Consider the following 115,343-nt stretch of genomic DNA (forward strand, 5'->3'; position numbering starts at 1 on the left):
CCATAAAGGTAAAGGGGTTTTTCGATGATTTCAACGAAAATGTCCACTTTTCGTTGAAATATGATATCGGCTCTTCGTTATTTTAAGTAATATTAAGTAGATTGTCAAGTCTGTAAATACTATTGAATATTGCGATAAACTCCAACAACTTTTCCAAGAATGCTAACGGAGTTTACGATGATTGGTTCCATGGAGGAATTTTCAGGTTGTAAACGGAAATAGGATTTTTCCTTAAAGAACCGCTTCACTGTCGCTTCATCCTCGTCGGTCATTGCTACAACAATATCACCATTATTTGCTGATTGCTGTTGTTTTACAACAACATAGTCACCATTTAAAATTCCTGCTTCAATCATACTGTTACCCATAATCTCTAACATAAATAAATTATCATCAGATGTACCAAAAGTTTCTGGCAGCGGGAAAAATTCTTCAATATTTTCAATTGCCGTAATTGGCAATCCAGCAGTAACTTTACCAACTAGTGGCACATGAACTACGTTTTGTTTTTCAGCCATGCTTCCTAAACTGTCAAGGATTTCAATGGCACGTGGTTTAGTTGGATCTCTTCTGATTAAACCTTTACTTTCTAATCGAGCTAAGTGTCCATGGACAGTAGAACTTGATGCTAAGCCCACAGCTTCTCCTATTTCTCGAACGGATGGTGGATACCCTTTTTTGCGTACTTCTTCTTTTATAAAAGCTAGAATGTCTTCTTGCCTTTTAGATGCTTTCTTCATTTGTTCACCTCTTTAAGAGTAATTACTATCCTTTTCTATCTTATTAATAGTATAACAGGCTACGAACATTAATGCAAACATAGGTTCTAATTAGTGTTGACAAAAACAAACGTTCGCATTATTATTAAATTATACATTACGAACACATATTCTATTAGGGGGTATTTTTAATGACCTGGATAAAAGAAAACTATTTTCTATCATTTTTTGTTGCTGGAAGTATTGCTTTTATAATGTTTATAATAATCTCGAAATCTTTTTCTACAGATGAGAGTCAACATATTAATATAGAGCAAGGCGATTCTTTATGGGAGTTAGCACATGAGTACGGAGTTAATGAAGATAAAAAAGTATGGATTAATAAGGTAATGGCGATGAATAACTTGAAAGATGAACATATAAAAGCAGGAGAAATACTTAAAATTCCAGCCAATGAAAAAAGTTACCACTTCGATAATGAAACGGAGTTAGCAGGCGATACAAAATGAAATCAGTTATCTATTGTCGTGTGAGCACTGAAAAAGAGTCTCAAGAGACCTCTTTAAAGAGACAGGAAGAGGAACTGTTAGAATTTGCAAAACAAAAAAGCTATGAAGTGGCAAAAGTATTTATTGATCAACATAGTGGTTATGATGTTGAGCGTGAAGGCTTATTAGAATTACTTGACTATATAAAAGAAAATGAAATTAACGCTGTATTTGTTCAAGATGAAACTCGAATAGGTAGAGGAAATGGAAGAATGGCAGTTCTACATCTACTCCAAAAAACAAATACCTCTGTGTACACTTTACAAGATAAAGGGGTCATTAATTTAAATGAAATGGATTCTATGCTCCTCGAAATATTAGCGCTTGTGGAGGAATATCAAAGGAAATTACATAATGCTAAAATAAGACGAGGGATGAAAAAGGCGGTTTCCAAAGGATACCGACCAGAAAAAAATTTAAAGACAAAAGGAAATCCTGAAGGAAGGGAAAGAATAGATGTTCCTGTAGAAGAAGTTGTTAGACTACGGAATGCAGGTCTTACCTATGAGGAGATTTCGAGCACTTTAAAAGGATTGGGTTTTAACATTAGTAAAGCAACCGTCCATCGACGTTATATTGAGTACATAGAAACACATGGAGTGAAATGACTTGCACTCTGTGTGTTTTTTCCTTACCTTTATATAAAGAGAAAGTGAAAGGATGCGTTAAAATGTTAAGTAAAGAAAAACTAGCAAGAATTAGCGAGCTGTCTAAAAAATCTAAAACAACAGGACTTTCAATTGAAGAAGCAAAAGAACAGAGTTCTTTACGTAAAGAATATTTGGAAACTTTTCGCTCCACAATGAGAGATACTATAGAAAGTGTAAAAATAATTGACCCTGCTGGAAATGATGTAACCCCTGTAAAGGTTCAAGAAGCCAAGAAAGGAAAGTTTCTGAATTAATTAATCATTTCAGAAACCATTGATAATACAGACATTCTTGTCTAAACTAGAAATATAGAAAAAATTTGTTTGAGAGGATGTCATTCATGTCATTACAATCCGATTTATTAGCAATTAATACGGTTCGAACTTTGTCTATTGATGCAATCGATAAAGCTAATTCTGGTCACCCTGGTTTACCAATGGGGGCTGCACCAATGGCTTACACTTTATGGACAAAACATTTACGTCATAATCCAAATAACCCAACATGGTTCAACCGCGACCGTTTTGTATTATCTGCAGGTCATGGTTCTATGCTTTTATATAGTCTACTTCACCTTGGTGGCTATGATTTACCTATGGAAGAGATTAAGAACTTTAGACAATGGGATTCTAAAACACCTGGACATCCTGAATTCGGTCACACTGCAGGAGTAGAAGCAACAACTGGTCCACTTGGTCAAGGAATCGGGATGGCAGTAGGTATGGCGATGGCTGAGGCACACTTAGCAGCTACGTACAATAAAGAAAACCACTCTATTATTGATCATTATACTTATGCATTATGCGGTGATGGTGATTTAATGGAAGGTGTAGCTGCAGAAGCAATTTCTCTTGCTGGCCATCTTCAATTGGATAAATTGATTGTATTATATGATAGTAATGATATTTCTTTAGATGGTGATTTAGGTAAATCATTCTCAGAAAATGTAGAAAAACGATTTGATTCATATGGTTGGAACTATATTCTCGTAAAAGACGGAAACGATATCGAAGAAATTTCAAATGCTATTGATAAAGCGAAGTCTCAAAATGATAAACCAACTCTTATTGAAGTGAAAACTGTTATCGGCTTTGGTTCTCCTAACCGTTCTGGTAAGTCAGATGCTCATGGTATGCCTTTAGGAAAAGACGAAACTCTTTTAGCTAAAGCGGAATATAAATGGTTATACGAAGAGGACTTCTACGTTCCTGAAGAGGTTTATGACACATTCAAACAAGCATCTGAACGTTTAGGTGTTCAAGAAGAGGCTTCTTGGAATGAGAAACTAAATGCGTATGAGTCTGAATTCCCTGAGTTAGCTTCAACACTAAAAACAGCTATTTCTGGAGAATTACCTGAAAACTTTGCAGATGCATTGAAAACGTACGAAACTGGTACTTCTCATGCTACTCGTTCTGCATCTGGGGAAGCAATTAATGCAATTGCTCAAAACTTACCTTCATTCTTTGGTGGTAGTGCCGATTTAGCAGGGTCCAATAAAACTACCATGAAGAATGTTGGAGATTTTTCAGCAGAAAATTATGCTGGAAAAAACATTTGGTTCGGTGTACGTGAGTTTGCAATGGGGACTGCTTTAAATGGAATGGCTTTACACGGAGGACTAAATGTATTTGGTGGTACATTCTTCGTATTTAGTGACTATGTACGCCCAGCAATTCGTTTATCTGCATTAATGGGACTTCCTGTAACGTATGTATTTACACATGACAGTATCGCTGTTGGGGAAGATGGTCCAACCCATGAGCCAGTGGAACATTTAGCTTCTTTACGAGCAATGCCAGGTCTATCTGTAATCCGTCCAGCTGATGCAAATGAAACTGCAGAAGCTTGGAAACTAGCTGTTTCATCTAAAAATATTCCGACGGTTCTAGTGCTATCTAGACAAAACCTTCCTACGCTTGAAAACTCAGTGGAGCTAGCTAAAGAAGGAGTTTCAAAAGGAGCTTATGTTGTAGCGCCTAATGAAAAAGCGGAAGCGATCCTGCTTGCAACTGGTTCAGAAGTGAGTCTTGCAGTTGAAGCGCAACAAGCACTTTCTAAAGAAGGTATTGAAGTTTCCGTTGTTTCTATGCCGTCATGGGATTTATTTGAGAAACAAGATGCTGCATATAAAAATACGGTTTTACCATCTCATTTAACAAAGCGTCTAGCAATCGAAATGGGTTCATCATTAGGCTGGCACCGTTATGTTGGATTTGAAGGCGACGTAATTGCTATTGATAAATTCGGTGCAAGTGCTCCTGGTGAAATTGTTATGAAAGAATATGGTTTCTCTGTAGAGAATGTTGTTTCTAAAATGAAAGACCTACTTCAAAAATAAGAATATTAATAAAAGCAATTCAAATACTTTTAAACATTTAGTATTTGAATTGCTTTTTTATTCGAATTTATATAGAATGCAAAAAGAATCTATAGTATAATTTTTAATGGTGTCTTGTACACGTAGATAAGAACATGAAGGAGGAGAAAATATGCAAACATGGATTTGGATTGTTATTATAATCGTTGCGTTAATCGCTGGTGCGGCAATTGGTTTCTTTGCAGCACGTCAATATATGATGAAGTACTTAAAAGAAAACCCGCCTATTAATGAACAAATGCTACGTATGATGATGGCACAAATGGGTCGTAAGCCTTCTGAAAAACAAGTTAAACAAATGATGAATCAAATGAATAAAATGCAAAAATAAAAAGCACTCAGCAGAGTGCTTTTTTATTTATTTAACAAACCATTTTCTTGTAGAAAATCTGCCACAACTTGCTCATATTCTTTACTATTTTCATTGAACGATTTAGCATGTTCACCTATATCAAATAATTTTAATGTTTTTGGACCTAGCTTTTTTTCATATAAATCTTCAGTCATTTTAGGAAGTATAAAATCATCTTGCAAACTATGGATAAATAAGACTGGTTTTTCAATTTTGTCAATCACATCAATTGGGGAAACGAGATTTAGCGTATATCCATCACGCAGTTTTAAAAACAAATTCGCAAATCGTATCGCGAGACTCGATCGGAGAGGAGTTGTCTGTGTCATTATATGATAAACTTGCTGCTCAAAATCTGAAAATGCACAATCCGAAATATAAAAATTAGCATCATCAATTATAGAGCCAGCATATAGCAGTGTGGTGGCTGCCCCCATAGATTCTCCATGAATACCTAAAACTGCATCATTTCCCGCTCTTTCTCTTACTGCTTCAACAACAGATTGTAAATCTATTTTTTCATAAAACCCAAAGCTAGTTGTCTTGCCACCGGAATCACCATGTCTACGATGATCGTAGACAACACTATTAAATCCAAGACGTTCAAACATACGAACAAAACGTAGCGAGTTAATTTTGTTTTCGGTGACCCCATGGCAAATAACGACATAATTATTTGTTTCTAGTGGCTCGACAAAAATGGCTTTTAAAGAATAGCCATTTTTAGATTCGATCCATTGTTCCGTTTTATTTACTGCGTTAAACCAGGCTTCATCTAATCTTTTTGAGGTAATTTCGCGGTTTAATATAAAATCATTTTCTTTTTTCTTCATATACATCAACCTATTAGTTACAAAAAAACCAAAGAACGTAGTGATAGCTGTCAAAATACTAGTAAAAATACTCGTCCAAATAATTACTCGTTTCTTCATTTGATCAACCCCTACTTACTTTTAAATAGACTATACATACCCGTGTCTATTGGTCTAGACACAAAAGGTTCAATCACTTCTACTGCTTTAAGCAGTGAATCAAGGTTAATATTCGTCCGTATACCCATTTGATGTAGCATATTCACAACATCTTCAGTTGCTACATTTCCTGTTGCACCAGGTGCAAAAGGACATCCGCCTAGTCCACCAGTAGAAGTATCGAACCGATCAATTCCCGCTTGAAGGCTTGCTAGTATATTGGCTATACCCATTTTTCGAGTGTCATGAAAATGAGCGGTAATAAGAGTAGCTGGAAATTCATTCTTCAACATTTTGAACAATTCATAGCTTTCCTGGGGATTAGCCATTCCAATTGTATCTGCTACGCTTAGTTCGTTTACACCCCATGAAACGAACTCTTTGCACAGGGCTAATGTGTCTGATGGATCTATTTTACCCTCATATGGACAATAAAAAGCAGTGGAAATACAGGCGCGAACAAAATGACCTTCTTGTAATAGTTTTTCCACAATTGGCATGAGTTCATCCATGCTTTCTTTCGTTGTTTTATTAATATTTTTTTTATTAAAACTGTTAGAAACGCCTACAAATACTGCGAAATTCTGAGCACCAGATTGTGTGGCTAATTCGACACCTTTTTTATTTGGTGTTAGTACAATTTGTCTACCCATTTTTTTCACTTGGGTAACTATTACATTTGCATCTTTCATTTGCGGTACCCATTTTGGTGAAACGAAGGAGGTTAACTCCATTTCCTCTATTCCTGCTTGCTGCAGTTTTTCGATATAGGCTAGTTTCACTTCAGTTGATACTTCATTTTTTTCATTTTGTAAGCCATCTCTTGGACCTACCTCGATAATTGTCACTTTATTTGGTAAACTAAACATAATCATCCCTCCCTCTTTATTGTAAAGAAAGGATGGTTAAACAAGCAAATTTAAGTTTGCTTCTTTTAAATTAGTTTAATACAGGGGAAACAAGGAGGAAATCAAGTGACTAATGAAGTTGTGATCGTAAGTGCAGTAAGAACAGCAATAGGTTCTTTTCAAGGTGCCTTAAAAGATGTTCCAGCTACCAAACTAGGTGCTATTGTAATTGAAAAGGCTTTAGAAAAAGCAGGGGTTTCTAAAGATGCTGTGGACGAAGTAATAATGGGGAATGTACTTCAAGCAGGTTTAGGCCAAAATCCAGCAAGACAAGCGTCTATCCAAGCTGGGTTGCCACAATCAGTATCAGCGTTAACGATTAATAAAGTCTGTGGTTCTGGCTTAAAAGCAATTCATCTTGCAACGCAAGCTATTATTGCAGGGGATGCAGATATTATTGTTGCAGGTGGAATGGAAAACATGAGCCAATCACCTTATTTGTTGAAAAATGCTAGAGATGGTTTCCGTATGGGCGATCAAAAAGTAGTAGATAGTATGATTTCAGACGGACTATGGTGTGCTTTTAATGATTATCATATGGGTGTAACTGCTGAAAATCTATGTGATCAATATAATATTAATAGAGAAGAGCAAGATAAATTTTCCGCGCGTTCGCAGAGTAGAGCTGCTCAAGCGATAGAAGAAGGTAAGTTTGTTGACGAAATCGTACCAGTAGAAATTCCACAAAGAAAAGGGGAATCTATTGTCTTTTCGCAAGACGAATATCCAAAGAAAGGTTCTACAGAAGAAAAGTTAGCGGGGCTACGTCCTGCATTTAAAAAAGACGGCTCAGTAACTGCTGGTAACGCTTCAGGGATTAATGATGGAGCAGCAGCTGTAGTGGTTATGTCTAAAGCAAAAGCGGATGAGCTTGGACTTAAACCGCTTGCAACAGTTGTAGCAAATGCTTCTGCAGGAGTGGATCCAAGCATCATGGGAATTGGACCTGTGGAAGCAGTGAAAAAAGTATTAAACAAATCTCAACTCACGTTATCTGATATCGAGTTGATCGAAGCAAATGAAGCTTTTGCAGCACAGTCGATTGCTGTAGATAGAGAGCTGAGCTTTAATCATGATATACTAAACGTAAATGGTGGAGCGATTGCATTAGGTCATCCAATAGGGGCTAGTGGTGCCCGTATTTTCGTAACTTTACTTCATGAAATGGAGAAGAGGGATGCTAAAACAGGTCTTGCTACACTTTGTATAGGTGGAGGTCAAGGAGTCGCGACTATAGTTAAACGTTAATAAAGAAGGTGAATACATGGCTAAGAAAAAACAAAGGCAACAACAGGTAAAACCTGCTAAGCAAGTGGAAGAAGGAAATTCCTTATCCGATCAGCTTTCTTCTGACATCCTAGCGAAACTAAAAGAAACAAAGCAACAATTAGTAACCGCTGAACAGCAAAAGGAAGAAGAAAGACAAGCACAACTTGCTTTCGAAAAGAAAGAAAAAGAAAAAAACAAATCGTTTGAAGAACTATTAGATGAGTATGGCTTTGGCGGTTCGAAGTTTTAAAAAAGAAAACCTATTCGCTTTATGTGAATAGGTTTTTTAGTAGGAAAAATACCCTATTCAAACTAACAAGTCATTTTTTCAAACTAAACTCTCCCAAGTTCCAACTAACCAAGATAGAGTTTCCAAACGTCTTTTTATAAAAGCGTAGCAAAATGAAAAAAGCCAGTCGTGAAGTACATCACGACTAGCTATTCAAGTTAAAGCCATTTTAAATTCGATGTTCCATATAAATCTCTCTTTTTGTTATTTCGCTTGCTTTTTGTAAAATACTTTCTGGCACTTGTATTTTGTATGCCTTGATAGATTCCATCAACTGCTCCTCACTACTTGCACCGAGAATCATCGAACCAGTTACATTTTGCTGTAATACATAATGTTGAGCAATTGAACTTAAAGGAGCATCTAACGCATCCAACTCTTTAATAACTTCAAGTAATTCCTGCTGAGTATAATTTAAATAATCATCTATTTTAAATGCACGAGTTAATCCTTCAGCAGTTAATAACCCTTTTGCTAACGTACCTCTACTAAGTAGAGAAGTCGAATTATTTTCTAATAAGGAAAGCCATTCTTCCGGTCTTCTGTCAAGTAAACTATATTGCATCATTACAGAAACGGCATTGCTTTTGCGTAAAAATCGATCAATGACGTTTGGGCGAATAGAGGAGATGCAGTACGTACGTATAAGTCCTTCTTTTTTCAACGATTCCATTGTATCGATAACTTCGTCTACATTATCCTCCATCGTGCCACCGTGGAGCTGATATACATCTATATAATCAGTTTGGAGACGCTTTAATGATGCGTGTACGGCCTCTGTAATCCATTCCTTTGACGGATCCCAGGACCAACCATTCCCAGATTTGTTTAATCGATTTCCAACTTTTGTTGCTAATATAATATTTTGTCGATTGCTCTTAAGTGCATTACCAACAATCTTCTCATTTTCGCCATTCTCATATAAATCTGCTGTATCAAAATAGGTAATGCCGTTTTCTAATGCCACTTGAATAATATTATCAGCAGCTTTTTGATCAGTTGGAAGTGACATGCAGCCTAATCCAATTTCTGAAACGTATATTTCACTTTTACCTAATTGTCTTTTCTTCAAGTTTCCTCACGTCCTTTTCTACATGGTACAATGTCAAATAGATAGATTCAACTAAAGAGCACAGATACTAACGAGAGGATGATTCGTCATGAAAAAGTTCGAGGAAAAAACAATTCAAACAGAGGTTAAATTTCAAGGAAGAATAATAACACTACAGGTAGATGAAGTAGAACTACCAAATGGTAAAACTAGCAATAGAGAAATTGTAAAACATCCAGGTGCAGTCGCGGTTATTGCAGTAACTAATGACAAAAAAATAATATTAGTAGAACAATATAGAAAACCATTAGAAAGGTCTATTATTGAAATTCCTGCAGGAAAAATAGAAGTTGGAGAAGCTCCAGAAATAACTGCTCTACGTGAATTAGAGGAAGAGACAGGCTATACAACGGAAAAACTAGAGTACATTCAGTCATTTGCCACATCTCCCGGATTTGCTGATGAGATTATCCATCTCTATTTTGCAGAGAATATTAAAAAGATGGACTCACCAGTGGGATTAGATGAAGATGAGTTTGTCGAGTTATTGCATGTGAGCCTTTCCGAAATGGAAGATATGGTGAAGAGACAACAAATCTATGATGCTAAAACTGCGTTTGCATATATTTGGTTAAAAGATTATTGGAAAGAAGCATGATTTAAGTTAGTACAAGCATATGATGAAAGTAGATAGGGGGTGTTCCAATTTGAACCAGACTTATACTATTTTCATCTCATTATGTGTACTTGTAGTAAGCTTTGTTGGAGGTTTAATATTATTTGAACAAAGTACGGTAGAACAGCAGCAATGGATTATAAATCTCTTGGATGCACGCGTTCTATTAGTAGAAAAACCTACTTTATTAGAAACGATTTTTCCTCATCTCATGTTTGCCATTGTGTTTTTCTTGTTTTATCAGCATCGGTTTTTACGTAAACTAATTTTAGTTATTTGTGCATTTAAAATTACATTCTATGGATATTGTTCGAGTTATTTGTTGCAAACGCAGGAATCTACTTTTCCTTATGTATTCTGGTGGTTTCCATTTCAGCTAATTTATTGTATCTTGTTGTTAGCATTAGCCAATCGGATTAATATTTTTTCGCTATCCTTCTATATAATTGTTATAATTATAGAGTTCATCATAATACCATTTATATTATTTAATAATTAGTTCTTCTTAATAATTATTATTATGTGAATCTCTTGTAATGAGAATTCAATTATTGGTATAATGGATTCAAGTAAGGAGGCGTCGTATGGAAAGCCGTATTGATCGTATAAAAAAACAATTATCTGGTGCGAGCTATAAACTGACGCCACAGCGAGAAGCGACAGTCCGAGTTTTGCTTGAAAATGAGGAAGATCATTTAAGTGCAGAAGATGTATTTTTACTAGTTAGAGAAAAATCACCTGATATAGGACTTGCAACTGTTTATAGAACGCTAGAGTTATTAAACGAATTGAATGTAGTAGATAAAATTCAATTTGGTGATGGCGTATCTCGCTATGATTTAAGACAAGAAGGCGCAGCGCATTTTCACCACCACTTAGTTTGCATCGAATGTGGAGCTGTAGATGAAATTCAAGAAGATTTGTTAGAAGATGTGGAAGCTATTGTTGAGAAAAAGTGGAACTTTAGAATTAAAGACCATCGTCTAACATTTCATGGTATTTGTTACCGTTGCCAAGAGGATAAGTAAACAAAAGGATAGCTTACTAGCTATCCTTTTTTTAATCATTGTTTGATAAAAGGAGTGAAGTGTTTGAAGAATGTATTGCTACATTTAGAGGATTATATGCACTTTTTACAGATAGAGCGACAATTAGCAAGTAATACGTTGACGTCCTATAAAAAAGATTTAACAGATTATTTTCACCATATATTTGAAGTACAGCAACTACATAATCTAAATGAGGTAGAACGCGCGCATATTGTTCTTTACCTTCGAAATTTAAAAGAGAAAGGGAAATCGGCACGAACGATTTCTCGGCATATATCCTCTGTTCGTTCCTTTCATCAGTTCCTGTTAAGAGAAAAGGTGGCGGACGCAGATCCATCTGTCCATTTGGATTTACCTCAATTAGAACAAAAACTACCGACGTATCTATCTGTAGAGGAATTGAATAATCTATTAAATAGTATTGATGTATCCAAACCCCAGGGTCAAAGAGACTTAGCTATGTTTGAGCTTATGTATGCTAGCGGCATGAGAATTAGTGAATGTTTAAACTTAAATTTAGAGGATATTCATTTATCCATGGGATTTGTTAGGGTGTTTGGTAAGGGTGGCAAGGAACGAATCGTGCCATTAGGTGGTTCTGCCATTAGAGCTTGCACAGATTATATAGAAAATGCTAGACCAATATTGCTGAAGTCTGAAAAAACCGATGCAATTTTTATTAACCAACGTGGTAAGCGTCTGACAAGACAGGGAATATGGAAGTTGCTAAATAAGCATGCTACAATAGCGGGAATCTCTAAAGATATAACTCCTCATGTTCTAAGACATTCTTTTGCTACACATTTAATTGAAAATGGAGCCGATTTACGTGCTGTCCAAGAGATGCTTGGACATTCGGATATTTCTACGACTCAGATTTATACCCATGTTAGTAAAAGTCGATTAAAGGATGTTTATAAACAATTTCATCCTAGAGCGTAAATTGTCAGAGGTCTGACCTGTACTTTTATATTATTTTTGGTAAACTAGAAGAAAATAGTAGGAGGGTTATAATATGAATGAATTTAAGCGCATACATGTAATTGTGATGGATTCTGTTGGAATAGGGGAAGCGCCAGATGCTGCTGCTTTCGGGGATGTAGGGTCACATACTATTGGGCATATTGCAGAAAAAATGAATGGACTACATATGCCTCAAATGGAACAACTTGGTCTTGGTAATATCGATGCCATCCAAGGTATCAATAAAGTTGCAGCACCTACCGCTTACTTTGGCAAAATGCAGGAAGCCTCTGTGGGTAAGGATACGATGACAGGGCACTGGGAAATAATGGGTTTGAATATTGATAAACCATTTAAAGTATATCCAAATGGATTCCCGGATGAGCTAATCTCTCAATTAGAAGAAAAAACTGGACGCAAAGTAATTGGTAACAAACCAGCTAGTGGAACTGAAATATTAGATGAGCTTGGCGAAGAACATATGAAAACTGGTGCAATTATCGTTTATACATCAGCGGACCCTGTTTTGCAGATTGCTGCGCATGAAGAAGTTATTCCATTGGAAGAATTGTATCGTATTTGTGAAATTGCTCGTGAGTTAACTTTGTCGGAGGAATTTTTAGTAGGTCGTATAATTGCTCGTCCATTTATCGGTGAACCAGGTAAATTTGTACGCACTTCAAATCGCCATGACTATGCATTAAAGCCTTTTGGTCGCACAGCGATGAACGAACTAAGTGATGCTGGATTAGATGTAATAGCGATTGGTAAAATACACGATATTTTTAATGGTGAAGGTATTACTTCTACAGAAAGAACTAAAGATAATATGGATGGAATGGATAAATTCATCGCAACATTAGACAGAGATTTCAAAGGCATCAGCTTCTTAAATTTAGTTGATTTTGATGCGTTATTTGGTCACCGTCGCGATCCGTTGGGCTATGGTAAAGCTTTAGAAGAATTCGATGTACGTTTAAAAGAGGTGCTTCCAAAGTTAACAGAGGAAGATTTGCTGATTATCACGGCTGACCATGGAAATGATCCGACGATGCCTGGGACAGATCATACGCGTGAATATGTTCCGTTAATCATATACTCACCAAAATTTAAGGAAATAAAAGAATTACCACTACGCAATACTTTTGCAGACATTGGGGCAACAATTAGTGAAAACTTTGGTGTTGCAACAACTGAATTCGGCGAGAGTTTCTTATCTTTATTAAAATAAAAACAAATCCTACAGTAAGGAAGTGTAAGTACGATGAGAATGATTGATATTATTGAAAAGAAAAGAGAAGGTAATGCTCTTACAAAAGAAGAAATTGAATTTTTCATCGAGGGATATACTAACGGTTCTATTCCAGATTATCAAATGAGTTCACTGTTAATGGCTATTTTCTTTCAAAATATGACAGATGAAGAAAGAGCAGATTTAACAATGGCCATGGTTAACTCGGGTGAAACAATTGATCTTTCTGCAATCGAAGGTGTGAAAGTCGATAAGCATTCCACTGGTGGAGTTGGTGATACGACTACATTAGTTTTGGGTCCGTTAGTTGCTGCATGTGGAGTTCCAGTTGCGAAGATGAGTGGCAGAGGACTTGGACATACTGGCGGTACAATTGACAAGTTGGAAGCGATTGAAGGGTTCCATGTAGAGCTAACATCTGAACAGTTTGTTAAACAAGTGAATGAGCTAAAAGTAGCGGTAATCGGGCAGAGTGGGAACCTGACGCCTGCCGATAAAAAGTTATATGCTTTACGCGACGTTACCGGTACAGTTAATAGTATTCCACTAATAGCAAGCTCCATTATGAGTAAGAAAATTGCTGCTGGAGCCGGTGCAATAGTGTTAGATGTTAAAACTGGTGACGGGGCATTTATGAAAACGACAGATGATGCGAGAGAGCTTGCACAGGCTATGGTTCGTATTGGGAATAATGTAGGCAGAAAAACGATGGCTATTATTTCAGATATGAGTCAACCTCTTGGTAGAGCGATCGGGAATTCACTAGAAATAGTGGAAGCTATTGATACGCTAAAAGGAAATGGTCCTGAAGATCTGACAGAGCTTTGTTTGACGCTTGGAAGTCAAATGGTTGTAGTTGGCGAAAAGGCCGAAACTCTAGAAGAAGCAAGAGAAATGTTACTTGCTGTTATAGAAGATGGTTCTGCATTAGAAATATTTAAGCAATTCATCAAATGGCAAGGCGGTAATGAGAAAATCGTTGATGATATTTCATTACTACCTCAGGCAGCATACAAAATTGAAGTTCCAGCATCCCAAGATGGTTTTATTACCTTTATGGAAGCAGACGAAATTGGTACTGCAGCAATGCTACTAGGAGCAGGAAGAGCAACGAAAGAATCAGAGATAGATTTAGCAGTTGGTATAGTGCTCAACAAAAAAGTGGGAGACTCTGTAAGCAAAGGAGATTCACTTGCTACTATCTATTCAAATAGAGAAGATGTAAAAGAAGTTATGGATAAATTAACACAGTTTATCGATATAGAATCTACTAAAAAAGAGGCGCCACCATTAATTTATGAAGTAATAACTGCGTAAAATGCAGGAGTATTATGACTACGGTCATGGTACTCTTTTCTTTTTGGGAAATTTTTTTAAGGAGTAGTTTTTAGTTTACTCGCTCTCGAGCGCAGGATACTCTCTTTTCTATCGAAACGGATTATTCCTCCTAATATGCAGCTATCTATATAGACCTCACACAAAAGTTTAAAAAACTTTTGAGTGAGGTCTATTTTTTGATTAAAAAAAAGAATATGTTCCCATACTTGAAGAGACCACCCTCTGTCGAAAATCGACTAATAAACGATGATTTCTTCTACTTTTGTCAAGCGCAAGGAATTTTTAAAGAACATGTGGAATAGCGCTATCTAAGGAGGCGATTTTATGATTCATGAAGTTGAAAAAGTTGGAGACGAAATTATTATTATTCGATTAAAAGGTGAATTAGATCATCACAGTACAAATGATATTAGAAATGAGATAGTTCCAATGATTAAAAACGGGTCTATTAAAGTATTAGTTTGGAATTTGAAAGATTTGCATTTTATGGATAGCTCGGGGATAGGTTTGATACTAGGAAGAATGAGAGAGCTTGCACCAATAGATGGACAAACAATAATTGTAAATCCATCGCCAACAATGCGCAAAATTTTTCAGTTTGCAGGTTTAAGCCCTTATATTTATAGCGAATCCGAAATTGAAATAATGTCTAAGTTAGGGGGAATAGTTTATGGACAATGAGATCACATTATCTTTTATCGCTAAAAGTGAGAATGAGGCATTAGCCAGAATGGTTATGTCTAGTTTTATCGCAACAATCGACCCGACTATAGAAGAGTTGTCTGAATTTAAGACGGTCATTTCTGAGGCGGTAACAAATGCAATCGTCCATGGTTATGAAGAAGACGGAGTAGGGAAAATTGAATTGCATGCACAACGAGTAGATAGAGAAATTGTCGTTTCCATTGTAGATTATGGTCGTGGAATACGCGATGTCAATCAAGCACGTGAGCCACTCTTTACGACAAAACCTGAGCAAGAGCGTTCGGGAATGGGCTTTACAATTATGGAAAGCTTTAGTGATGGTGTTGAGATTTACTCCATTCCTGACAGGGGGACGACAGTAACAATAACGAAGCAATTTGTACCAATTCAAGAATCTTGTAGGATCGTCTAATGATAAATAAAAAACCGTCTACTTTACTAACTCAAGAGAAAATGAGAGAGCTTATAGCACTATCACAGACTGGTGATAAACTAGCAAGGCAGCAAATGATTGAGGGTAATACGAGGCTTGTATGGTCTATTGTTCAGCGATTTGCTTCCAGGGGAGCAGATTTAGAGGATTTGTTTCAAATCGGCTGTATTGGCTTGATGAAATCGGTGGATAAGTTTGATTTGTCCTACGAAGTTAAGTTTTCGACGTATGCGGTTCCTATGATTATTGGGGAGATTCAGCGGTTTTTAAGAGATGACGGAATGGTGAAAATTAGTCGTTCGATCCGAGAATTAAATTTTAAAATTAGGCATGCTACTGATGACTTTTTGAAAACGTTCGAGCGCCAACCTACTATATTGGAGCTAGCACATATTTTAGAGGTGTCCAGAGAAGAAATAGTAATGGCTACCGATGCTCTTCGTGATCCGGCATCATTGCAAGAGCAGCTTTATGAAAATGATAGTGGGGATGCTCTAACGTTAATGGATCAAATGAAAGATGAGCGGTCTGAGAAACCGTTTGAGCATATTCCACTACGAGAGCTGGTAGAAAAGCTAGACAAACGTGAGCAGATGATTATTTATTTACGATATTATCTTGATTGTACGCAGAGTGATATTGCGGAACGATTAGGAATTTCTCAAGTGCAAGTATCGAGACTGGAGAAGAAAATATTAACCCAATTAAAAACTTGGCTAGTACCAGTGGGTCATACGAATTCAAATGCAAAAGATAGGTGATTGAAACGAAACCGTTGTTTAAAAGTATGGATGAAGCAGAAATGTATTTAAAAGAAAAGTTCGGAGTAAATGAGTCCTATGATGTGGGAATATTACATACCCATTTATATGAATTCCCAGTATTACTCGTCTATATTAATGGATTAATTGATGGAATGTTAATTACTCAATTACTGACGAACACCCAATTGAAAATTGCAGATAAAACAATAAGTGAAAATGAAATTATAGAACATTATTTTCCTTACTATTCTATAACGCAATATGATTCCAAGGAAAAATGGATAGCTGCACTGTTAAGTGGACAGGTCACATTTATATTATCGAATGGTTCCGTATACACCATCGATGTGCGATCCTATCCTGGTCGTTCACCTGAAGAACCCGATAATGAAAAGGTTGTTAGAGGATCGAGAGATGGTTTTACGGAAAATATAGTTCAAAATACAGCGTTAATCAGAAGAAGGATTCGGGATACAAATTTACGCTTTGAACTACATCAAATTACCGAGTTAGGTAAAACGGATATTGCCATATCTTATATTAAAAACCTTGCAAATGAAGACAATCTTACACAAATTCGCGATCGATTAAAGCAAATAAAGCATGACGGAATTACGATGACAGACAAGGCTTTGGAGGAATGGCTTTTTAAACAAGGATTCCATCCATTGCCTTTTGTACGATTTACAGAGAGACCAGATATAGCAGCAGCCCATTTACTTGAAGGGCATATTTTGTTAGTTGTAGATACATCTCCATCGGTTGTTATAGTTCCCACGACCCTTTTTCACCATCTACAGCATGCGGAAGAATTTAGGCAGGCACCTGCAATAGGGACTATTGTCAGGTGGATTCGTTTTTTAGGTGTTCTGCTTAGTCTATTTCTTTTACCATTTTGGTACTTACTATCGGTTCATCCTGAATTTTTACCAAAAGCTCTCGATTTTATTGGTCCAAAGGAAACAACAGATATTCCGCTATTGTTACAAATTTTGTTTGCAGATATAGGAATAGAATTTCTCAGACTCGCTGCTATACATACACCTACGCCGCTATCAACAGCAATGGGTATTATAGCTGCATTAGTCATTGGGCAAATGGCTGTTGATGTCGGGCTTTTTGTTCCGGAGGTTATTTTATTTACAGCAATAACAGCGATTTTCACTTTTTCTATCCCTTCCTATGAACTAAGTATCACTACTAAAATATTCAGGACTATTATCCTGTTAAGTACAGCGATGTTTGGACCAAGTGGATTTTTTGTAGCTTCGTTAGCTCTGCTTTGGTATGTAGGATCTGTAAAGCCTTTAAATGTACCCTATTTATGGCCGCTTCAGCCTTTTTTCCCAAAAGCGTTTTTGAGAACAATCATTCGTTATCCTATGCCCATTGATGCTAAAAGACCATATATAACAAGAGCATCTAATCGAAAACGATCTTAAAGTGCATTGCCATTTCCTTATCTAATGTGATAAAGTTCTAATAGATATAGGGAAAAGAGGCGAACTTAATGGTGCTAGTTTCAAAGCATGCTGTAAACGAAAAAGGTCACTTAATGATTGGTGGAATAGATAGCTTAGAGCTTGCAAAAACATATGGAACACCATTGTTTGTGTACGATTTATCTTTAATAAGAGAACGAGCGCAAGCATTCATCCAAACATTCCAAGATCAACATATACCGGCTCAAGTTGCCTATGCAAGCAAGGCCTTTTCTAGTGTTGCAATGTACCAAGTGATGAAACAAGAAAATCTATCTTTAGATGTGGTATCTGCTGGGGAATTATATACGGCGATTAAAGCCGGATATCCAGTTGATCGAATTCACTTTCATGGTAACAATAAAAGTAAAGAAGAATTATTATTAGCTCTTGAGCATAAGATTGGTTGTATAGTTGTCGATAATTTTTATGAAATAGAATTATTAAAGACGCTAACTGCTAAAACCAAACAAAAAGTTAATATATTATTAAGGGTTACACCTGGAGTCGAAGCCCATACGCATGATTATATAACGACGGGTCAGCAGGATTCAAAATTTGGATTTGATTTGCTTAATGGACAAGCGGACCAAGCATTTCTAGATGTTTATGAAGATAAATATATTCAGCTGCTTGGTTTGCATTGTCATATTGGCTCTCAAATATTCGAAACAACTGGCTTTAAAGTGGCGGCAGAGAAGCTTATCACTAAAATGATAGGCTGGCATACAGACTATAACTTCGAATGCAGCGTTTTAAATCTAGGTGGAGGCTTCGGTATAAAATATACGGATGAAGATGCGCCCCTGGAACCAGCTGTATACGTAAAAGAAATGATACAAATAGTAAAAGAGCTCGTGCATAATTCTTCTTTTAAAATGCCAGAGATTTGGATTGAACCGGGTAGATCACTAGTTGGGGATGCAGGAACTACGTTATATACAGTAGGGTCTGAAAAAGTTGTACCTGATATTCGGAACTATTTAGCGGTTGACGGTGGAATGTCTGACAATATTAGACCTGCCTTGTACGGCGCAGAATATGAGGCAGTTATTGCGAACAAAATGGGAAATCAGTTAACGAATAATTATACCATCGCCGGTAAATGTTGTGAGTCTGGGGACAAATTAATCGAAGATATTCAATTACCTGCAGCTGAACCTGGAGATATTCTTGCGATGTTCTGCACAGGTGCCTATGGATACTCTATGGCAAGTAATTATAATCGCTTAACGAAACCAGCCGTAGTGTTTGTAGAAAATGGAAAACACCAATTAGCTGTAAGAAGAGAAACGTTGGAAGACCTCATACATCTTGACCTTCCTTTTACAATGGAAAAGGAGTGAGCAAGATGAAAAAGGGGAATGTAATACTCTTTCTAATGATTTTTATCGTAGGAATTGTTTGGGGTGTCTTATACTGGTTATTTATAGCACCAAATGCCAATTTGTAAAATCGGTAAATTTCATGTACGATAATACAGATATTTTAAGAAATTGGACTTAGTTTATTAGTTTTTAGATAAATAACAAAGCCAAGAAATTAAAAGAGGGTTTAAATCATGCTACTTCGCTATAAAAAGTCATTCGAAAAGATTTCAATGGGGCTGCTTTCTTTTATGCCTCATGAAAAAGATGTGAAAAAGTTATTAGAAACAATTCATGAGTATGAAACTAATCCAGATTGGCATTTATTTCTTTGGAAAAAAGAAGACGATTTTGTTGGATTGATAGGAGTACGAATGGAAGATACGGAAGCAGTAATTCAACATCTATCCGTCAATCCGTCACATCGTGGCGAAGGCCTTGGACAAGAAATGCTAGAAAAACTTCCAACAGTTCTACCAACAACCTCACTTAAGCCATCCAAGGATGTTGAATCATTTTATGCGAAATGCCAAACAAAAAAAGAAGAGAAATGACTTTAATTTAACAAGTCATCTCTCTTTTTTTTCTCTCTTTTTCGTTCCTCTAGTATTTCTGAACGATCTCTCAGCATATGTTTATGAATAAGAAAATGTAAGCTCTCATTCGTTTCGAGCTGAAGCTCATTAACTTGTGATTGTAGAGCGCGATTCGTTATTTCGATTGTAAATCCATGAAACTTTTGACTACTAGTCATTAATTGAAGTGCGTGAATCATATTTTCTATTAAACGCTGGTAATTTAAGTTATCAAAGAAAGGGGAATCCTTTGTAAGCTCCATTCTTTTTATACTTGTTTTCATCGTTTTAGTAGCTCCAGTTAAATTTCCACGGCGCCAATGGTACATAGAAGTTGCTAACAGTATTAACGCAGTTAATGTATGCTTTTTATCTCTTGGGGAAACTTCCTTCCAATAGTCTTCCAAAACCTCGTGACACTCAAAATAATCGAAGGTCTCATTGAAATGTTTCAAAAATGCCACAAAACTAGTATGAAATGTAGGGTGCAATACAATCACCTTTCCTCTATAATTATGTTAAAAACCGATAATAGGTGGAGTTTTATGAGTTATGAAGTAAAAACAGAAGCGTTTGAAGGACCTCTAGATTTATTATTACATTTAATAAATCGTTTGGAAATAGATATATACGATATCAAAATGGCAGAAATCACAGAACAATACATGGAGCATGTACACGCGATGCGTGTTTTAGAACTCAATGAAGCTAGTGAGTACTTAGTGATGGCTGCAACTTTACTATCCATTAAAAGTAAAATGTTATTGCCGATTCATCAAGACGACGATATAGACGATGATTTCGATATGGATTTACAAGATCCAAGGGATGAACTTGTACTTAGATTAATAGAATATAAGAAGTATAAAGAAGCTGCAGAAAATTTACATGAGATGGAGGAGACTCGGTCACTCTATTATTCTAGACCACCAACAGATTTAAGTGAATTTCAAACTAGTAAACAATTAGAATTACTTGAATTGGATGCGAATGTATATGATATGCTTGGTGCGTTCCAAAAAATGTTGCGAAGAAAACAGTTAAATGCGCCTCTTAATACGCGAGTAAGTAAACAAGAGATATCGATCAAGGCTCAGATGAAAAATGTTATAGAGGTGTTAAAAAAAGGTGGAGGAAAATTATCGTTTTACGAACTTTTCCCAACAAGAGATAAGAATACTATCGTTACTACTTTTTTATCACTGCTAGAATTGATGAAACGCCAAATTATACAAGTAGAACAAAAAAGTAATTTTGAAGATTTGTTTGTGCATTTGCGAAAGGAAGATATAGAAAGTGAATTCGAATATGAGATTGATGAGTAACATAGAAAGCCTTTTATTTGTAAGTGGGGAGGATGGCTTAACAAAAAAACAATTAGCCTTTCTAACTAGTGGGGCAGAAGAGGAAATAGAAGTGATTCTTCAGGAAATGATGGAGGAATATCAAACGAATCAAACAAGAGGAATTGAAATAAAACAATTAGCAGGAACCTATCAATTAGTAACGAAACAGGAAAATATAGAGTCCATTCAAAAATTAGTAGAGAACCCAACAAATCAGTCTTTATCACAGGCATCTCTTGAAGTACTAGCAATTGTTGCTTATAAACAACCTATTACGAGAGTAGAAATAGAAGAAATTCGTGGGGTGAAATCCGAACGACCAATTCATACACTTTCTGCAAAAGGGCTTGTGCAAGAAGTTGGTCGTGCGGAAGGGACAGGTCGGGCTATTTTATACGGCACGACAAATGAGTTTCTCCAATACTTTGGATTAAAGGATATACATGCCCTTCCACCACTCCCAGAAGATCAGTCTGAGGATGCTATGGAAGACACAGATTTATTTATGACGAAATTTCAAGAAACGTTTGAAGGATAGAAATAATTGAATGAGGAGCATGATTCATTTTTAAAAAAACGGCCATATTTCTGTTGGTTTTTCTCTTATGGAATATTATTGAGGCGGATGCTTCATCATCTTATGTTGTAATTGATGCAAATACAGGAAGATTACTAGAAGGTAGCGAACCAAATGCTCCACTACCAATTGCAAGCTTAACAAAAGTGTGGACTGCAATCACGGTTTTGGATAACGTTTCGCTAGATGAAGAAATAACCATTTCTAATGCTGCTGCATCGCAAGAAGGATCATCGCTGTACTTACAGGCGGGTGAGGTTTGGACGGTCGAATCATTATTGTATGGATTACTGTTACATTCGGGCAATGATGCAGCTTATGCACTTGCCGAGCATACTGGTGGCTCAATAGAGGGCTTTACTAAATTGATGAATGAGAAAATAGAGCTTGCTGGGTTAAAAAACTCCCACTTTACTAATCCCTCTGGGCTTCATCATGAGGAGCATTTTGCTTCTGCAATAGATTTAGCTAATATGTTCCGTTTGGCTATGCAGAACGAAGAATTTGCGAAAATTGCTTCAGCGAAATCTTATTCTCCAAAAGAAAGATCTGTCAGATGGAAAAACAAACACAAATTATTACACTATAATGAGTTTGCTATTGCTGGAAAAACAGGATATACAAAGGCTGCAGGAAGAACATTAGTAACTTATTTTGAAGACAAGGGGAAAAAAGTTATTGTAGTAACATTAAATCAATCCAATGACTGGAATACACACTCCTCTCTTGCCGCAAATATATTTAAGACATACGACAATGTGAAGGTTGTAGAAAAAGGAAAATATCGACTGTTGGATAAACAGATTATCGAAGTGAAAAAAGATTATTTCCTGTTACTAAATAAAGAAGAACGAGACGCAACAAAAAATATATTGTTCATCCCTCGTAAATCATCGGAGAAAAAACCGTATTTTTGGAATGTTACAATAAACAATGAGGTTGCTTTAAAATTTAATGTAAAGAAAATTGACTAAAAATATCGAGAAGACAGTTATTATAAAAGACTGTCTTCTTTTAATTTGTCCAAAAGTGTGACATAATTCACTCATGTGAGTTGGATAGAATGGACGAGGTGAATGTGTTGGAAAGATTACAAAAAGTGCTTGCACATGCAGGTGTGGCATCGAGAAGAAAAGCAGAAGAAATGATTGCACAAGGTAAAGTGAAAGTAAATGGAAAAGTAGTAACGGAACAAGGGATTAAAGTGTCCGACAATGATGTAGTAGAAGTGGAAGGGGTAAAATTAGAAAAAGAGCAAAAAGTATACTATTTATTATATAAACCACGTGGTGTGATCTCAGCTGTAACGGATGATAAAGGCAGAAAAACAGTAACAGATTTACTTCCCCATGTGAAAGAACGTTTATATCCTGTTGGAAGACTGGATTATGAAACATCAGGTTTGTTATTACTTACAAATGATGGTGATTTTTCTTATGCACTAACCCATCCAAAATATAAAGTAGATAAAACGTATGTTGCACGTGTAAAAGGACTCCCATTAAAGGAGCAGTTGCGCCCGCTCGAGCGAGGAATAGTTTTAGAAGATGGTAAAACAGCGCCTGCGAGAGTGAAGCTATTATCTTCCGAGCGTAAAGCAGACAAATCGATTATTGAGATTACCATTCACGAGGGGAAAAATCGACAAGTGCGTAGAATGTTCGATGCAATTGGATTCCCAGTTCAAAAGCTAAAAAGAGAACAATTCGGATTCTTAACGCTTCATGGCTTAAATGCTGGGGAATGGAGAGAGCTAACTACACATGAAGTAAAACAAATGAGAGTGTTAGCAGAGACTGGTAAAATAGGTAAATAAACCTGTGAGTTCACAAAGCCTTCATAAGTAAGGCTCTTTTAAAATGTAAATTTTGTTATAATAATTGATGATTATGAGTGGAAATGGAGTGGTCAAAGTTGGCACTATCTAAAAAAAGTCGATTTTATATGAGAACTGCTATATTAGGTGTGCTTGTAGTAGCAATTATTTTTACAGTTTATTCAAACTTAAACAAAGAAAAAAATGCTGTTTTACAAGTAGGAGATAAGGCTCCGGACTTTGTATTAGTTGATATGGATGGTACAGAAAGACGTTTATCTGATTATAAAGGTCAAGGGGTATTTCTAAACTTTTGGGGTACATGGTGTAAGCCTTGTGCAAAAGAAATGCCAGCAATGGACAGACAGTTCAGTGAGTTCTCAGATAAAGGTGTCCAAACACTTGCTATAAATATTGCAGAATCAGATCTTAAAGTAAATAGTTTTGCAAATCGATATGGTTTAACTTTCCCAATAGCAATTGATCGCAACAAAAGTGTAATGGAATCATATAATATTGATCCGCTGCCAACAACTTTCTTGATCAATCCAGAAGGTAAGATTGAGAAAATTATTAAAGGTGAAATGACAGAAGAAGATATTACGAATTTTATGGATCAAATTAAACCTTCGTGAAGGAGTCTTAAAAATGGACAAGATAGTTTGTGCATGTGGAAATGTCAATCCAGCTGGAACAGCATTATGTGAAAGCTGTGGTCGTCCATTAAATGAAGAGACAAAAGAGAAAAAAATTGTAGATATGCGCTATGAAGGATCTGCAAGACGGTCTCAAACGTATAATAAGACGATTATTGATAAAGTATGGAATTTCTTTTCCAGTGTAAAAGTAGGCATGTGGATAATTGTTTCAATTTTAGTTGCGGCTGCAATTGGTACTATACTTCCACAGGTATTTTATGTGCCAGCAACAAATGAAGCGGATATTGCAGCATATTATGAAAGAATTTATGGTTGGTTTGGTACGCTCTATTATGAGCTTGGTTTATCAGACTTATATAGTTCTTGGTGGTTTCAGGGATTAGTTGGGATGTTAGGTATTTCTTTAGTGATTGCAAGTTTAGACAGAGTCATACCACTTTATAAATCTTTGAAAAAACAGAAGACGAAAAGACATATTAGTTTCTTAAAGCGTCAACGAGTTTATGGGATTGGTAAAGCGGAGGTAACAGAGGATTCTTTACTAAAAGCTGAAGAAAAGCTTAAGGCGCTCAAATATAATGTAAAACGCGATGGGAATGCTATTTTAGCTGAACGAGGACGTTTTTCCCGCTGGGGTCCATACGTTAATCATTTAGGACTCATAATATTTCTTTTTGGTGTAATGCTCCGTGCACTTCCAGGTTTTTATGTCGATGAAACGATGTGGTTACGAGAAGGGGAAACTCTTTATGTACCTGGAACAAATGGTTATTTCTTGGAAAGTAAAGGTTTCATTTATGAGACTTACTCAAAAGAAGAGTCAAATGAAGTTTTTGGAGATGCAATTGATCGAGTGGGTACAATTGCAAAGAACTATCAAACAGATGTTGCCTTATATAAAGGCCCGGAAAATTCTGTAGCTGGGCATGCTGATGATTTAACATTTGAAAAAAATGCATCTATTCAAGTAAATAAACCGATTAAATTTGATAACTTTTCTGTGTTCCAAATGGACTTCCGATTGGATGAATTAGCAAAGATGACATTCCAATTACAAGATAAACAAACACAGCAATCATTTGGAGAATTTACAATAGACTTAGCAAATCCTCAGCCTCTTTATGAATTGAATGAAGGGTATAAAGTAGAGGTATTGGATTATTATGCAGATTTTACTGGATTTGAAGAAGGGGTTCCACAATCTCAATCACCACTTCCTAACAATCCTGCATTTTTAATTAAAATGTATAGTCCAGAATTTCCTAAAGGGGAAACTAGTTTTGTTATGATCAAAGAAACGGTTGAACCACTAGGGGAAAACAAACATAAGATTGCTTTCCAAGGTGTGGAAACAAGAGATGTATCTGGATTAACAGTTCGTAAGGATTTAACTCTTCCACTTCTCGCTCTTGGCGGCCTAATCTTCATGATTGGTGTAGCGCAAGGGGCCTACTGGAATCACCGTCGAATCTGGATTCAATTATTAGAAGATGGACAAACCGTTGTTGCAGCGCATACAAACAAAAACTGGTTAAGTGTGAAGAGAGATTTGGATGAAGTTTCAAAAATAGCTCATCTTCCTGAATATTTAGATCAAGATGATCTAGATTCTTTAGATGAAAAAGTGGATAAAGAGGAAGGGGTTTAACAGAATGGATATGGCGTCTCTAAGTAGTAACTTATTATTTATAGCGTTTGTAGCATATCTAGTTGCTACGTTTTTGTTTGGAGGAGCAGTCAAATCTTCCAATGCTCAAACTACCAAGTCCTTTGATAGATGGGGTAAGTTAGCGATTACCGTTACTATTATCGGGTTTATAGCTAATCTTGGATACTTTATAACTAGATGGATCGCTGCAGGACATGCTCCTGTAAGTAATCTATTTGAATTTACTACAGCATTTGGAATGATGATTGTAGGGGCTTTTATACTTATTTACTATATCTATAAAGCACCTGCACTTGGCCTGTTTGCTTTGCCAATTGCGGTATTAATCATTGCTTATGCAAGTATGTTTCCAAAAGAAATTTCACCGTTAATACCAGCTTTAAAAAGCTACTGGCTGACTATTCATGTAATTACTGCTGCTATGGGTGAAGCGATCTTAGCGATTAGCGCTGTAGCCGGACTGATTTATTTGTTAAAAAATATTGACCTGACGAAAAAATCCAAAGAACGTTTTTGGATTGAAGCTGTCATGTACGTACTATTTATAGTTGTTGGATTTGTCGTGTCTACGGTATCGTTTTCCGTTGCAAACTACAGTGCGGAGTACACGTATATTAGCAAAGACGAAACACAACATACAATCGAATATACAATGCCAGCGCTTTTTGGTATGAATGAATCTGAAGCAATTACAGAGAATGCATTTGAACCATATGTAGAAATGCCACCATTAGTTAATGCAAAAAAATTAACTTCAGTAGTTTGGTCTATTCTATTCGGCACAGTAATCTATCTATTACTTCGATTAATATTACGAAAACGTATTTCTACTTTACTACAGCCGCTCACGAAAAAGTCTAATTCTCAATTGATGGATGAGATAGGCTATCGCGCTGTATTAATTGGATTCCCAGTATTTACTCTTGGAGCTTTAATTTTCGCGATGATTTGGGCACATGAAGCGTGGTCTCGTTTTTGGGGCTGGGACCCGAAAGAGGTATGGGCACTTATCACTTGGTTATTCTATGCTGTTTTCTTACACCTACGCTTAACAAAAGGCTGGCATGGTAAAAAATCTGCATGGTTGGCAGTAATCGGTTTCATCATTATTATGTTTAACTTGATCGCAGTAAATCTAATTATCGCTGGGTTACACTCCTATGCATAATAAAAATTAGAATTAGTGTAATTAGAAAGCTCTTAACTCTTTATATTACAGGGGGAAGAGCTTTTCTTTCATTTTAGTAGCAGTAATTGTACAATATAAGTAGATGTTGATAGAAAGGTTTGATAAAACTATGTCGGACACAATTAAACTTTTAGTAGTTGAGGATGAGGAACGTATTCGTCGTCTACTGAAAATGTATTTAGAAAGAGAAGGCTATGAAGTTGAAGAAGCGGAAAATGGAGAAGTTGCTTTGCAGCTCGCTTTGGAATTTGAATATAATTGCATCCTTTTAGATATAATGATGCCAGAAAAAGATGGCATAGAAGTGATGACAGAACTGCGCGTACACAAAGAAACTCCAATCATTTTATTGACAGCTAAAGGGGAAGAAGCTAACCGCGTTGAAGGTTTCGAACTAGGAGCAGACGATTATATTGTAAAACCGTTTAGCCCACGAGAAGTAGTGTTACGAGTGAAGGCACTTTTGAAACGTACCTCAGTTGGTGCACCTATCCAGGGTACGTCTATTTCTAAGGAAATAGTAGTTTTCCCACACCTAACAATAGATCATGATGCTCATAGAGTTACTGCGGATGGTGTTGAAGTAGGTTTAACTCCAAAAGAGTATGAATTACTATACTTTTTAGCAAAATCACCAGACAAAGTATTCGATCGTGAGCAGTTATTAAAAGAAGTATGGCATTATGATTTCTTTGGTGATTTAAGAACAGTTGACACTCACGTCAAACGGTTGCGTGAAAAGCTAAATAGAGTTTCCGAAAAGTCTGCTAAAATGATTGTAACTGTATGGGGTGTCGGATATAAATTTGAGGTTATCAATGAATAGAATTTGGAATAGTGTTGTCGGGAAGCTATGGGGAACCATATTGCTTCTCGTCTTATTTGTGTTATTTATTGTAACCGTTTTATTGCTTGAATTTTTAGGAGATTTCCACACAGAGCAGGCGGAAGAGTCTCTTCGTAAAGAGGCAGAAACTATTGGTAAAATCGTTGAGCAACATGACAAGGTGGAAGATTCTATTGAAATTATAGAAGATATTTTAGGGACAGAAACAAATACGTTAATTGTACGAAATTCAGGATCTGTATTCTTATCTGTCCATGAAGGACTTAACAAAAAAGTAGTGCAGGAAAAGATATTAGGTGATAAGGAATTATCTAAAATATATACATCAGATGAACCAATCGTGAAGAAAATGCTAATGCCTGCTATGCACAGTGAGGATCGGATGGAAGACTATATTATTCTAGCCACCCCTTTAGAATCCAATAAAAATATCCATGGTGCTGTATTTATTTATCAGAGCTTGGAAGTTGTTAGTAAAACTACAAATAGTACAACAAAAATTGTTTTCTTATCTGGATTTATCGCATTGCTTTTAACTACGATGTTCACTTTTTTCTTAACCTCCCGGATTACTTTACCGCTAAGATCTATGCGAGAAGCAGCGATTCAATTAGCTAAAGGAAATTTTGAAACGAAAGTTCCGTATCTTCAAAAGGACGAAATTGGAGAGCTAGGAATCGCTTTTAACCAAATGGGGAAACAATTGAAACACCATGTGGAAGTCATTAACCAAGAAAAAGAGCAATTGGCGAGTATTTTAACTTCAATGACGGATGCGGTTATAACATTTGACACTAAATTTAAAGTTCAAGTTAGTAACCCCCAGGCAGATCTGTTATTCAAAAAGTGGTATGGGAATACTGGAGCAACAAAGGAATCGAAGTTACCAGCTGAAATACACCATCTTTTAGAATACGTCTATGATGTAAATGAAGAGTTTGACGAAGAATTAGAGATTCAAGGCTCCTATTTTGCAGCATCTATTAGTCTTTTATACACAAGTGGTAATACAGTACGTGGCGCAGTAATCGTACTTCGTGATATGACCGAGCAGCATCGTTTAGACAAAATGAGATCAGATTTTATCGCAAACGTCTCGCACGAGCTTAGAACTCCTATTTCGATGCTTCAAGGCTATTCTGAAGCAATAATAGATGATGTCGTAACAACCGAAGACGATAAAAATGAAATGATTCGTATTATTTATGATGAGTCTAAGCGAATGGGAAGACTAGTAACCGAACTATTAGACTTGGCACGTCTAGAATCAGGCCATCTTAGTATATATAAAGAAAAGGTTGATGTAGTCCCAACTATTGAACGCATTACACAAAAATTTGATCAGGTGGCCAAAGAAAAAAATATTAAATTATCAATGGAGCATAGCTTAACTGAAAATATATCGATGGAACTTGATGAAGACCGAATGGAACAGGTGTTAACCAATTTAATAGATAATGCGCTTAGACATACAAAAGAGAGTGGTTCTGTTACTGTCCAATTAAGTAAGACAGCTACTCAATTAGTTTTAAAAGTAATAGACACCGGATATGGTATACCAAAAGAAGATCTTCCGTATGTTTTCGAACGTTTCTACAAAGCTGATAAGGCGAGAACTAGAGGGAAAAGTGGAACTGGCTTAGGATTAGCAATCGCAAAAAATATTGTAGAAAGACATGATGGTGTCTTAACTGCAGAGAGCGAGCTAGGGGTAGGTACTAACTTTATTATTCATTTACCGCTTAAAGATGTGTAACAAAAATGTACTTGAAACGACTAATTAAAAGAACGGGGGGAGCCTATGAATGACTCCGTTTTCCACCGCTTGTATGATTCGTATCATCAAGACGTTTTTCAGTTTCTCATATATTTAGTGAAAAATAGACAAACTGCGGAAGACTTGGTCCAGGAAGTATATGTACGGGTACTCAGAGCTTATAGCAGCTTTGAAGGAAAAAGTTCAGAAAAGACTTGGTTATTTTCGATTGCCAAAAACATAGCTATTGACCATTTTAGAAAACAAGCCGTTCGAAAGAAGAGGTTATTCGAATCATTTGATTGGGAAAAAATGCAGCTTGCATCTTCAGATATGCTGCCAGAGGATTTAGTACAGCTGAGTGATGAGATGAAAACATTATTAACAGCTTTAGACGATTGTACCGGAGATCAGAAAATGGTCATTATCATGCGCTATTTCCAGGAACTTTCGATTGCAGAAACGGCAGAAATTTTAAATTGGTCTGAAGGGAAAGTGAAGACTACGCAACATCGTGCAATCAAAGCACTTCGCATGCGGTTATCTGATAAGCAAAAGGGGGCAGATGTTCATCATGAGTGAGAAAAAAACAGAAGATCATATACTAGATGAGCTATTAAATAGTATGCCTAAGTTTACAGATAAACGCTCGAAGGATGAAATATACCAACAAGTAAAGTCGGTAATGGAAACTCAAGAGAAATTGGAAAAGAGAAAACATATTGGAGCAGCTGTAAACAAGTGGTTGCCATTTATCATATCTGTAGCTTCCGTATTAATTTTAACAGTTCTGGTTTCTTCTTATATTAATAACAATTCAAATTCTACTGCGGATAAGGCAATTGAGTCTTCAACGGCAGAGGATAAAATGACAACTACGGAAGAATCAGAGGAAGCAGCTTTTCAGGAAGTAGGAGAAGAAAATTCTAACGAAATGACAATGATGACTAAAGACGCGTCAGCTTCTTTAGAAATAGTTCCGTTCGATAGCTCTTTTACATCTGTTTATGACAATGAATTAAACGGGGGGACAGTATTTCATTTCTCTATGCTAGAAAATGCTCTTTCTGTTCCAATCACAATTGTAATCCCTAAGGAACAAATCGACATGGATTTTCCTAACTATACGCCAAATAGCTTGGAGCTGTATGAAAGGTATGCATTTGAGATTGATGAAACTGCACTTGGATTCCAAGAATACCATCCATACAAAGGTAACTTTTTAGCAGAAGGTAAAATGTTAAAGCATTTCTTGCCATTGGATCATGGTTACGATACGGCTCCAGGTACAGCAGCGCCTTATATTTCTTCTATCAATGAAATTTTTACTGATTTTGATTTTTTAGCAAGAGTAAATGAAGATGGATCACCGATTGAATGGGATCAAGTAGGAACTTTGACAGAACCTTTAGCACTTCAAGGTATAGAAATTAAGGCAAATTATTTTGCATATAAGGCTTTTAATGGAGAAACCTATTTAACTCCTAATTTCAATAAAACATTCGATACACTTGAAGCAGCTTTGATGGAAATGAAAAATCCTGAAAATGATATTTATACTTCTGTTATCCCGAATGATGTGAACTTTACAGTACGGGACGATAAAGGTTATGTAGTACACTTCGGTGAACCACTAAACTTGGAATCATTAGAAGCGAGTGAGGCATCTCGATTGATAGAAGGCTTTTCATTAACAGCTGCGAGCTTCAATCATTCCATCAAATTAGAGAACGTCGTACAGGAAAATTGGAAGGGCATCGATTTGACGAAACCACTCCCTATACCAATCGGACCGAATGGTTTTAATATGAAAGCTAATTAAATATCGAAAAAACCAAGCTTACGGATTTGAGCTTGGTTTTTTTGTGCTTTAGGAACTATAAAATCTTTGATATGAGGATAACTTCTACAAGTGATTCTCGGTCCAGACTCCAGCATCTAGCCCCACCGGGGTCGCTTCAGACTTGCGAATAAAGGCACATAGCGCTATTATTGCAATTCTTCAGCGCTTTTCGGTGCTAACCTAGGCGCTTGCTTTAGTAACGAGATAGCCCCAAAACGCCATGTGTAGCTTTTAAATTGGGAGGATAGCCCATCACCACTACAAAGTAGCCCATAAATATAAGTTCATAGCCCATAACCTATTTGCAAACAGTTCTATTGCATATATTGTAATTGTTTGATAAGATATTATTAATTCAAGATAATATCTTGAAGGACAACAAAATATTGATTCATCTTCGGGGCAGGGTGTAATTCCCGACCGGCGGTATTAGAAATTTTATTTCTTCAGCCCGCGAACCTTAACAGGTTGATTTGGTTAAATTCCAAAGCCGACAGTATAGTCTGGATGGGAGAAGGTGAAGGTGCAGTCGTTTTTCGTATGCTTATATACGGATACGCTTATTTAAGTGTACCTTGTTTCTCCCTTGAACTTTTGTTTGTTCAAGGGATTTTTTAAGTATACAAACGGTCTGAACCTTTCTTCTTGTGGAGTGAATCGCAAAAGGAGAGAGGATTTTATGTTAAAAGGCAAAACGCGAATGCTTATTGCAGTCGCAATGCTAAGTAGTATTTCTTTTGTTTTAATGCTACTTGCTTTTCCATTACCGGCATTACCGGCTTATTTAAAGGTGGACTTTAGTGACATACCAGCACTAATTGCTGCAATCACGATGGGACCAGTGGCAGGAATTTTAGTCGCACTTTTAAAAAATGTTCTAGATTGGTTATTTGCAGGAAGCCCGACTGGTGTACCAGTAGGTCATATGGCTAACTTTGTAACTAGCATCTTATTTTTAACACCTGTGTATTTGATTTATCGTAAGGTTACTACATCAAGAGGAATAATGGTAGGACTGGGAGCAGGAACGGTTTCGATGGCGATTGGTATGAGTCTATTAAATTACTATGTATTTTTACCAATGTACTCTTACTTCTTAAACTTCCCTATGGAAACAGGTTCAGCATTGTTCAATACGATCATTTTTGGTATTTTACCGTTTAACTTGATCAAAGGTATATTAGTAACAATAGTGATGATTGTATTATTTAAACGAATGAAACCATTGCTTGATAAAGTAACTAATTCATATATGAAACCTAATACAAATTAACAAAAGGTTGTTTCTCCATTTGGAGGAACAATTTTTTTTATATATAATCATTAAATAATACTAATGATTTTCGTTGCAGGTGGCGAAAAAAGGCTTAGAACGCCACCTCGTGTGCCAACGCCTTTGTGACCAACATCCTGTTGGCCTCCGTGGGGTGAGCTATGATCTATCACCGTCGCTTGGGTGTCGATGCTGTCTCACTCATCCCACTGGAGTCGCCCCTTTCACTACAATCAACGAAGTGAGTGATATTTCCAAATTAGATTGGGCACAGCATATCGCTTAGATGATAAGATTGGTCATTTTTTAGAGAGTGATAAAATTATTTGTAATCGCTTTTGAATTAGAAATACTATTATCCAATGAAAAATGTAGAAAGTAGATTTCCTTACCTACTAGTGGAAATAAAGAGAAATAGTAATTGGTTACTATATAAAGAAGCGAAATAGCGAACGAAATTGCATCTTCGTGAGCTTGCTCTATCAATAGGAGTGTATTTTATCCCTAGTTTGCAAAAAACGTACTTCCCTTTTTCTAAGAGTTGAAAGAGGGCGACGGATAGACAAATGCCATAAGGTTACCGAAAAAATGGGATGTTGGTTGTGACATTAGTCAGGATCAGCACCCCTAAAAATTAGTCGGTTATAATATAGCAACAAGTCTGTCTAAATCTAACCGAAAACGATAGAAACATATTTTGACATAAAGAACTCTTGAACTTTTCTTACCAAATAAAAAATGGTGATCATGACAAAGTCACAACCACCATTTTAAATACTATTCGAATTTCAATGCATCGCCTTCGAAAGACTCTTCTGCAACTTTAATAGAATCAGTTGGGCAGCCTTCGAATGCATCTTCCATGTCTTCCATTAGTTCTTCTGGAACTTCTGTTGTACCCATGTTATCATCTAAAATAACGAAGGCAATACCTTCATCATCATAATCATAAATATCTGGGGCAGCGGCTCCACAAGCTCCGCATGCTATACATGTATCTTTATCTACAATTGTATATTTTGCCATTATTATATTCTCTCCTTTATCACTACTAAAACGAATATGCTATCGTATTCATTCTAAAGATGTTTTCCATACATTTCAACCAAAATACTTCAGAAAAGAGAGGTATTCCTATGCATTTTCATCAAATATTACTATTTATTATACATAAAATTAGCGGACAGCGATCTGAGAATGCACCATTCTATTTATTAAAGGGCAAAAAATCAGGTCAAACCATTCAAGATGTGACATATTTCCAACTTCATGCTTTTTTCTCTATTCTCCCCCAATTATCGAAGGTGGATTATGATGCAGCGATCACTGAATTGTATAAAGGAAATTTTATCGAGTTAAAAGAATCGACTGTACATATTACCGATAAAGGTATGAACGCAATAACGCAACAAAAGAAGGTCCTGCTCAACGGGTGGCAATATCGAGGGAAGGAACATGTATTTTGGAAAAGGTTAGATTTGGCTGTCCAAACATTATCACAGTTCCATGCAAATAATAAGAAATTTGTACCAAACCAAAAGGATATTGCCACGCAGCAGTTTGTTAAAGACTATTTAATCGAGCATAATTTTCGTCAATTCAATTTGAGTAACGAGATGAAGCGAGAATTACATCTACTACTTGAAAATCACTCGTTAAATGATTTACATAGAACATTATTTGTTTATCGACTAAGCGGCTTTAATACAATAGGTTTAACTTGGGAGCAGCTAGCCCGCTATCATCAGTTGTCTGAATTGGACGCAAAAATATTTTTTTTAGAGTGCTTACACACTATGTTAGACAATATTTCAAGGGAAACTAGTCCTCTTTTATTTTCTTTGGCTAAAAATATACGTATCGAAACTCCTTTAACAGACTCTGCTTTCAGAACGAATAGCCTATTTGAAAAAGGATATTCTTTGGAACAAATTGCGAATTTAAGAAAGTTGAAGATTAATACGATAGAAGATCATGTTATTGAAATAGTTTCAACGAATAAAAACTTTCCTATTTCTACTTTTATCACGAAAGAGCAAGTCGGCGAAATACTCCATTTATCAAGCGAACTGCAAACTAAAAAGCTCACAGAAATAAAAAACAGGTTACCGGAAGTTAGTTACTTTCAAGTTCGTTTAGCCTTAACGAGGAGTGAACAACTGAATGAATAAATTAAATGAAATTCTCCAGAAAAGATTCGGCCACGTAAGATTCCGAGAGGGTCAAAAAGAAATAATTGAACAAATAATAAATGGAAAAGATGTGATTGCCATTCTTCCAACTGGAATGGGAAAATCGCTTCTCTATCAGCTGCCAGCTTATCTGAAAGAAGGAACGGTGATTATCGTTTCACCACTTTTATCACTTATGCAGGATCAAGTGGAGCAACTGAAAATATTAGGGGAAAAAAGAGTTGTGGCGATTAATTCATTTTTACCATTCCAGGAAAGAGAAATGGCTATTCGTCAGCTAGGTGACTATAAATTCATTTTTACTTCACCAGAAATGCTGCAAAATGAACACTTTAACCGAGCACTAAAAAAAATTTCTATCGCTTATGTTGTGGCAGATGAAGCTCATTGTATTTCCCAATGGGGTTTTGATTTTCGACCTGATTATTTAAGAATATCCAATTGGTTGCAGTCACTAAATAATGTGAATGTCGTTGCTTTAACAGCAACTGCTACAAAAGATGTTGTGGAGGATATTAAAGAAACGTTACGGATGAATACTCCTTTTGAATACATACACTCACTGGATCGCCCTGCCATTGCATATGAAGTGGTGGAAGTAGAAAACCAACAAGAAAAATTGAGTTGGATTATGGGCAGAGTCACCTCGACAGAAGGTCCTGGGATAATTTATACACAATCACGTAAAAAGACCGAATTGTATGCTGCAATTCTACGAGAAAAAGGGGTTTCTGTTGCGTATTATCATGCAAAAATGGAGCAAAGTGACCGTATACTGATCCAACAACAATTTCAACAAGGACAATTAGAGTGGATTTGTGCAACTAATGCTTTTGGAATGGGTATTCACAAAGATAATATCCGACAAATTATTCATGATCATATCCCTACTTCTGTCGCAGGCTATATGCAGGAGGTGGGGAGGGCCGCAAGAGATGGCGGCCAAGCTATTGCTTCTCTTTTATATACTTCTACAGATGTTGAACAAACCTTTTACGTAGCCATGCAGGACTTCCCAGAAGAACAAGACATTCAAATTGCTTTTAAGTCTGAGTATGCTGAAGTCGAGCAGTCAGAGACAACAATTCGTATTCTAAAGTACTGGAAAGAGCAGTTAAATGAACATGAAACCATCCAATTATTTAAACAGATAAAGCAAAAAAAGTGGCAGGATATACAAAATTTTTATGCTATGATTCAAAATGATATTTGTTTACGTCAACAGCTACTACATTATTTTGACCAACCATTATTAGAAAAACCTATACATTGTTGCTCCAAATGTAAATTGGACGTTCCAAGCACTTTGGGAAAGAGAACGGAAAACAGAAATGATCAGGTTGAGATGAATTGGAAAAAAAGACTTCATACTCTACTTCCATTATAATGCATTTGTTAAGTTTACTTTTTCTACAAAATTCGTCATAATAGAAGTAGATAAGAAGGTAGAAATGGAGTAGGAATAAAATGAACCAAGATGATTATCAAAAAAAAATCGACGAACATCGACAATCCATTGGACAAGATGATGATACTAATGAAACAAGAAGAAGACGAAGTGCCAATATGAAACCAAAGAAAAAATCTAGAAACCTATTGATCCCAACTGTCTTTTGTATTTTCATATTAATACCAGTGAGTATATTTATATATGTACAGTTTTTTTATGCAGCTGATCCAAATAAAGCAGAAGTTGTAAAAAATGATACGATACATGTGGAAACACAAACGATCAATAATGGCACAAAAAAAGACGAAACTACGGAGGAAAAAGTAGAAACTCCAGTAGTAACTACTCCTGAAGAAACGGAGCAGTCAGTCGAAGAGCCAAAAGAAGAAGTTAAAGAAGAACCAAAAGTGGAAGTGACAGAACAACCAAAACAAGAACCAGCTAACGTCGAGAAAACTGAACCAACAGAAACTTCAAGCTCTAAATCGCATATAGTGAAGGAAAATGAAACACTGTATCGTATAGCTGTAAATTATTATAATGACCCTTCTGCAGTCGAAAAAATAAAATCTGCAAATGGCCTTACATCAAATGAAATTTCCGTTGGACAAAAACTAGTACTACCATAAACGTAAGAAGGATATTTTTTTAAAATGTTGAATATATAAAGTATATCCTAAGTTGGAAGAGGTGCTAATATGTTTGTAAAAAGTGTGATGATACCAAAAGAAAAATGCATAACAGTTCAAGTGGATGCTATGGTTTCTGCGGCTTTGCGTGTTTTAGAAGAAAAAGAAATGGATGCTTTACCGATATTAGATAATGGGAAATATGTTGGTATGTTCAACAAATACCTATTGTATAAAGCTTTTTTCTATAGCTCTCTTGACAAAGAAGCTTTCATGGAGCAAACAAAAGTTACGGATGTTATGACAAACGAAGATATATTTGTTGGTTATGAAGATGTTTTTGAAAATGCAATGATTAAACTTCATGATTTCCCGATTCTAGCAGTTGTTCAGGATGGAAAATTTCTTGGATTAGTTACTCGTTATGATGCTGTTGAACAATTTAAAAGTGCATTTGGTATGAATAGTAAAGGAACGCGCATTACATTTACATCTGTAGAATCGGAAGGACGGATTCAAAAAATGACGGATGTGCTCCATAAATATCATGCCTCTGTCATTTCAATCGTTACTTTTGATGAGACAGATAAACTATTCAGACGTATCGTATTGAAGATTGAAAGTGATTCGAAAATTGATCGAATTCTAGCTGATTTAGAAAAGTCAGGGTTCCGAGTTTTACATATTGATAAAGAAGAGTAGAATGATCAATAGTAAACATGAGTAGAGGGCAGGGGAAATTCCCTGTCCTTTTCCGTGTTGTAAGGGGGTATATATTTGATAGGATGGACATTAGGTTGTGTATTGTTTATTATTTTGTTGTTTTTTTTATATATGTTATTTTTAGCTTTTCAAACAAATGTGCATACTCATTCTCTACTTATCGACGAATGGACGGAGGAGAAGCAATTTCATGTTTTTTTCATTGCCGATATCCATCGGAGAAAAGTATCTGAAAAACTAATTCAACGCCTCCTTGGAAAAGTAGATGTAGTTATTATTGGAGGGGATTTAACGGAAAAAGGCGTCCCGTTAAATCGAACAAACGATAATATTAAACAACTTACTAGGTTGGGGAGTACTTGTTATGTGTTCGGTAACAATGATCGCGAGGTAGGGGAACAAAACCTACGAAATATCCTATACTCCAATGGCGTTCATATATTAGAAAATAGCTCTCTTCATTTTGAAAAAAGTAATTTTTCTGTTCGCATCGTTGGGATTAATGATGGTTTTGCCGGAAATGTAAAAATAATTGAGGCTTTCAAAGAAGTTAAAGAAACGGATGTCCTTATATTTACTACTCATGCTCCTACATACTTTAATCATGCCAAAAAAATTAGTAAGCCACACCTTTTGTTAGCAGGTCATCTTCACGGGGGGCAAATACGCCTTGGTCCCTTTGGGATATATGAAAAGGGAAGCTATCGTGAAAAAGAAAATAGTGCAGAGCTCATTAGTAATGGATATGGTACAACCGCAGTTCCACTAAGATTAGGGGCAAAATCTGAATGTCATCTAATAACTATTAGAGGAAGACATTAAGTGAAAGAAAGGAAGTTTTTTTGTGAATCAACAGGTAGATGTATTAATAGTCGGAGGAGGACCATGCGGGCTGGCAGCAGCTATTTCTACGCAAAAAGTGGGATTAAAAACGGTTGTAATTGAGAAAGGGAATGTAGTGGAGGCTATTTATAATTATCCTACACATCAGACTTTTTTTAGCACTAGTGAGAAATTATCCATAGGCGATGTTCCTTTCATAGTAGAGGACAGAAAGCCAAAAAGAAATCAAGCTCTAGTTTACTATAGAGAGGTGGTAAAACTAAATAATATTGATGTGCGGAAATATGAACAGGTGCAAAAAGTAGAAAAACAAGCTCATCATTTCAAGGTGCAAACATCTAAAGCAAGTTATATGGCAAAGTATGTTGTTATTGCAACTGGTTATTACGATCATCCAAACTATATGAATATTCCGGGAGAAGAATTAGCGAAGGTCCATCATTATTTTAAAGAGGGTCATCCGTATTTTGGTTTAGATGTATTGGTCATTGGAGGAAAAAATTCAGCTATTGATGCTGCTCTAGAACTTAACAAAGCTGGAGCAAATGTAACAGTAGCTTATCGTGGTAGTGAGTATTCGCCTAGCATAAAACCATGGGTATTACCTGAGTTTGATGGACTTGTAAGAAATAATGAAGTACAAATGCATTTTGATACAGAAGTAATAGAAATAGGTATATCTAACGTCACGTTAAAAAATACTCAAAATGGTGAATTCCAACTAACTAATGATTACGTATTTGCAATGACCGGCTATCATCCAGATCATGCTTTTTTAAAACAAATGGGTATTGAGATCGATAGTGCGACAGGGAGACCTGCTTTTAATACAGAAACGATGGAAACAAATGTAGAAGGAATTTTTATCGCGGGCGTAATTGCTGCTGGAAATAATGCAAACGAAATTTTCATCGAAAATGGACGATTCCATGGAGAGCAAATTGCCAAAGAAATAAAAAGAAAACTCGTCATTAAATAATGAATTTTTTTAAAAAATCATTCCTAAATTTTTGGTATTAGGGGTGATTTTTTTGCATAATTTTAAACTTGTAAGAAAATGAAAAAATTCTTCGAGAGCAAGTAGTTTCACTTTATAACCACAATTGAAAAAAGAGTGGCATGCCGTAAACTCAGTTACGACTGCTACTCTTTTGCAATATCTACCTAAAATATATACTCCCTCGCTTTTTCCGGTTCGGGATGATTCAATGCAATAAGTAAAGCAAGTCTTGCTTTTTGGCCATTTAAGCCTTGTGCAAATATGACACCTGCATCTTTAAGGCCTTTACCTCCACCTTTGTAGCCATACACATCCTGTGCAATTCCATTAAAACATCTGGATACTAAAACGATAGGAATACCTTTATTTAATATTTCTTCAATGACAGAAACAAGGCTAGGAGGCACATTTCCTTGACCTAAGCCCTCCAATACTATTCCATCATAACCTAAATCGATCGACGCTTTGAGCAAGTCTGGCTCCATGCCTGCATATACTTTAAACATTGCGACTTTTTTCTCGATATGCTCAATTGGAAAAACGATGCGTTGATTGGGTGAGTGATGAAAATGTACGATTGACTTTGATATAAAGCCAATAGGTCCATATTGAGGACTCTGAAAAGTACTCACATTGCTTGCGTGAGTCTTTGTCACGTTTTCCGCAGTATGTATTTCATCGTTTAATACAACTAGCACACCTTTCATTTTTGCATCATCGGAGGCAGCGACTTGGATAGCAGACATAAGATTATATAGCCCGTCTGACCCTATTTCATTGGAAGAGCGCATTGCTCCAGTGATTACTATTGGAATTTCTGTATCAACGGTGAGATCCAAAAAGTATGCAGTTTCTTCTAATGTGTCTGTTCCATGTGTGATAACAACCCCGTCTATATCGTCAGTTAAGATATAGTGATCAATTAGCTTTTTTAGCTCCATCATTTCGACAGGTGTAATATGAGGTGAAGGAAGATTAAAAGCCTCTATTTCTACTATTTTGGCTAAAGATCTAAGTTTTTCCGCCTCGATTAAAAGTGGATTTTGATCAGCTGGAACAACAGCCCCTGTTTCAGCATGCACCTGCATTGAAATAGTCCCACCTGTGTGAATTAGTAAAATAGTTTTCATTGTAAGTACCTCCCATAATTTGCGAATATAAGGTATAATAGTATTAATGAAATGGAAGGAGTAAGTTTATGTTCATACTACTTTCCGTTGCAATAGCCCCTGCTTTAGCACTATTAAGTTATTTTTACTTGCGTAAAGAAATTTCTGCAGAACCCTCCAGATTATTGTTACATACATTTATTTATGGCGCTATATTAACATTTCCAATTTTATTTATCCAACATGTTTTTCAAGAGGAACAGATTTTTTCTTCTTTATTTTTACATCAAGCTATTGTAACGAGTGCACTTGAAGAGTTTTTCAAATGGCTAGTTCTTATTGTTGCTATCTACAAACATGTGGAATTCGATGATCCTTATGACGGTATTTTATACGGGGCAAGTGTCGCGCTAGGTTTTGCGACCGTTGAAAATATTTTGTACCTAGTGAATTTTGGTATGGAGGCTGCCTTTTTACGGGCCATTCTTCCGGTATCCAGTCATGCCCTTTTCGGTGTTTTGATGGGGTATTATATCGGAAGAGCAAAGTTTGCAACCTTATCAAAATCTCGTTATGAAATATTTTATGCATTAATCGCACCACTAGCGTTGCATACTATTTATAATAGTATTTTAGGCATTTCAGGCTTGGAGCTTTTATTGATGGTACCATTTATGCTGTTTTTGTGGCTATTAAGTTTATCCAAAGTGAAGAAAGCTCATGTTTTGTCTCGCAGAAAACGATACGCGGATCATGAATATTATGTTGAAGAAAAAGTCTAGCTAATTGCTAGATTTTTTTTGTATATTTTAACACATCTTACTCCATGCTAAGAAAAAAGGAGAGATGTCGTTTGAAACAAATAAAATACATCCTGATTAGTTTGCTATTTTGTACGGTTAGTTATTCCTTAATCTATGAGCAACCAACAACCCAGGCTTTCTCTGCTCAAGTATTAGAACGAGGTGCTTATGGAGACGACGTTATCGAACTCCAAGCTAGGCTACAGTATATAGGATTTTATAAGAGTGAGATAGATGGCAAATTTGGCTATAGCACCTACTGGGCCCTGAGAAATTTCCAGGAAAAATATGGTCTGCCAATTGATGGTCTGCTAGGTGAAAACACGAAGAAAAAATTAGTGAGTGTTTCTGAATTTGATAAAAAATTTGTTCACGAGCAGATTAATAAAGGAAATAGCTTTACGTATTATGGTGGAGTCGATTTAGATAAACAGGTAAAAAACAAAAAAGAAGAGAGCACCAATATGCAGCTTCCACCCCAATATTCGGAAAAAGATTTGAAATTGATTGCAAATGCTGTATATGGTGAAGCACGTGGTGAGCCTTATGAAGGGCAAGTTGCTGTAGCAGCGGTAATTTTAAACCGTATTGAACATGCCGACTTTCCAAATACCGTTTCTGAAGTAATTTTTCAGCCTTTAGCTTTTACAGCAGTGGCAGATGGACAAATTTGGCTAGAACCAAATGAACGGGCAAAGGAAGCAGTGTTAGACGCACTGAATGGGTGGGATCCAACCGAAAACGCAATTTATTACTTCAATCCAGATACTGCGACAAGCAAATGGATTTGGTCAAGACCACAAATTAAAAAAATCGGACAGCATATTTTCTGTGCATAAGGAGATAAAATGAAAAAAATTATATGGGTAATCGTATCTTCCGTTGCAGTTATTTTCCTTATGTATCATTTCTCTGTTCAATCTCAAAACAAACGTTTAGAAAATGCTTTAGCTGTGCAATACTCCAATCAATTGACCTCGGCTTCAGAAAAGCTAACAAAGTTATCAGAGTCCGTCGATCAGACCATGCTATTTACAGATAAGAAAGCACTAGAACAGCCATTAGATGATGTATGGAGAATTTCTTCGGATATTAGAAATTCTATCAGTTCATTGCCAATTAGTACTGAAACATCCGCAGTATGGATGAATTACTTAAACCGATTAGGCAATGGTGCTGTACAAGTGAAAAATGGCAAGGTTCCAATTGAGGAATGGCAAAAGAACATGGCAGGTGCAAGAGAAAATTTACTAGCACTTTCAGACCAGTGGGCATTTACGAACAGGGACGGTGGAAGCAAAGATTACATCGTAAAAACCTTTGTTCAAAATAAATTAGATCAAAGTGGTGAAAAAAATTGGAAATCACTTGGTAACTCTGCAAAGGCATATACGGAGAGCGACTTTCCAATGACTGCTAGTGAAACCGATCAGCAAAAGAAGAAAGACCTTCAGCATATTAAAGATGCCGAAATAACGGTGGATGAAGCTAAACAACGATTTGTTGAAATGTTTCCCGAATTTAAAGATGCAAAGATTCACATAACCGAAAGTTCGAAGGATGCACCTTATCCGTTTTATCATATTGAATTCCATAAAGGTATTCGAATAGGGTACGCAGACTTAACGAAAAAAGGTGGACATATCCTATCTTTTCTATTGGAGAGACCTTTTGAAAAGACAACTATAAACGTCCAGCAAATGAAAGACAAATCCGCTGAATATATAAAAACATTAGGTTTTACAGACACGGAAATGGTAGAATTTCGAGAAAACTCAATCGCCTGGCATTTAGCCTTTGCTAGAAAAGACAAAAATAACGATGCATTGATTTATGCGGATGGCATCCAATTAAAAATTGCAAAGGATAATGGGGAATTGCTCGGTTTAAATGCAATGGAATACATTCAGAAAGAAAAAATTGATAAGCAAGAACTAGTGCCAATAAATAAAGGGGAGCTTTTTTCAAGCAACTTTACTATTGAGGAAGAGCGTTTAGCATACGTAGAAAATAAACAACTTCAACAACGTTTGGCCTATCAAATTTTAGCTAGAAATGATTCAATTGGCACATATAAAATTTATATCGATACCGAAAACCACGAAATTTTACATGCAGAAAAGCTTCCATAAAACTTTTTTCTGTAGAAAAATAATCCATTCAGTGTCATAATAATAACTATATTATGACATTGAAGAGGGTTGCGTATGAAAATCAAACTAGGTACACAATTAACGTTAGAGCCAACCTTTACGGATAAAACAGAAAAGTATCGATGTAAAGTGGTAGATTTAGACGATCGATTTATTTATATCGATTACCCCATGGATACACTATCCAACCGAACCGTATTTTTAATGGACGGTATGCAGCTAAGAGCGACGTTTGTAGAAGAAACAAAGGCTGTTTATGCCTTTCAGACAGAGGTATTAGGAAAAATATCAAAACAAATACCGGTGGTTAAGCTTGCACTTCCAGCGGAATCCGAATTTTTGCGTATTCAACGAAGAGATTTTGTACGGGTTAGTACTTCTGTAGATATTTCGGTTCAATTTGAGGAAGAAAGATACCAATTTGTGACGGATGATATTAGTGCCGGCGGAACAGCTGTTATTTTAAATAAGGACGTTAACTTTAAAGCTGGAGACGAAGTAACATTATTAATCCCATTATTATTTAACAATGGGGATATTAAATATGTCACGACGCTAGCACAAGTAATTAGAATTTTTGAAAAAGGATCTCTGACTATTGCTTCTTTACAGTTTACGGACACCGATGATTTAGATAAGCAGCAAATAGTTCGATTTTGTTTTGAACGTCAACTATTAATTCGTAAAAAAACATTGAGTTAATATTATTTTATAATAACTTACACGAATTTTTTGTTCTGTTATAAAAAGTTGATTCAGTTGATCGGAGCGTCAGGCGGAGACTCCAGCGGGAACAGCACGAGCGAGAGGCTCTAGCCGTGCCCGCGGAAAGCGTCCGCCTAGAGTGGAAATCAGCGTTTATGTAATTGTTATATGAAGTGGATTGAGTTAATTAAAAAAAAGAGGCTGCTCAAAGTATAACTTTGGGTAGCCTCTTATAATTGAAAGCAACTTTTTGAAAAGTTATCATTTTGAAAACTGACTTTTTTCCTCATTGGTAGGGTTATATGATAAAATGTTAAGGAATAGAGTGGAGGCAAATAGATTGAAAAAACAAATACAAATAGCCATTGATGGCCCAGCTGCAGCAGGAAAAAGTACGATTGCCAAAAAGACCGCAGAATTATTAGGATATACATATGTTGATACAGGTGCGATGTATCGAGCAATTACGTATAAAGCACTGCAACAAAACATAGATTTGCAAGATGAACATAAATTAACGAACTTATTAAAGGAAACCTCTATTGAATTAAAACCTTCTCCAGATGGGCAATTAGTATTTTTAGATAATGTGGCTGTAACTGAAGAAATTCGTTCAAAAGAAGTGACAGCATCAGTTTCAGCGGTAGCTGCACATGCCACATTGCGTGAAGAGATGGTTAAAAGACAAATGGAAATGGGTAGAAACGGAAGTATCGTTATGGATGGTAGAGATATAGGTACGCATGTATTAAAAAATGCTGAGCTGAAAATTTTTATGAGTGCCAGTGTGGAAGAAAGAGCGAATAGAAGATATTTAGATAACCAAAATAGAGGAATCGAAACGAATTTAGAGGAATTGAAGCAAGAGATTGCTCTTAGAGACAAACTAGATAGTGAACGAGAAGCTTCTCCATTAATACAGGCAGACGATGCAATTTATATTGATACGACATACTTAACGGTTGAAGAAGTATCGGAAAAAATTATGCAGCTTGCAAAAGAAAGGATGTCTTAAGTTGAATTTATATTCCTTTGCAAAAACCGTTGTATTCTCCGCGTTAAAACCAATTTATCGCTTTGATGTAATAGGTACAGAAAACTTTCCAAAAGAGGGCGGAATATTATTATGTGCCAATCATATTAATGCGTTAGATCCGCCCGTCGTTGGAATTCTTGCTCCCAGACCGGTACATTTTATGGCTAAAGCAGAATTATTTAATCTCCCATTATTAAAAGGGATTTTACCAGGTGTAAATGCTTTTCCAGTGAAAAGAGGGCTGAGCGACCGTGATGCACTTCGCACAGCTATTAAGCTTCTAAAAGATGGCGAGGTAGTTGGATTATTTCCTGAAGGGACAAGAAGTAAAGATGGTAAGCTCGGAAAAGGATTTAGTGGTGCAGGATTTTTTGCATTACGTGGAGAAGCGAATGTAGTTCCATGTGCTATCATTGGTCCATATAAACCTTTTAAAAAGTTAAAAGTTGTTTATGGTGAACCGATTGATATTGCTCCATATCGTGAGCGAAAGGCTTCTGCTGATGAGGTTACAGAAGTAATCATGGAGAAAATTTCGCAGTTATTAGAGCAGCACAAATCAAAATAGTTGGAATCTTTTCATTTTCAAAGGGCTTCCTTTTGTAATTCTGTGCCAATTCGCATAAAATAGAATAGAGACGCTGTGAAGGAGGAATATCATATGTCAGAAGAAATGAACTTAAACGACACGAATGAGTTTAAAGAGGGTGACCTAGTAAAAGCAACAGTTGCACAAGTAGATGAGAAATCTATCATCGTATCAATTGATGGAGCACCTTTTGATGGAATAGTTCCTATAAGTGAACTATCTAGCTTGCATATTGAAAAAGCATCCGACTCCGTTTCCATCGGTGACGAATTAGAATTAATGATTACAAAAGTAGAAGAAGCAAACTATGTCCTCTCTAAAAGAAGAGTGGATGCAGAAAAAGCTTGGGAGAAGCTGGAAAAGCAATTCCAATCTGGTGAAATAATTGAAACAGAAGTGAAAGAAGTGGTAAAAGGTGGCCTAGTAGTAGATCTAGGTGTCCGCGGTTTCATTCCTGCTTCGTTAATAGAGGATCATTTTGTGGAATCCTTTGAAGATTATAAAGGGAGAGTTATGACCTTTAGAATTGTTGAGTTCGAAAAAGATAAAAATAGACTAATTCTATCTCATAAAGCTGTAGTAGAAGATGAAAAGTCTGTTACAAAGCAACAAACATTTGACTCTATTAAAAGTGGGGACATCCTTACAGGCACAGTGCAACGTCTGGCTTCTTTCGGCGCATTCGTGGATATTGGTGGAGTAGATGGGCTTGTTCATATTTCGCAAATTTCGTATGAGCATTTAGACAATGTTGCAGATGTTTTATCTGAAGGGCAAGAAGTAACAGTAAAAGTTTTATCTATTGACCGTGATGCAGAAAGAATTTCTTTATCTATTAAAGATACGCTTCCTGGACCTTGGGCTGCGATTGAAGAAAAGGCTTCAAAAGGAGCAGTGCTTACTGGGAAAGTTAAACGTCTTGTTTCGTACGGTGCGTTTGTTGAAGTATTCCCTGGAGTAGAAGGGCTTGTGCATATTTCTCAAATTGCACATAAGCATATTAGTAATCCACAAGAGGTGTTAAAAGAAGGCGAAGAAGTACAAGTTAAAGTAATTGAAGTTAACAGTGCAGAAAAACGTCTGTCTTTAAGTATTAAAGAATTAGTGGAAAATGAAGATCAGTACAATATGGAAGATTATCAAATACCTGAAGAATCACGAGGATTTTCAATTAGCGATGTCCTAGGAGACAAGCTGAAAGGCTTCACTAACAATAACTAAACTATACCCTACTAAAAACAGGTGACTTCAATAAAGTCGCCTGTTTTTGTCTTTTTGTTGTATAATACAACTTAGACGAAGTTGGAAGGATGAATAAGTAATGACTAAACCAGTAGTAGCAATCGTTGGTAGGCCAAATGTTGGCAAATCGACTATATTTAATCGAATCGTAGGAGAACGTGTTTCTATCGTGGAGGATATTCCAGGTATAACACGTGATCGTATATATAGTTCTGCCGATTGGTTGACACATGAATTCAATATTATCGATACAGGTGGTATTGAACTAAGCGACGAACCATTTTTAGAACAAATCAAGCAACAAGCAGAAATTGCAATGGACGAAGCAGATGTAATTATTTTCTTGACGAATGGTCGTGAAGGAATTACAGCTGCAGACGAGTATGTTGCTAAAATTTTGTATAAAACAAAAAAACCAATTGTATTGGCTGTTAACAAAATAGATAATCCTGATATGCGTGATATGCTTTATGACTTCTACGCTTTAGGATTAGGCGAGCCTTTCCCAATCTCCGGATCACATGGGCTTGGATTAGGGGATTTACTAGATGAAGTTGCGAAGAATTTCCCTGACGTAGAGGATTTAGAATATGGTGAAGAGGTTATTAAATTTTCCCTAATTGGACGTCCAAATGTAGGGAAATCTTCTTTGATCAACGCATTTTTGGGACATGAACGTGTAATCGTTAGTGATATCGCTGGAACAACAAGAGATGCGATTGATACGGAATACTCGTTCGATGATCAAGATTACGTAATGATCGATACAGCAGGTATGCGTAAAAAAGGGAAAGTATATGAAACTACGGAGAAATACAGCGTATTACGTGCGTTGAAAGCAATTGAACGTTCGGACGTTGTTTTAGTCGTTCTGAATGCAGAAGAAGGTATTCAAGAACAAGATAAAAAAATTGCTGGCTACGCACATGAAGCTGGTAAAGCAGTAATTATTGTTATGAACAAATGGGACGCTATTGAAAAAGACGATAAAACGATGAATGTGATGACTAAGAAAATTAGAGATCACTTCCAATTTTTGGATTATGCGCCGATCGTTTTCGTGTCTGCTAAAACTAAGCAGCGTGTCCATGCACTTTTACCTGTTATTAACCAGGTAAGTGAAAATCATGCAATGCGTGTACAGTCTTCCGTATTGAATGAGGTAATCGAAGACTCAGTAGCAAGAAACCCTGCTCCAACTGATAAAGGGAAAAGACTGCGTATATACTATGCGACTCAAGTGGCTATTAAACCACCTACTTTCGTTGTATTTGTTAATGAGCCAGAAATGATGCATTTTTCTTATGAAAGATTTTTAGAAAATCGTATTAGGGAGTCCTTTGACTTTGAAGGAACTCCAATCCGGATTATCACGCGCGCAAGAACTTAATCCTATTAGTTTTAAAGGAGCGAAATAGCGATGGAAAAAGTAACTGTACTAGGTGCAGGAAGCTGGGGAACAGCCTTAGCAATGGTCCTTGCAAACAATGATCATGACTGTCTACTTTGGTCACACAGAAATGAACAAGCCACAGAAATAAATACAGAGCATACAAACAGAAAGTATTTGCCAGATACAATCTTACCAGCTAATTTAAGAGCTACTAGTGACTTTCAAAGAGCAATCAAACATGCCGATGTTATTGTGATTGCTGTTCCAACTAAAGCGATTAGAGAAGTTTGCCAAAACATGCTACCTTTCTTGGATGAAAAGAAGCTATTTGTACATGTTTCTAAAGGAATTGAACCTGATTCCCTAAAAAGAATATCTGAAATGATTGAGGATGAACTATCGAAGGATGTCATGGAAGCTATAGTCGTGTTATCCGGTCCTAGTCATGCAGAAGAGGTAGTCTTAAAGCATCCAACAACAATTACAGTGGCAAGTGAAAATATGAGTGCTGCTGAAAAGGTTCAAGATTTGTTTATGAACAAATATTTCAGGGTCTATACAAACGATGACGTTATTGGAGTAGAAATTGGAGCAGCGCTCAAAAATGTAATAGCCTTAGCTGCTGGAATTGTTGATGGGTTAGGATATGGAGATAATGCAAAAGCAGCACTTATCACTAGAGGTCTTGCAGAAATCTCTCGTCTAGGCATTAGCTTAGGTGCCCAAGCGTATACGTTCTCTGGCTTAACGGGAATGGGAGACTTGATCGTAACATGTACAAGTGTGCATTCTCGCAATTGGCGTGCCGGAAATATGTTAGGTAAGGGTGCGACACTTGAAAAGGTGTTAGATGAGATGGGCATGGTTGTGGAAGGTGTTCGGACGACAAAAGCAGCATATCAACTTGCTACTAAACAACAAGTTGACATGCCGATTACAGCAGCATTGTATTCTGTCTTATTTGAACAGGTTAATCCAAAAGAGGCTGTAGACATTCTTATGCATCGTACAAAAAAACACGAATTAGAAGATTATAAAACGTTCTAAATTTGTCACAAATGGAAAGAGTTGTTGTAAAAAACAACTCTTTTTTGACGAATAATATTTAATCATACAGAGAAAAGAAATGCTGGTCGTGACGTTCTTCACGACCAGCATTTCATAAAATAAACCAGTAATATTATTGCAACAAATCTGTCCGAAGTCTTTCGACAACGATAGAAACAGGTTTTGACCTTAAAGGGGGTACAGTGCTTTTATTTTGTGGTATACTTTTTTATTGTAGAAAGGTGTGGAAGTTGTTGTGGTGTTACTAGTATCATCAATGGATAAAATGTGGATATCATTTGGGTCTATGGGCTGTATGTTTTTAGCAATGGCTCTTATGTTTTTAGTAAAAAACAAATTAAATAACAAACCCATAAAGTTTATTTTAGGATTAATTGCATACATATTATTGTTTATAGGTTTCATTACGATGATCTATATAATAGCTAACCCAACTAGGGCTTAATAAGGAGATTCCTATGAAAAACGTTAAACTTATTGCTGTTGTCATTATGCTAACAGCTTTTTTAGCAGGCTGTGGTTATAAGAGTGGTTATGAGCCTGAAAATTTATTGCCATATGAAGATCAACTAAATGCAGTTCAAAATGCTGTGGATAGTTTTCGCGATGATTCCGGTGGACTATTGCCGATTAAAACTCGCGACCAAGAAACGGATCAATACATAAAATACCCGATTGACTTTAGTAAAATCGTTCCATCTAAACTTGGAGAGGCTCCCGCTAATTCGTTTGAAGCTGGAGGTATTTATCAATATGTATTGATGGATGTAGAAAACAATCCGACAGTTAAATTAGTGGATTTACGCATTGCAGATACACTACGAGATATTAATTATCGAAAAGGTATAAATGGATACGGACCTGTAGCAGAAACGATTGCAGAAGGTGTTTTTAAGCTTGACTTTAAAAAAATGGGATATAACAAAGAATTATCTGTACAGAGCCCTTATTCTGATACCCAATTACCGATAGTAGCTACTGGAGACGGGAAAGTCTATGTAGATTACTCTATAGAATTGAATAGAATGCTTCATGAAACTGAAGAAGAGATAAAGCCAGGAGATGATATTCGTTTTCTATTAACGGATAATTTCGCCGTAGTCCCAGCGTATTCCCTTCCCTATACAGTAAATGAAAAGAATGAACCAGTGTTTATGATAAATAAATGAGAGAATCTGTTTTTATCATTTTCGAATGACTTTGAACAGAAGTTTTGCTAAATGATTACCGTATGATTTTTTAAGGGAGGCTGGATGTGAAGTAGTCACAGCCAGCCTCCCTTTTTTCGCTAATCTTACAGCGTTTGTCTGTCCGCGGACCTCCCATAACTCTTAGAAACAGGTAATTGCATTATAGAATAACTAGAGAAAAGTTACTTTCCTACCGATAAAGGAGATGACAGTCTTAGTGTGCTACCTCGTGGTGCTTCTGCGCGTCAGCGAAGGTGATAGCTCATCGCGCACCCTGCGAAAAGCGTCCTCCTGAAACGGAAATCAATGGTATTATTTATTCTACAAAGCATTTTGAACCTAGTGTTTACTCAGCACTTTTTTATACCTATTTGTTTTTTAAAAGGACGTTTTGTGCTATATGCATGAAACGTTTTTTTTGTGCATATATTAAATTGCTAAGAAAGGAGAGTATCCATGTCGAGTAAACTGTATGAACAGATAGCAGAAAGAACGAATGGTGATGTGTATATTGGTGTAGTCGGTCCTGTCCGAGTTGGTAAATCTACTTTTGTCAAACGTGTAATGGAGTTAGTTGTAATTCCGAACATCCAAGAAGAGGCTGAGCGTTTACGTGCACAAGATGAATTGCCACAAAGTTCTCCTGGTAATGTAATTATGACAGCTGAGCCTAAATTTGTGCCTGCACACGGGACAAATATTCATTTAGGGGAAGACCAGCTTCGATTACAGATTAGATTAGTAGATTGTGTGGGGTACATGATTGATGGCATTAAAACGCATTCTGGTGAAGAAGGTCAAAAGCTTGTGCATACCCCGTGGCATAGCGAAGCAATACCTTTCGAAGAAGCAGCTAGAATCGGCACAGACAAAGTAATCAGAGATCATTCTACAATCGGGATTGTGGTTACAACAGATGGAACAGTAAATAATATCCCGCGCCTAGCTGCTGAAACTGCAGAGCAACAAATCATCACTCAATTGAAAGAGATTGGAAAGCCATTTGTTATCGTTTTAAATAGCAAAAATCCAGGTCATTTAGAAACGATCCAATTAAGTGAAGAGTTACAAAGACAACATGAAGTTCCAGTAATTGCAACTGCCGTTGATCGCATGACTGCTGAGGAAATTCAATACATACTCCAACAAGCACTCTATGAATTTCCGATCACGGATATTGAATTAGTTAAGCCAGATTGGACGGACGTATTAGAACCGGATCATTTTGTTAATAACGCCATTACTTCCTCTTTACAAGAATGGCTGCAAATCGTTTCTAAAATGAAAGACGTGAAAGAATTAGCTTCTAGATTTAAGCAGGTTCCTTTTATACAGTCGGCAGAAGTAGTCGAGGCTAACCCAGGAAGAGGATCTGCATGCATACAAATTGGCTTGAAGCCTGAAGTATTTCAAGAAGTTTGTGATGAATGGCTAGAGGAGCCGATCGAATCGAAAAAGGATTGGCTGCTATTTGTTAAAGAGGCTTCAACAGCTAAAAAGGCATACAATAAATTTTCCGAAGCATTAGAAGCAGCTAAAAAACATGGCTACGGCGTATCATTACCAACTATTCAAGATTTTCAACCGACAGCACCAGAAATTATTAAACAAAATAATTTCTATGGTGTCAGTTTAAAAGCTAAAGCCGCTTCGCTTCATATCATTCGAGTAGATATGGAAGCTGAATTTGCCCCATTAATCGGTTCTGAATTTCATAGTCAGCAACTATTAAAGGATTTAAAACATGGATATTTACACGATCGAGATGCATTATGGCAAACACAGGTTTTCGGAACTTCACTAGTGGAGGTCCTAAAGGAAAGTTTGCGATATAAAACAGAAAGTGTATCGGATGTTGCGAAGAAAAGAATGCGACAAACGATAGAAAGAATGGTTAACGAAGGTGATCGAGGGATGGTCACATTTATATTGTAAATCCAATACAGGACTTTTTGCGACTATGCAAAAAGTCCTGTTATTGCGTTAAAATGCCTTTTTTTTGAGGAAACTTAGTGAAATACGTGTAAATAGTGTTGCGAAGGTTTTTTTGTTGTGATACTCTTTTTACAGGATTGAAGCTATCTTCCTTTGAGAGGAGGTGAATGGTATGAATAAAACTGAACTAGTTAACTCTGTTGCTGAAGCTACAGAACTTTCTAAAAAAGATGCTACTAAAGCTGTTGAGGCTGTATTTGAATCAATTCAAACTGCTCTTGCAGATGGTGAAAAAGTTCAATTGATCGGTTTTGGAAACTTTGAAGTTCGTGAACGTGCTGCTCGTAAGGGACGTAACCCACAAACAGGTAAAGAAATCGACATCGCTGCTAGCAAAGTACCTGCGTTTAAACCAGGTAAAGCACTTAAAGACGCAGTTAAATAACTGATGTTGTAGTACATAGAACGGTTATTGTGGAGCTTGCTTCACGGTAGCCGTTCTTTTCAATTAGAAACTAAAAATGCTGCTATATGATAAATTTATATTAAATAAGTATTTCATATGCTAAGATGCAATTTATATAATACATAGTTTTAGGGGGTCCACAGATGACAAATGTCGATCTGAACAAGATAGAAGAAGCTGTTAAAATGATTTTAGAGGCAGTCGGAGAAGATCCAACTAGAGAAGGACTTTTAGAAACTCCTAAAAGAGTATCTAAAATGTACGCAGAAATGTTCGAAGGCTTACATCAGGATCCTAAGGAATATTTTAAAACCGTCTTTAACGAAGACCATGAAGAATTAGTATTAGTAAAGGACATCCCTTTTTACTCCATGTGTGAGCATCATTTAGTACCTTTTTATGGAAAAGCACATGTTGCATATATTCCACGTAATGGCGTGGTTACTGGTTTAAGCAAACTTGCTAGAGCGGTAGAGACAACTGCTAGACGTCCTCAGCTGCAAGAAAGAATCACTTCAAGTGTGGCAGATGATATTATGCAAATGCTTAATCCGCACGGTGTTTACGTAGTTGTGGAAGCTGAGCATATGTGTATGACGATGCGAGGTATTAAAAAACCTGGTGCAAAAACGATCACTGCTGTAGCACGCGGAATTTTAGAAACGGACGATGTTAAGCGTTCGGAAATACTTTCCTTTATAAAGATGAAGTAACACCTTTGGATGTCGGCTTTAGAATATGGTATGATGGAAAAAGACTGTGAACAAAGGAGACTATATTATGTCTGGTTCAGATTATATTTTGATAAAAGCAGAAGAAGATGGAGTTCATGTAATTGGACTTACTAGAGGAACAGATACAAAATTTCATCATTCTGAAAAACTAGATATGGGTGAAGTAATGATTGCCCAGTTTACCGAGCATACGTCAGCCATGAAAATCAGAGGAAAAGCATCTATCCATTCTGCAAATGGTATTATTCAATCTGATGCGAAAAAATAATTTTTATATAGCCTGATAAACAGATTAAGCGCGGTTGGGAAATGGAGTAAAGTGTATGAACGAAGCATTGATCAAACAACATATAAAACAGTATAAAGATGGTATTCTCAAACAAGTTCAGCAAAATACGTTGTTGAAATATACCGGGGCTCCTGTCATTGATGAAGAGCGTTTGTTTTTTACACTTTTGCCACTTTTGAATGGGGAAGAATGGGAAGATTCTCAAAGAAAGTCCGCCATTGCAGTGACGCTTATCTTTTCTGCGTTAGCTGCCCACGACTTAGTAAAAGAGTCGAATGCAACAACGAAAGCACAGCAGCTACAAGTATTAGCTGGGGATTATTATAGTGGTAAATATTATCAGCTGCTTGCAAGCGACAAACAATTAGAGTTAATCCAGCAATTGTCCGAAGGTATCGCTGCTATATCTGAGAACAAAACTAGATTTTATGATCGACAATTATATAGCTTTGATGAACTAATTCAATCGATCCAACTGATAGAATCTAAATCTATCGAACAATTTTTGGAATATTTTTCCTATCACGACTATGTATTTTTTATGAAGGAATCCCTGCTACTTATCACATTAAAAAAAGAGCTAGCAGCCTTTGAACAAGGGAAGCAACCTTTTTATATTAGTAAATCTAGTCAATTACAAGCTAATATCAATTTGCTACAAACAGAGATAGAAAAAGTGGAATCGTTACTCATAAATGAGATTAAAAACTCCGAGCTATTACAAGACCAGCTAAAAAGTATTATTTTAAACAAATTAAAAATATGCACCTTAGAAAAGCAGTTGAGAGAAGGTTAAACCATGGGAAAAACAAAAGAACAACATGTGCATGAAGTTTTTGAAAAGATATCCGATAATTATGATTCGATGAACTCGGTTATTAGTTTTCAACAGCATAAAGCATGGCGTAAAGATACGATGAATGCCATGCAAGTAAAACCCGGAAGCAAAGCATTGGACGTATGCTGTGGAACAGCAGATTGGACAATTGCACTTGCTGAGGCAACTGGACCAACTGGTGAGGTTCGTGGATTAGATTTTAGTCAAAATATGTTGAATGTTGGCTTAGAAAAAGTAAAGAATATATCTCAAATAGAGTTAATACAAGGAAACGCAATGGAATTACCTTTCGAAGATAATTCTTTTGATTATGTTACGATTGGTTTTGGCTTACGCAATGTACCAGATTATACACAAGTACTAAGTGAAATGAATCGTGTGGCTAAACCAGGCGGAATGGTTGTTTGTTTAGAAACTTCTCAACCAGATTCAAAATTATTCAATGGTTTATTTCGTTTTTATTTTCGCTACATCATGCCGATATTTGGGAAGCTTTTCGCGAAAAGCTATAAAGAATATTCATGGTTACAGGAATCTGCTAAAGAGTTTCCAAATAGAGCACAGTTATCTAAGCTGTTTGAAAAAGTGGGCTTAGTAAATGTAACGAGTAATCCTTACAGTGGTGGAGCAGCTGCTAGACATATAGGGTACAAAAAAGATATTTAAGTGAGTGAGGTTGTAACCGTGGATAAGATGAAGTTAAAGTTACTCTATTCCGATTTAAGATCGGATCTTGATATCATCGAAAAAGAATTAGCGATAGCGGTGAATTCATCATCTCACTTACTGAATGAGGCGTCTCTCCATTTACTACTAGCTGGAGGTAAACGAATTAGACCTGTTTTCGTGCTACTTGCAGCGAAATTTGGAAATTATTCAATAGACTCTATTAAAAATGTAGCTGTTACTGTTGAACTCATTCATATGGCTTCTCTCGTCCATGATGATGTAATTGACGACGCAGAAACAAGACGTGGTAGAGCAACGGTGAAGGCACAATGGAATAATCGGGTAGCGATGTATACAGGGGATTTTCTTTTTGCAAACGCTATTGAATACATAACAGATTTACAAAATACATATGCACATGAAGTGTTATCACAAACGATGGTGGAACTATGCATCGGGGAAATTATCCAAATAGAGGATAAACACTATCTCGAACAAACAGTTCGTGACTATTTACGGCGGATTAAACGCAAAACAGCCATATTAATATCTGCAAGCTGCGAATTAGGAGCTATTGCCTCCGGGGCAGATGAGAAAACAGTTAGACATTTGAAGCGGTTTGGTTATTTTGTGGGTATGTCTTTCCAAATAATTGATGACATTCTAGACCTTACTTCAACCGACGAACAATTAGGAAAACCAGCTGGATCTGATCTTGCCCAAGGAAATATTACTTTACCTGTTCTTTATGTTAAAAACGATCCTATTATCCAACCGTTGTTAAGAGAAATATTAGAAGGGTCGATTAGTAACGAAAATCGACAACTATTATTGGCGAAAATTCGCGAATCCAACGGTATTAATCTTGCTAAACGTATAAGTAATAATTATTTGGAAAAAGCGCTAAATGAAGTGAAGCAGTTACCTGCAAATTCCGCTAAGAAATCATTACAAAATATTGCGTTGTTTATGAGTAAAAGAAAATTTTAATTGGGCGTTGTTTAAAATCGACACTCGAACCTTCTAATAATTTAATTTGAAAAGAATGCATTATAATGATAATATTTGTAACGGTGGAGTATAAAGTCCATTATATATATTCGAGGAGTGTTAACTATGGAAAAAACATTTTTAATGGTAAAACCTGATGGCGTACAACGTAACTTAATCGGTGAAATCGTAGGTCGTTTTGAAGCAAAAGGATTCCAATTAGTTGGAGCAAAATTAATGCAAATCCCAACTGAGCTTGCTGAACAACATTATGGTGAGCACAAAGAACGCCCATTCTTCGGTGAATTAGTAGAATTCATCACTTCTGGACCAGTTTTCGCGATGGTTTGGGAAGGTGAAAATGTTATCTCAACTGCTCGTTTAATGATGGGTGCTACAAATCCTAAGGAATCTGCTCCTGGAACTATCCGTGGAGATTTCGCAGTAACTGTAGGGAAAAATATTATCCATGGTTCTGACGCTCCAGAAAGCGCTGAACGTGAAATCGGATTATTCTTCAAACAAGAAGAGCTAGTATCTTACCAAAAAGATGCTAACAACTGGATTAACTAATATCAAAATTGGTTGTTTATGACTTCGGTCATAAACAACCTTTTTTTGTGGCATTTTCCACTAATCCAACTTGGAGGCCGATTTTTTCAACTAAATCATTCAAATTTCCAACTACAATCTCTGTTATTCCAACTAAACTACTCAAAATTCCAACTAACGAACTTTCCTATCTAAAAAATGATAAAACCCTGCTAGGAATCCTCTCTTTTTAAAAGATTATAGCTATTTCAATGTTCTTTGAGCAATTTGTCTGTCTTTTTTGTATGTTCGAAAAGCTATGTTTAAGATATACTAAATATAGGGTTTCAGAAAGGGGCGAAATTATTTTGCCGGACTATATTAAATTTGTGGATTCCATAAAGAAAAAAACTGGCATTGACCTTGCAGCGTATAAAGAGGCTCAGATGCGACGTAGACTTACATCTTTGTATGAAAAAAAGGGATATAAAAATTTTGTCGAATTTTATCAAGCGCTTGACTCGAATCGAGATCTATTAAATGAGTTTCTCGATCGTATGACTATCAATGTATCCGAGTTTTATCGGAATGCAAAACGCTGGGATATACTTGAAACTAAAATATTTCCAAAACTATTAGCATCAAATAAACGCTTGAAAATTTGGAGTGCCGCATGCTCCACCGGGGAAGAACCTTATACAATTGCAATGGTCCTGTCCAATCATGTCCCTTTATCCCAAGTTGCTATTCATGCAACGGATTTAGATGAAAATGCAATACAGCGTGCGAAAGTTGGTATTTATCCGGAACGTTCATTAGCCGAAGTCCCAACAGTGATGAAAAATAAGTACTTTGAGAATCAAAGTCCGTTTTATAAAATAAATGATTCGGTTAAAAAGACGGTAACATTTAAAAAACATAATCTATTGAAAGATACATATGATAAAAATTATGATTTGATAGTTTGTCGAAATGTCATGATTTATTTTACAGAAGAAGCAAAGAATCAAATATATCAAAACTTTAGTGATTCGCTTCGACCTGGAGGAATACTCTTTGTTGGAAGTACCGAACAGATATTCAATCCTGGCAAGTATGGATTTGAAACCGAGGACACTTTTTTTTATCGGAAAATATAATTGGAACTGTCCGAGGTTTTTCGGGCAGTTTTCTTCTATACTTTGTTTGAAAATTTTGTTATAGTAATAAACAAGCACTTTAGCGAGTTGAAGGAGGAAAGCGTTATGAGATACTTAACTGCCGGTGAGTCACATGGACCACAATTAACAGCAATTATTGAGGGGTTACCAGCCCAATTAGAAATAACGACTGAAATGATAAATAAAGAATTAAAACGACGTCAAGGTGGTCATGGTCGCGGGAGACGTATGCAAATCGAAAAAGATACAGTTGCAATTACATCAGGCGTACGTCACGGAAAAACGTTAGGTTCTCCAGTTTGCCTAGTTGTGAACAATGATGATTGGAAGCACTGGACAAATATAATGGGTATTGAGCCTCTTGGTGAGGATATCGACCCTGATGATATTAAAAGACAGATTACGAGACCGCGCCCTGGACATGCCGATTTAGTTGGTGGCATGAAATATGGTCATCGTGATTTACGTAATGTTCTTGAGCGGTCATCTGCACGAGAAACTACTGTAAGAGTTGCGGTAGGTGCAGTTGCGAAAGAATTGCTTCGTAAACTTGGTATATCCATTGTGGCTCACGTCACAAAAATTGGTGGGATTGAAGCTAACTTGGATTTAACTAATGGAAAGACAATAGAGGAAATTAGTGAGATTGTGGAAGCTGACCCGGTTTATTGTTTAGATTCGGAAGCATCTGCGAAGATGGTAGAAGCTATCGACAATGCAAAAAAGGCTGGAGATACGATTGGTGGAGTAGTAGAGGTTATCGTTTCTGGAATGCCAGCAGGAGTTGGCAGCTATGTACATTATGATCGTAAGTTAGACGGTAAACTTGCAATGGCAATGATGAGCATTAATGCCTTTAAAGGTGTAGAAGTTGGATTAGGGTTTGAAATGGCGAATCTTTTTGGAAGCCAAGTTCATGATCAAATATCATGGAGCGAAACAGAAGGTTATACACGCGATACAAACCGTCTAGGTGGTCTAGAGGGTGGTATGTCTACTGGAATGCCGATTGTAGTTCGTGGAGTGATGAAGCCGATTCCTACGCTTTACAAGCCACTTCAAAGTGTAGATATCGATACGAAGGAGCCATTCAAGGCAAGTATTGAAAGATCAGATAGCTGTGCCGTACCTGCAGCTTCTGTAGTTGCTGAAGCAGTTATTGCATGGGAGATTGCACAAGCTGTATTAGAAACCTTCCATGGCGACAAAATAGACACATTACTTGCAGATATAGAAAGTCATCGAGCATATACAAAGGGGTTTTAATGATGTCGATCCAAGTTAAAACGAAAGACTCCATATATGAAGTTTATTTAGGAGAGAATATTTTAGAATCCTTTTGTAAAAGACATGCAGATACTCTTGCTACATATGATCAATTAGTGTTTGTTACGGATGAACATGTATGGAGTTTACATGAGGACTATGTTCGCTCTAATTTTACGATACCATTTAAAGTTTATATCGTACCGAACGGTGAGGCATGCAAAACGTTTGAGTCGTATTATCAGGTCCAAACTTATTTGCTAGAAGAAAACTGCTCTAGAAATTCTGCTTTACTTGCATTAGGTGGAGGAGCGGTAGGGGACTTAACTGGATTTGTCGCAGCAACGTTTATGCGAGGAATTCCTTTTTACCAAATTCCAACGACTATATTAGCGCATGATAGTGCCGTTGGAGGTAAAACGGCGATCAATCACCCAAATGGAAAGAATATGATTGGTGCTTTCTATCAACCTACGGAAGTAATATATGACTTTCATTTTTTAAAAACGTTACCAGAAGCAGAAGTTCGCTCAGGCTTAGCTGAAGTGGTAAAGCATGCAATTATCAGCGATGCTAATTGGATGGCTGAATTTTTGGCTCTCCCAAACTTAAAGGCAATTGAAAATCAAGAATTAGTCCAATGGATTGAAAAAGGAATTCGGGTAAAAGCACGAATTGTTGAATTAGACGAAAAAGAACAGTCCTATCGCAAATTTCTAAATTTTGGTCATACATATGGTCATGCGATTGAGGCATCTGTAGGTTACGGGAAAATCACGCATGGTGAATCAGTGATGATTGGTATGATTCCAGCTTTAATGCTAAGTGAGCTTCATGGCAATGTAGCAGCGGGATATGCATACAGAGTGTATCAATTAGCGATTAGACTGGGCTATAATTTTGAACATATTTTACTATGCCCCTTTGAACTTCTATCAAAATTTATGCTAAAAGATAAAAAAACAACAAATGGAAAACTTCATTTTGCCTTACTAAGGGATATTGGAGATCCATTTGTCCAAATAATTTCAATGGAAGAAGTTAAAAAATGCGACAACCAGCTGCGACAATGGGTTAAGGAGGGTAAATGAATGATTAGAGGTGTTAGAGGAGCAACTACAGTAACAGAGGATTCTAATGACTTAGTACTACAGGAAACTAGGCGTCTAGTAGAAGAAATGGCAAAATCAAATGGTATTTTGCCTGAAGATATCGCTTCTGTTATCATATCGACTACAACGGATATTACATCTGCATTTCCAGCTAGAGCCGTTAGAGGCTTAGAAGGATGGGCATATGTTCCGGTCATGTGCACCCATGAAATGGACGTACCAAATGCGTTAGAGAAGTGTATTCGATTACTCATGCATGTAAATACGGAAAAATCACAAGAAGAAGTGCAGCATATCTATTTAAATAACGCTGTTCACTTAAGACCAGATTTACTCAAATAATTCATGGAATAGAGGGGTTAAAATGAAATTCAAACAACAGATAAATGGGTTACATGCATATCAGCCTGGCAAAACAACGGATGAAGTGAAGAAAATGTTTAACTTAGAGTCAGTGACAAAACTTGCATCCAATGAAAATCCATACGGTGCGTCGCCAAAAGTAAAAGAATACTTTAAAGATGCAAATCTAGATTTTGCTATTTACCCGGATGGATATGCAACGAATTTAAGAACAGCTGTAGCGAATCATTTAAACGTCTCTGAAAAACAATTATTATTTGGTAATGGGTCTGACGAGAATATCCTAATCGTATCAAGAGCTATATTACGACCTGGATTGAATACGATTATGGCTGATTTAACATTTGGTCAATATAAGCATAATGCGATTGTAGAAGGAGCAGAAGTACGTGAAATCGCTCTAACTGAAAATGGTGAGCATGATTTAGATAATATGCTTGCAGCTGTCGACGAAAACACAGCTATCATTTGGGTATGTAATCCAAACAATCCAACGGGTACATTGACACCTAGTGATAAGTTGAAAGAATTTATCGAAAATGTACCACAAGATGTGTTAATTGTTTTAGATGAGGCCTACACAGAATACATAACTGATAGTAACTACAAAGATTCCATTGGATTATTAGAAAATCATCCAAATGTATTGATCATGCGCACATTCTCCAAAGCCTATGGTCTTGCAAGCTTCCGTGTTGGTTATGCGGTAGGATCAGAGGAAGTAATAGCACAGCTGGAACCTACGCGCGAGCCTTTTAATAATACTGTTCTAAGTCAACAAGTAGCGCTAATCGGTCTCAAGGACCAAGCTTTCATCGAACAATGTAAGATAAAAAATAACGCCGGAAAAGCTCAATTCGAGGCATATTGCGAAGAAAGAAAACTAGATTACTTTCCATCTCAAACGAATTTTATCTTAATGGAAGTGAAAGCGGATAGCGATGTAGTATTCCAAGGTTTGATGAAACGAGGATTCATCGTTCGAAGTGGAAATGCACTAGGGAAACCAGGATACCTTCGTATAACCATTGGAACCGAACAGCAAAATAGCGAGTTATTAGAAAAGTTGGATCAGGTTCTAAAAGAGGAAGGCGTTTTATAATGCAACAAACCATTTACATTATAGGTCTTGGACTAATAGGTGGTTCCCTGGCACTTGGTTTAAAACGCAATAAAGATGTGGAAATAATTGGATACGATGCGAATAGTCATACACTTCGGACAGCGAAAAGAATAGGTGTCATTGATGAGATGGCCACCAATTTAGAAGAAAGCACTGCGTCTGCAGACGTAATTGTTTTTGCTACTCCTGTAAGTGAAACAATTCGCTTGATGCAAGAAATGCCAAATTGGCAACTAAAAAAACAAGTAATTGTAACGGATACTGGAAGTACAAAAAAAGAGATTATGAAAGCTGCCATATCATTAAAAGAAAAAGGGATAACGTTTATAGGTGGACACCCGATGGCAGGTTCTCACAAGAGTGGTGTAGAGGCCGCTAGAGCCTTCCTGTTTGAGAATGCCTATTATTTACTTACCCCTTTCGAAGATGAATCAAAGGAGCGTATTCAAGCGCTAATAAATCTATTTCAGGTAACGAAAGCAAAACTTGTTCAAGTGGAGGCGGAAGAGCATGATCATATGACCGCTGTGGTTAGTCATTTCCCGCATTTAGTTGCTGCTTCGCTCGTTCATCAACTATCTTTTGAAAACGAACAATACCCCTTTACGAAGCAACTTGCAGCCGGCGGATTTCGAGACTTAACTAGAATTGCTTCTGCCAATCCTGTTGTTTGGAGAGATATAACTCTCCAAAATAGGAAAGAACTAAAGGCTCAATTACAAGCGTGGACCAATGAAATGACAAAATTACAGGACCTGCTTTCATACGCCGATTCTAGTGAGATAGAGGATTATTTCGCAACCGCTAAAAGAGTACGAGACGAACTTCCTATAAATACACAAGGGGCAATGTTTAGCGTATTTGATCTTTATGTCGATGTACCAGATTATCCAGGTGTAATCTCTGAGGTCATCGGTTATTTAGCTCAGGATAATATAAGTATTACAAACTTACGAATTGTGGAAACTCGTGAAGATGTATTCGGAATACTAGTCATCAGCTTTCAATCGACAGATGATCGTGCAAAGGCTGTAGCGTGTATTGCGAATAACACCACATTTGAAACGTATATTTCATAAGGAGGGATGACCTTGCCAACTATCAAAAAGTTAGATTATGAACAACCTTCGTTAGTGGGGACTATACGAATACCTGGCGATAAATCTGTCTCGCACCGGTCGATTATGTTTGGTGCGATAGCAGAAGGGACTACAACAGTCGAAGGGTTTTTACAAAGTGATGATTGCCTCAGTACAATTGATTGCTTTCAAAAGCTTGGAGTGGAGATTGCCATTGATGGCGAAAAAGTGAATATCTCTAGCAACGGAATAACGAATTGGAAAGAACCTGATGAAGTTCTTTATACGGGAAATTCCGGGACAACCACCCGCTTAATGCTCGGTATTTTAGCTGGTTCTTCCGGTTCATCGGTTTTAATTGGTGACGAATCTATCCAAAAACGTCCGATGAGAAGAGTAACGGATCCGTTGAAACAAATGGGTGCTAAGATGATCGGGCGAGAAAACGGCCAATTTACTCCAATTGCAGTTGAAGGAACTAAATTACAGGCTATTCACTATAAGATGCCTGTAGCAAGTGCGCAAGTGAAGTCTGCCATTTTACTAGCGGCTTTAAATGCGAACGGGGAAACTGTTGTAGAGGAAATCGAGACTTCTAGGGATCATACGGAGAAAATGCTCCAACACTTTGGTGCGTCCATTGCTGTAAATGATAAAACGATTCGTTTACAAGGTGGCCAAAAGCTAACGGCTACGCATGTTGTTGTACCTGGTGATATTTCTTCAGCAGCGTTCTTTTTAGTTGCTGGAGCAATTGTCCCTAATAGTAAACTAACTTTAAACAATGTAGGTTTGAATCCGACTAGAACTGGGATTATGGACGTGCTGCAAGCAATGGGTGCATCTTTCACTGTGAATGATTCAGAAAACAGTAGCCACGAAGAAATGGGTACGATTGAAATCGAGACCTCTGCCTTAATTGGAACGGAAATCGGGGGGGAGCTTATCCCAAGACTGATTGATGAAATACCTATTATTGCCCTATTAGCTACACAAGCTAAAGGGAAAACAATTATTAAAAATGCAGAAGAGCTAAAAGTGAAAGAAACGAACCGAATTGATGCAGTAGTAAATGAATTAAAGAAACTCGGAGCAAATATTACCGCAACAGATGATGGTATGATCATCGAAGGCCCAACGACACTTCATGGCGGAGAATTACTCACATATGGAGATCACCGTATTGGTATGATGGCAGCAGTAGCGTCACTTATAACAACAGAACCTGTCTATATTGACAATCCAGGATGCATTGCAGTGTCCTACCCGACATTTTTTGAAGATATTTCTAGTGTGATAAAATAAAAGTATACCTGCAAGATTGATTTGGGTCCTTAAGATATATTATCTTTTCCGATGTGTTTTTTCGGATGAATAGGAACATGGACGTATTCTAGCAAAGACTTTGTTTTTCAACACCCAGTCTTACAAAAATGCCAAACGTCAAGAAGAGTGGTTGAACCTTTATTTGCGTTGAAGTAACCGTCTAACTTTTGTGGGCGGTTACTTCTTTTTCGTTACAAAAAAGATGATGGTCAACTTTATAAAATTTTAGTTGCTTCTAATAAAGTTGTTCCAGTTGAATGGTGTGGAAGGCGACGACTTCAGCGGGAACAGTGAGGGAGAGACTATAGGCACGAGTAGTGCCTGCGGAAAGAGTCCGCCTGAAGCGGAAATCAACGTTGTTAGGAGGATTTAACTGGGTAATAAGCTTTTATAAAATTGATTCATTAGAGAATCTAAAATTATATTGAATGACACTATAGGACCCTCCATCAAATCAGAGGGTTTTTTTCTTGTTCAAAAACAATTGTTCTTGTACGATAAAGGTATAATGAAAGAATGGTGATAACATGGACAACTTGACACCTTTTATCCAGTTAATGGAAGAAGGAAACGTGCATAAACTTGGAAAAATGATCGACCAGTTTTTGTTGAATGGCGATCCTGATGAGCAATATCAGCTTGCAGATTTGCTGACTCAGTTCGGCTTTTTACAGGAAGCGATTACTGTGTTGGAGCATCTTCAATTTTTATATCCTGAAGAAAATCAGCTGAAAATTGACCAAGCACAGCTTTATTTGGAAATGGATAAAGAGGATGAAGCACTAGAAATGCTTACGACAATCGAAAAAACGAGCGATGCCTATCCACAAGCACTGCTCACGTTAGCTGACTATTATCAAATGATTGGGCTGTATGAGGTCGCAGAGCAAAAAATAAACGAAGCAATTACGTTATTACCAAAAGAACCTTTACTGATGTATGCTAAAGGTGAATTATTGTTTGAAACCGGCAGATACCTAGAAGCAGCACGTATAATGGAAGATTTACTACCGCACCAAGAAGCTATTCAAGCGGTTGATTTATCGCTTAAATTAGCGGAAGTCTATAGTGCGGGAGCAGCTTATGAAGAAGCGATCCCATATTACACCGAAGCATTGAAAAAAGAAGTTGCACCAGACGTGTTATTTCATGCAGCTTATGCGTCCTTCCAAGTTCAGCATTTTGAAACCGCCGCAAAACAGCTAGAGGATCTTCTGCAAATTGATCCAGACTACTTCTCAGGCTATATGCTCCTTGCAGAGACATATGCGATGCTAGAGAAAAATGAGGATGCGTTAAAAGCAATTACGGACGGTATCGCTCGTGATGAATATGAAAAAGAATATTATTTATTTGCAGGTAAAATTTCCTTGAAATTGGGTAAAGTGAAAGAAGCAGAAACTTTTTTAAGAGAAGCAATTGCACTTGACCCAGAATATATGGATGCTATTTTCATTTTGTCTTCTTTATTTTCTACAGAAGAGAAGGACGAGGAGCTAGTGGAACTCTATGAAACGCTGAAACAGGAGCATTTTGAATGGTCTGCAATGTACCCATTTTTAGCTGTTGCATACGAAAGATTAGAATCCTATGAAAAAGCATACGAATTTTATCAGCTTGCATATACTGAACATATAGAGGATGTTCCTTTTTTAGAGAAATTTGTTTATTTCCTTTTAGAAGATGGGAAAAGGGCAGAGGCGAAAGAAGTTGTGCTGATTTTGCAGAAACTTCAACCGGAAAATAGTGAATGGTTTGAAATGTTCGAATAAATGAAGGAAGGAGAGGTTACGTGACTGCTTCTGTTTCAGTTGGTGAGAAAAAAGAATTTGTTCGGTGGTTTTTAAAAAAGTATCAGATGAAAAGAAGAGAGTGCGTCTGGATCTTGAATTACTTGATAAGCCACGAAACATTGTTGAATAACGTACATTTTGTGGAGGAGGCACATTACTGTCCTCGAGCGATGATTATGTCAGTTACGACATCCTCTGGTATCCCTTTTCGCTTTTACAAAGGGAGCATAATGACGGCTGATGCTGAAAAGTCCTTCCATGATTTAAGGTTGCATCCAGAAGAGGATATGTACATCCAATTGAACTTTCAGATGATGCCACCTAGTCCAGAATATTTGGCTGTCTTAGAAGAAAATCCTTATATGCCAAAATATTTGCAGATTAGTGAAAAGGATAAATTGATAGCCGAGGATATAGTTAGTGAAAGCTTGTATTCATTTCAAGTAGAACAATTAAAAAAGCAGATTGATCAGGCTATTGATGAAAAAAACAAAGAAAAGTTTATGGAGCTTTCTGAGTTGTGGAAACAAATACAACAAAAAGAGGTTTAGGAGAGGTTATACATGCATTGGAACGGAAAAGATAGTAAAGTATTTCAAACACAAAAAGAATTTATAGATACAGCAGTTATTCCTCTAATACAAATTGACGGTTCTGATGAAGGCTTCCCATTTGCAGCTTCTGCGGCAGACTTTACATTGTCCCTTGCTAATGTAATTGAAAATCAGTTTAAAGGAAGGATTGTTTTATTTCCTTCCTTCTCTTATACAAGAAGTCAGGACAAGCAGTCTGTATTAGAAGCGTGGCAAGAGGAACTTAGCAAAGCTTCCTTCAAGCACATATTTTACGTTACATCTGATAGAGAGTGGAGTACAATAGGGGAAGAACAAAACATTATTTGGACTCCATCTGTTCCACTAGATTCCATGGATCAAAAAATGAGAAACTCTGTACTAGAAGATCAATTACGACAACTTATACCTATTTTTGCGAGAAAATGGGCGAATTAGTGACAATTTTTTTCAATATTTGTCGATAAAGTTAAAGATTCGATGTAATCGAATATTGACCTTCCTTTTTTATTGATATATCATGGATATGTCCTAGTATTATTATTCAAGCAAGTATGTCCATTGGACTGACCTTTAAGTAAGAGGGGGGAAAAGGATGAGTAACAATAAAGTATCAAGACGTCAATTTTTAAGTTATACCTTAACAGGTGTTGGCGGATTTATGGCAGCAGGAATGCTTATGCCAATGGTACGTTTTGCAGTTGATCCTGTATTGCAGAAAAAAGAAGGCGGAGATTTCGTACTGACGGAGAAGAAAATTGCCGACATAACGGATGTTCCAGAACGTGTTGATTTCACTTTTGAACAAGTGGACGCATGGTACAAGTCTGATATTACAAATGCTGCTTGGGTATACAAAGAAGGCGATAAAATTATCGCACTATCTCCTGTATGTAAGCATTTGGGATGTACTGTAAACTGGGAAGGTGACCCAGCGCACAAAAATCAATTCTTCTGCCCATGTCACGCAGGTCGTTATGAGAAAAACGGTAGTAATGTTCCAAAAACACCACCTCTAGGTCCGTTGGATCAATATGAAGTTCGTGAAAATGACGGTTTCTTAGAAATTGGGAAAGCTATTCCTAACACATTAGTTTAAAGTAAGGGGGTACGACATCAGTGCTTAATAAAATCTATGATTGGGTGGATGAACGTCTAGATATTACTCCGATATGGCGTGATATCGCTGACCATGAAGTACCAGAACACGTAAACCCTGCACATCATTTCTCTGCATTCGTATACTGTTTCGGTGGATTAACATTCTTCATCACAGTAATTCAAATTCTTTCGGGTATGTTCTTAACAATGTACTATGTACCGGATATTGAAAATGCATGGGAATCTGTATACTATCTTCAAAATGAAGTAGCATTTGGTGAAATCGTGCGTGGGATGCATCACTGGGGAGCATCACTTGTTATTGTTATGATGTTCTTACATACATTACGTGTATTCTTTACTGGTTCTTATAAAAAACCTCGTGAACTAAACTGGATGGTCGGAGTACTAATCTTCGCTGTTATGTTAGGTTTAGGATTCACAGGTTACTTACTTCCTTGGGACATGAAAGCATTGTTCGCAACGAAAGTAGGTATTGAAATTGCAGCATCCGTGCCATTTATCGGTGGGATGATCAAAACACTTTTAGCTGGTGATGAAACAATCATCGGTGCACAAACATTAACAAGATTCTTTGCGATTCATGTATTCTTCTTGCCGGCTGCTCTTTTTGGATTACTTGCAGCTCACTTTATCATGATTCGTCGTCAAGGTATTTCTGGACCACTTTAATCGGTAAAGGGAACAGATAATTGTAACAAGGAGGGGACAATATGCATCGCGGAAAAGGCATGAAATTCGTTGGAGACTCACGTGTACCAGATCTATCAGCCCGTAAGAAAAACACTCCAAAAGACTATTCTGAGTATCCAGGTAAAACAGAAGCTTTCTGGCCTGACTTCTTACTGAAAGAATGGTTAGTCGGTGCGGTTTTCTTAGTTGGTTATTTAGTATTAACTGTTGCACATCCATCGCCACTTGAACGTCCAGCTGATCCAGCTGACACAGGTTATATTCCAGTACCAGACTGGTATTTCTTGTTTTTATATCAATTATTAAAATATGAATTTGCTTCTGGACCATATAATGTTATTGGAGCAATCATTATGCCAGGATTGGCATTTGGAGCGCTATTATTAGTACCGTTTTTAGATACGAGTAAAGAAAGAAGTCCATGGAAACGTCCATTACCGACTGGTTTCATGCTTCTTGCCTTTTCTGCAATGATTTTCTTAACATGGGAATCTGTTGTAAACCATGACTGGGAAAAAGCAAAAGCTTATGGTGAAATTAGAGAAGAAGTAGCAATTGAAATTGATGAATCTTCTGAAGGCTATAAGTTATATCAAGGTTCTTCTTGTATAACCTGTCATGGTAATGCTTTTGAAGGTGGGCTTGGACCGACTCTAATCGGTTTAGATTACACTGCAGATGAGATTGTTAAAATTGCTCATGAAGGATTACCAGGTGGAATGCCTGCAGGTTCTTATCAAGGAACTGATGAGGAGCTTCAAAAACTTGCAGAGTATATAACGACTCTTCAACCAGAAGAATAATTTAAATGCAAAAGAGTCAGGAAACTGACTCTTTTTTTATACCTATTAGTAAGGGGTGTTCGTTTGAAAGATCTTGCGATGTTATTGAAACTGACCTTGTATAACAAAACATTTATGTGGTTGTTGTTCATTGTAAATCTACTTGGCACCATCTACGGTTACTATTGGTACAAAGGACAGTTATCACAAACAGACACAAAATTTCTACTATTCGTACCAGACAGCCCAACAGCAAGTTTGTTTTTCACAATTGCATTATTTGCTTGGCTGTTAAAGAAAAATTGGAAGTTAATCGAAGCTCTAGCGTTAATTACACTTGTAAAATATGGATTGTGGGCAGTAGTAATGAATATTTGGACATATGTGGAAAATGATTATCTCGGATGGATGGGTTGGATGTTGGTAGCATCGCATTTTGCAATGGCTGTTCAGGCTATATTATACATACCTTATTACCGATTTAATTGGATCCATATCATTATTGCTTCCATATGGACACTGCATAATGATGTGATCGATTATGTATTTGATCAAATGCCAACGTATAGAAGTTTATACAAATATGCAGATCAAATTGGTTACTTTACATTTTGGCTATCAATTGCTTGTATTTTACTTGCTATCTTTATTTATCAAAAAAGGTCAAAGCTTATCAGTTGAATGTATCCACTATTCCCATTAAAATAAATAGTATAGATTAGAGAGGGGGAAAAGAAATTTGGCTTCTTATCTCGTATACTTCGCGATAATTTTGTTATTGCCTTTGTATGCACAAATGAAAGTGAAGAGAACATATAAAAAGTATTCAAAAGTTCGTTCTACTTCTGGTATGACAGGTGCTCAAGTGGCAAGAACTATTTTAGATGCTAATGGACTATCGGATGTTCAAGTAGTAGAGAGCAGAGGATTTTTAAGCGATCACTACAATCCAATGACGAAAATAGTGGCTTTGTCCTCACATAACTTTCATGAAGCTTCTGTTGCAGGATCTGCGATTGCAGCACATGAAGTCGGACATGCTATTCAACACAAAGAATCGTATTCGTTTTTAAACTTGCGTCATAAACTAGTGCCAGTTGCTAATATTTCATCTAATGCTTCTTGGATTTTCATCATGATTGGACTGCTAGCTAGCTTTTCTAATTTACTTCTAATAGGAATTGTTCTGTTAGCAGCAGGAGTTGTATTCCAAATTGTTACGTTACCCGTGGAATTTAACGCTTCAAACCGCGCGATGAACCAAATGGTATCGCTTGGTGTAATTCGCAATGAGGAAGAACGTCACGCGAAAAAAGTATTAAGTGCTGCTGCATTAACATATGTAGCTGCAGCCGCAGTAGCTGTTCTAGAATTATTACGTTTAGTATTAATCTATACAGGAATGACTCGCAACGATTAAAAAATTGAAAAATGGAGAGCGATGACATAAGTCATTGCTCTCCAGTTTTGTTTCAATAGTGAAATTTAATGGATAAATTTCTCGTTTCGCAAGTAAAACATTGAATAGTGAGATTTAAAAGAAGTAGTACCGCGAGTAACCCTAAGAAAACGCTAGTATGGACCAAATGAGCGCTAGTTAAAGGCTTTTGAACGCTAATATATGATTGAATATTGAAATCTCCTTTGCTATTATAAATAACTATATATTAGTAAATAACCTGTTTAGAAGTTGACTTGTATCTTTATTCATCTTTTTCGGTCCTATAGTATTAGCTCTTTTCAAATTGTAAAATTATATCTAATAACTTATTGATTGGATTGATAAAATCAAAAAGGGATTATACAAGTATCATAACTGAACAATCCCATCTAACTAATCTATCGGGTTTTTCTCATCATCTAACGTGAAACCTTCACCCATTACATCCTTTACTTCCGTTATAGATACAAATGCATGCGGATCAACGGAGCTAATAACCGTTTTCAAAGCGCTAAGCTGGTTTTTTGCCACGACACAATAGATTACTTCCCGACTATTTTTTGTAAAATGTCCATGTCCATTTAATATAGTCACACCGCGCGATAACTTATTCGTAATAATATCTGCAATCTCATTTTGTCTCTCGGAAATGATAAATGCGCCTCTGGCAGAATAAGCACCTTCCTGTACAAAGTCGATAACCCTTGCTCCCACATATACCGCTACAAGTGTATACATCATGGAACGCTCGTTTAGGAAGGTTGTCCATGATAATAATATGACAAATGCATCAAAGATAAACATTGTTTTCCCCATACTCCAGCCCTTGTATTTAAATACAAGACGGGCAATGATATCTACGCCCCCAGTAGTGCCTCCATACTTGAAAATAATTCCTAAGCCTAAACCTACGAACACACCAGCAAATAGGGATACTAGAAACAGGTCGTCTTCTAACCCTAACTGAAACTCATAAATATTAAACAACTTTAGAAATACTGATACTGAAACTGTTCCGATCAGTGTATAGGCAAACATTTTTCGACCAAGTAGCTTCCACCCAATGATGAACATTGGTATATTTAACAGAAGATTCATCAAGGCTACATCCCAGTTAAATACAAAATATAAAACGAGGGTAATACCAGAAAATCCACCTTCTCCAAGTTCATTTTGCATATTAAAATGAACAAAGCCAAAACTATAGATGGCTGCACCGAAAATTATCATGACAATATTTTTAAATTTAAGTCCAAGTCCCATTGTTCCACCCCACTTATTAGTTCATACTTAAGTTATTATCAATTATTTTGATGGCTTTGACAACTAGAGGATAAATTTATTACGATGGAAAAGGAGAGATTATATTTTGACAGATAAAAAAAGTTTATTTGAACTACAACAAAAAGTAGATTTATACATAAATCAATATAGAGAAGGTTACTTTCCTCCCCTAGAGCTATTAGCAAGACTAACAGAAGAATTGGGAGAGCTTTCTAGAGAGATTCAACATAAGTATGGTACAAAGAAGAAAAAAGATACAGAAGTAGAAAAAGAGATAGCTGATGAACTGGGAGATTTCTTTTTCGTTTTAATCTGCTTAGCAAATGCGGAAGGTATTGATCTGCAAAAGTCATTGGAACAAGTTTTGAATAAATACAATACACGAGACAAAGATAGATGGACAAAGAAGGAGGAATAATAATGGTTATAAAAGTAGCAGTTGCTGGGCCAAGAGGTAAAATGGGAAGAGAGGCAGTAGCAACGGTCATTAACAACAAAGATTTTTTATTGGTAGCAGTTTTAGATTCGAAGAAAGAAATGGAGTGCCTAGGTGATAAAATTCCTATCTTCACTTCTTTAAACTTATTAATAGAGCAAACTGAACCTGATGTATTGGTTGATCTTACAGTACCTTCAGCCGTATTTGAGCATGCAATGACTGCATTGGAATTTGGGGTAAGACCTGTGATTGGAACTACAGGCTTTACTGATTTACAATTAGATACATTACGCAACAAAGTAGAAGAAAAACAAGTAGGTTGTATTATCGCGCCTAATTTTTCGATTGGTGCAGTCCTTATGATGAAGTTTGCACAAACAGCAGCAAAATATTTACCAAATGTGGAGATTATCGAAATGCATCACGATCAAAAGGTAGATGCACCTTCAGGAACAGCTATAAAGACGGCTCAAATGATTCAGCAAACACGCGACTCGATGAAGCAAGGTCATCCGAGTGAGGAAGAAACTATTCAAGGGGCAAGAGGAGCAAATATGGATGGCATGCATATTCATAGTGTCCGTTTACCTGGTTTAGTTGCTCATCAGCAGGTAATGCTAGGTGGAGAAGGACAATTGCTTACGCTTCGTCATGACTCCTTTGATCGCGCTTCCTTTATGTCTGGAATTGTACTGTCTATTGAGGAAGTCATGAAACGTAATGTACTGACTTACGGTTTAGAGGATATTATATTATAGGAGGTAAAAAATGAGAATTGCATTAGTTGCACATGACCAGAAAAAAGAAGATTTAATACAGTTCGTAACTGCCTTTAAATCAATATTAGAGGATCACGAATTATTTGCTACTGGAACAACAGGAACTAGAATTATCGATGAAGTCGGCTTAGATGTATTTAGATATAAGTCAGGACCACTAGGCGGAGACCAACAAATAGGCTCTGCAATTGCCAATAACGAAATGGATATGGTTATATTTTTCCGTGATCCACTTACTGCCCAGCCACATGAGCCGGATGTAACTGCGCTCATTCGACTTTGTGATGTATATCAGATTCCGCTTGCAACTAATATGGGAACAGCTGAAATTTTGTTAAAAGGTATTGAAGAAGGATTTTTAGATTGGCGTTTATTGGAAGAGAGACGTTCACGTTAGGAAGTGGTTAAATGCGTAAATTGAAAATAGGTATTACTTGCTATCCAACAGTTGGAGGATCAGGAGTAATTGCAACAGAACTTGGGAAAATGCTTGCAGCAAAAGGGCATGAAATACATTTCATCACTTCAGGAATCCCTTTCCGATTAAATAAAATATATCCAACAATCACATTTCACCAAGTCGAAGTGAATAGTTATTCTGTTTTTCAATATGCTCCATATGACATTGCACTTGCCAATAAAATGGCTGAGGTAATTGTAGACCAACAATTAGATGTATTGCATGTCCATTATGCAATACCTCATGCAGTGTGTGCTATTTTAGCTAAAGATATAGCTAATTCAGATATTGGTATTGTGACAACTTTACATGGCACAGATATTACAGTATTAGGCTATGACTCTTCCCTAAAAGGTGCTATCAAATACGGAATAGAGAAATCAGATATCGTTACAGCGGTATCTAACTCTCTTGCCCAAGAAACGATGGATTTAATAGCACCAGATAAAGATATTGAGACGATATATAATTTTATAGATGAACGAGAATACACCAAAAAGGATTCAGGTAACCTAAAAGAACTATTAGGGATAAAACCACATGAAAAAGTAGTTATTCATGTTTCTAACTTTAGAAAAGTGAAGCATGTACCGGATATAGTAAACAGCTTTAAATTAATTCATGATGAAGTTCCTTCTAAGCTGCTGTTGGTCGGGGATGGCCCTGAAAAACATCCTGTGATGGAATCTATTAAAGGCACTTCCATCGAAAACGAAGTGTTGTTTTTAGGGAAACAGGAAAGTTTATCGGAGCTTTATGCAGTAGCAGATCTTATGTTGTTGCTTTCTGAAAAAGAGTCTTTTGGTCTTGTGTTACTGGAAGCAATGGCTTGTGGAGTACCCTGCATCGGGACGAATGTAGGAGGAATTCCCGAAGTAATTACGAATGGTGAAAACGGCTATATCGTTGAATTAGGCGATTTTGAGAAAGTAGCGGAATATGGTTTGAAAATTTTACAAAACCCGACATTACATAAACAAATAGTAGATAGATCAATTGAGATTGTTCAGGATCGTTTTAATTCAAAAAGCATTGTTGAACAATACGAAGCGATGTATGAAAGAGTGGCGAGAAAATAGCGTTATGAAAAATCGGTGGCCAGCAGCTTATAAAATAATAGATGAACTGGAACGAGCAGGTTTCGAGGCATTTGTAGTCGGAGGGGCTGTCCGAGACTTTGTACGTAACGCACCTGTGAATGATGTGGATATAACCACGAATGCTACGCCAATAGAAGTCAAAGCAATATTTCCTCACACAATTGATGTAGGGATAGAACATGGTACTGTATTAGTTGTATCGGATGAGTCTATTGAGGTAACTACGTATCGTTCGGAATCGACTTACTCAGATTTTAGAAGACCAGATGAGGTTACATTCGTGCGTACTTTAAAAGAGGACTTACAAAGACGAGATTTTACGATAAATGCAATGGCATTAACAAAAGAGGATGAGCTGGTAGATTATTTCGGAGGAAGACAAGCTATCGAAAAAGGAATCATTCAGGCTGTAGGAAATCCTCAGCTTAGATTCTCAGAAGATGCACTACGAATGTTACGAGCGATACGTTTTTCGGCACAATTGAATTTCTCTCTTGAGCCAAATACATTGGATGCAATTCGTGCGTTGCATGCACATATCGCACATGTTTCCATCGAAAGAGTGAAAGTCGAGATGGAGAAAATATGGTTAAGTGATTTTCCCTTTAAAGGGATGGAATTATTTGTAGACAGTGGGTTATCAAGTAATTTTCCAGGTGACTGGGAAGGCAGACTTAAAAGTTGGGCTGACTTTTGTAGCTTTAACGTGAAAGCAAATGGATGGGCATACTTTACTCTTTTGCAGAGTGATGTGAAGGTTAATGAACTGTTAAATTATTATAAATGCTCAAATGAAGAGAAAAGACATGTGAAAAACGTTTTAGAAGCAGTGCATAGTTTAGCAAAAGGCACTTGGACAACTGATGAATTATTTCAGTTTAGTGAGGATGTATTATCGGTTGCATACTTTTTTGGGAATTCGGTTCTTTCAAAGGAAATAACCGAACCATTTGAGCTATTATTAAAACGAAAACGTTCCATTCCAATTGCCTCCAAAAAAGATATGGTAGTCAATGGAAATGACCTCATGGAATGGGCAAACGATAAAAGAGGCCCGTGGATAAAAGAAGTGTTAGATAGATTAACGAGCATGATTGTAAATGGTCATATTAAAAATGACAGACAAGAAATAAAGGGATGGTTTTCGCATGAATATCTCCATTAAAGAAAAAATTCTTTCTACTCTATTAAATGCAAACGGGGAACCTGTTTCCGGACAGAAGCTTGCAGATGAATTGGAAATTTCACGAACAATGATCTGGAAGCATTTGAAAAGTATTGAAGAGGATGGCTACGTAATTGAAGCCATCAAAAAGAAAGGCTATATTTTACAGTCTATACCTGATTTAGTTTCTCCTGCGCAAGTTATTCCTAAGCTAAGCACAAAGTATTTAGGAAGAAATATGGATTATTATACAACTTGCGAATCTACACAAGTTATAGCGGCAAATAAAGCACGGGAAGACGCTCCTCATGGAACAGTTATTATTGCTGAGGAACAAACTGCTGGAAAAGGAAGATTAGAAAGAAGCTGGGATTCTAGTGCAAACAAAGGCATATGGATGAGTGTCATTATTCGTCCAAAAATTAGTCCGGAGTTTGCTGCACCATTCACACTTGTTTCTGCTGTCGCTATCACTCAAGCAATTCAAGAGGTGACTAATCTTGCTCCTCAGATTAAATGGCCAAATGATATCCTTATTAATGGAAAAAAAGTTACAGGAATTTTGACTGAGTTACAGGCTGAGATGGATATCGTCCATTCCATTATTATAGGTATCGGTGTCAATGTAAATCAGGAATTGAGTACATTTGACGAATCGATTCAATCAATTGCGACGTCACTGAAAATAGAAACGGGGGAAGAGATAGATCGTTCCTTGTTAGTAGCTAAAATCCTTTATTATTTGGAGAAGTATGGAGATTTGTACGTAGAAAAAGGCTTTAAACCTATTAAAATTCTTTGGGAAAGTCATAACTGCACAATTGGCAAACGCATACGTGCCACTATGTTGCGAGAAACCATTGAAGGTGTTGCCTTAGGTATTACGAATGATGGAGTTTTAGAACTAAAACTAGACAGTGGTGAAATTCGTGGTGTATATTCCGCAGATATTCATTTACTGGAAAGAAGTTAATTTGGACGAATATCATTTTTTTTGTTATTCTGTATGTGTTGGGCAGTATCTTATTCGAACTGCACCTTTAGAAAAAAGTTTGTTTAACTAAATAGTCTGCCTTGATCTACATGACAGGGACGGAGAAAACCTATGAACATAATTTTTCTGCCCTTCTGTCCAAATTGGAATAGGAGGGTTTTTATATGGTTTTCTCTTCACTACAAATGGAGGGATAATAGTATGAAAACAACGAGTAACTTTATTAGTATGAAAAAAAACAATGAGAAAATTACGATGATGACAGCTTACGATTTTCCAACGGCAAAATTTGCAGAAGATGGAGGAATGGATATGATTCTAGTCGGAGATTCACTAGGGATGGTAGTGCTCGGCTATGATTCTACTGTACTCGTAACAATGGATGATATGATTCATCATGGTAAAGCTGTTAGACGTGGCGCCAAGGATACTTTCCTGGTAGTTGATATGCCTTTTGGAACATTTCATGGTTCTCTAGATCAAGCGCTTACAAATGCGGTTCAATTACTGCAGCAAACAGGTGCACAGGCTGTGAAACTAGAAGGTGCGGATGCTGTTTTACCCGTCATAGAAAAATTGACTTTTGCAGGAATTCCAGTTGTCGCCCATCTTGGTTTATTACCTCAATCTGCTGGCGTATTAGGTGGCTATAAAGTACAAGGTAAAACTGCCGCAGCAGCAGAAAAGTTAATAGAAGATGCTAAATTATGTGAGGAAGCAGGGGCTTGTGCGGTCGTTTTAGAATGTATTCCACACCAGCTGACAGAAACAATTTCTAAATCTCTTACAATCCCTACAATAGGAATTGGAGCGGGTGCCGCAGCAGACGGTCAAGTATTGGTGTTCCATGATATGGTGAAGTACGGTACACATCATATTCCTAAATTTGTTAAGGAATTTGCAAATGTAGGGGAACCGATTCTGGCAGGTATCAAGCAATATGTAGATGAAGTAAAAAATGGTACTTTCCCAACATTGGATCATTCCTTTACGATGAAGGAAGAACAACTTTCACAACTATATGGAGGCAATCATGCAAACAGTACAAACGATCAATGAGCTAAAACAAATAATTGCTATAAATAAAGATAAAACAATTGGTTTTGTTCCCACGATGGGTTATTTACACGAAGGTCATCTGGCACTGTTAAACAAATCAAGAAGTGAAAATGATTTAGTAGTGGCGAGTATTTTCGTCAATCCTGCCCAATTTGGACCAAATGAAGACTTAGATCGCTACCCAAGAGATATCAAAAGAGATACACAGCTAGCGACGAGTGCCGGTGTAGATATATTATTCATACCAACACCAGAAGAGATGTATCCATTTGAAAGTAGTATCTCAATTACAGTAGGAGAGCTTTCGAAAAAGCTATGTGGTGAGAGCAGACCTGGTCATTTTGATGGAGTTCTTAAAGTAATCACTAAATTATTTCATCTCGTTCAGCCAACGAAGGCATATTTTGGACAAAAGGATGCACAGCAGTTAGCGATTATTGAGACATTTGTGAAAGCGTATAACTTTCCTGTTGAAATAGTTCGAGTACAGACAGTGAGAGAATCAGACGGCCTTGCTAAAAGTTCTCGTAATGTATTTTTAAGTGAACAGGAACGTGCAGAGGCTATTCATTTGTATAAAGCTTTGCAGTTAGCGACTATTACATGGGAAGAAACAAATGATTTAACAGTAGCAATAGTTAAAGGAAAAGAGCATATTGAACGTAATACGTCTGGTAAAATCGATTATTTTGAAGCGTTATCGTATCCTTCGTTGCAGCCAGTGTCGGATGATACAAAGGAAGTTTTGTTTGCCACAGCTGTATTTTTTGAGAAAGCTCGTTTAATAGATAATATTTTAATCTAATATATAAGTTAAAGGATGTGTAACACATGTTACGAATGATGTTAAATGGTAAAATTCACCGCGCAGTTGTCACGGAAGCGGATTTAAATTATGTAGGAAGTATTACAATTGACCAGAATATATTAGATGCTGTGGGAATGCTTCCAAATGAAAAAGTGCATATCGTTAATAATAATAACGGTGCCCGTTTCGAAACATATATCATCTCTGGTGAACGTGGAAGTGGAGTGATTTGTGTAAACGGAGCAGCAGCACGCTTAGTGCAACGTGGGGATGTAGTGATAATTCTTTCGTATGCTTATGTGATGAATGAAGAAGCACAATCACATAAGCCAACAGTTGCGATTATGAACCAAGATAATACTATTGATCAAATTATTCATTACGAACCAGAAGCTACAGTTATGTAATGGAGAAAAATTAAGCCTGCCTTTGAAGAGTCTGAATATGACTTCAAAGTTAGGCTTTTTAAATATGTGTGAGTTTCCTTACACAAGTCAGAACTTAACGATAGCTAGGTAACTTTTTAGTAACTAGGAGAGTAAGGTAGAGGTTAACTGATCAAAAGAGAAGGGTTATTGGCTATTTTTATAGAACTCATAGTACTAATAAAGAAGTTTTATCTCAAAATGAGATAACTGATAGGGGAGTTAGTTATGATGAGGAAAGCATTGGCAATATTAGTTATGCTACTGTTGATCTCTGGGTGTGGTCAAAAAAGCCTTAACAAACAGCATGAGCTATATCTATCTAAAAAAGGCTGGGAAATAAAAGAGCTTTTAGAAGTTGATACACATCAATTAGAGATTCCTGATGAAATGCTTAGTAATTATGAAGCTAGTGGTATTACCTTCTTAGGAAAATATATTGGAAAAGAAGTGACGGAATATTCTTATAAGCTAAAGGAGAAAGATGTAGAAGGCAAACCTATTGAAGTATCATTATTCGAAGTAGATGAAGATATTATTGGGGGATATGGCATTCTTTCGAGTTGGGAGCCTGGTAGATTTAACTTGGACGATAAAGAGCGTTTGAAAACAGAACATATGATTAAAAAGTAATACTGGTATTAAGTATGTTAAGCGTTATAAATGTACAGGAAAACTCATTAAAGACAGAATGCAGGCTGATCGTGACGTTAGTCATGACCTGCCTCTAGCAAAAATACTGTCTAAAGCACTTTGAAAACGATAGAAGATATAATGTTGTACTTCCGAAACTTTGAAGTTTTTTTATAAGTCTATGATTAAATTTCTTCTTGGAAATAGATTTTATAAAACTTTCTATGTGTTAATTCATCATAGCCAACCTCGATAAGCTTATCCACTTGTTCAATGTCCCGTACATTCACTTGAATCTCAATATTGGAATCTAGCTTTATTTTACGTTTATACGTTTTTTCTACCTTTGCTATAGCGCTCTCCGAAATGACCGTTTCATAAGGTTTTACTGATTGGACGATAATGTCTTTTTGGACTGGATCGGTTTTGTCAAAGACTGTATCAATATAGTTATCTACCTGAAATTCTTCTTCATTTCTAAAATAATCAAGTGTTTTGTTTAAAAAACCTAATTTTTCGGTATTAGTGTAACTTTCTTCTTTAATAATATATTTTTTACACTCTGTTAACGCTAAGTTCGTTTTATGATAATGTTCATCAGCTACTTTAATCTTTAGAAAACGCTCTTGCCAATAAACAACATCCTCTTTTTTCTTCGTTTTCATAAAGACAGCAGGTGCTACGTCTGGTCCAATATCTACGAAGACTGCTATATTATTGATTTTTTTTACATTAATACCATCGACGCCACTCACAATCATTTTGTTTTGCTCGTTTTTCACGTCTAGAAACATTTCTTTTTCATCTATCTTCACAATGGCTAATGCCTTTTTTACTTCTGAATGCCATAAGCAATTATCAAATAATCCTATAAACAATTCGCCATTTTTAATATTAGGATGTTGGGATACACTTTTTAAATGAGTTGCAATATGTTTTGATTGTTCAAGAAAACTGCTGTTCTGATCAAAAATTGAATTTACATATGTATATAATTCATTTAACTCAATGTCTGTTTCATGAAAAAATTCAAATTGCTGCTCCAGATCAATTCTATTGAATGCTAATTGTGTAAAGGCTGCTTCTAGCATAACCTCTGGCCGGGAGAGTGCCTGATCTCCAAACACAAGTGTATCGCCTACATAATGTACGACATACTGTGCTAATTTACTTTCACTTACTTCTAGCATGGTCTTCACCTTCTAATCTTTAGTTGTAGATAATTTACCATATCATACTCCGCATAATATTATCATACATTTAAGCTTTAATTAAATAGCTTAGCAAATGGGTAGTATATCCAAAAGGATTAACGCTCTATTACTACTTAAATGTAAAGTTTGATTAAATTAATTAATTGTTACATTAAAAGGTGTATATGGTAACATTTAAATAGGGAATTATTTACTTTTAGGGGGATTGGATAATGAAAAGAAAGACTCGTACAATTATTACACTATTATGCAGTTTACTTATTTTTGCAATAGGTATGTTTAGAATACTTCTCTTCAACATCTTTGTTTGTAGCATATATTTTAGCAATTACTGGGTTAATTGGAGTTATAGCAAATGCTTTATTACTAAAAAAGTTACAAACTAGTTAACCAAACGAGTAAAGTGATTCAAATTCGGAATCGCTTTTATATTTTCAATGTAAGCAAGATATGCCTCATTGACAAGAAATCTAATATATATGGTTCAGTTCCTAAATCCACCAAGAAATCTAGTAGAGATGAGGAAGTTTAACATTTTTTTTTGCATTTGCTCTTATCAGCAAATATTGCGATAAAGGCACCGGACAAAACAGTCATCCATAATTGTTGTTGCACTATAGAAGGGGCTGTACCAAAAGTCAATGTTGACAGTGGTACCGCCCTAGTTTGTTATAGTTTATCCCGTTCGTATGCTAGCTTGTTTCGTTCAGGATGATTTTTCCTTACTAGCTTCTAAAGATACTGTTTTCTTGCTCCCCATTAGATACAATAACAAAATAATAATCATAAAAGCTGCAGAATAACTAAAAGTCATGCCGTACCCAACCCTTTTTGCTAAGAATCCAAGCCCTACGGATCCAATGGCCAAACCAAAATCAATAAAAATAAGAAGCATCGAATTGGCTGTTGCTTTTTTCTCGGGTGGAACAAGAGTTAATGCCCAAGCTTGAATAATTGGGTGAATTATGGCAAAAGCGATACCAAATAATACCCCAGAAACGAGAACCATCCACATACTCGTTGAGAAACCTAACAAGATTAATCCTACTGCCCCTGAAATGGCACCAGGAATGATAAGGATTCTGTGGCCAAATCTGTCGAAAATTTTACCAGAAAAAGCACGAACTAATAACATTGCAATTCCCTGTGCGATAAAAAATTGTGAAATACTTCCTCCAGCATTAATCTCTTTGCCAAATGGCCCCATAAAATTAACAGTACCTGCAATTGCCATATAATTGAATGCTACCAAAATACATGGTAGAAGGACACGCTTATCGTACATGTACTTATAGAACGGTTCTTTATTAGTAGATTGTGGACTTTCCTTTTCTTTTTTAACCGTATTTTTTGTAAAGAAGCTGCACAAAAATGAAAAAAACATAAGACCCAAAGTTATCATCATCATCGATCGGAATGAATAATTTGCGAGATAAGAAATAGCGATTAATGGCCCAAGTGTCGTCCCAACGCTTGTAGACATAGCGAAATAGACAATGCCCTCACCTAGCCGTGATTTAGGAACAATATTACTTGAGATCGTAAAGACTAAAATCGTAAGCATACTAAATCCAATACCTTGTAGTGCTCGAATGAATATTAAAAACCCAATGGATTCGTCTACAAGAGTAAGACCTATTGTACCCATAAAATAAATCAGTGAAATGATGAGGAGCAATTTCATATTAACTTTTTGGATAATAACACTCGCAAAGAAGCGAGTAATTAGTGACGCTGTCATTAAGGTCGTTGTCATGATTCCTGCAATCGCAGGATTATCACTTATTGTAGATACAAAAATAGGGAATCCCGCCGTGATCATATAAAAAGAAGCGAACATTACTAGCGACAGTAATATAATGATTAAATATTGGTTTGTCCATAGTTTAACTTTTTCTTTACCCATGGTATATAAGACCAACTTTCAATAATAGCGATGATTTATACGTGAAATTTGCATTTAATTCATGACAAATTTATTCTTCCCATATTTTTAATAAATATTTAGAGCTGTTTTCAATAAATATAATTAATAATACCTTCGTAGAAGATACACCTTAGTTAGATTTCGGGGGTTGTTTGGCATGAATGAAGAAATAGAATACTCTAGTGTTTATGAATATTCATATATTAAAAGGTATTGCAATAAGAGAAATGGTAAATGAGGAACATAATAAATAAGTTAATAGGTATTATGCATACTAGAAAGTGTGTTCAAAAGATTAAGTATTGAACAAAACTATGAAAATACTCACGTGCAAATCGTATTGAAGAAAAAGTAATGGAAGAATGGAAAGAAATGATTCTTGCTGAAGATGTAATTCCAATTGGAAGTAAAATTTACTTAGAGAAGCTTTACTTCTAAAAAGGAGTAAAGCCTTTTCCTTATTAACCATATAAAATGTATAATACTTTTTAAAACTATTATAGCAAAAGCCCACCCCGTAGCATGCGATGATAAAGATATATCTTTCATCGATTCACTTATGCTAACTGAATTGTATGCAGCTCTTTTTTGTTTTACTTTTTTTCTGAATCGGCTACTTTTTCATGAATTTCTCCTTCAATTGCTTGCACTTGTTCATTTTCATGCTCTTGGTGAGGTTGAGGATGGAACCACTGTATTTCCCCTTCATGGACAAAGCCTTTATATTCTTTACCTTGAATTTGAATTATAAATTGTTGACGTTCGTGCAATCTTCCTTCAAATGCTAGAGTAAGTTCGAGGTCTTTTCCATCTTTATTCGTTCCATTTTCGTTCATAAGTTTATAGATACTTTTTTCTAAAGTATCTGTTTTATCGTCACCGATCATTTGTCTCGGATGTGGTTGAAGCCATTGAATTTCCTCATTGTGAAAATGACCCTTAAATTCCTCACCTCTAATATTAACTGTGAATTCGTATCGTTCATAAAGTCGTTCCTCAAATACAGGTTCTACTCCAAACTTTTCTAGTTCGTTTTCGAAATACATTATTTCACTCCTTTTAGAAATATTTCTCTTGGAGTATTTCCCAGGTTTAATAGTAAATATTCAGCTTTTCTAATAATAGGACGTAATTAAATTCAATTGCTTATATAAGGTCCGGTTGTAGTAACACCATCCTTCCACATAAAATTTTTTCCAATAGTATAGCGTTTTTTCTTAATCGGAGTATGCTTTTATCTTAGCTTGATGGGTAAGAGAAGCTGCCCCAATATCCTAGAAGCACCTTCAAAGTTAAAGGTTTGGCATTAGTTTTCGGGCAAATAAAAACAGCCATGTGCTTAGGACGAACGGCATAGTTAGGGGCGGCAGGCCATAGGGCAGTAAAAAGCTATCTAGACTAGCGGTGATCAGTACGGATATTACCGCTGCAAGCAGACCAGAAAAAGGGATCAACTTCTTTTTGTTATGAAAAACGTCTGAAACGGCAAAAATAGTTAATATAGCATTATATCCGTATAATCCAGAACTCAATAAAGGGCGTTCGCTACCTAGATAATAAGCTGCCAGCAAGGAAATAATGGTTGCGTATATAGCTAGCATACCGAGACGTCTGCTAGCAAAGAAAATGCCGGCTAAAATGATCAGACCGCTCCAAATATTATCAAGGAAATAAATTTGTCCAATACTTTTCGTAAACCCACTTATAAAATCAATGGGTCCAGAGATATCCAAATGCCAATAAGCCAGGCCCTGCGGAACGAGAGAATTGATCGCTTCGAAAAACTGTAAACGATGTGAAGCTGTTAGTAAAAACCATGTCAAAATGATGTAAGGGAAGGTAAGCGAAGGGACATCAAATGGTTTTGTTAAGTGCATCATACCTGCAGTGAAAATGGCGGCGATCACGGCACTGAACAAAGCAATCATCCATCGCTGATTTCCTTCTAAAAAAAGCACCGTCGCTAAACCGGAGAGAGTAGAGTTGAAGCTGAATAAACCTTGAGAAATCAGTTTTTCGTCGGCCCCTCCTATTTTTGCGGTTACTGTACCAATTAACGAGGAAATGAAAGTTATAATGCTTAATGGGACAGAATAGATAGAAATGGCTACGAGCACAATAAGACCAGTGATGGCATTTTCAATTAATAGAACTTGCGAGATCCCTTTTAGTGAAGCGGAAAACATAGTAAGTGTATTGTTTGAACCTTGATGTTTTTGCATAAATAACTCCTTTAATAAATTTCATAAATAGCAGAGAATAAATAACCCAATCGTACCTTACGTGGAGAGGTGGCATGTTTGCCTCAGGTGAGGGGATTGTGTTTTTCTATTCTGTTATCGCTAGGTTACTTTTCACTCGAATTCGCATGATATCATGATGATTTCTTTACGTGCTTTTCCTTCTATCATTGTTAGTAACATCTCCATATTTCTTATACAACTGCCCATATAATTTCAAATGAATATGGAATTTGCACACGCAAAAACACCTTCGATTTAATACCTTTTTAAAGTATGCCCATATCGAAGGTGTTTTATTTCATCTATTCTTTTAGGTTTGTCTTATAGTCGATTTAAACTAAATCATACATGGTTTAACTGTGAATTTTCGTTTTAAGCTATGAATTTGTTTATACAACTAGTACTTTAATAAATTTTAATAAGAATAAAAATTCATGTATAAAAATTGGTGAAAATAGAAATTGATATATGAGCTTACCATATTTTTTAGCGAAAAAGAAATCCAAGAAATTTATTGTTTAATGGAGGAATGTGTATGCGTTTGTTGCCTAGAGAACAAGAAAAATTATTAATTGTTGTGGCAGCTGATTTGGCAAGGCGTCGAAAAGAACGAGGATTAAAGCTGAATCACCCGGAATCTGTTGCATTGATCACGCATGAAATTTTAGAAGGTGCTCGTGATGGTAAAACTGTTGCCGAGTTAATGGAATACGGTGCAACCATTTTGACGGTCGACAATGTCATGGAAGGCGTAGCCGAACTGATTCATGATGTGCAAGTAGAAGCAACGTTTCCAGATGGGGTAAAACTCGTAACAGTCCACGTACCAATAAGATAAGGAGGAATTTTGGCATGATACCTGGAGAATACATTTTAAAGTCTGATGATATTATTTGCAATGAAGGGCAGGAAACGAAAAAGATTTCCGTTTTAAATAAAGGAGACCGTCCCGTTCAGGTAGGATCCCATTTTCATTTTTATGAAATCAATACAAGCCTTGAATTTGATAGAGAAGCAGCCTTTGGATTTCGCTTAGATATACCAGCTGGTTCTGCAGTTCGTTTTGAACCAGGTGATAAAAAAGAAGTACAAGTGGTCGCATTCACTGGGGAAAGACGTGTATACGGTTTAAACAATAAAACAGAAGGATCATTAGAACGGGGGGAATAATAGATGAGCTTTCGTATGACAAGAAAACAATATTCTGATATGTATGGTCCAACAACTGGTGATGCCATTCGTTTGGCTGATACAGAGTTGTTTATTGAAATTGAAAAAGACTTTACACGTTACGGAGATGAAGTAGTTTTCGGTGGTGGAAAAGTGATCCGTGATGGAATGGGAAGTCACCCACTCGCTGTCCGTGCCGATAATGTTCCAGATCTTGTGATTACGAATGTTATTGTACTGGATTATACAGGTATTTATAAAGCAGATGTAGCTGTCCGTGACGGAAAGGTTTTTTCCATTGGTAAAGCAGGTAACCCTCTTTTAATGGATGGTGTGACCATTACAATCGCAGCATCTACGGAAATTATCGCCGGTGAAGGGAAGATTTTGACTGCTGGCGGAATCGATACGCATATTCATTTCATAAATCCTGCTCAAATAGAAACCGCATTAACTGCTGGTTTGACAACACTCATCGGCGGTGGGACAGGTCCTGCAGAAGGGTCGAAAGCAACAACTGTTACACCAGGAGAATGGAATATCCACCGTATGCTTGAAGCTGCCGAAGATATGCCGATTAACGTGGGATTTCTAGGAAAAGGCCACGCTGCTGCAGTGGAGCCGCTTGCGGAGCAAATTCTGGCTGGGGCTATTGGGCTGAAGGTCCATGAAGACTGGGGCGCAACACGTTCAGCGATTGATATGTCTTTAAAAGTAGCAGACGAATATGACGTTCAAGTCGCACTCCATTCCGATACATTGAATGAAGGTGGCTTTGCGGAAGACACAGCTGATGCCTTTAAAGGTCGCGTCATTCACACTTATCATACGGAAGGAGCAGGAGGCGGTCATGCTCCAGACATTATTAAATTAGCGAGCTACCCGAATGTGCTTCCATCTTCCACCAATCCGACACTTCCTTATACAGTGAATACAATTGATGAGCATCTCGATATGCTAATGGTGTGCCATCATTTAAGTCCGGATATTCCGGAAGATGTGGCTTTTGCTGATTCACGTATTAGAGGAGAAACAATTGCAGCAGAAGATATTTTACAGGATATGGGTGTGTTTAGTATGACGAGCTCCGACTCCCAGGCGATGGGCCGAATTGGAGAAGTCATATTACGAACATGGCAAACAGCCGATAAAATGAAAAAACAGCGGGGTAAACTTGAAGGGGACGAAGGTGTAGGCGATAACAATCGTATCAAGCGTTACGTTGCAAAATATACTATCAATCCGGCAATTACACACGGAATCTCTGATTACGTCGGTTCAATAGAAATCGGTAAATTTGCCGATCTTGTGTTATGGTCACCGCAATTTTTCGGAATGAAACCGAGCATGATTTTAAAGTGTGGACAAGTTGTTCAAAGTTTGATGGGAGATGCCAATGCATCCATACCGACCCCGGAGCCAGTTTTATACCGTCCTATGTATGGAACGATGGGGAAAGCAAAATATCTAAGCTCTATTACTTTCGTTTCAAAAGCAGCATACGATGATGGTGTTCATAAAAAATTAGGACTCCAAAAGACGGTCCTGCCGGTAAAAGGAATTCGATCATTGACGAAAAAAGACATGAAATTAAACGATGCCACACCCGAAATCAAGGTCGATCCCGAAACGTATGAAGTATTTGTGGATGGTGAGCATCTTACATGTGATCCTGTAGATGTGGTTCCGATGGGGCAGCGTTATTTTTTATTTTGAGGTGAAAAGATGATTATTGAAAAAATTGTTGGACATATTGATGAGTTAGATTCAGATATTGTTGCTCATATTCATAAAGAAAAAGTGTTCCTTGAAAGCAGTGATTTAGTCAAACGAATTCAACGCGTCAAAACAGATCATGGCCGTGAAATCGGACTACGTTTAAGCGAATCCCGCGATTTGAATGCAGGCGATATACTTTACATGGATGAAAAAAATATCATTTTAATTGAGGTATATCCTGATGATGTGATTGTTATTAAGCCGAGGAACTTGAATGAGATGGGAACAATTGCGCATCAGCTCGGAAATAGGCATTTGCCAGCACAATTTGAAGAGGATAAGATGCTTGTTCAATATGATTATCTTGTGGAAGAACTACTTGGGGAGCTTGGTCTCCCGTATGTACGTGAAAAACGGAAAGTGAAGAAGGCATTCCGGCATATTGGACATAGTCATGGATAACTATTTGCTGTCATTATTTCAGTTGTGTGATTCCAACTTGCCAACAGGGGCGTTTAGTCATTCATTTGGATTGGAAACTTATATACAGGAAAATAAAGTACATGATAAAGACAGTTTTTCAGAATGGCTGCAAATGTATGTATTAGGGCAGCTCGTCTATACTGACGGGCTAGCCTGTCGTCTTGCTTTTGAAGCGCTTGAACAAAGTGATGTCCAATCGATCTGGAGACTTGACCGGAAAATAACGGTGCAAGCTCTTCCAAGAGAAACGCGAGAAGGAACACATAAAATTGGAGAACGCATGTTGACTATTGGAAATGATTTGTATCCATCTCCCTTACTAACTTTGTATAAAGAAAAAACAGTAAATGGAGAAGCATTTGGTCATCCTGCGATTGTCTTTACAATTATTGCTCACCAGTTAAAAATCCCATTGAATGTCATTTTATCCACCTATCTCTATTCGTCTATATCGAGTCTTACCCAAAATGCAGTGCGTGGTATACCACTCGGTCAGACAGCCGGGCAGTTTATATTACGTGATATTCAACAATGGATTACAAAAGCGGTTGAACAAATAAGAACGATGGACATCGCCGATTTTGGCGCAGTGCCCCCTGGATTAGAAATTTCTCAGATGAAACATGAACGGGTACTAATCCGTATTTTCATGTCATAGAAAGAAAGGAAGTGCTTTTAAATGGAACCGATTAAAATTGGTGTAGGTGGCCCAGTTGGTGCCGGTAAGACAATGCTTGTCGAAAAATTAACACGTCATATGAAGGATGATATTAGCATGGCTGCTATTACGAATGATATTTACACGAAGGAAGATGCTAAGTACTTAATAAATAATGGTGTTTTGGCTAATGACCGAATTATTGGTGTTGAAACTGGCGGCTGTCCTCACACAGCGATTCGTGAGGATACGTCAATGAATAGTGCGGCGATTGAAGAGTTGAAAAAACGCCACACTGACTTGGACTTAATCTTTGTGGAGAGCGGTGGTGATAATTTGGCAGCTACATTCAGCCCTGAACTTGTTGACTTTTCCATCTATATTATCGACGTAGCCCAGGGAGAGAAAATTCCGCGTAAAGGCGGACAAGGTATGATAAAATCAGATCTTTTCATCATAAATAAAATCGATCTTGCTCCATATGTGCATGCGAATTTGGATGTTATGGCCGCTGATACTAGAGTGTTCCGAGGCGAAAAGCCATTTGTGTTCACGAACTTGCAGGACAATACTGGTCTTGATAAAGTCATCGGCTGGATTAAACAAAACGCTTTACTCTCCGGGTTAAGTTAAGATGGACAGATGGACAGGCGTGTTGCGTCTGAACATGGAGAAAAAAAGGGATAAGACGGTAACCAAACAAGTGTATTTCCAAGGTGCATTTAAAATACTACGTCCCCATTATCTTGATAATAGCGGACAAGCATGTTATTTTCTCATAAACCCCGGGGGCGGTTATTTAGATGGCGACCGTTACCGAATGGAAATTACACTTGAGGAACATGCTGAACTGATACTGACGACACAGTCTGCTACGAAAGTGTATAGAACACCGTATACACCAGTCCTACAAGAGAGTGAAATCGTCTTGAAAAAAGGCAGTATACTTGAATACATTCCTGATCCGCTTATCGCCTATCGTAATGCCAAGTTTAAGCAAAATACGATTATTCGGATGGAACGTGGAGCTACTCTTTTTTACAGTGACATTTTAACACCTGGCTGGTCTCCGGACGGAGAATGGTTCCGATATGATTTACTTCAATTGAAAAATGAAATTTATTTAGATGAAGAATTGGTTTTATTTGATCATATAAAACTCCAACCCATTGAAGCAGGTGTGAATGGAATCGGTTATATGGAAGGATATACTCATCTGGGTTCGATGATTGTGATGAGTGATAAAGTAAATGAGGATGTTCTTCAACGATTGTATAATGTAATTGAAATAGACTTAGACGAGTGCAAAGTAGGACTGTCTCTCTTGACAGAGGGTGGCTTTACAGTGCGTATACTCGCTCATTCTACACAAAAAATTGAAGAACTTATAGCTAAATGCAGCACGTTCCTTCGGAAAGAATGGTATGACCGACAACCAGTAACCTTACGAAAATATTAATCAGGTAAAATTTTGATGGACCAAAATGTTAGTGGGATCAAAGCTTGGCTGTAAAATGGGTTAGGTACGATAGTAGGGATGCTACTTTTACAACTTGGTTCGATATTCCATTCGTGTATAGTTCTACAAAAAAAGAAATGATTTCTCTGTTTACGTTTATCTTTTCATCATCAGTGTTTTGCTTGGCTTGTGTTTTGGAAAAAAATATAAATGATTTAAACATTTACAATTTAATTATAGCGGGCGTAATCCTTCGTGGATCAACGCTCTTTTTGATGAATTTTTTAAATAAACGGGTGCTGTTGTGAATTTAGAGCTGATTATACAGCTCTTTTTTCTTGTTGTTTAGGAAAAATATAAAATTCTAGATCCGCGAATAAAGGCATAGAGTGTTTTTACTGCAATTCTTCCAATCGGTATCAAGGCAAACATTGACGCTTGCGCATTTGTTTTTAACTTAACAGCGTTTTAGTTTAATAAAATTAAAGGAATATCGTTCAACATAATTGAATTAGTGTTATACACATTAATTGACTGGGGGTATAATATGAAGTTTTATACATTTAGAAAAGAGAATGGGAAGATGATCACGAAGTTTAATTCAAATTTTATTATTTCTCGTATTATTCAAACAGATAAAGCTACTAATATAGGATGTATGTACTTGGAAGAAAACGGCATTGTAGGATACCACCAAGCAGTAGTACCTCAACTTTTAGTAGTAATAAATGGAGAAGGTTATGTTCGCAATGATAAAGAAGAATATTTTAAAGTTCTGCCTGGAGATGCTGTATTTTGGGAAAAAGATGAATGGCATGAAACAAAATCAGATAAGGGATTAACTGCTATTGTAATTGAAAGTGTTGAGTTAAATCCTTTTTTATTTCTGCCATTAAAGGAATAGAAGATAATGAAAAAGCACAACGGTTTTATGAAAATCAAGGGTTTGAAATCATAAATAGAGGACATGAAAATGAAGGGAATTTACCAGATATTCAATATGAATGGATATCCAAGTAAATGATGTTACTTGGGATTTTAGTCGTAAAAGAGGTAGCACTATAAAAATCTTGTGTTAAATAGGTAACTCTTTTTGTTACTGAAATAAGGCAGAAGGATACTTTAAGAAGGATTTTTTTCACTTCTTGGTGAAATGTTAAGTGTTGGTCAAATAGTTTAAAGGAGGAAGATGTAATGAATCGAACCGAGTTATTCTTAAGTATGCTTGACACAACGTTCGACAAGGAGAGTTGGTATGCGCCGTTAAAACCTGCAATTGATGGACTCACCGCAGAAGAGGCTTTGTGGAGACCTGAAGGAGAGGCAGCAAATACAATTTGGGAAAATGTTAATCATCTCATATACTATAAAGAGAGACTAACAGCAAATTTACAAGGCCATGAATGGACTCAAAATCTTGATGGTGATGAAACCTTCTCCCTGACGGAACAATTAAATGACAATGAGAAATGGTCAGAAATCGTTAAACGTGTAGAAATGGTTCAACACAGTTTAAGAGAAGCAATAAGTAAAACGACAAATGAAGATTTTGAACAAAGTAATTTAGAAGAAAAGCTATATAATATAATACTTCACGATGCATATCATACCGGTCAAATTATTCAAATTAGGAAGATGCAAGGTTCATGGCCGTCACATCGTTAATAAGTGGAAGCAAGGCTTGTGAGATGTGGTATTTAAAGGAAGGTTGTTGAATAAGCGTCACTTTTCTTCTTCTACTAACAGGTGCTCTAGTAAAAGATCATGGGTTGCTTAGGCAGCTCTTTTTTCTTATTGAACTAAAGAATGCAGGTTAGTTGAAGAAGGAATTATATCCCTAAATGTAGAACTAATAATAATAAAAGTTAATAGAATGTAGGTGATTTTGTGAGTAATATCATTAATTACTATAATAAGTTTGATGAGTGGGGACGACTTGAAAGAGAACCTATTGAATTCCAAGTAAATTGGCACTATATAAAAAAATATATTCCTTTAACTGGAACAGTTCTAGATAATGGTGCGGGACCGGGAAAATATTCTATAAAACTCGCTAGTGAGGGCTATAATGTAACACTGACTGATTTAACACCCAGACTTGTTGAAATTGCTAAAAATAAGGCACAGGAGCTTGATTTAGAAGAGTACTTTAATGGTTTTTTTGTTGCTGATGCTAGAGAACTTAATATGATTACAGATGAACAGTACGACGCTTCTTTAATGCTTGGTCCTATGTATCATTTACAAGAAGAAACCGACCGTATTAAAGCTATACAGGAGTTATATAGAGTGACAAAGAAGAATGGAATCGTATTTGTTGCGTTCATGCCTAGAATCAGACATATATTGACTTCTCTTTTACATCCTGAAAATTGGAAACCAAATAATGATATAGAAAACATCGAACGATTTTCCGAAACAGGTTGTTTTAATCATCAGGATGAAGGACGTTTTACAGGTGCCTATTACTTTAATATTGATGAAATAAAACCATTTATGGAAGAGCAAGGATTTGAAAGTTTAGAATTAATAGGATCAAATGTAGGGGCTATTTTAAATGAGGAAAATTGGAACTATTGGAGGGACAAAGGAGAAAAGGAAGTTGAGAAAATCATAAAAATGCTTATTGAAAAAGCAGATGACCCTTATATCTTAGCGATTTCCTCTCACTTACTTTATATTGGAATAAAAAAGGGAAAATGATAGGTTTCTTTTTTAACTCCTATGAAAATTAAAAAATTCTCGAAATCTATAAAATTGCATAACAAAAGAGACTCAGCTTTTTTTTTTTAAAGGCTGAGTCTTTAGATTGTGTCTATAGAGCTGAAAGATAAATCAAGAACCAATCCCATTCACCTTAAAAAAAAGGCTAGACTGGTGCAATAAACAGAGTAGGATTTCCCATGAGTGCTACTCGTATAGAGTGCGACAGTCTGTGATGCACTGGTGTCGTTGAAGTCATACTAACACTTGGGCTCTATGGCACCATAGTTCATCAACCTTCTTCGCCAGCAACATTTTTCTATACCCGTTCTGATACAATTTTCTTCCTCGGTGATGCAGTTTTTTTTGCTGCATGTATGGCTAACGGGTGCTTTACTTCTAGATGGAGTAAAGTCTTTTTACTTACTTGTGCTAACACGACATTATACTTGAATTAGAAAGTGTTAATTGATTAAGCAGTAAGTGAACTAAAAAGCAAAGGAGAATTTTATGTACAGTGTATTATACATATATCCAGTTTTGATAAAGAAAAAGGAAAGGTTTATAGAAACTAATAAAAAAGCATCGCTTATTTACAAGGAATATGGTGCTATTGAAGATGATACTTACCAAAGCACTAGTATTGATGCTATGTATGGGTGTCGAGGGATGGAGTCTTCGGTTGATCTGCATGAAAATGAAACTTTGATGTGCTCAGTTTCTACATTTAATAATAAACATCATCACGATCTAGTTATGGGGAAAGTTGACTCTGATAAGCGAATTGAAGAATTATATAATGAAATGATTAATGTTATTGATATTAGCCGAGTCGTTCGTGGTGAATTTGAAAAGGTTTAATTAGAAAATAGTTACTTATCTTATTTCATATGGGTGCTTTAGAAGAACAAGGCTGTCAGAAGACAGCCTTGTTCTTATTCAACTAAAGGTGCAGGTTAGTTTAGAAAAAGTTATAAAGGGGGGGGGGTATTAAAAGGATTATTGTCAACTTAATAGAATTATTGACTAATGGTCTATTTCTACTCACGCGGCAGGATTGTTGAAGAAGAAAGGGGGAGTTTCTTATAGAATTAAAAGTAAATAAAAATTATATTTGGGTATATTTCATAATATTTTATGCTCTTTGGTGTATCAGAGAATTATGGTTAGTTCAATATTTAGATTTGATGGAACCCGTTCCAAGAGCTATAACATCAGCCACAATTAAAATAGTTATTTGGGTCATTCCTGTTATTTTACTAGTTAAAATTATGGAAAAAAGTAAACCAATTTCCTATCTACAGTTACATCCTAACTTTAGAAAAGGTCTAGCATGGACAGGTTGGGTATCCTTAGCCTTGATATTCTATTTTGTAATAAATCTTATCGTTTTAAAAAATAATATTGATTTTCAAATAGGATTTAACGGATGGCTTAATACTATTCTATTGGTTGGTATAACTGAGGAAATTGTTTTTAGAGGTTTTTTATTAAGAAAACTTATGGATTCTTTTAGATTCTGGATAGCAAATACAATTACAGCTTTACTCTTTGTATCGATTCATTTTCCTATTTGGTTTTATAAAGGTCTTTTTGAATTCGCTTATATTCTAAGTTCCATATTAACAGTTTTTGTATTGGGTATTATATTTGGGTTTGTATATAAGAAAAGTAATTCTCTTTGGTCAGTAATTATTATTCATTCTTTGTATAATTTGTTAGTGCTACTCTTCTCCTAACGGGTGCTTTAGTTCAAGAAGGAGTAAAGCTTTTTTCTAATTGAATTAAAGCGGCAGTTTAGTTGAAGAAGGAAAAAATAAATTCTTGTTGAATAATACAGCATATAAATATAAAGAAGGTGAAACTAATGGAACTTAGATTGGAAAAAGCAGTTGAAAACGATGCACAAGCTATTTTTGATATTCAGGTTAAAGCCTTTATGCCTTTGTTGAATAAGTATGAGGATTACGAAACAAACCCAGCAAATGAAACTATCGAAAGAGTAATATCTAGAATAAATCTACATAATGGTAGTTTCTATAAGATATTAGCTCACAATACCCTTGTTGGAGCCATCTGTGTTTTTTGGAGAGAAGAAGTACAGTTTTGGATCAGTCCGATGTTTATTTTGCCTGATCACCAAGGAAAAGGGATAGCTCAGAAGGCTATTAATGTTATTGAAGGTATGTTCCCTCAAGCAACCACGTGGGAATTAGCTACAATATTAGAGGAAGAGCGAAATTGTTATTTATACGAAAAAATGGGGTATAGCAAAACAGGAATTAGCAAGAAATTAAACGATAACGCAACCCTTATATTTTATAAAAAGGTATGTTAAAACATAAAATAGCTTGTTAAGCTAACGAGTGCTTTAGAAGAACAAGACCAGCTTTTAGATGGACTATTTATTTACCAAAATGTCAAGTAGAACTCAGAAATCTATTATGAAATGTTACACTTAAACTAATGCAGCAAGATAGTGGAAGAATATATGTTGACTCTAGTTAGAGATACTTAACAATATAGTTGCATGAAATTGTATTGAAAAAGGATGGTAGTCATAAAAAAGCATTGAAAGAAACCTCCTAAGATAAAATTCAGTATGTAAGGAGCATTGAATTTGAAATTCAATATTATTAATCGTGACAATTGGTATCGAAAAGAATACTTTGAACACTACTTACAGCAACAGACAACATTCAGTATAACTAATGAAATTAATATTACTAATCTGATAATGAACTTAAAGAAAAAAAATTATAAGTTATATCCTGCGTTTATTTTTATGGTTACAAATATAGTTAATTCACACAGAGAATTTAGAACTAGTTTTAACTCAGAAGGTAATTTAGGTTATTGGACAGAGGTTTGCCCTACTTATACAATTTTTGATAAGAAAACACACACATTTTCTGCCATCTGGTCACCAAACGTAGCTAATTTTTCTGAGTTTCATTCTAAATATGAAGAGGAGGTAGAAAAATACACTGGTACAGGTAGTTTATTTCCAAAAACCCCTATACCAGATAATAATATTCCGATATCAATGATTCCTTGGAGTTCTTTTTCAGGATTTAATTTAAATATTAATAATGGTAGAGATTTTCTTTTACCAATAATAACTGGAGGGAAATATTCACAAGCAAATGATGAATTATTCCTTCCTGTCTCTTTACAAATTCATCATGCTGTTTGTGATGGCTATCACGCTAGTGTTTTTATGAATGACTTGCAAAGACTTGCTGATGAAAGTGCGGACTGGGTCTAACTGGTCATTGGAGGATAATAAAAAGGGAACTGTGTGTTACAGTTCCTTTTTTAATAGGAATACTAAATTTTGTGAATAAATGTACATAATCAACGGGTGCTTTAGTGAAATGTTGAGCTGATAAAATAGCTCACTTTTCTTATTCAACTAAAGCAGCAGTTTAGTTTAACAAGGATTAGCGGCAACCAATCTAGAATCCTCAAAAGGAGAAGTAGATAGGAGTAAATTAAACTTAGTTTATGGAGAGAGGTAAGAAAATTTGAAGAGAAAATATGGACTGTTATCTTTTATTTTAGCGATAGTTGGGATTTTGCTATTTTACTCGAGTTCACGAGGAAATAATGGAATTTTCAACCCTTATTTCTTCATAGGGCTTGCTTCTTGGATAACAGGTTTTGTGTTAGGCGTTAACGGAGTCAAGACCAAAGAAAGTGGTTCCTTAAAATATGTTGGAATGGGAATAATTTCGCTTTTTACTATAGGCTATGGATTGTTAATAGTCATAATTGGTATTCGCGGGTTTGGAGCATAAAAAGCATTATTGTACTGAGCATCAGTCTTAACGGGTGAAGTTTTTGTACCATTACGCTATACCCTACTTTGGTGGTTCTTTTTCTTTTTGAACTAAGGGTCCAGTTTAGTTGAAGAAGAACTAAGAGGATTATCTTATGTACTTATTGAATATTTTCATGTGTAGGAGGAAGAAATGAAATATTGTATAAGATTAGCGAGTGAAAGTGACTTAGATGATTTATGCGGTATCAGAAATAATAAAGACTTATTTATTTGCTATTTCCAACAGTATGAAAAGAACGAAGTATATCTAGTAATCGCTGAACTAAATAAAATTATATTAGGTTTTGGTGTTCTTAAATTAAAGGGAAAGTTATTTCCCAAATTAAGTGACCTTTATGTAAATGAAACTTATCGGGGCAATGGTGTTGGTTCGAATTTAATAAAATATCGAGAAAAAATTGCAAGAGATTTAGGCTATACTGACCTCTTCGTTAGTGTTGACCCTATAGAAAATTCAAAGATGATAAAACTAATTACAAAACTTGGTTACAAGGAAGTTTCAGAACCATATTTAAAATCTGCTGTTTTCTATAACGAAGATGGCACTACATATGATAAAACTTATACAAGAATAGACTTAAAAAAAGTATTGAATTAACGCAGCAGATAGTTTAAGAAAGGAAGAGATTGTTATAAAAGTACATCCTACAGAATTTCATATTCGCAATTTAAGTTATATTATAAGGTCAGCAAAAGAGAATGATGCCATTAAATTGTCTAAAGTACGATTGCAAATAGATGGTGAAACAGAGAATATGGATAGAGAAAGAGGTGAGGCATATATTGATGAAGTAGGTTTTAAACAACTAATTAGAGAAGATACAGAAAGTGCCTATAATCTTTTTTTAGTTTCCGAAGCAAATGGAAGGATTGTTGGCTTCTCTAGGTGTGAAGGCAATCAGTTGAAAAGAATGTCTCATAAAGTAGAGTTTGGTGTTTGTGTACTAAAGGATTACTGGGGATATAGCATGGGTACTAACTTGTTAAACGAAACAATTAGATGGGCTGATACAAATGAAATTAAGAAAATTACCTTGAATGTACTTGAAACCAACAAAAAAGCCATAAAACTCTATAAACACTATGGTTTTGAAGAAGAAGGGGTATTAAAAAAGGATAAGCTACTATCAGATGGAAATTATTATAATACTGTAATAATGGGAAGGTTTAATGAATAATTACAGCTTCTAATTAGTTCTCATTATTCAATTAACGGGTGCTTTACTTCAAGTAGGAGTAAAGCTTTTTTCTTATTGTACTAAATTGGCAGGTAAGTTCAATTAGCATTTCCAATTTTTATGGTGATTTAGATGTTTGCAACCTCCTATTAGGTAATAAATTTTTTATGGCACGTAAATCAAATAGACTCAGAATAACATCTGAGCCTTTCTTTCTTTCTTTCTTTTATTTTTTCCCCAATAGGGCCATTGAAGCTTTAAATATAAGGACAAGAGAGAAAATTACAATAGCTAAAATACCTATTAAGTTGGTTATTGGCTCTAATCCTGCTAAGAAAGTATCTGCTAAGGGAACCTTTAATAATGCAAATCCAGCTATTATACTAGCTAACATCAAAAATAAAAACCGGTCCATTCAGTTAAGCCTCCTCTCATTACATTATATGAAAAGTAAAAGGAAAGTTGAACCAATTGAAGCACTTAAGGGGATGTTGGTTTTTACTTTAGGTAATTTGGATCAAAGTGATGAATTTGAGAAGTGAAGAAATTTTTTATTGATTGAATAGGGCGCCCTTTAAAATCAATATTAATCTTTAAAATCTTGTTTTAAAACTAAAGAATCTGTACTAATTCTGAGTGTAGAACCCGTTGTGCAGTAATGAGAACACTAGAAGCTGTTCGACCGTAAACACTATATAATCCACCGTTTTGATTTGGAACAATCTCGACTTCATATTGAGGGGATGCGCCAATATTAAGTGTTACAAAAGTAGAAGCATTAGCACTTGCGGTAAAGTTAGCTGAGTTAATTAATTGTCTTGTCCCATTGAGCCTAAATACTCTAACCACTCCGGTAAGTGGACCTCCAGTACGATTGAGGATTTTCACTCGAACGTTTGTTGCATTAGCTGGTTGGTTCCCAAAGTTTTCAATGGGTCCAGTTGTAAAGGGCATATAAAATACACCTCCTCGCATTAAAATCTTATAATCTGCAGATTATTTAATCATTATATTCACTAATCTATTAATCATCTGAACAAGATTAATTAAAAAACATATTGTTTAGTTTAAAATAATTCAAATTGATACCTAAGGTTGGTCACCGAATATCCTTAGTTAATCCAATTTTTTAAATCAAATTATTGAAAAATGGATTCAGGAAGGTGATTTGCAACCAGATTTGATAACAATAAAGTTAAATATGTTTATATGGTCTAACTGGTCATTACTTAAATGAGTAAATCATAAATGTAAAGAAACCTTTACATTTATGATTTTTTTAATTTTACTGTAGATTTTTTATTAGAACTGCTCGAAAATATGACTCAGGATGTCTATTTAATAGTAAAAGTTTCGTCACTGGAAAGTGAATGTGGTACAATTTTTTTAGAACAACAGGACTGTGAGTTGAGGAATGATGGAAAATCATAAATATGCAGTTGTCGATATTGAAACAACAGGCCACTCATCGACGAATGGTGACCGTATTATTCAGCTTGCAATTGTATTTATTGAAAATAACAAAATAGTAAACACATACACCACTTTTATAAACCCAGAAAAGCCTATACCATTATTTATACAGGATTTGACTAATATAGCAGATAGAGATGTTCAACATGCACCGATATTTGAAGACATTGGCCAGGAAGTGTTGGATAAACTACAGGATTATATTTTTGTTGCACATAATATTCACTTCGACCTACCGTTTCTTCAAAAGGAATTGAAGCGAGTAGGACTTCCAAAATTAGTATGTAAAACAATGGATACGGTAGAATTCACAAAGTTAATGTTTCCGAACCTATATAGCTACAAGCTTCAGGATATTGCAGGTGAGTTAGAAATCGGTTTAGAATCTGCCCATAGAGCGGATGATGATGCCCTAGCTACAGCTCATTTATTGTTAAAATGTATGGAACAATTAACGAAGCTACCACTTAAAACAATTGAGTTATTACATAAGCGATCTTTTCATTTAAAATCTAATTTATCGATTCTATTTTTCGAAGTACTTGTTCGCAAAAGAGGAGAGTTATCTCCAGAAAAATTTCTAACTTTCCGCGGTATTCCGGTAAAGGAAACAGCGAAAGAGATACTGTCTGAAACCGAATTAGTTTCTTTTCCCCAAACTAAGGAGATGAAAATAGAATTATTTAGCAAGAACATTCCAAACTTTGAAGAGCGTGAAGGACAATTTGAATTAATGGATCAAATTCAAGCTGCCTTAGCTAACAAATCTGAAATAGTTTGTGAAGCCGAAACTGGAATAGGTAAAACATTAGGATACCTATTGCCAGCTGTGCTCTATTCATTCAAAATGAAAAAACCGGTTATAATTAGTACATATACCACTCATTTGATAGATCAATTAGTGGGTGAGGAAATTCCAAAGATAAACGCTATTTTAGAAACTAATGTAAAGGTTGCAACATTAAAAGGAATGCATCATTATATTGATCTATTCAGCTTTTGGCAGCAGGTAAAACTTGAGGATGAGTCGTACGATGAAACGTTTACGATTATGCAAATTTTAGTATGGCTGACCTTGACAGAGGATGGAGATCTCACCGAGCTCAATGTCTCTGGAGGTGGTCAATTATTTGTCGATAAAATTAGACGGGGAAGTTTGTCCAATATTAAAGAGGTAGGAGAAAATGATTTCTATGAAAGAGCTCTCCGTAAAAGTAATAATTGCCATATTTTAGTTACGAATCACGCTATGGTTATGAACGATCAAGAAAGAAAACAACCCTTACTGACATCTGGTTGTGCAATGGTTGTAGATGAAGCTCATCAAATGATTCATGCTAGTATGTCTCGTGGTGAACGTATTTTTTCTTATACTAATTGGAAATATGTGTTAGGTCAATTTGGGACACTTGATACCGAGCAGTTATTACAAAAGTTGGAGCTTCTACAAGTACCTTTGTCGATACAAATTCAATTAGAAAAGCAATATGTCGAAACAATTGAGAAGTTTGATCGAGCTATATCGTATGTCATTGATGCTTTCCTTCAAAAAAGTAACAGAAATGGGAAGAGTACAAAAAAGATGATGGCATTGGAAGACCTCGACCTAGAACATACCATTTTCCGTTCCGTTGCTAATTCTATTCAGGTCTTTATCTTCTCAACTAAGTCTATGATTGACTCATACAGTAAACACGTGGAAGAAGAAAAGCTACAATCATTTATCAATGAATGGCAATATTGGATAAGAGAATTAGCTATTAAAGTAAGTGAATGGGATGAGATTTTCTTACAAAATAGAGGAACAGAGGCGAGATGGCTTGAAATGGATACAAGAAGTATTCCTGGTAGCCTCACGGTTATAAAACGCCCATTAAATTATCAAGAGGATATAAAGAATGCATTAATGCCTCATAGAGAATTGGGAGCGGTTATTTGGACATCTGGCACAATAACTGTACCTTCCAATAGAAATTTCATCACCTCTCAGTTGGGCTTAGGTTCAGATATCCCTATCTATCAGTATAAAGCTGCTAGTGATTATTATAATGGGGCAGAGCTGCTAATCGTGGAAAATATGCCGGATATTAAACAGGTATCACAGAGCGATTATATAGAAGCGGTTGCAGAAGCTGTCGTACAAACTGTGCTAGTATCGGAAGGGCGATGTTTCGTTTTATTCACCTCCCAAGATATGCTTCGAAAAACAGTGGAATTAATTCAGGATACGAATTTATTGGATGATTATATGCTTTTCGCACAAGGAATGACTTCAGGTAGTAGAATGCGATTATTAAAATCGTTTCAGCGGTTTTCCAAATCAGTTCTATTTGGTACAAATAGTTTTTGGGAGGGGGTAGACGTACCAGGTGATGCACTTTCGGTGATTATTATGGTCCGTTTGCCGTTCTCTTCTCCAGATGATCCGCTATTCAAGAAAAGAGCAGATTTGATAACGAAAAATGGTCAAAATCCATTTTCCTCGTATTCCTTACCAGAAGCGGTTCTGCGTTTTAGACAAGGATTTGGTCGTCTCATCCGCTCATCCGCAGATAAGGGAGTATTCATCGTTTTAGATAGAAGAATTGAGACAAAGTCATATGGAAGAGACTTTTTACAGGCTATTCCTAATATTCCTGTTAAGAAAGTATCATTAGAAAATATGGTCTTAGAGCTAGAAAATTGGTATACTAATGAAGGATGATTTTAGAAAGCGGGTAGTATTATGGAAAATAAAATTGAAACACTATCGACTGTTGTAGTCGACTACCAATCAGACTTATATAAAATAGTTGATGTATTAAATCGGACTTTAAAAGAGAAGGATTTAATGTTTGGACTAGCTTTAGATAAGCAGGATGAAAATAAAGCGGTTTTCACCATTTATAGGACGTAAAAGATGGTACTAAAAAGATGGTTATTGTTTATTGTTATTTTTGCATTTAGTTTAACTTTAGTATTAAGCTTATTAATTTATTTTCAAGCAAAAAGTCCATTTTCAGATGCAGCGGATCAAGCACAAACATATGCGTTGGAAAAAAAATTGCTTGCTCACGTTGAAAAGACCTATGTATACAACAATAACTCCACTTTTCTCACAGTAGTTGGAACGACTGCAAAAGGCGAGAAAAAAGCATATTTTTTACCAGAAAAGCAGTCCGATGAAAAGATTATGGAAGTAAGCTTAGATGAAGGTATATCGGAGCAGCAAGCTATAGACTTAGCAATGAAGGATATTAAAGACGGTAAGTTATTACATGCTAAACTAGGTGTAGAAGAGATAGGACCAGTGTGGGAAATAACATATGTGAATTCGCAAGACAACCTCAATTATGTATATTTGTTATTTGATAATGGGGAATGGTGGAAGCGAATTTCGAATTTATAGTCAAAACTTTTGGAGGGTATTATGAAAAAAATCATGATTAAAGATATGGCCAACCATGTTGGAGAAACAATAAAAATGGGTGCTTGGCTTGCCAATAAACGTTCAAGTGGTAAAATTGCTTTTTTACAATTACGTGATGGCTCTGGTTTCGTGCAAGGTGTAGTAGTAAAGGAAGAGGTTGGAGAAGAGATTTTCCAAACTGCAAAAGGCTTAACTCAGGAAACTTCTATGTATGTCATTGGTGAAGTGATCAAAGACGAACGTTCTTCTTTTGGATATGAGCTTCAAGTAAAAGAAATTGAGGTAATCCATGCTGCAGTCGATTTTCCTATAACTCCTAAGGAGCATGGGACAGAATTTCTAATGGACAACCGTCATTTATGGTTACGTTCTAGAAAGCAGCATGCTATTATGAAAATTCGTAATGAAATTATTCGTGCTACATATGAATTCTTTAATGAAAATGGTTTTGTAAAAATGGATCCACCTATTTTAACGGGTTCGTCACCAGAAGGAACCTCTGAATTGTTCCATACTAAATACTTTGACGAGGATGCATATCTTTCTCAATCAGGTCAATTATATATGGAAGCAGCAGCAATGGCACTTGGAAAGGTATTTTCTTTCGGGCCAACATTCCGTGCAGAAAAATCTAAAACACGTCGCCACTTAATCGAATTCTGGATGATTGAACCGGAAATGGCTTTTGTTGAATTTGAAGAAAGCTTAGAAGTGCAGGAACAGTATGTTTCATTTATAGCTCAAGCAGTATTGAAAAACTGTACATTAGAATTAGAACGCCTTGGACGTGATACTTCGAAATTAGAAAATATCCAAGCACCTTTCCCACGTATTTCATATGATGATGCTATTAAGTTTTTACATGAAAAAGGTTTCGATGACATTGAGTGGGGAGACGACTTTGGTTCACCTCATGAAACAGCCATCGCTGAAAGCTATGAGAAACCAGTGTTTATAACACACTATCCAGTAGGTATTAAGCCATTTTACATGCAACCACATCCAGAGCGTGACGACGTAGTTTTATGTGCTGATTTAATCGCTCCAGAAGGTTACGGAGAGGTAATTGGCGGTTCTGAGCGTATTCATGATTATGAACTGATGAAGCAACGTATTGCAGAACATAACTTAGATGAATCTGCGTATGCTTGGTACTTAGAGTTAAGCAAACAAGGTGCTGTACCTCATTCTGGTTTTGGTCTAGGATTAGAGCGAACTGTAGCGTGGTTTAGTGGAGCAGAGCATGTCCGTGAATCTATTCCGTTCCCACGTTTGTTAAATCGTTTATATCCATAAAAATAAATAAACAAATAAATAGGAATTATATAGAGAGAAAGGAGTACGAGTATGCAAAAGCGAGATCGTCTCCGTATTTGGACTGAGCAGGGAAATGTAACTATTTCCCAGCTTTTTTTTAGTCACTATAAAGCGATTAATATAAGAGATGAAGAAGCGATTCTTTTATTACATTTAATCGCCTATGGAGAAGCAGGAAACCATTTCCCTACCCCACAAAACTTAGTAGAACGTACTCATTTTAGTGAAAACAAAGTGGTAACTATTTTGCAACGTCTTATGCAGAAGGGGTTAATACAAATAGAGCAGCATTTAGATCAAAATGGGATACATTATGAATACTATTCCTTCCATCTGTTATGGGAGCTATTAGTTGATTATATGGAACAGCAACAAAATAATGTAAAAGATCTTCTTAGCAAAGAGGAGGAAGGGGATATATATAAATTATTCGAGCAAGAATTTGGTCGATTATTATCCCCAATGGAATGTGAAACTATTGGTATGTGGTTTGACCAGGACGAACATTCTGCAGCACTAATACGCTTGGCTTTAAAGGAAGCGGTACTTTCACAAAAGCTAAGTCTCCGATATATAGATCGAATTTTATTTGATTGGAAAAAGAAAAATATTAAAACGGTGGAAGCGGCTGAAAATCAATCTGCACAATTTAGACAGCATATTCCTGCGCCAAAAACAGCAGAGCAGCCATCTTCAAGTTTGAAAGTGCCGTTTTATAACTGGTTAGAAGAAAGAGAGTAGGTGTAAATTTTGCTTACAAAAGCTGAGTGGTACTACTGTTTGGATGAAATGGAGCAAATGTTCCCAGATGCCCATTGTGAGTTAGTGCACGATAACCCTTTCGAATTGTTAGTGGCAACGTTATTATCGGCACAATGTACAGACGTTTTAGTGAATAAAGTGACAAAAGACTTATTTCAAAAATATAAAAAACCTGAGGATTACTTAGCTGTATCCATAGAGGAATTACAGACGGATATTCGTTCCATAGGATTATTCCGAAATAAGGCTAAAAATATCCAAGCTTTAAGTAAACAGCTAATAGAGTTATATAATGGTGAAGTTCCACCTGATCGCGATTTACTAACTACTTTTCCGGGAGTTGGGCGCAAAACCGCAAATGTAGTTGTTTCGGTCGCATTCGATATTCCAGCGATTGCAGTAGACACGCATGTGGAAAGAGTCTCTAAACGTTTAGGACTTTGCAGGTGGAAAGATTCTGTATTACAGGTTGAAGAGACATTAATGAAAAAAACACCAATAGAGTTATGGTCCAAAACACATCATCAATTAATCTTTTTCGGTAGATATCACTGTAAAGCGCAAAATCCTAATTGTCCAGAATGCCCTCTACTCTCGGTTTGTAGAGAAGGAAAGAAGAGGATGAATAAAATTGTTCCACAGTAATGAGCATTATTTCTACGAATGGGAAATAATTCGTGAAGAGCTTATGGGATTAAGTAGAACAAAGGACATGAAGAAGGTAGAGCTGATGAGAAAGGGTATAGAACTAATAGTTTCTATTCTTGATGAACTAGTGGAAGCAGCACCACTTAACTATAAAGAACGCATTAGTTTTATAGAATCTAACCTAGAAAGACATGTTGCGATTGTTCAACTTGATGAGCTTTTTAAAGAAACAAAGAAAAAAATTGCACGCTTACGAGCACAACATAGAAATTGAAAGAATAAGTAATGCTTAAGATTTCCGTTTCAGGTGGGATACAAAGGCTTAGAGCGCAACCTCTCAAAGGTAACGCAATCTAAGTACGCCCCGTCCTGCAGCAAAGATTGCATAACCTACATCCTGTGGATCAGGGCTCGTTTGTGACCTACATCCAGTTGGCCCCCGGGGGTGAGCGATGAGTTATCACATCTTTCTCACTCATCCCACCGGAGTCCCCACCTGTAACGAAGATCCAATGAGCGAGTACACATATTCCCTAAGATAATAAGATTAATCAAATTGTTTATAAAAAATAACTTGTAATAATCACTTTTGAAAAAGGAAACTTAAATTTGAGTTTTTATCTCTCATAGTAGCTGAAAAATCTCGCATAATCATTATATTACGAAAAAAAGTAGCAGGTCTTGACTTAAGTCAAGATCTGCTACTTTACTATTGTTTGTTATGGATTCGTACCAGATTCTCCTCCGGTAGTGCCACCAGTACCACCAGTACCGCCAGTGCCACCAGTACCGCCAGTACCGCCAGTACCACCAGTACCACCAGTACCACCAGTACCGCCAGTGCCACCAGTACCGCCAGTACCGCCAGTACCACCAGTACCACCAGTACCACCAGTACCGTCTGTTTCACCGGTACCATCTGGTGGAGTTTCTGTGGAGCCATCGTCAGGATTTTCCGTTCCATCCCCTGAATCTGTTCCGTCTCCATTATTGCCATTACCGTTTCCGTTACCATTGTTCGACCCATCAGGATTTTCCGTGTCTGTTTCATCCGGATTTTCTAAATCTTCTTCGACTACAGCATCTAACGTTAATGTTATGGAGACACTGTCACTTCGAATATCGTCTGAAACTGCTGTTACACTGAAGACATATGTGCTTCCTGGTATTAGACTTTGGACGATCAATCCTTGTTGGTTTGTTGTTTGAATTACTTCAGTTGGTCCGTTATCTATCTGCACAGCGACTTCGAATTGAACCTCCGATTCCAGATCTTTCTGTTCAAAATCCCATGCTAATGTTGCAGTTGAAGTTATTTCATCATAATCTACAGTTAGATTGGAAGGAGCATTCAATTCTAGTTGTTCGTATTCCTCTGAAACTGTTGTAGGCTCCGTGCCTCTCACAAATAACTCCGTCAATTTCAGTTCAGCTGGTGTGTATTCGCTTGCCAATTTCAGTGGATTTGAGCCTTTTTCGATCGTTGCTTCAACAACAGAATTCGGCTTACTGAATTTTTTATTCGCTCCATCAGCAGAAATGTTAGCCATAACTTCTCGGAAAATATTTTGAGGTAGATTTCGCTCCTCATTTGTAGTCATAGGTGTCTTCATATCAGGATATCCAGACCAGACGGAAACAGAGTAATCTGTCGTATAGCCAGCAAACCAAACATCAGGGAAGGCGCTGCTAGGAAGATCCCATTTTTCCATATTATCACTGCTATAGTTGGATGTTCCGGATTTACCTGCAATATCTAAACCACTGACTGCAGCACGCTTTCCTGTACCTTTTGTCAGTACATCACGTAATACATCCGTAATCATATAAGCCGTAGAATCCTTCATTACTTCTTTTGCTTTTGGTTTATAATTTTTTTCTGTTTTTCCATCACGATAAACGATTTTGTTTATGGAAAATGGTTCTGTATGGACCCCACTATTTCCAAAAGCAGCATAAGCTCCGGCCAGTTGAATAGGGGACATAGATTTCTTTGTACCACCGATAGCACTACTTTCATATATCTCTCCAAGATCAATTCCAAATCGACTAATAAATTCCTCGGCTTTATCTGGCCCTACTTCTTGGAGTGTTTTAACCGCTGGAACATTTCGTGAATTATATAACGCTTCTCTAAATGTCATAGCACCTCTATATTTTCTATCAAAGTTACGAACTACTTGTTCGGTGCCGGTATACGTAATTTCTTCATCGACAATTGTTTGTCCAGTAGACCAACCTAAATATTCTACTGCTGGAGCATAGTCGATTAACGGCTTGATCGTAGAGCCAAGTGAGCGTGTAGTCATATCTTGAGCAAAGTTGAAGCCCCGATCTGCCCCGTAATTTCTGCCGCCACCAACAGCTGCAATTGCCCCTGTTTTTGTATCAATAACTGCTACAGCCGACTGAATTTTCTCGGTAGGGAACATATCAGAATTTAATGTTTGTTCTACTTGTTTTTGAGCGTTTGGCTGTAATGTAGTGTGGATAGTAATTCCTTCAGAAATAGCATCTCCGTCACCGTTTGCTTCTAATTCATTTAATACAATATCGATGAATGCGTCATATTTAGAATCTTGTTTGGCCACTCGTTGATCTTCCGGTAATAATGCTTCAGCGATAGGAACAGCCTGAGCTGCTTTCATTTCTTCTTCTGTAATTTTGCCGTGCAAGTTCATCAAATGTAACACGACGTTTCTACGTTTCTGTGTAAGCTCTGGATTCTTGAATGGATTATATGCATTTGGACGTTGTGACATACCCGCCAGTACCGCGTATTGGTCCAAAGTAAGGTCCTTTAAATCTTTGCCATAGAAATGCTGAGCTGCTGTACCATAGCCGTATATTCTACCAGACATAAGTACCTTATTAAAATACATTTCAAAGATTTCTTCTTTCTCAAATTTTCTTTCTAATTGAATGGAAAGATAGGCTTCCTGTGCTTTACGTTTTAAAGTTTTTTCGTTCGTAAGGAAGGAATTTTTTATGACCTGTTGTGTAATGGTACTTGCGCCTTGATCTCCAAAACCATTTGTGATGTTAGCGAGTACTGCTTTTCCTAGACGTAATACATCTACTCCAAAGTGATCATAGAAACGAGCATCTTCGGTTGCAATGATAGCATCTTCCATTTGCTTTGGAATATCTTCATAAGGAACATATTCCCTGCTTTCGGCACCAACCGTAGCGAAAAGTTCACCATTGGCATCTAACAGTTTTGGACTAATAGGATCTTTTAGCGAAGTTTCATCAAGTTCTGGTGCAGTGCTTGCATAGTATGCGAATAATGATCCTCCAGCTATAAGTCCAACGACACCAATTATTACAATCGTTAATAATATTCGTTTAATCCATAGTTTTGCTGGTTTTTTAGGCTGTTTCTTTTTTTCTAGTTGTTTTCTTCGTTGTTCACGAGTCATTTTTTGCTCACTCATAAACGTCTCCTCACTTTCACTTTATACGTTCAAGTCATTGACTACTTTTAAATAGTCAATTCTTGGTGCATATTTTGGAATAATCTCTATTGCATGGGATTCCATTTCGGATAATGTAATAGACTTTCTTCCTCCTGTTAGCATTCTATCCCAAAATAACGATAATTGTTCAAAGGGCAAATAAAAATAACGATCTAATGATGAAAAACGGATAAGGAGAAATGTAATTCCTAGTTGGTTGGAAACCTTTCTCATATGTTCAACTTGATGAAGATGAACATTTTTTAAAGGAAATGCTGTTCTATTTTCCGTTTCTTTCGCTTCAAAGTCAATATATTTACCTTGATATACTCCATTAAAGTCAGTTGTAGAAGGGGTCCGATAATATGCTTCTTTAATAACGGCACTGCTTCTAGAAGGGTAGTCTACTTTGACGACTTGGATAGGTATAGGTTTTTTATGAATAACAGCTATATCCCGAGCGATATAAAACTCATTTGCATCATTTATTTCATCCTCTAACGTCTTACCCCTATTACTGAAAGAGTAATCCTTTTTTAATGATGTTTTTGTTTTTTTTACTGGAACATACGCTTTACCATTTGGATAATGAATAGCCAAAATAATCACCTCTTTATGCTATTAGTTTATCACAAGTACATTAGACGAGCAGATAATAAAGAAGGTTTCATCTCACCAATTGTCGAGTTCGCACTAGTTTTGTCTATTATAAAGATGCTTTGTCAAACAGGAAGGGGAGAAACTAAAATAAGCGAATATACCTCTAAAAAGGAGGAATAGTTTATGAACAAAATTGAAAGACTTATAGATCAGTTAGAGCTTCTCGAGTTTTTATTGGAAAATCGGTTAAATGATGAGCAGGATAAATTTGAAGAGGACTTTAGCAAAAACTCCTTTCGACTACTTGGAAGGCTAGAGAAAATTGAAAATAAGCTTTAAAGAATGTACGTTCGCTTAGTGCTGGTAATATAAGTGAGAATTTGCTAATATAGAACTAGAATGCGAGGGATTACTTTGTCATTATTAGAGCTAAGCAACCAATTAATGAAAGAATGCGATGAATGTATTTCGCGTTTTCAACTATATAGAGAACTAGATAAAGAACCTGATTTTTTTACTGATGTAAAGCCCCATGCTTACAAAATAGATGAAATTTTAGTTGAATGGGAACAGCTTGTTCGTAAATGGATTCAAGTAAAACGTCCTAAATATGTCCATCCGAGCCAAGTTGACTCTTTACTTGAATCTATGAAACAGTTTATCGTGCAATCCTATTATAAGGGAACTAGTAAAAAAAGGTTTCTATCGTCTGTCCATTCATCCAAATATACGCTTGAAACCATAGTCCAAGCTATAAAGGAAGTAGGCGATGAGTATGCTTGAAAAAAAGAGTATTCCACAATTATTGGATGCATGGAAAGTGGATGGTAATCGCTTTCCCCAAATTGAACATATTCACACAACCGAAGAAAAAGAAGCAATTTATGCGCCCTTTCCAGATAAAATGCATCAATCAATTCAAAAAGCGCTGAAAAGTCGTGGTGTAAATCAGTTATACATACACCAACGACTTGCTTTTGATGCAGCTTCAGCCGGCAAATCGTATACAACAATAACCCCTACTGCCTCTGGTAAATCACTCTGCTATCATCTTCCTGTTCTTCAGTCGATAATAGAAGATCCGACTTCACGTGCCATTTATTTATTTCCTACTAAAGCATTAGCGCAGGATCAAAAAAGTGATTTAAATAAGTTAATAGAAGCTACTGGGGAAGAAATATTAAGTTATACATATGATGGTGATACTGCACCAGGCATTAGACAAAAAATTCGCAAGTCTGGTCATATCGTATTAACGAATCCTGATATGCTACACTCGGGGATATTACCTCATCATACAAAATGGGTGACGCTTTTTGAGAACTTAAAATATATTGTCATAGATGAAATACATACATATAAGGGTGTATTTGGTAGTCACGTGGCACATGTAATTAGACGATTAAAGCGAATCTGTGCATATTATGGTAGTAATCCTCAGTTTATCTGTACTTCTGCAACGATTAAAAACCCTAAGGAACTAGCTGAGAATTTAACCAATAGTGCACATGAATTGATTAGTCAGAATGGTGCACCAGCAGGGAAAAAACATTTTGTATTTTATAATCCTCCAATTGTACATCCCGTTTTTAACGTAAGAAGAAGTGCTATTTTAGAAGTAAGAGATCTAGCTCAGGAATTATATGTAAATGGTATACAAACAATTGTTTTTGCGAAGAGTCGAGTTCGTGTAGAGATGCTTGTTACTTACTTACAGTCTTTAGTTAGTAAAAAGATTAATGACCAAACGATCCGAGGATACCGGGGTGGATATTTGCCTTCGGAAAGAAGGACGATCGAAAAAGGGTTACGGGATGGGGTTATTCGAACAGTTGTAAGCACGAATGCGTTAGAGTTAGGTGTCGACATTGGGCAGCTACAGGCGTGTATTATGACAGGTTATCCTGGTAACATTGCAAGTGCTTGGCAGCAGGCAGGTAGAGCGGGCAGAAGACAGGATGAAGCACTTATTATTTACGTAGCTCAATCGACAGCTTTAGATCAATATGTTGTCAAACATCCTGAATACTTTCTTGGACAATCTCCAGAGGAAGTTAGAATTCATCCAGATAATATGATTATTTTAATGGACCATTTAAAATGTGCTTCATTTGAATTGCCATTTTCTTTGACCGATTCGTATGCCGAATTTTCAATACAGGAACTATTAGCATTTCTTGAGAGTGAAGGGGTTCTTTTAAGAACATCGGAAAAGTGGCATTGGATGTCCGATAGTTTTCCTGCTAGCAATATTAGCTTACGTTCTGCATCTCAGGAGAATGTGATTATCATCGATCAGTCTATTCCAACTAAAACGAGAGTTATTGGTGAGATGGACCAATATAGTGCAATGACCTTGCTTCACGAAGAAGCTATTTACTTGCACCAAGGAACTCAATTCCAAGTGGAAATATTAGATTGGGAAGAGAAAAAGGCATTTGTACGTGAAGTCGATGTAGATTATTTTACAGATGCCAACATAGCAATCGAGTTAAAAGTGTTAAGCGAAGATAAAGTAAAAGAAGCTGAAATTGGCATGCTCAGGTTCGGAGACATAATTGTGTTAGCACAGCCAACAATATTTAAAAAGATAAAGTTTGATACGCATGATAATATCGGCTCTGGTCCAATTCATTTACCACCGATAGAATTGCATACATCTTCTACTTGGTTTAGTTTTGATAAACCAGAAGGCTGGAAGGATACTTTGTTGTCTGATGCTATGACTGGAGTTTCATACGCTTTACATGCATTTATCCCTTTATTTATTCATTGTGATGCGAAGGATATTCATGTTGTGCCACAAGTAAAATCAATTCATGGAGAAAAACCTACCTTTTATATGTATGACAGCTATCCAGGTGGGATTGGTCTATCTGAGAGAATGTTCGACCTTTGGAATGAGTTAATACCAAGAGTGACCGAACAGGTTGAGGGTTGTAGGTGTAAGAGTGGATGTCCGGCATGCATTGGTGCACAGGATGCAGAGTTGAATTTAAAAGGGGAAGTAATTAAGTTACTACATTTATTGCAGGTGGACAGACATGTCGTATGAAAAAAAGCTTATGCAAATGAAGGGTTTAGTAAAAAAGAAACCATTTGCTGACAACATTAAAAAGGAAGGGCTAGAAATGGCGCTTCCCTTTTATGTGGAGCAATGGGAAAATGCAGGTCTAAAATTGATCAAAGATGAAAAAGGGTTTTACTTTGTAAAGGAAACATTTTATCATTCCAAGCATATACATGGAAATATTGGGCTTAATAAGCTACAACAGGCAAAACAATTTATGCAGGAAGTCTATCCTACTCACCCGTTAACAATTGCTAAAAATAGTCCATTTTGTTTTTATGATACCGAAACGACAGGGTTAAAAGGTGCAGGTGTACTAATTTTCTTAAATGGCGTATTGAAAGAAGTGGAGAATGGATTTTTGCTGACACAATATGTACTAGCAGATCCGGGTCAAGAGGTAAGTTTTTTACGAGCAACTGATTTTTGGGAAAACGAACAGACAATCATTACATATAACGGAAAGAGTTTTGATATCCCTCAATTAGTTGCAAGGTGGACGATGAATCGAAATAATCTGCCACGACTAAAACAGCATCACCAAATTGATTTAATGCATTCCTCTAAAAGAATTTGGAAGGGTGAATTAGAGCGCTTCAAGCTTAAACAGATGGAGGAAATGAAACTAGGTTTTAGAAGAGAAAACGATATTCCTGGCCATCTTGCTCCAATTATTTATTTTGATGCGGTGAAAAGCGGTAATCCAACAAACTTGATGAAGGTGTTAAAGCATAATGAATGGGATATTTTATCGCTCGTTACGTTATATATCCTTTCTGTGGAATTGCTTCAAGACAAAGAAATAATAGAAACTGCAGCAACATACACGAATATTGGTAGATGGTTTCGTGATTTAAAAACGATGGATGCAAGTCAGGATTGGTTTACTTTTGTCGTAAATAATTTTTCAGATGAAGAGTCAAGTATTGCTTATTATTTCGTTGGTCTCCATTTAAAAAGAGCTGGATTATTTCAAGAGAGTCTGCAAGCTTTTCTTCAGGCTTCAAAAGAGACTTCTGGGAAATATCGTATAGAGGTATATATCGAACTTGCCAAGCTATACGAGCACCAACTAAAAAATTTCCCAAAAGCGCTAGAAATAACTCAGCGATGTGTAGAATATGAAGCTAAGCTTTATACAGACAGGAATTCTCGCTTGAAAAAAGAGCTTATTAGGCGGGAAATAAGACTAATGCGTAAATTAAATATTTCCCGGGAAAGCGCAAAACATAACAAAAAGCGCATATAAATGGCTGAAAATACTCCATTATTCGACAGCGATATGCTATAATACGAGTAGCGAATTGTAGATGGAAGGAAGATACCATATGGAATTTAAACTAAAGGCTTCTGATATATTAGAAAAAGAATTTAAAACAGGTTTAAGAGGTTATAACCAAGAAGAGGTAGATGTATTTTTAGACGATATTATTCAAGATTACGAGGCTTTTGAGAAGAGAATTGCTCAACTTCAGTTGGAAAACAAAAAACTTCAAGAACAGCTGGAGGAATTACCAAGGAGAACTCAGGCTGCTGCACCGCAAACAGGGGCAACTAATTTTGATATTTTAAAACGTCTTTCCCATCTTGAAAAACATGTATTTGGAAGTAAATTGTACGAATAATTATATTAGTTCTGTTATGTTGAATCTCCCCGAAATTTCGTATATACTAATGATACCACTTATATATTCGGGCAATCGCTGCAATGCTTGACATTGTAGAGGAAAGTCCATGC

Annotated in this window: 126 protein-coding genes, 1 other RNA gene and 1 riboswitch (1 of these 128 cut by a window edge); of the genes, 112 read left to right on the plus strand and 15 right to left on the minus strand. The window is 36.4% G+C overall.

Annotated features, from left to right (window positions below):
- Positions 1–119: 119 nt before the first annotated feature.
- Positions 120–740, minus strand: a complete 621-nt coding sequence (gene lexA, locus ACIQX2_RS06995) for a transcriptional repressor LexA (protein ID WP_093063029.1) — start codon at positions 738–740, stop codon at positions 120–122.
- A gap of 170 nt (positions 741–910) precedes the next feature.
- Here lexA and yneA point away from each other — a divergent pair, with 170 nt between their 5' ends.
- From yneA to ACIQX2_RS07020, 5 genes are all read left to right on the plus strand, one after another.
- Positions 911–1,228: a cell division suppressor protein YneA gene (gene yneA / locus ACIQX2_RS07000; RefSeq protein ID WP_402847920.1), complete on the plus strand. Its 318-nt coding sequence runs from the start codon at positions 911–913 to the stop codon at positions 1,226–1,228.
- The gene (locus ACIQX2_RS07005; protein WP_402847922.1) at positions 1,225–1,875 is read left to right on the plus strand and encodes a YneB family resolvase-like protein; all 651 of its coding nucleotides are present in this window, start codon (positions 1,225–1,227) and stop codon (positions 1,873–1,875) included. The genes yneA and ACIQX2_RS07005 overlap by 4 nt, the downstream gene beginning before the upstream one ends.
- 62 nt (positions 1,876–1,937) lie before the next feature.
- A complete protein-coding gene (locus ACIQX2_RS07010; protein ID WP_093063026.1) occupies positions 1,938–2,171 on the plus strand; it encodes a DUF896 domain-containing protein in 234 nt (77 codons plus the stop codon).
- Between the two features lie 86 nt (positions 2,172–2,257).
- On the plus strand, positions 2,258–4,258 hold the full coding sequence (tkt, locus tag ACIQX2_RS07015; RefSeq protein ID WP_402847925.1) for a transketolase: 2,001 nt from the start codon (positions 2,258–2,260) through the stop codon (positions 4,256–4,258).
- Positions 4,259–4,409: 151 nt separating this feature from the next.
- Positions 4,410–4,628: a YneF family protein gene (locus tag ACIQX2_RS07020; protein WP_093063024.1), complete on the plus strand. Its 219-nt coding sequence runs from the start codon at positions 4,410–4,412 to the stop codon at positions 4,626–4,628.
- Between the two features lie 23 nt (positions 4,629–4,651).
- Here ACIQX2_RS07020 and ACIQX2_RS07025 read toward each other — a convergent pair whose 3' ends face one another.
- Positions 4,652–5,581: an alpha/beta hydrolase gene (locus ACIQX2_RS07025; protein ID WP_402847928.1), complete on the minus strand. Its 930-nt coding sequence runs from the start codon at positions 5,579–5,581 to the stop codon at positions 4,652–4,654.
- Between the two features lie 11 nt (positions 5,582–5,592).
- Positions 5,593–6,489: a hydroxymethylglutaryl-CoA lyase gene (locus ACIQX2_RS07030; RefSeq protein WP_402847930.1), complete on the minus strand. Its 897-nt coding sequence runs from the start codon at positions 6,487–6,489 to the stop codon at positions 5,593–5,595.
- A gap of 105 nt (positions 6,490–6,594) precedes the next feature.
- Between ACIQX2_RS07030 and ACIQX2_RS07035 the strand changes: the two genes are divergently transcribed.
- Together ACIQX2_RS07035 and ACIQX2_RS07040 are read left to right on the plus strand one after the other, a co-directional pair.
- Entirely contained in the window at positions 6,595–7,776 is a 1,182-nt protein-coding gene (locus ACIQX2_RS07035; protein WP_402847932.1) for an acetyl-CoA C-acetyltransferase, read from the plus strand.
- Between the two features lie 16 nt (positions 7,777–7,792).
- A complete protein-coding gene (locus tag ACIQX2_RS07040) occupies positions 7,793–8,047 on the plus strand; it encodes a DUF3886 domain-containing protein (RefSeq protein ID WP_402847934.1) in 255 nt (84 codons plus the stop codon).
- A gap of 208 nt (positions 8,048–8,255) precedes the next feature.
- On the opposite strand, the gene ACIQX2_RS07045 is transcribed toward ACIQX2_RS07040, so the two are convergent.
- A complete protein-coding gene (locus ACIQX2_RS07045; protein ID WP_402847936.1) occupies positions 8,256–9,158 on the minus strand; it encodes an aldo/keto reductase in 903 nt (300 codons plus the stop codon).
- A gap of 88 nt (positions 9,159–9,246) precedes the next feature.
- Here ACIQX2_RS07045 and ACIQX2_RS07050 point away from each other — a divergent pair, with 88 nt between their 5' ends.
- From ACIQX2_RS07050 to ACIQX2_RS07105, 12 genes are all read left to right on the plus strand, one after another.
- Positions 9,247–9,795 (plus strand): NUDIX hydrolase, encoded by a 549-nt coding sequence (locus tag ACIQX2_RS07050; protein ID WP_402847938.1) that lies wholly within the window; start codon positions 9,247–9,249, stop codon positions 9,793–9,795.
- 49 nt (positions 9,796–9,844) lie between these two features.
- A complete protein-coding gene (locus ACIQX2_RS07055) occupies positions 9,845–10,312 on the plus strand; it encodes a hypothetical protein (protein WP_402847940.1) in 468 nt (155 codons plus the stop codon).
- Positions 10,313–10,397: 85 nt separating this feature from the next.
- Positions 10,398–10,841, plus strand: coding sequence for a ferric iron uptake transcriptional regulator (fur, locus tag ACIQX2_RS07060; protein ID WP_093063016.1), 444 nt, complete (start codon positions 10,398–10,400; stop codon positions 10,839–10,841).
- 63 nt (positions 10,842–10,904) lie between these two features.
- Positions 10,905–11,804 (plus strand): site-specific tyrosine recombinase XerD, encoded by a 900-nt coding sequence (gene xerD, locus ACIQX2_RS07065; protein ID WP_402847943.1) that lies wholly within the window; start codon positions 10,905–10,907, stop codon positions 11,802–11,804.
- Between the two features lie 73 nt (positions 11,805–11,877).
- Entirely contained in the window at positions 11,878–13,056 is a 1,179-nt protein-coding gene (gene deoB, locus ACIQX2_RS07070) for a phosphopentomutase (protein WP_402847945.1), read from the plus strand.
- A gap of 33 nt (positions 13,057–13,089) precedes the next feature.
- The gene (locus tag ACIQX2_RS07075) at positions 13,090–14,394 is read left to right on the plus strand and encodes a pyrimidine-nucleoside phosphorylase (protein WP_402847947.1); all 1,305 of its coding nucleotides are present in this window, start codon (positions 13,090–13,092) and stop codon (positions 14,392–14,394) included.
- 345 nt (positions 14,395–14,739) lie between these two features.
- Positions 14,740–15,096, plus strand: coding sequence for an STAS domain-containing protein (locus ACIQX2_RS07080; protein ID WP_093534831.1), 357 nt, complete (start codon positions 14,740–14,742; stop codon positions 15,094–15,096).
- Positions 15,086–15,532, plus strand: a complete 447-nt coding sequence (spoIIAB, locus tag ACIQX2_RS07085) for an anti-sigma F factor (RefSeq protein WP_093060805.1) — start codon at positions 15,086–15,088, stop codon at positions 15,530–15,532. The genes ACIQX2_RS07080 and spoIIAB overlap by 11 nt, the downstream gene beginning before the upstream one ends.
- Positions 15,532–16,314, plus strand: coding sequence for a SigF/SigG family RNA polymerase sporulation sigma factor (locus ACIQX2_RS07090; protein ID WP_402847950.1), 783 nt, complete (start codon positions 15,532–15,534; stop codon positions 16,312–16,314). Before spoIIAB ends, ACIQX2_RS07090 begins: the two co-directional genes overlap by 1 nt.
- A gap of 26 nt (positions 16,315–16,340) precedes the next feature.
- Positions 16,341–17,759 (plus strand): spore germination protein, encoded by a 1,419-nt coding sequence (locus ACIQX2_RS07095; protein ID WP_402849129.1) that lies wholly within the window; start codon positions 16,341–16,343, stop codon positions 17,757–17,759.
- A gap of 68 nt (positions 17,760–17,827) precedes the next feature.
- Positions 17,828–19,144 (plus strand): diaminopimelate decarboxylase, encoded by a 1,317-nt coding sequence (gene lysA / locus ACIQX2_RS07100; protein ID WP_402847952.1) that lies wholly within the window; start codon positions 17,828–17,830, stop codon positions 19,142–19,144.
- Between the two features lie 215 nt (positions 19,145–19,359).
- Positions 19,360–19,719, plus strand: a complete 360-nt coding sequence (locus tag ACIQX2_RS07105; RefSeq protein WP_402847954.1) for a GNAT family N-acetyltransferase — start codon at positions 19,360–19,362, stop codon at positions 19,717–19,719.
- 2 nt (positions 19,720–19,721) lie between these two features.
- Here the strand turns inward: ACIQX2_RS07105 and ACIQX2_RS07110 are convergent, their stop codons facing one another.
- Positions 19,722–20,231 (minus strand): DUF309 domain-containing protein, encoded by a 510-nt coding sequence (locus tag ACIQX2_RS07110; protein WP_402847956.1) that lies wholly within the window; start codon positions 20,229–20,231, stop codon positions 19,722–19,724.
- A 54-nt stretch (positions 20,232–20,285) separates the two neighbouring features.
- Between ACIQX2_RS07110 and ACIQX2_RS07115 the strand changes: the two genes are divergently transcribed.
- The 12 genes from ACIQX2_RS07115 (at position 20,286) to ACIQX2_RS07170 (ending at position 32,715) form a co-directional block, all read left to right on the plus strand.
- Positions 20,286–21,065 (plus strand): segregation/condensation protein A, encoded by a 780-nt coding sequence (locus ACIQX2_RS07115; protein WP_402847958.1) that lies wholly within the window; start codon positions 20,286–20,288, stop codon positions 21,063–21,065.
- Entirely contained in the window at positions 21,037–21,624 is a 588-nt protein-coding gene (scpB, locus tag ACIQX2_RS07120) for an SMC-Scp complex subunit ScpB (protein WP_402847960.1), read from the plus strand. The genes ACIQX2_RS07115 and scpB overlap by 29 nt, the downstream gene beginning before the upstream one ends.
- A gap of 53 nt (positions 21,625–21,677) precedes the next feature.
- Positions 21,678–22,637, plus strand: a complete 960-nt coding sequence (locus ACIQX2_RS07125; protein ID WP_402847962.1) for a D-alanyl-D-alanine carboxypeptidase family protein — start codon at positions 21,678–21,680, stop codon at positions 22,635–22,637.
- A gap of 107 nt (positions 22,638–22,744) precedes the next feature.
- Entirely contained in the window at positions 22,745–23,479 is a 735-nt protein-coding gene (locus ACIQX2_RS07130; protein WP_402847964.1) for a pseudouridine synthase, read from the plus strand.
- A 98-nt stretch (positions 23,480–23,577) separates the two neighbouring features.
- Positions 23,578–24,114, plus strand: a complete 537-nt coding sequence (gene resA / locus ACIQX2_RS07135; protein ID WP_402847966.1) for a thiol-disulfide oxidoreductase ResA — start codon at positions 23,578–23,580, stop codon at positions 24,112–24,114.
- A 13-nt stretch (positions 24,115–24,127) separates the two neighbouring features.
- Positions 24,128–25,786: a cytochrome c biogenesis protein ResB gene (gene resB / locus ACIQX2_RS07140; protein WP_402847968.1), complete on the plus strand. Its 1,659-nt coding sequence runs from the start codon at positions 24,128–24,130 to the stop codon at positions 25,784–25,786.
- A 4-nt stretch (positions 25,787–25,790) separates the two neighbouring features.
- The gene (gene ccsB, locus ACIQX2_RS07145; RefSeq protein WP_402847970.1) at positions 25,791–26,975 is read left to right on the plus strand and encodes a c-type cytochrome biogenesis protein CcsB; all 1,185 of its coding nucleotides are present in this window, start codon (positions 25,791–25,793) and stop codon (positions 26,973–26,975) included.
- 130 nt (positions 26,976–27,105) lie between these two features.
- Positions 27,106–27,822, plus strand: coding sequence for a response regulator transcription factor (locus ACIQX2_RS07150; RefSeq protein ID WP_402847973.1), 717 nt, complete (start codon positions 27,106–27,108; stop codon positions 27,820–27,822).
- Positions 27,815–29,599 (plus strand): ATP-binding protein, encoded by a 1,785-nt coding sequence (locus tag ACIQX2_RS07155; protein ID WP_402847975.1) that lies wholly within the window; start codon positions 27,815–27,817, stop codon positions 29,597–29,599. The genes ACIQX2_RS07150 and ACIQX2_RS07155 overlap by 8 nt, the downstream gene beginning before the upstream one ends.
- 45 nt (positions 29,600–29,644) lie before the next feature.
- Positions 29,645–30,181 carry an RNA polymerase sigma factor SigX gene (gene sigX / locus ACIQX2_RS07160; protein ID WP_402847977.1) on the plus strand — a complete coding sequence of 179 codons (537 nt, stop codon included), beginning with the start codon at positions 29,645–29,647 and terminating at the stop codon, positions 30,179–30,181.
- Positions 30,174–31,421, plus strand: coding sequence for a hypothetical protein (locus ACIQX2_RS07165; RefSeq protein ID WP_402847979.1), 1,248 nt, complete (start codon positions 30,174–30,176; stop codon positions 31,419–31,421). The genes sigX and ACIQX2_RS07165 overlap by 8 nt, the downstream gene beginning before the upstream one ends.
- Before the next feature lie 410 nt (positions 31,422–31,831).
- Positions 31,832–31,965: riboswitch (FMN riboswitch) on the plus strand.
- Between the two features lie 156 nt (positions 31,966–32,121).
- Positions 32,122–32,715: an ECF transporter S component gene (locus ACIQX2_RS07170; RefSeq protein WP_402847981.1), complete on the plus strand. Its 594-nt coding sequence runs from the start codon at positions 32,122–32,124 to the stop codon at positions 32,713–32,715.
- A gap of 777 nt (positions 32,716–33,492) precedes the next feature.
- Here ACIQX2_RS07170 and ACIQX2_RS07175 read toward each other — a convergent pair.
- Entirely contained in the window at positions 33,493–33,741 is a 249-nt protein-coding gene (locus ACIQX2_RS07175) for a ferredoxin (RefSeq protein ID WP_093060821.1), read from the minus strand.
- A gap of 110 nt (positions 33,742–33,851) precedes the next feature.
- On the opposite strand from ACIQX2_RS07175, the gene ACIQX2_RS07180 reads away from it, so the two are divergent.
- The 6 genes from ACIQX2_RS07180 to ACIQX2_RS07205 all read left to right on the plus strand — a co-directional run bounded on the left by ACIQX2_RS07180 (position 33,852) and on the right by ACIQX2_RS07205 (position 39,531).
- Positions 33,852–34,886, plus strand: a complete 1,035-nt coding sequence (locus ACIQX2_RS07180) for a YpbB family protein (protein WP_402847984.1) — start codon at positions 33,852–33,854, stop codon at positions 34,884–34,886.
- Positions 34,879–36,294 (plus strand): RecQ family ATP-dependent DNA helicase, encoded by a 1,416-nt coding sequence (locus tag ACIQX2_RS07185; RefSeq protein WP_402847986.1) that lies wholly within the window; start codon positions 34,879–34,881, stop codon positions 36,292–36,294. The genes ACIQX2_RS07180 and ACIQX2_RS07185 overlap by 8 nt, the downstream gene beginning before the upstream one ends.
- Positions 36,295–36,374: 80 nt before the next feature.
- Positions 36,375–36,986: a LysM peptidoglycan-binding domain-containing protein gene (locus tag ACIQX2_RS07190; protein ID WP_402847988.1), complete on the plus strand. Its 612-nt coding sequence runs from the start codon at positions 36,375–36,377 to the stop codon at positions 36,984–36,986.
- A gap of 69 nt (positions 36,987–37,055) precedes the next feature.
- Positions 37,056–37,688 (plus strand): CBS domain-containing protein, encoded by a 633-nt coding sequence (locus ACIQX2_RS07195; RefSeq protein ID WP_402847990.1) that lies wholly within the window; start codon positions 37,056–37,058, stop codon positions 37,686–37,688.
- Positions 37,689–37,763: 75 nt separating this feature from the next.
- Positions 37,764–38,531: a metallophosphoesterase gene (locus ACIQX2_RS07200; protein ID WP_402847992.1), complete on the plus strand. Its 768-nt coding sequence runs from the start codon at positions 37,764–37,766 to the stop codon at positions 38,529–38,531.
- A gap of 22 nt (positions 38,532–38,553) precedes the next feature.
- Complete coding sequence (locus ACIQX2_RS07205) at positions 38,554–39,531, plus strand: YpdA family putative bacillithiol disulfide reductase (protein ID WP_402847994.1); 978 nt, start codon at positions 38,554–38,556, stop codon at positions 39,529–39,531.
- A gap of 185 nt (positions 39,532–39,716) precedes the next feature.
- Here ACIQX2_RS07205 and ACIQX2_RS07210 read toward each other — a convergent pair whose 3' ends face one another.
- Positions 39,717–40,682: an asparaginase gene (locus ACIQX2_RS07210; protein ID WP_402847996.1), complete on the minus strand. Its 966-nt coding sequence runs from the start codon at positions 40,680–40,682 to the stop codon at positions 39,717–39,719.
- Between the two features lie 68 nt (positions 40,683–40,750).
- Between ACIQX2_RS07210 and prsW the strand changes: the two genes are divergently transcribed.
- The 34 genes from prsW (at position 40,751) to ACIQX2_RS07380 (ending at position 71,103) form a co-directional block, all read left to right on the plus strand.
- A complete protein-coding gene (gene prsW, locus ACIQX2_RS07215) occupies positions 40,751–41,443 on the plus strand; it encodes a glutamic-type intramembrane protease PrsW (RefSeq protein ID WP_402847998.1) in 693 nt (230 codons plus the stop codon).
- A gap of 44 nt (positions 41,444–41,487) precedes the next feature.
- Positions 41,488–42,303: a spore cortex-lytic enzyme gene (gene sleB, locus ACIQX2_RS07220; RefSeq protein ID WP_402848000.1), complete on the plus strand. Its 816-nt coding sequence runs from the start codon at positions 41,488–41,490 to the stop codon at positions 42,301–42,303.
- A gap of 9 nt (positions 42,304–42,312) precedes the next feature.
- Positions 42,313–43,596, plus strand: a complete 1,284-nt coding sequence (locus tag ACIQX2_RS07225; protein ID WP_402848002.1) for a PepSY1/2 domain-containing protein — start codon at positions 42,313–42,315, stop codon at positions 43,594–43,596.
- A gap of 75 nt (positions 43,597–43,671) precedes the next feature.
- Entirely contained in the window at positions 43,672–44,319 is a 648-nt protein-coding gene (locus ACIQX2_RS07230; RefSeq protein WP_402848004.1) for a flagellar brake protein, read from the plus strand.
- Between the two features lie 343 nt (positions 44,320–44,662).
- On the plus strand, positions 44,663–45,337 hold the full coding sequence (gene cmk, locus ACIQX2_RS07235; RefSeq protein WP_402848006.1) for a (d)CMP kinase: 675 nt from the start codon (positions 44,663–44,665) through the stop codon (positions 45,335–45,337).
- A gap of 1 nt (position 45,338) precedes the next feature.
- Positions 45,339–45,926: a lysophospholipid acyltransferase family protein gene (locus tag ACIQX2_RS07240; RefSeq protein WP_402848008.1), complete on the plus strand. Its 588-nt coding sequence runs from the start codon at positions 45,339–45,341 to the stop codon at positions 45,924–45,926.
- 93 nt (positions 45,927–46,019) lie between these two features.
- A complete protein-coding gene (rpsA, locus tag ACIQX2_RS07245; protein WP_402848010.1) occupies positions 46,020–47,168 on the plus strand; it encodes a 30S ribosomal protein S1 in 1,149 nt (382 codons plus the stop codon).
- A gap of 100 nt (positions 47,169–47,268) precedes the next feature.
- Entirely contained in the window at positions 47,269–48,579 is a 1,311-nt protein-coding gene (der, locus tag ACIQX2_RS07250) for a ribosome biogenesis GTPase Der (protein ID WP_402848012.1), read from the plus strand.
- A 30-nt stretch (positions 48,580–48,609) separates the two neighbouring features.
- Positions 48,610–49,629 (plus strand): NAD(P)H-dependent glycerol-3-phosphate dehydrogenase, encoded by a 1,020-nt coding sequence (locus tag ACIQX2_RS07255; protein WP_402848014.1) that lies wholly within the window; start codon positions 48,610–48,612, stop codon positions 49,627–49,629.
- 286 nt (positions 49,630–49,915) lie between these two features.
- The gene (locus tag ACIQX2_RS07260; protein WP_402849132.1) at positions 49,916–50,095 is read left to right on the plus strand and encodes a DUF2768 domain-containing protein; all 180 of its coding nucleotides are present in this window, start codon (positions 49,916–49,918) and stop codon (positions 50,093–50,095) included.
- Positions 50,096–50,108: 13 nt separating this feature from the next.
- On the plus strand, positions 50,109–50,819 hold the full coding sequence (locus ACIQX2_RS07265; protein WP_402848016.1) for an LptM family lipoprotein: 711 nt from the start codon (positions 50,109–50,111) through the stop codon (positions 50,817–50,819).
- 477 nt (positions 50,820–51,296) lie between these two features.
- Positions 51,297–52,775, plus strand: a complete 1,479-nt coding sequence (spoIVA, locus tag ACIQX2_RS07270) for a stage IV sporulation protein A (protein ID WP_402848018.1) — start codon at positions 51,297–51,299, stop codon at positions 52,773–52,775.
- Between the two features lie 172 nt (positions 52,776–52,947).
- Positions 52,948–53,220: an HU family DNA-binding protein gene (locus tag ACIQX2_RS07275; RefSeq protein WP_093060840.1), complete on the plus strand. Its 273-nt coding sequence runs from the start codon at positions 52,948–52,950 to the stop codon at positions 53,218–53,220.
- A gap of 164 nt (positions 53,221–53,384) precedes the next feature.
- A complete protein-coding gene (gene folE / locus ACIQX2_RS07280; RefSeq protein WP_402848021.1) occupies positions 53,385–53,954 on the plus strand; it encodes a GTP cyclohydrolase I FolE in 570 nt (189 codons plus the stop codon).
- Between the two features lie 67 nt (positions 53,955–54,021).
- Positions 54,022–54,243 (plus strand): trp RNA-binding attenuation protein MtrB, encoded by a 222-nt coding sequence (gene mtrB, locus ACIQX2_RS07285; RefSeq protein ID WP_093060842.1) that lies wholly within the window; start codon positions 54,022–54,024, stop codon positions 54,241–54,243.
- Between the two features lie 55 nt (positions 54,244–54,298).
- Positions 54,299–55,060, plus strand: coding sequence for a heptaprenyl diphosphate synthase component 1 (locus ACIQX2_RS07290; RefSeq protein WP_402848024.1), 762 nt, complete (start codon positions 54,299–54,301; stop codon positions 55,058–55,060).
- 3 nt (positions 55,061–55,063) lie between these two features.
- The gene (locus tag ACIQX2_RS07295) at positions 55,064–55,768 is read left to right on the plus strand and encodes a demethylmenaquinone methyltransferase (protein WP_402848026.1); all 705 of its coding nucleotides are present in this window, start codon (positions 55,064–55,066) and stop codon (positions 55,766–55,768) included.
- Between the two features lie 18 nt (positions 55,769–55,786).
- Positions 55,787–56,761: a heptaprenyl diphosphate synthase component II gene (gene hepT, locus ACIQX2_RS07300; RefSeq protein WP_402848028.1), complete on the plus strand. Its 975-nt coding sequence runs from the start codon at positions 55,787–55,789 to the stop codon at positions 56,759–56,761.
- 126 nt (positions 56,762–56,887) lie between these two features.
- Positions 56,888–57,334: a nucleoside-diphosphate kinase gene (gene ndk, locus ACIQX2_RS07305; protein WP_402848030.1), complete on the plus strand. Its 447-nt coding sequence runs from the start codon at positions 56,888–56,890 to the stop codon at positions 57,332–57,334.
- A 326-nt stretch (positions 57,335–57,660) separates the two neighbouring features.
- Entirely contained in the window at positions 57,661–58,431 is a 771-nt protein-coding gene (locus ACIQX2_RS07310) for a CheR family methyltransferase (RefSeq protein ID WP_402848032.1), read from the plus strand.
- A gap of 105 nt (positions 58,432–58,536) precedes the next feature.
- On the plus strand, positions 58,537–59,718 hold the full coding sequence (gene aroC / locus ACIQX2_RS07315; RefSeq protein ID WP_402848034.1) for a chorismate synthase: 1,182 nt from the start codon (positions 58,537–58,539) through the stop codon (positions 59,716–59,718).
- A gap of 2 nt (positions 59,719–59,720) precedes the next feature.
- Positions 59,721–60,809, plus strand: coding sequence for a 3-dehydroquinate synthase (gene aroB / locus ACIQX2_RS07320; RefSeq protein ID WP_402848036.1), 1,089 nt, complete (start codon positions 59,721–59,723; stop codon positions 60,807–60,809).
- Positions 60,810–61,172, plus strand: a complete 363-nt coding sequence (gene aroH, locus ACIQX2_RS07325; protein ID WP_402848038.1) for a chorismate mutase — start codon at positions 60,810–60,812, stop codon at positions 61,170–61,172.
- A gap of 22 nt (positions 61,173–61,194) precedes the next feature.
- On the plus strand, positions 61,195–62,295 hold the full coding sequence (gene hisC, locus ACIQX2_RS07330; RefSeq protein ID WP_402848040.1) for a histidinol-phosphate transaminase: 1,101 nt from the start codon (positions 61,195–61,197) through the stop codon (positions 62,293–62,295).
- Positions 62,295–63,395, plus strand: a complete 1,101-nt coding sequence (locus tag ACIQX2_RS07335; RefSeq protein WP_402848042.1) for a prephenate dehydrogenase — start codon at positions 62,295–62,297, stop codon at positions 63,393–63,395. Before hisC ends, ACIQX2_RS07335 begins: the two co-directional genes overlap by 1 nt.
- 12 nt (positions 63,396–63,407) lie before the next feature.
- Positions 63,408–64,700: a 3-phosphoshikimate 1-carboxyvinyltransferase gene (gene aroA, locus ACIQX2_RS07340; protein ID WP_402848044.1), complete on the plus strand. Its 1,293-nt coding sequence runs from the start codon at positions 63,408–63,410 to the stop codon at positions 64,698–64,700.
- 548 nt (positions 64,701–65,248) lie between these two features.
- Positions 65,249–66,493, plus strand: coding sequence for a tetratricopeptide repeat protein (locus ACIQX2_RS07345; protein ID WP_402848046.1), 1,245 nt, complete (start codon positions 65,249–65,251; stop codon positions 66,491–66,493).
- 20 nt (positions 66,494–66,513) lie between these two features.
- Positions 66,514–67,065, plus strand: coding sequence for a ReoY family proteolytic degradation factor (locus ACIQX2_RS07350; protein ID WP_093060854.1), 552 nt, complete (start codon positions 66,514–66,516; stop codon positions 67,063–67,065).
- A 12-nt stretch (positions 67,066–67,077) separates the two neighbouring features.
- Positions 67,078–67,524, plus strand: a complete 447-nt coding sequence (locus tag ACIQX2_RS07355) for a DUF2487 family protein (RefSeq protein WP_402848049.1) — start codon at positions 67,078–67,080, stop codon at positions 67,522–67,524.
- 157 nt (positions 67,525–67,681) lie between these two features.
- Positions 67,682–68,185 carry a QcrA and Rieske domain-containing protein gene (locus tag ACIQX2_RS07360; RefSeq protein ID WP_093060856.1) on the plus strand — a complete coding sequence of 168 codons (504 nt, stop codon included), beginning with the start codon at positions 67,682–67,684 and terminating at the stop codon, positions 68,183–68,185.
- 20 nt (positions 68,186–68,205) lie between these two features.
- The gene (gene qcrB, locus ACIQX2_RS07365) at positions 68,206–68,880 is read left to right on the plus strand and encodes a menaquinol-cytochrome c reductase cytochrome b subunit (RefSeq protein ID WP_093060857.1); all 675 of its coding nucleotides are present in this window, start codon (positions 68,206–68,208) and stop codon (positions 68,878–68,880) included.
- A 41-nt stretch (positions 68,881–68,921) separates the two neighbouring features.
- The gene (locus ACIQX2_RS07370; protein WP_402848052.1) at positions 68,922–69,704 is read left to right on the plus strand and encodes a menaquinol-cytochrome c reductase cytochrome b/c subunit; all 783 of its coding nucleotides are present in this window, start codon (positions 68,922–68,924) and stop codon (positions 69,702–69,704) included.
- Between the two features lie 78 nt (positions 69,705–69,782).
- The gene (gene lhaT / locus ACIQX2_RS07375) at positions 69,783–70,364 is read left to right on the plus strand and encodes a lipoprotein heptaprenylglyceryl N-acetyltransferase LhaT (RefSeq protein ID WP_402849135.1); all 582 of its coding nucleotides are present in this window, start codon (positions 69,783–69,785) and stop codon (positions 70,362–70,364) included.
- Positions 70,365–70,479: 115 nt separating this feature from the next.
- Positions 70,480–71,103, plus strand: a complete 624-nt coding sequence (locus ACIQX2_RS07380; protein WP_402849137.1) for a zinc metallopeptidase — start codon at positions 70,480–70,482, stop codon at positions 71,101–71,103.
- A gap of 414 nt (positions 71,104–71,517) precedes the next feature.
- Here the strand turns inward: ACIQX2_RS07380 and ACIQX2_RS07385 are convergent, their stop codons facing one another.
- On the minus strand, positions 71,518–72,387 hold the full coding sequence (locus tag ACIQX2_RS07385) for a YitT family protein (protein WP_402848054.1): 870 nt from the start codon (positions 72,385–72,387) through the stop codon (positions 71,518–71,520).
- A gap of 106 nt (positions 72,388–72,493) precedes the next feature.
- On the opposite strand from ACIQX2_RS07385, the gene ACIQX2_RS07390 reads away from it, so the two are divergent.
- The 10 genes from ACIQX2_RS07390 (at position 72,494) to ACIQX2_RS07435 (ending at position 80,270) form a co-directional block, all read left to right on the plus strand.
- The gene (locus ACIQX2_RS07390; RefSeq protein WP_402848056.1) at positions 72,494–72,826 is read left to right on the plus strand and encodes a nucleotide pyrophosphohydrolase; all 333 of its coding nucleotides are present in this window, start codon (positions 72,494–72,496) and stop codon (positions 72,824–72,826) included.
- 2 nt (positions 72,827–72,828) lie between these two features.
- Complete coding sequence (gene dapB / locus ACIQX2_RS07395) at positions 72,829–73,605, plus strand: 4-hydroxy-tetrahydrodipicolinate reductase (RefSeq protein ID WP_402848058.1); 777 nt, start codon at positions 72,829–72,831, stop codon at positions 73,603–73,605.
- A 10-nt stretch (positions 73,606–73,615) separates the two neighbouring features.
- Positions 73,616–74,023 carry a methylglyoxal synthase gene (mgsA, locus tag ACIQX2_RS07400; protein ID WP_093060863.1) on the plus strand — a complete coding sequence of 136 codons (408 nt, stop codon included), beginning with the start codon at positions 73,616–73,618 and terminating at the stop codon, positions 74,021–74,023.
- Between the two features lie 11 nt (positions 74,024–74,034).
- Positions 74,035–75,165 carry an N-acetyl-alpha-D-glucosaminyl L-malate synthase BshA gene (bshA, locus tag ACIQX2_RS07405; protein WP_402848061.1) on the plus strand — a complete coding sequence of 377 codons (1,131 nt, stop codon included), beginning with the start codon at positions 74,035–74,037 and terminating at the stop codon, positions 75,163–75,165.
- Entirely contained in the window at positions 75,143–76,351 is a 1,209-nt protein-coding gene (locus ACIQX2_RS07410) for a CCA tRNA nucleotidyltransferase (RefSeq protein WP_402848063.1), read from the plus strand. Before bshA ends, ACIQX2_RS07410 begins: the two co-directional genes overlap by 23 nt.
- Entirely contained in the window at positions 76,335–77,324 is a 990-nt protein-coding gene (locus ACIQX2_RS07415; protein WP_402848065.1) for a biotin--[acetyl-CoA-carboxylase] ligase, read from the plus strand. The genes ACIQX2_RS07410 and ACIQX2_RS07415 overlap by 17 nt, the downstream gene beginning before the upstream one ends.
- A 222-nt stretch (positions 77,325–77,546) precedes the next feature.
- Positions 77,547–78,404 (plus strand): 3-methyl-2-oxobutanoate hydroxymethyltransferase, encoded by an 858-nt coding sequence (gene panB, locus ACIQX2_RS07420; RefSeq protein ID WP_402848068.1) that lies wholly within the window; start codon positions 77,547–77,549, stop codon positions 78,402–78,404.
- Complete coding sequence (panC, locus tag ACIQX2_RS07425) at positions 78,379–79,209, plus strand: pantoate--beta-alanine ligase (protein ID WP_402848070.1); 831 nt, start codon at positions 78,379–78,381, stop codon at positions 79,207–79,209. The genes panB and panC overlap by 26 nt, the downstream gene beginning before the upstream one ends.
- 26 nt (positions 79,210–79,235) lie before the next feature.
- Complete coding sequence (gene panD, locus ACIQX2_RS07430; protein ID WP_402848072.1) at positions 79,236–79,619, plus strand: aspartate 1-decarboxylase; 384 nt, start codon at positions 79,236–79,238, stop codon at positions 79,617–79,619.
- A gap of 246 nt (positions 79,620–79,865) precedes the next feature.
- Positions 79,866–80,270 carry a DUF4830 domain-containing protein gene (locus tag ACIQX2_RS07435; RefSeq protein ID WP_402848074.1) on the plus strand — a complete coding sequence of 135 codons (405 nt, stop codon included), beginning with the start codon at positions 79,866–79,868 and terminating at the stop codon, positions 80,268–80,270.
- A gap of 185 nt (positions 80,271–80,455) precedes the next feature.
- Here ACIQX2_RS07435 and ACIQX2_RS07440 read toward each other — a convergent pair whose 3' ends face one another.
- The 4 genes from ACIQX2_RS07440 to ACIQX2_RS07455 form a co-directional block, all read right to left on the minus strand.
- Complete coding sequence (locus tag ACIQX2_RS07440; protein WP_402848076.1) at positions 80,456–81,460, minus strand: nucleoid-associated protein; 1,005 nt, start codon at positions 81,458–81,460, stop codon at positions 80,456–80,458.
- A 730-nt stretch (positions 81,461–82,190) separates the two neighbouring features.
- Entirely contained in the window at positions 82,191–83,390 is a 1,200-nt protein-coding gene (locus tag ACIQX2_RS07445) for an MFS transporter (RefSeq protein ID WP_402848078.1), read from the minus strand.
- A gap of 614 nt (positions 83,391–84,004) precedes the next feature.
- A complete protein-coding gene (locus tag ACIQX2_RS07450) occupies positions 84,005–84,457 on the minus strand; it encodes a hypothetical protein (RefSeq protein WP_402848080.1) in 453 nt (150 codons plus the stop codon).
- A 246-nt stretch (positions 84,458–84,703) separates the two neighbouring features.
- Positions 84,704–85,633, minus strand: coding sequence for an urea transporter (locus ACIQX2_RS07455; protein WP_402848082.1), 930 nt, complete (start codon positions 85,631–85,633; stop codon positions 84,704–84,706).
- A 556-nt stretch (positions 85,634–86,189) separates the two neighbouring features.
- Between ACIQX2_RS07455 and ACIQX2_RS07460 the strand changes: the two genes are divergently transcribed.
- From ACIQX2_RS07460 to ACIQX2_RS07545, 18 genes are all read left to right on the plus strand, one after another.
- On the plus strand, positions 86,190–86,492 hold the full coding sequence (locus tag ACIQX2_RS07460; RefSeq protein ID WP_402848084.1) for an urease subunit gamma: 303 nt from the start codon (positions 86,190–86,192) through the stop codon (positions 86,490–86,492).
- Positions 86,493–86,506: 14 nt separating this feature from the next.
- The gene (locus tag ACIQX2_RS07465; RefSeq protein WP_402848086.1) at positions 86,507–86,824 is read left to right on the plus strand and encodes an urease subunit beta; all 318 of its coding nucleotides are present in this window, start codon (positions 86,507–86,509) and stop codon (positions 86,822–86,824) included.
- 3 nt (positions 86,825–86,827) lie between these two features.
- The gene (gene ureC / locus ACIQX2_RS07470; protein WP_402848088.1) at positions 86,828–88,540 is read left to right on the plus strand and encodes an urease subunit alpha; all 1,713 of its coding nucleotides are present in this window, start codon (positions 86,828–86,830) and stop codon (positions 88,538–88,540) included.
- Between the two features lie 9 nt (positions 88,541–88,549).
- A complete protein-coding gene (ureE, locus tag ACIQX2_RS07475; protein WP_402848090.1) occupies positions 88,550–89,005 on the plus strand; it encodes an urease accessory protein UreE in 456 nt (151 codons plus the stop codon).
- Positions 88,998–89,684, plus strand: coding sequence for an urease accessory protein UreF (locus ACIQX2_RS07480; RefSeq protein WP_402849140.1), 687 nt, complete (start codon positions 88,998–89,000; stop codon positions 89,682–89,684). Before ureE ends, ACIQX2_RS07480 begins: the two co-directional genes overlap by 8 nt.
- Positions 89,685–89,705: 21 nt before the next feature.
- Complete coding sequence (ureG, locus tag ACIQX2_RS07485; RefSeq protein WP_402848092.1) at positions 89,706–90,317, plus strand: urease accessory protein UreG; 612 nt, start codon at positions 89,706–89,708, stop codon at positions 90,315–90,317.
- A gap of 1 nt (position 90,318) precedes the next feature.
- A complete protein-coding gene (locus ACIQX2_RS07490; RefSeq protein ID WP_402848094.1) occupies positions 90,319–91,143 on the plus strand; it encodes an urease accessory protein UreD in 825 nt (274 codons plus the stop codon).
- 547 nt (positions 91,144–91,690) lie between these two features.
- Entirely contained in the window at positions 91,691–92,047 is a 357-nt protein-coding gene (locus tag ACIQX2_RS07495) for a cupin domain-containing protein (RefSeq protein ID WP_402848096.1), read from the plus strand.
- Between the two features lie 290 nt (positions 92,048–92,337).
- Entirely contained in the window at positions 92,338–92,808 is a 471-nt protein-coding gene (locus tag ACIQX2_RS07500) for a DinB family protein (protein WP_402848098.1), read from the plus strand.
- 222 nt (positions 92,809–93,030) lie between these two features.
- Positions 93,031–93,846, plus strand: a complete 816-nt coding sequence (locus ACIQX2_RS07505; RefSeq protein WP_402848100.1) for a class I SAM-dependent methyltransferase — start codon at positions 93,031–93,033, stop codon at positions 93,844–93,846.
- A gap of 510 nt (positions 93,847–94,356) precedes the next feature.
- Positions 94,357–94,707: a DUF1428 family protein gene (locus ACIQX2_RS07510; protein WP_402848102.1), complete on the plus strand. Its 351-nt coding sequence runs from the start codon at positions 94,357–94,359 to the stop codon at positions 94,705–94,707.
- A gap of 326 nt (positions 94,708–95,033) precedes the next feature.
- The gene (locus ACIQX2_RS07515; protein ID WP_402848104.1) at positions 95,034–95,585 is read left to right on the plus strand and encodes a CPBP family intramembrane glutamic endopeptidase; all 552 of its coding nucleotides are present in this window, start codon (positions 95,034–95,036) and stop codon (positions 95,583–95,585) included.
- Positions 95,586–95,713: 128 nt separating this feature from the next.
- Complete coding sequence (locus ACIQX2_RS07520) at positions 95,714–96,184, plus strand: GNAT family N-acetyltransferase (protein ID WP_402848106.1); 471 nt, start codon at positions 95,714–95,716, stop codon at positions 96,182–96,184.
- Between the two features lie 282 nt (positions 96,185–96,466).
- The gene (gene catA / locus ACIQX2_RS07525) at positions 96,467–97,114 is read left to right on the plus strand and encodes a type A chloramphenicol O-acetyltransferase (RefSeq protein ID WP_402848108.1); all 648 of its coding nucleotides are present in this window, start codon (positions 96,467–96,469) and stop codon (positions 97,112–97,114) included.
- Positions 97,115–97,373: 259 nt separating this feature from the next.
- Complete coding sequence (locus ACIQX2_RS07530) at positions 97,374–97,646, plus strand: hypothetical protein (protein ID WP_402848110.1); 273 nt, start codon at positions 97,374–97,376, stop codon at positions 97,644–97,646.
- Between the two features lie 174 nt (positions 97,647–97,820).
- A complete protein-coding gene (locus tag ACIQX2_RS07535) occupies positions 97,821–98,288 on the plus strand; it encodes a GNAT family N-acetyltransferase (RefSeq protein ID WP_402848112.1) in 468 nt (155 codons plus the stop codon).
- A 34-nt stretch (positions 98,289–98,322) separates the two neighbouring features.
- Positions 98,323–98,868, plus strand: coding sequence for a GNAT family N-acetyltransferase (locus tag ACIQX2_RS07540; RefSeq protein ID WP_402849144.1), 546 nt, complete (start codon positions 98,323–98,325; stop codon positions 98,866–98,868).
- 167 nt (positions 98,869–99,035) lie between these two features.
- Positions 99,036–99,410, plus strand: a complete 375-nt coding sequence (locus tag ACIQX2_RS07545) for a hypothetical protein (RefSeq protein ID WP_402848114.1) — start codon at positions 99,036–99,038, stop codon at positions 99,408–99,410.
- 70 nt (positions 99,411–99,480) lie between these two features.
- On the opposite strand, the gene ACIQX2_RS07550 is transcribed toward ACIQX2_RS07545, so the two are convergent.
- Positions 99,481–99,822 carry an ATPase gene (locus tag ACIQX2_RS07550; protein ID WP_402848116.1) on the minus strand — a complete coding sequence of 114 codons (342 nt, stop codon included), beginning with the start codon at positions 99,820–99,822 and terminating at the stop codon, positions 99,481–99,483.
- A gap of 463 nt (positions 99,823–100,285) precedes the next feature.
- Here ACIQX2_RS07550 and dinG point away from each other — a divergent pair, with 463 nt between their 5' ends.
- From dinG to ACIQX2_RS07585, 7 genes are read left to right on the plus strand one after another with little or no spacing between them, the layout of a single operon-like run.
- Positions 100,286–103,045, plus strand: a complete 2,760-nt coding sequence (dinG, locus tag ACIQX2_RS07555; RefSeq protein WP_402848118.1) for an ATP-dependent DNA helicase DinG — start codon at positions 100,286–100,288, stop codon at positions 103,043–103,045.
- 21 nt (positions 103,046–103,066) lie between these two features.
- Entirely contained in the window at positions 103,067–103,237 is a 171-nt protein-coding gene (locus ACIQX2_RS07560; RefSeq protein WP_241598831.1) for a YpmA family protein, read from the plus strand.
- 3 nt (positions 103,238–103,240) lie between these two features.
- A complete protein-coding gene (locus ACIQX2_RS07565; protein WP_402848121.1) occupies positions 103,241–103,729 on the plus strand; it encodes a cell wall elongation regulator TseB-like domain-containing protein in 489 nt (162 codons plus the stop codon).
- 21 nt (positions 103,730–103,750) lie between these two features.
- Positions 103,751–105,046 (plus strand): asparagine--tRNA ligase, encoded by a 1,296-nt coding sequence (gene asnS / locus ACIQX2_RS07570; RefSeq protein ID WP_402848123.1) that lies wholly within the window; start codon positions 103,751–103,753, stop codon positions 105,044–105,046.
- 51 nt (positions 105,047–105,097) lie between these two features.
- Entirely contained in the window at positions 105,098–105,808 is a 711-nt protein-coding gene (locus ACIQX2_RS07575) for a DnaD domain-containing protein (RefSeq protein WP_402848125.1), read from the plus strand.
- Positions 105,809–105,817: 9 nt separating this feature from the next.
- Positions 105,818–106,474: an endonuclease III gene (gene nth, locus ACIQX2_RS07580; protein WP_402848127.1), complete on the plus strand. Its 657-nt coding sequence runs from the start codon at positions 105,818–105,820 to the stop codon at positions 106,472–106,474.
- The gene (locus tag ACIQX2_RS07585) at positions 106,461–106,751 is read left to right on the plus strand and encodes a YpoC family protein (RefSeq protein ID WP_402848129.1); all 291 of its coding nucleotides are present in this window, start codon (positions 106,461–106,463) and stop codon (positions 106,749–106,751) included. Before nth ends, ACIQX2_RS07585 begins: the two co-directional genes overlap by 14 nt.
- A 445-nt stretch (positions 106,752–107,196) precedes the next feature.
- On the opposite strand, the gene ACIQX2_RS07590 is transcribed toward ACIQX2_RS07585, so the two are convergent.
- On the minus strand, positions 107,197–109,914 hold the full coding sequence (locus tag ACIQX2_RS07590; RefSeq protein WP_402848131.1) for a PBP1A family penicillin-binding protein: 2,718 nt from the start codon (positions 109,912–109,914) through the stop codon (positions 107,197–107,199).
- Positions 109,915–109,935: 21 nt separating this feature from the next.
- The gene (gene recU, locus ACIQX2_RS07595) at positions 109,936–110,535 is read right to left on the minus strand and encodes a Holliday junction resolvase RecU (RefSeq protein ID WP_402848133.1); all 600 of its coding nucleotides are present in this window, start codon (positions 110,533–110,535) and stop codon (positions 109,936–109,938) included.
- A gap of 183 nt (positions 110,536–110,718) precedes the next feature.
- On the opposite strand from recU, the gene ACIQX2_RS07600 reads away from it, so the two are divergent.
- The 6 genes from ACIQX2_RS07600 to rnpB form a co-directional block, all read left to right on the plus strand.
- Positions 110,719–110,874, plus strand: coding sequence for a hypothetical protein (locus tag ACIQX2_RS07600; protein WP_402848135.1), 156 nt, complete (start codon positions 110,719–110,721; stop codon positions 110,872–110,874).
- Between the two features lie 75 nt (positions 110,875–110,949).
- Positions 110,950–111,318 carry a YppE family protein gene (locus ACIQX2_RS07605; RefSeq protein ID WP_402848137.1) on the plus strand — a complete coding sequence of 123 codons (369 nt, stop codon included), beginning with the start codon at positions 110,950–110,952 and terminating at the stop codon, positions 111,316–111,318.
- The gene (locus ACIQX2_RS07610; RefSeq protein ID WP_402849147.1) at positions 111,311–113,590 is read left to right on the plus strand and encodes a DEAD/DEAH box helicase; all 2,280 of its coding nucleotides are present in this window, start codon (positions 111,311–111,313) and stop codon (positions 113,588–113,590) included. Before ACIQX2_RS07605 ends, ACIQX2_RS07610 begins: the two co-directional genes overlap by 8 nt.
- Positions 113,580–114,854, plus strand: coding sequence for a ribonuclease H-like domain-containing protein (locus ACIQX2_RS07615; protein WP_402848139.1), 1,275 nt, complete (start codon positions 113,580–113,582; stop codon positions 114,852–114,854). Before ACIQX2_RS07610 ends, ACIQX2_RS07615 begins: the two co-directional genes overlap by 11 nt.
- A 79-nt stretch (positions 114,855–114,933) precedes the next feature.
- On the plus strand, positions 114,934–115,230 hold the full coding sequence (gene gpsB / locus ACIQX2_RS07620) for a cell division regulator GpsB (protein WP_402848141.1): 297 nt from the start codon (positions 114,934–114,936) through the stop codon (positions 115,228–115,230).
- 63 nt (positions 115,231–115,293) lie between these two features.
- Positions 115,294–115,343: RNase P RNA component class B (gene rnpB / locus ACIQX2_RS07625), an RNA gene on the plus strand (it continues 334 nt past the right edge of the window).

Origin of the sequence: Psychrobacillus sp. NPDC096623, from assembly GCF_044762655.1 — a bacterium.
GTDB lineage: Bacteria > Bacillota > Bacilli > Bacillales_A > Planococcaceae > Psychrobacillus.

Excerpts from the sequence above, each read along its gene's own strand:
- lexA (WP_093063029.1), bottom strand. The coding sequence starts at position 740 with ATGAAGAAAGCATCTAAAAGGCAAGAAGACATTCTAGCTTTTATAAAA.
- yneA (WP_402847920.1), top strand. The coding sequence starts at position 911 with ATGACCTGGATAAAAGAAAACTATTTTCTATCATTTTTTGTTGCTGGA.
- ACIQX2_RS07005 (WP_402847922.1), top strand. The coding sequence starts at position 1,225 with ATGAAATCAGTTATCTATTGTCGTGTGAGCACTGAAAAAGAGTCTCAA.
- ACIQX2_RS07010 (WP_093063026.1), top strand. The coding sequence starts at position 1,938 with ATGTTAAGTAAAGAAAAACTAGCAAGAATTAGCGAGCTGTCTAAAAAA.
- tkt (WP_402847925.1), top strand. The coding sequence starts at position 2,258 with ATGTCATTACAATCCGATTTATTAGCAATTAATACGGTTCGAACTTTG.
- ACIQX2_RS07020 (WP_093063024.1), top strand. The coding sequence starts at position 4,410 with ATGCAAACATGGATTTGGATTGTTATTATAATCGTTGCGTTAATCGCT.
- ACIQX2_RS07025 (WP_402847928.1), bottom strand. The coding sequence starts at position 5,581 with ATGAAGAAACGAGTAATTATTTGGACGAGTATTTTTACTAGTATTTTG.
- ACIQX2_RS07030 (WP_402847930.1), bottom strand. The coding sequence starts at position 6,489 with ATGTTTAGTTTACCAAATAAAGTGACAATTATCGAGGTAGGTCCAAGA.
- ACIQX2_RS07040 (WP_402847934.1), top strand. The coding sequence starts at position 7,793 with ATGGCTAAGAAAAAACAAAGGCAACAACAGGTAAAACCTGCTAAGCAA.
- ACIQX2_RS07050 (WP_402847938.1), top strand. The coding sequence starts at position 9,247 with ATGAAAAAGTTCGAGGAAAAAACAATTCAAACAGAGGTTAAATTTCAA.
- fur (WP_093063016.1), top strand. The coding sequence starts at position 10,398 with ATGGAAAGCCGTATTGATCGTATAAAAAAACAATTATCTGGTGCGAGC.
- deoB (WP_402847945.1), top strand. The coding sequence starts at position 11,878 with ATGAATGAATTTAAGCGCATACATGTAATTGTGATGGATTCTGTTGGA.
- ACIQX2_RS07075 (WP_402847947.1), top strand. The coding sequence starts at position 13,090 with ATGAGAATGATTGATATTATTGAAAAGAAAAGAGAAGGTAATGCTCTT.
- ACIQX2_RS07080 (WP_093534831.1), top strand. The coding sequence starts at position 14,740 with ATGATTCATGAAGTTGAAAAAGTTGGAGACGAAATTATTATTATTCGA.
- spoIIAB (WP_093060805.1), top strand. The coding sequence starts at position 15,086 with ATGGACAATGAGATCACATTATCTTTTATCGCTAAAAGTGAGAATGAG.
- ACIQX2_RS07090 (WP_402847950.1), top strand. The coding sequence starts at position 15,532 with ATGATAAATAAAAAACCGTCTACTTTACTAACTCAAGAGAAAATGAGA.
- ACIQX2_RS07095 (WP_402849129.1), top strand. The coding sequence starts at position 16,341 with ATGGATGAAGCAGAAATGTATTTAAAAGAAAAGTTCGGAGTAAATGAG.
- lysA (WP_402847952.1), top strand. The coding sequence starts at position 17,828 with ATGGTGCTAGTTTCAAAGCATGCTGTAAACGAAAAAGGTCACTTAATG.
- ACIQX2_RS07105 (WP_402847954.1), top strand. The coding sequence starts at position 19,360 with ATGCTACTTCGCTATAAAAAGTCATTCGAAAAGATTTCAATGGGGCTG.
- ACIQX2_RS07115 (WP_402847958.1), top strand. The coding sequence starts at position 20,286 with ATGAGTTATGAAGTAAAAACAGAAGCGTTTGAAGGACCTCTAGATTTA.
- resB (WP_402847968.1), top strand. The coding sequence starts at position 24,128 with ATGGACAAGATAGTTTGTGCATGTGGAAATGTCAATCCAGCTGGAACA.
- ccsB (WP_402847970.1), top strand. The coding sequence starts at position 25,791 with ATGGATATGGCGTCTCTAAGTAGTAACTTATTATTTATAGCGTTTGTA.
- ACIQX2_RS07150 (WP_402847973.1), top strand. The coding sequence starts at position 27,106 with ATGTCGGACACAATTAAACTTTTAGTAGTTGAGGATGAGGAACGTATT.
- ACIQX2_RS07155 (WP_402847975.1), top strand. The coding sequence starts at position 27,815 with ATGAATAGAATTTGGAATAGTGTTGTCGGGAAGCTATGGGGAACCATA.
- sigX (WP_402847977.1), top strand. The coding sequence starts at position 29,645 with ATGAATGACTCCGTTTTCCACCGCTTGTATGATTCGTATCATCAAGAC.
- ACIQX2_RS07165 (WP_402847979.1), top strand. The coding sequence starts at position 30,174 with ATGAGTGAGAAAAAAACAGAAGATCATATACTAGATGAGCTATTAAAT.
- ACIQX2_RS07170 (WP_402847981.1), top strand. The coding sequence starts at position 32,122 with ATGTTAAAAGGCAAAACGCGAATGCTTATTGCAGTCGCAATGCTAAGT.
- ACIQX2_RS07175 (WP_093060821.1), bottom strand. The coding sequence starts at position 33,741 with ATGGCAAAATATACAATTGTAGATAAAGATACATGTATAGCATGCGGA.
- ACIQX2_RS07180 (WP_402847984.1), top strand. The coding sequence starts at position 33,852 with ATGCATTTTCATCAAATATTACTATTTATTATACATAAAATTAGCGGA.
- ACIQX2_RS07185 (WP_402847986.1), top strand. The coding sequence starts at position 34,879 with ATGAATAAATTAAATGAAATTCTCCAGAAAAGATTCGGCCACGTAAGA.
- ACIQX2_RS07190 (WP_402847988.1), top strand. The coding sequence starts at position 36,375 with ATGAACCAAGATGATTATCAAAAAAAAATCGACGAACATCGACAATCC.
- ACIQX2_RS07195 (WP_402847990.1), top strand. The coding sequence starts at position 37,056 with ATGTTTGTAAAAAGTGTGATGATACCAAAAGAAAAATGCATAACAGTT.
- ACIQX2_RS07210 (WP_402847996.1), bottom strand. The coding sequence starts at position 40,682 with ATGAAAACTATTTTACTAATTCACACAGGTGGGACTATTTCAATGCAG.
- prsW (WP_402847998.1), top strand. The coding sequence starts at position 40,751 with ATGTTCATACTACTTTCCGTTGCAATAGCCCCTGCTTTAGCACTATTA.
- sleB (WP_402848000.1), top strand. The coding sequence starts at position 41,488 with ATGCTAAGAAAAAAGGAGAGATGTCGTTTGAAACAAATAAAATACATC.
- ACIQX2_RS07225 (WP_402848002.1), top strand. The coding sequence starts at position 42,313 with ATGAAAAAAATTATATGGGTAATCGTATCTTCCGTTGCAGTTATTTTC.
- ACIQX2_RS07230 (WP_402848004.1), top strand. The coding sequence starts at position 43,672 with ATGAAAATCAAACTAGGTACACAATTAACGTTAGAGCCAACCTTTACG.
- rpsA (WP_402848010.1), top strand. The coding sequence starts at position 46,020 with ATGTCAGAAGAAATGAACTTAAACGACACGAATGAGTTTAAAGAGGGT.
- der (WP_402848012.1), top strand. The coding sequence starts at position 47,269 with ATGACTAAACCAGTAGTAGCAATCGTTGGTAGGCCAAATGTTGGCAAA.
- ACIQX2_RS07255 (WP_402848014.1), top strand. The coding sequence starts at position 48,610 with ATGGAAAAAGTAACTGTACTAGGTGCAGGAAGCTGGGGAACAGCCTTA.
- ACIQX2_RS07260 (WP_402849132.1), top strand. The coding sequence starts at position 49,916 with ATGTGGATATCATTTGGGTCTATGGGCTGTATGTTTTTAGCAATGGCT.
- ACIQX2_RS07265 (WP_402848016.1), top strand. The coding sequence starts at position 50,109 with ATGAAAAACGTTAAACTTATTGCTGTTGTCATTATGCTAACAGCTTTT.
- spoIVA (WP_402848018.1), top strand. The coding sequence starts at position 51,297 with ATGTCGAGTAAACTGTATGAACAGATAGCAGAAAGAACGAATGGTGAT.
- ACIQX2_RS07275 (WP_093060840.1), top strand. The coding sequence starts at position 52,948 with ATGAATAAAACTGAACTAGTTAACTCTGTTGCTGAAGCTACAGAACTT.
- folE (WP_402848021.1), top strand. The coding sequence starts at position 53,385 with ATGACAAATGTCGATCTGAACAAGATAGAAGAAGCTGTTAAAATGATT.
- mtrB (WP_093060842.1), top strand. The coding sequence starts at position 54,022 with ATGTCTGGTTCAGATTATATTTTGATAAAAGCAGAAGAAGATGGAGTT.
- ACIQX2_RS07290 (WP_402848024.1), top strand. The coding sequence starts at position 54,299 with ATGAACGAAGCATTGATCAAACAACATATAAAACAGTATAAAGATGGT.
- ACIQX2_RS07295 (WP_402848026.1), top strand. The coding sequence starts at position 55,064 with ATGGGAAAAACAAAAGAACAACATGTGCATGAAGTTTTTGAAAAGATA.
- ndk (WP_402848030.1), top strand. The coding sequence starts at position 56,888 with ATGGAAAAAACATTTTTAATGGTAAAACCTGATGGCGTACAACGTAAC.
- aroC (WP_402848034.1), top strand. The coding sequence starts at position 58,537 with ATGAGATACTTAACTGCCGGTGAGTCACATGGACCACAATTAACAGCA.
- aroB (WP_402848036.1), top strand. The coding sequence starts at position 59,721 with ATGTCGATCCAAGTTAAAACGAAAGACTCCATATATGAAGTTTATTTA.
- aroH (WP_402848038.1), top strand. The coding sequence starts at position 60,810 with ATGATTAGAGGTGTTAGAGGAGCAACTACAGTAACAGAGGATTCTAAT.
- hisC (WP_402848040.1), top strand. The coding sequence starts at position 61,195 with ATGAAATTCAAACAACAGATAAATGGGTTACATGCATATCAGCCTGGC.
- ACIQX2_RS07335 (WP_402848042.1), top strand. The coding sequence starts at position 62,295 with ATGCAACAAACCATTTACATTATAGGTCTTGGACTAATAGGTGGTTCC.
- ACIQX2_RS07345 (WP_402848046.1), top strand. The coding sequence starts at position 65,249 with ATGGACAACTTGACACCTTTTATCCAGTTAATGGAAGAAGGAAACGTG.
- ACIQX2_RS07355 (WP_402848049.1), top strand. The coding sequence starts at position 67,078 with ATGCATTGGAACGGAAAAGATAGTAAAGTATTTCAAACACAAAAAGAA.
- ACIQX2_RS07360 (WP_093060856.1), top strand. The coding sequence starts at position 67,682 with ATGAGTAACAATAAAGTATCAAGACGTCAATTTTTAAGTTATACCTTA.
- ACIQX2_RS07370 (WP_402848052.1), top strand. The coding sequence starts at position 68,922 with ATGCATCGCGGAAAAGGCATGAAATTCGTTGGAGACTCACGTGTACCA.
- lhaT (WP_402849135.1), top strand. The coding sequence starts at position 69,783 with ATGTTATTGAAACTGACCTTGTATAACAAAACATTTATGTGGTTGTTG.
- ACIQX2_RS07380 (WP_402849137.1), top strand. The coding sequence starts at position 70,480 with ATGAAAGTGAAGAGAACATATAAAAAGTATTCAAAAGTTCGTTCTACT.
- ACIQX2_RS07385 (WP_402848054.1), bottom strand. The coding sequence starts at position 72,387 with ATGGGACTTGGACTTAAATTTAAAAATATTGTCATGATAATTTTCGGT.
- dapB (WP_402848058.1), top strand. The coding sequence starts at position 72,829 with ATGGTTATAAAAGTAGCAGTTGCTGGGCCAAGAGGTAAAATGGGAAGA.
- mgsA (WP_093060863.1), top strand. The coding sequence starts at position 73,616 with ATGAGAATTGCATTAGTTGCACATGACCAGAAAAAAGAAGATTTAATA.
- bshA (WP_402848061.1), top strand. The coding sequence starts at position 74,035 with ATGCGTAAATTGAAAATAGGTATTACTTGCTATCCAACAGTTGGAGGA.
- ACIQX2_RS07410 (WP_402848063.1), top strand. The coding sequence starts at position 75,143 with ATGAAAGAGTGGCGAGAAAATAGCGTTATGAAAAATCGGTGGCCAGCA.
- ACIQX2_RS07415 (WP_402848065.1), top strand. The coding sequence starts at position 76,335 with ATGAATATCTCCATTAAAGAAAAAATTCTTTCTACTCTATTAAATGCA.
- panB (WP_402848068.1), top strand. The coding sequence starts at position 77,547 with ATGAAAACAACGAGTAACTTTATTAGTATGAAAAAAAACAATGAGAAA.
- panC (WP_402848070.1), top strand. The coding sequence starts at position 78,379 with ATGCAAACAGTACAAACGATCAATGAGCTAAAACAAATAATTGCTATA.
- panD (WP_402848072.1), top strand. The coding sequence starts at position 79,236 with ATGTTACGAATGATGTTAAATGGTAAAATTCACCGCGCAGTTGTCACG.
- ACIQX2_RS07435 (WP_402848074.1), top strand. The coding sequence starts at position 79,866 with ATGATGAGGAAAGCATTGGCAATATTAGTTATGCTACTGTTGATCTCT.
- ACIQX2_RS07440 (WP_402848076.1), bottom strand. The coding sequence starts at position 81,460 with ATGCTAGAAGTAAGTGAAAGTAAATTAGCACAGTATGTCGTACATTAT.
- ACIQX2_RS07445 (WP_402848078.1), bottom strand. The coding sequence starts at position 83,390 with ATGGGTAAAGAAAAAGTTAAACTATGGACAAACCAATATTTAATCATT.
- ACIQX2_RS07450 (WP_402848080.1), bottom strand. The coding sequence starts at position 84,457 with ATGTATTTCGAAAACGAACTAGAAAAGTTTGGAGTAGAACCTGTATTT.
- ACIQX2_RS07455 (WP_402848082.1), bottom strand. The coding sequence starts at position 85,633 with ATGCAAAAACATCAAGGTTCAAACAATACACTTACTATGTTTTCCGCT.
- ACIQX2_RS07460 (WP_402848084.1), top strand. The coding sequence starts at position 86,190 with ATGCGTTTGTTGCCTAGAGAACAAGAAAAATTATTAATTGTTGTGGCA.
- ACIQX2_RS07465 (WP_402848086.1), top strand. The coding sequence starts at position 86,507 with ATGATACCTGGAGAATACATTTTAAAGTCTGATGATATTATTTGCAAT.
- ureC (WP_402848088.1), top strand. The coding sequence starts at position 86,828 with ATGAGCTTTCGTATGACAAGAAAACAATATTCTGATATGTATGGTCCA.
- ureE (WP_402848090.1), top strand. The coding sequence starts at position 88,550 with ATGATTATTGAAAAAATTGTTGGACATATTGATGAGTTAGATTCAGAT.
- ACIQX2_RS07480 (WP_402849140.1), top strand. The coding sequence starts at position 88,998 with ATGGATAACTATTTGCTGTCATTATTTCAGTTGTGTGATTCCAACTTG.
- ureG (WP_402848092.1), top strand. The coding sequence starts at position 89,706 with ATGGAACCGATTAAAATTGGTGTAGGTGGCCCAGTTGGTGCCGGTAAG.
- ACIQX2_RS07490 (WP_402848094.1), top strand. The coding sequence starts at position 90,319 with ATGGACAGATGGACAGGCGTGTTGCGTCTGAACATGGAGAAAAAAAGG.
- ACIQX2_RS07495 (WP_402848096.1), top strand. The coding sequence starts at position 91,691 with ATGAAGTTTTATACATTTAGAAAAGAGAATGGGAAGATGATCACGAAG.
- ACIQX2_RS07500 (WP_402848098.1), top strand. The coding sequence starts at position 92,338 with ATGAATCGAACCGAGTTATTCTTAAGTATGCTTGACACAACGTTCGAC.
- ACIQX2_RS07510 (WP_402848102.1), top strand. The coding sequence starts at position 94,357 with ATGTACAGTGTATTATACATATATCCAGTTTTGATAAAGAAAAAGGAA.
- ACIQX2_RS07515 (WP_402848104.1), top strand. The coding sequence starts at position 95,034 with ATGGAACCCGTTCCAAGAGCTATAACATCAGCCACAATTAAAATAGTT.
- ACIQX2_RS07520 (WP_402848106.1), top strand. The coding sequence starts at position 95,714 with ATGGAACTTAGATTGGAAAAAGCAGTTGAAAACGATGCACAAGCTATT.
- ACIQX2_RS07535 (WP_402848112.1), top strand. The coding sequence starts at position 97,821 with ATGAAATATTGTATAAGATTAGCGAGTGAAAGTGACTTAGATGATTTA.
- ACIQX2_RS07545 (WP_402848114.1), top strand. The coding sequence starts at position 99,036 with ATGGCACGTAAATCAAATAGACTCAGAATAACATCTGAGCCTTTCTTT.
- ACIQX2_RS07550 (WP_402848116.1), bottom strand. The coding sequence starts at position 99,822 with ATGCCCTTTACAACTGGACCCATTGAAAACTTTGGGAACCAACCAGCT.
- dinG (WP_402848118.1), top strand. The coding sequence starts at position 100,286 with ATGGAAAATCATAAATATGCAGTTGTCGATATTGAAACAACAGGCCAC.
- ACIQX2_RS07560 (WP_241598831.1), top strand. The coding sequence starts at position 103,067 with ATGGAAAATAAAATTGAAACACTATCGACTGTTGTAGTCGACTACCAA.
- ACIQX2_RS07565 (WP_402848121.1), top strand. The coding sequence starts at position 103,241 with ATGGTACTAAAAAGATGGTTATTGTTTATTGTTATTTTTGCATTTAGT.
- asnS (WP_402848123.1), top strand. The coding sequence starts at position 103,751 with ATGAAAAAAATCATGATTAAAGATATGGCCAACCATGTTGGAGAAACA.
- ACIQX2_RS07575 (WP_402848125.1), top strand. The coding sequence starts at position 105,098 with ATGCAAAAGCGAGATCGTCTCCGTATTTGGACTGAGCAGGGAAATGTA.
- ACIQX2_RS07590 (WP_402848131.1), bottom strand. The coding sequence starts at position 109,914 with ATGAGTGAGCAAAAAATGACTCGTGAACAACGAAGAAAACAACTAGAA.
- ACIQX2_RS07600 (WP_402848135.1), top strand. The coding sequence starts at position 110,719 with ATGAACAAAATTGAAAGACTTATAGATCAGTTAGAGCTTCTCGAGTTT.
- ACIQX2_RS07610 (WP_402849147.1), top strand. The coding sequence starts at position 111,311 with ATGCTTGAAAAAAAGAGTATTCCACAATTATTGGATGCATGGAAAGTG.
- ACIQX2_RS07615 (WP_402848139.1), top strand. The coding sequence starts at position 113,580 with ATGTCGTATGAAAAAAAGCTTATGCAAATGAAGGGTTTAGTAAAAAAG.
- gpsB (WP_402848141.1), top strand. The coding sequence starts at position 114,934 with ATGGAATTTAAACTAAAGGCTTCTGATATATTAGAAAAAGAATTTAAA.